General features: G+C 70.2%; 73 protein-coding genes, 1 tRNA gene and 2 pseudogenes (1 of these 76 running past the window's edge). 29 read left to right on the top strand and 47 right to left on the bottom strand.

Annotated features, from left to right (window positions below):
- On the bottom strand, nt 1-972 hold a 972-nt coding region (locus tag IPI43_15000; protein ID MBK7775412.1), incomplete at its 3' end, for a glycosyltransferase.
- A 122-nt stretch (nt 973-1094) separates the two neighbouring features.
- On the opposite strand from IPI43_15000, the gene IPI43_14995 reads away from it, so the two are divergent.
- Nucleotides 1095-1928, top strand: a complete 834-nt coding sequence (locus tag IPI43_14995; GenBank protein ID MBK7775411.1) for a class I SAM-dependent methyltransferase — start codon at nt 1095-1097, stop codon at nt 1926-1928.
- Nucleotides 1929-1954: 26 nt separating this feature from the next.
- Here the strand turns inward: IPI43_14995 and IPI43_14990 are convergent, their stop codons facing one another.
- From IPI43_14990 to IPI43_14980, 3 genes are read right to left on the bottom strand one after another with little or no spacing between them, the layout of a single operon-like run.
- Nucleotides 1955-2299, bottom strand: a complete 345-nt coding sequence (locus IPI43_14990; GenBank protein ID MBK7775410.1) for a hypothetical protein — start codon at nt 2297-2299, stop codon at nt 1955-1957.
- Nucleotides 2257-5901: a hypothetical protein gene (locus IPI43_14985; GenBank protein MBK7775409.1), complete on the bottom strand. Its 3645-nt coding sequence runs from the start codon at nt 5899-5901 to the stop codon at nt 2257-2259. The genes IPI43_14990 and IPI43_14985 overlap by 43 nt, the downstream gene beginning before the upstream one ends.
- Complete coding sequence (locus IPI43_14980) at nt 5820-7439, bottom strand: hypothetical protein (protein MBK7775408.1); 1620 nt, start codon at nt 7437-7439, stop codon at nt 5820-5822. Before IPI43_14980 ends, IPI43_14985 begins: the two co-directional genes overlap by 82 nt.
- 124 nt (nt 7440-7563) lie before the next feature.
- Between IPI43_14980 and pdxH the strand changes: the two genes are divergently transcribed.
- From pdxH to IPI43_14965, 3 genes are all read left to right on the top strand, one after another.
- Nucleotides 7564-8145, top strand: a complete 582-nt coding sequence (gene pdxH, locus IPI43_14975) for a pyridoxamine 5'-phosphate oxidase (protein MBK7775407.1) — start codon at nt 7564-7566, stop codon at nt 8143-8145.
- Between the two features lie 88 nt (nt 8146-8233).
- Entirely contained in the window at nt 8234-8668 is a 435-nt protein-coding gene (locus IPI43_14970; protein MBK7775406.1) for a hypothetical protein, read from the top strand.
- A 629-nt stretch (nt 8669-9297) separates the two neighbouring features.
- Nucleotides 9298-10860: a patatin-like phospholipase family protein gene (locus IPI43_14965; GenBank protein MBK7775405.1), complete on the top strand. Its 1563-nt coding sequence runs from the start codon at nt 9298-9300 to the stop codon at nt 10858-10860.
- A gap of 357 nt (nt 10861-11217) precedes the next feature.
- On the opposite strand, the gene IPI43_14960 is transcribed toward IPI43_14965, so the two are convergent.
- From IPI43_14960 to IPI43_14930, 7 genes are all read right to left on the bottom strand, one after another.
- On the bottom strand, nt 11218-11811 hold the full coding sequence (locus IPI43_14960; GenBank protein MBK7775404.1) for a TlpA family protein disulfide reductase: 594 nt from the start codon (nt 11809-11811) through the stop codon (nt 11218-11220).
- Between the two features lie 2 nt (nt 11812-11813).
- Nucleotides 11814-12476, bottom strand: a complete 663-nt coding sequence (locus tag IPI43_14955) for a hypothetical protein (GenBank protein MBK7775403.1) — start codon at nt 12474-12476, stop codon at nt 11814-11816.
- Nucleotides 12473-13171: an ABC transporter ATP-binding protein gene (locus IPI43_14950; GenBank protein MBK7775402.1), complete on the bottom strand. Its 699-nt coding sequence runs from the start codon at nt 13169-13171 to the stop codon at nt 12473-12475. The genes IPI43_14955 and IPI43_14950 overlap by 4 nt, the downstream gene beginning before the upstream one ends.
- Before the next feature lie 2 nt (nt 13172-13173).
- Nucleotides 13174-14385, bottom strand: coding sequence for an ABC transporter permease (locus IPI43_14945; GenBank protein MBK7775401.1), 1212 nt, complete (start codon nt 14383-14385; stop codon nt 13174-13176).
- Entirely contained in the window at nt 14382-15056 is a 675-nt protein-coding gene (locus IPI43_14940) for an efflux RND transporter periplasmic adaptor subunit (GenBank protein ID MBK7775400.1), read from the bottom strand. The genes IPI43_14945 and IPI43_14940 overlap by 4 nt, the downstream gene beginning before the upstream one ends.
- Nucleotides 15057-15558: 502 nt before the next feature.
- Nucleotides 15559-16176, bottom strand: a complete 618-nt coding sequence (locus IPI43_14935; protein ID MBK7775399.1) for a TetR/AcrR family transcriptional regulator — start codon at nt 16174-16176, stop codon at nt 15559-15561.
- Nucleotides 16177-16644: 468 nt separating this feature from the next.
- Nucleotides 16645-17889, bottom strand: coding sequence for a metallophosphoesterase (locus IPI43_14930; protein ID MBK7775398.1), 1245 nt, complete (start codon nt 17887-17889; stop codon nt 16645-16647).
- A 98-nt stretch (nt 17890-17987) separates the two neighbouring features.
- Here IPI43_14930 and IPI43_14925 point away from each other — a divergent pair.
- The 6 genes and pseudogenes from IPI43_14925 to IPI43_14900 all read left to right on the top strand — a co-directional run bounded on the left by IPI43_14925 (nt 17988) and on the right by IPI43_14900 (nt 22780).
- Nucleotides 17988-18978: pseudogene (locus IPI43_14925) on the top strand (N-acetyl-gamma-glutamyl-phosphate reductase).
- A complete protein-coding gene (locus tag IPI43_14920) occupies nt 18975-19940 on the top strand; it encodes a metallophosphoesterase (GenBank protein ID MBK7775397.1) in 966 nt (321 codons plus the stop codon). The pseudogene IPI43_14925 and the gene IPI43_14920 overlap by 4 nt, the downstream one beginning before the upstream one ends.
- 75 nt (nt 19941-20015) lie before the next feature.
- A complete protein-coding gene (locus IPI43_14915) occupies nt 20016-20444 on the top strand; it encodes a PilZ domain-containing protein (GenBank protein MBK7775396.1) in 429 nt (142 codons plus the stop codon).
- A 20-nt stretch (nt 20445-20464) separates the two neighbouring features.
- Nucleotides 20465-21457, top strand: coding sequence for a DUF2804 domain-containing protein (locus IPI43_14910; GenBank protein MBK7775395.1), 993 nt, complete (start codon nt 20465-20467; stop codon nt 21455-21457).
- 602 nt (nt 21458-22059) lie between these two features.
- A complete protein-coding gene (locus IPI43_14905; GenBank protein MBK7775394.1) occupies nt 22060-22338 on the top strand; it encodes a hypothetical protein in 279 nt (92 codons plus the stop codon).
- Nucleotides 22331-22780, top strand: a complete 450-nt coding sequence (locus IPI43_14900; protein MBK7775393.1) for a hypothetical protein — start codon at nt 22331-22333, stop codon at nt 22778-22780. Before IPI43_14905 ends, IPI43_14900 begins: the two co-directional genes overlap by 8 nt.
- A gap of 315 nt (nt 22781-23095) precedes the next feature.
- On the opposite strand, the gene IPI43_14895 is transcribed toward IPI43_14900, so the two are convergent.
- From IPI43_14895 to IPI43_14855, 9 genes are all read right to left on the bottom strand, one after another.
- The gene (locus tag IPI43_14895) at nt 23096-23833 is read right to left on the bottom strand and encodes a hypothetical protein (protein ID MBK7775392.1); all 738 of its coding nucleotides are present in this window, start codon (nt 23831-23833) and stop codon (nt 23096-23098) included.
- A gap of 145 nt (nt 23834-23978) precedes the next feature.
- Nucleotides 23979-24054: transfer RNA gene (locus IPI43_14890), tRNA-Val, on the bottom strand.
- 71 nt (nt 24055-24125) lie between these two features.
- Entirely contained in the window at nt 24126-26804 is a 2679-nt protein-coding gene (lon, locus tag IPI43_14885; GenBank protein MBK7775391.1) for an endopeptidase La, read from the bottom strand.
- Between the two features lie 40 nt (nt 26805-26844).
- Complete coding sequence (clpX, locus tag IPI43_14880; GenBank protein ID MBK7775390.1) at nt 26845-28095, bottom strand: ATP-dependent Clp protease ATP-binding subunit ClpX; 1251 nt, start codon at nt 28093-28095, stop codon at nt 26845-26847.
- Between the two features lie 126 nt (nt 28096-28221).
- Nucleotides 28222-28827, bottom strand: coding sequence for an ATP-dependent Clp endopeptidase proteolytic subunit ClpP (gene clpP, locus IPI43_14875; protein MBK7775389.1), 606 nt, complete (start codon nt 28825-28827; stop codon nt 28222-28224).
- Nucleotides 28824-30149, bottom strand: coding sequence for a trigger factor (gene tig / locus IPI43_14870; protein MBK7775388.1), 1326 nt, complete (start codon nt 30147-30149; stop codon nt 28824-28826). The genes clpP and tig overlap by 4 nt, the downstream gene beginning before the upstream one ends.
- A gap of 109 nt (nt 30150-30258) precedes the next feature.
- On the bottom strand, nt 30259-30711 hold the full coding sequence (locus IPI43_14865; GenBank protein ID MBK7775387.1) for a cytidine/deoxycytidylate deaminase family protein: 453 nt from the start codon (nt 30709-30711) through the stop codon (nt 30259-30261).
- Nucleotides 30712-30749: 38 nt separating this feature from the next.
- Nucleotides 30750-32072 (bottom strand): hypothetical protein, encoded by a 1323-nt coding sequence (locus IPI43_14860; protein ID MBK7775386.1) that lies wholly within the window; start codon nt 32070-32072, stop codon nt 30750-30752.
- Nucleotides 32072-33724: a ribonuclease J gene (locus IPI43_14855; protein MBK7775385.1), complete on the bottom strand. Its 1653-nt coding sequence runs from the start codon at nt 33722-33724 to the stop codon at nt 32072-32074. Before IPI43_14855 ends, IPI43_14860 begins: the two co-directional genes overlap by 1 nt.
- A gap of 190 nt (nt 33725-33914) precedes the next feature.
- On the opposite strand from IPI43_14855, the gene IPI43_14850 reads away from it, so the two are divergent.
- From IPI43_14850 to radA, 4 genes are all read left to right on the top strand, one after another.
- Nucleotides 33915-34226 carry a hypothetical protein gene (locus IPI43_14850; GenBank protein ID MBK7775384.1) on the top strand — a complete coding sequence of 104 codons (312 nt, stop codon included), beginning with the start codon at nt 33915-33917 and terminating at the stop codon, nt 34224-34226.
- Nucleotides 34227-34401: 175 nt separating this feature from the next.
- Entirely contained in the window at nt 34402-35760 is a 1359-nt protein-coding gene (locus IPI43_14845; protein MBK7775383.1) for a TIGR04551 family protein, read from the top strand.
- A gap of 72 nt (nt 35761-35832) precedes the next feature.
- A complete protein-coding gene (locus IPI43_14840) occupies nt 35833-36438 on the top strand; it encodes a hypothetical protein (GenBank protein ID MBK7775382.1) in 606 nt (201 codons plus the stop codon).
- Nucleotides 36439-36522: 84 nt separating this feature from the next.
- On the top strand, nt 36523-37899 hold the full coding sequence (gene radA / locus IPI43_14835; protein ID MBK7775381.1) for a DNA repair protein RadA: 1377 nt from the start codon (nt 36523-36525) through the stop codon (nt 37897-37899).
- A gap of 712 nt (nt 37900-38611) precedes the next feature.
- On the opposite strand, the gene gmk is transcribed toward radA, so the two are convergent.
- Genes gmk through IPI43_14820 form a run of 3 tightly spaced genes read right to left on the bottom strand, consistent with a single transcriptional unit; the run spans nt 38612 to nt 40673 of the window.
- Entirely contained in the window at nt 38612-39238 is a 627-nt protein-coding gene (gene gmk, locus IPI43_14830; GenBank protein MBK7775380.1) for a guanylate kinase, read from the bottom strand.
- Between the two features lie 39 nt (nt 39239-39277).
- Nucleotides 39278-40138, bottom strand: coding sequence for a YicC family protein (locus IPI43_14825; protein ID MBK7775379.1), 861 nt, complete (start codon nt 40136-40138; stop codon nt 39278-39280).
- Nucleotides 40139-40160: 22 nt separating this feature from the next.
- The gene (locus IPI43_14820; GenBank protein ID MBK7775378.1) at nt 40161-40673 is read right to left on the bottom strand and encodes a DUF507 family protein; all 513 of its coding nucleotides are present in this window, start codon (nt 40671-40673) and stop codon (nt 40161-40163) included.
- A 201-nt stretch (nt 40674-40874) separates the two neighbouring features.
- On the opposite strand from IPI43_14820, the gene IPI43_14815 reads away from it, so the two are divergent.
- The gene (locus IPI43_14815) at nt 40875-41591 is read left to right on the top strand and encodes a Crp/Fnr family transcriptional regulator (GenBank protein MBK7775377.1); all 717 of its coding nucleotides are present in this window, start codon (nt 40875-40877) and stop codon (nt 41589-41591) included.
- Nucleotides 41592-41614: 23 nt separating this feature from the next.
- Here IPI43_14815 and IPI43_14810 read toward each other — a convergent pair whose 3' ends face one another.
- The 9 genes from IPI43_14810 to prfB form a co-directional block, all read right to left on the bottom strand.
- Nucleotides 41615-42220, bottom strand: coding sequence for an ABC transporter substrate-binding protein (locus IPI43_14810; GenBank protein ID MBK7775376.1), 606 nt, complete (start codon nt 42218-42220; stop codon nt 41615-41617).
- 61 nt (nt 42221-42281) lie between these two features.
- On the bottom strand, nt 42282-43736 hold the full coding sequence (locus tag IPI43_14805; protein ID MBK7775375.1) for a TolC family protein: 1455 nt from the start codon (nt 43734-43736) through the stop codon (nt 42282-42284).
- 45 nt (nt 43737-43781) lie between these two features.
- Nucleotides 43782-44330 carry an OmpH family outer membrane protein gene (locus IPI43_14800; protein MBK7775374.1) on the bottom strand — a complete coding sequence of 183 codons (549 nt, stop codon included), beginning with the start codon at nt 44328-44330 and terminating at the stop codon, nt 43782-43784.
- A 105-nt stretch (nt 44331-44435) separates the two neighbouring features.
- Nucleotides 44436-47027: an outer membrane protein assembly factor BamA gene (bamA, locus tag IPI43_14795; protein MBK7775373.1), complete on the bottom strand. Its 2592-nt coding sequence runs from the start codon at nt 47025-47027 to the stop codon at nt 44436-44438.
- Nucleotides 47028-47061: 34 nt separating this feature from the next.
- Nucleotides 47062-47835, bottom strand: a complete 774-nt coding sequence (locus IPI43_14790) for an ABC transporter ATP-binding protein (GenBank protein MBK7775372.1) — start codon at nt 47833-47835, stop codon at nt 47062-47064.
- Nucleotides 47828-48778 (bottom strand): ABC transporter permease, encoded by a 951-nt coding sequence (locus IPI43_14785; GenBank protein MBK7775371.1) that lies wholly within the window; start codon nt 48776-48778, stop codon nt 47828-47830. The genes IPI43_14790 and IPI43_14785 overlap by 8 nt, the downstream gene beginning before the upstream one ends.
- The gene (locus tag IPI43_14780) at nt 48757-50376 is read right to left on the bottom strand and encodes a hypothetical protein (GenBank protein ID MBK7775370.1); all 1620 of its coding nucleotides are present in this window, start codon (nt 50374-50376) and stop codon (nt 48757-48759) included. Before IPI43_14780 ends, IPI43_14785 begins: the two co-directional genes overlap by 22 nt.
- Entirely contained in the window at nt 50373-51986 is a 1614-nt protein-coding gene (gene lysS, locus IPI43_14775) for a lysine--tRNA ligase (protein MBK7775369.1), read from the bottom strand. The genes IPI43_14780 and lysS overlap by 4 nt, the downstream gene beginning before the upstream one ends.
- Nucleotides 51987-52002: 16 nt before the next feature.
- Nucleotides 52003-53155 (bottom strand): peptide chain release factor 2 gene (gene prfB, locus IPI43_14770; protein MBK7775368.1). Its coding sequence is split into 2 segments (ribosomal slippage): nt 52003-53076 and nt 53078-53155, totalling 1152 coding nucleotides; the frame shifts between segments, so codons are not numbered across the junction.
- A 161-nt stretch (nt 53156-53316) separates the two neighbouring features.
- Here prfB and IPI43_14765 point away from each other — a divergent pair.
- The gene (locus tag IPI43_14765) at nt 53317-56223 is read left to right on the top strand and encodes a PHP domain-containing protein (GenBank protein ID MBK7775367.1); all 2907 of its coding nucleotides are present in this window, start codon (nt 53317-53319) and stop codon (nt 56221-56223) included.
- A 72-nt stretch (nt 56224-56295) separates the two neighbouring features.
- Nucleotides 56296-57486: a hypothetical protein gene (locus IPI43_14760; protein ID MBK7775366.1), complete on the top strand. Its 1191-nt coding sequence runs from the start codon at nt 56296-56298 to the stop codon at nt 57484-57486.
- Nucleotides 57487-57504: 18 nt separating this feature from the next.
- On the opposite strand, the gene IPI43_14755 is transcribed toward IPI43_14760, so the two are convergent.
- Entirely contained in the window at nt 57505-58098 is a 594-nt protein-coding gene (locus IPI43_14755) for a TIGR02266 family protein (GenBank protein ID MBK7775365.1), read from the bottom strand.
- Here IPI43_14755 and IPI43_14750 point away from each other — a divergent pair.
- The 6 genes from IPI43_14750 to IPI43_14725 all read left to right on the top strand — a co-directional run bounded on the left by IPI43_14750 (nt 58097) and on the right by IPI43_14725 (nt 66327).
- The gene (locus IPI43_14750; GenBank protein ID MBK7775364.1) at nt 58097-58702 is read left to right on the top strand and encodes a sigma-70 family RNA polymerase sigma factor; all 606 of its coding nucleotides are present in this window, start codon (nt 58097-58099) and stop codon (nt 58700-58702) included. The two genes, IPI43_14755 and IPI43_14750, sit on opposite strands and share 2 nt — an antisense overlap.
- On the top strand, nt 58699-59322 hold the full coding sequence (locus IPI43_14745; GenBank protein MBK7775363.1) for a hypothetical protein: 624 nt from the start codon (nt 58699-58701) through the stop codon (nt 59320-59322). Before IPI43_14750 ends, IPI43_14745 begins: the two co-directional genes overlap by 4 nt.
- Nucleotides 59277-59987, top strand: a complete 711-nt coding sequence (locus tag IPI43_14740) for a hypothetical protein (protein MBK7775362.1) — start codon at nt 59277-59279, stop codon at nt 59985-59987. Before IPI43_14745 ends, IPI43_14740 begins: the two co-directional genes overlap by 46 nt.
- Entirely contained in the window at nt 59984-63985 is a 4002-nt protein-coding gene (locus IPI43_14735) for a protein kinase (GenBank protein MBK7775361.1), read from the top strand. Before IPI43_14740 ends, IPI43_14735 begins: the two co-directional genes overlap by 4 nt.
- 2 nt (nt 63986-63987) lie before the next feature.
- A complete protein-coding gene (locus IPI43_14730; GenBank protein MBK7775360.1) occupies nt 63988-64548 on the top strand; it encodes a YaeQ family protein in 561 nt (186 codons plus the stop codon).
- Between the two features lie 63 nt (nt 64549-64611).
- Nucleotides 64612-66327, top strand: a complete 1716-nt coding sequence (locus IPI43_14725) for a hypothetical protein (protein MBK7775359.1) — start codon at nt 64612-64614, stop codon at nt 66325-66327.
- Between the two features lie 31 nt (nt 66328-66358).
- Here the strand turns inward: IPI43_14725 and IPI43_14720 are convergent, their stop codons facing one another.
- The 4 genes from IPI43_14720 to IPI43_14705 form a co-directional block, all read right to left on the bottom strand.
- A complete protein-coding gene (locus IPI43_14720) occupies nt 66359-67000 on the bottom strand; it encodes a sigma-70 family RNA polymerase sigma factor (protein ID MBK7775358.1) in 642 nt (213 codons plus the stop codon).
- Nucleotides 67001-67039: 39 nt separating this feature from the next.
- Complete coding sequence (locus IPI43_14715; protein MBK7775357.1) at nt 67040-68713, bottom strand: serine/threonine protein kinase; 1674 nt, start codon at nt 68711-68713, stop codon at nt 67040-67042.
- 43 nt (nt 68714-68756) lie between these two features.
- The gene (locus tag IPI43_14710) at nt 68757-73640 is read right to left on the bottom strand and encodes a sigma 54-interacting transcriptional regulator (GenBank protein ID MBK7775356.1); all 4884 of its coding nucleotides are present in this window, start codon (nt 73638-73640) and stop codon (nt 68757-68759) included.
- A gap of 93 nt (nt 73641-73733) precedes the next feature.
- Nucleotides 73734-75014, bottom strand: a complete 1281-nt coding sequence (locus IPI43_14705) for a hypothetical protein (protein ID MBK7775355.1) — start codon at nt 75012-75014, stop codon at nt 73734-73736.
- A gap of 236 nt (nt 75015-75250) precedes the next feature.
- On the opposite strand from IPI43_14705, the gene IPI43_14700 reads away from it, so the two are divergent.
- Complete coding sequence (locus IPI43_14700; GenBank protein ID MBK7775354.1) at nt 75251-76618, top strand: pentapeptide repeat-containing protein; 1368 nt, start codon at nt 75251-75253, stop codon at nt 76616-76618.
- Between the two features lie 92 nt (nt 76619-76710).
- On the top strand, nt 76711-77454 hold the full coding sequence (locus IPI43_14695; GenBank protein MBK7775353.1) for a 1-acyl-sn-glycerol-3-phosphate acyltransferase: 744 nt from the start codon (nt 76711-76713) through the stop codon (nt 77452-77454).
- 9 nt (nt 77455-77463) lie between these two features.
- On the opposite strand, the gene IPI43_14690 is transcribed toward IPI43_14695, so the two are convergent.
- The 8 genes from IPI43_14690 to IPI43_14655 form a co-directional block, all read right to left on the bottom strand.
- Nucleotides 77464-78075 carry a hypothetical protein gene (locus IPI43_14690; GenBank protein ID MBK7775352.1) on the bottom strand — a complete coding sequence of 204 codons (612 nt, stop codon included), beginning with the start codon at nt 78073-78075 and terminating at the stop codon, nt 77464-77466.
- 193 nt (nt 78076-78268) lie between these two features.
- Complete coding sequence (locus IPI43_14685) at nt 78269-79456, bottom strand: DUF1343 domain-containing protein (GenBank protein ID MBK7775351.1); 1188 nt, start codon at nt 79454-79456, stop codon at nt 78269-78271.
- A complete protein-coding gene (locus IPI43_14680) occupies nt 79453-80385 on the bottom strand; it encodes an aspartate carbamoyltransferase catalytic subunit (protein MBK7775350.1) in 933 nt (310 codons plus the stop codon). Before IPI43_14680 ends, IPI43_14685 begins: the two co-directional genes overlap by 4 nt.
- The gene (pyrR, locus tag IPI43_14675) at nt 80385-80909 is read right to left on the bottom strand and encodes a bifunctional pyr operon transcriptional regulator/uracil phosphoribosyltransferase PyrR (GenBank protein ID MBK7775349.1); all 525 of its coding nucleotides are present in this window, start codon (nt 80907-80909) and stop codon (nt 80385-80387) included. Before pyrR ends, IPI43_14680 begins: the two co-directional genes overlap by 1 nt.
- A 566-nt stretch (nt 80910-81475) precedes the next feature.
- Nucleotides 81476-82027 carry a helix-hairpin-helix domain-containing protein gene (locus tag IPI43_14670; protein ID MBK7775348.1) on the bottom strand — a complete coding sequence of 184 codons (552 nt, stop codon included), beginning with the start codon at nt 82025-82027 and terminating at the stop codon, nt 81476-81478.
- 90 nt (nt 82028-82117) lie between these two features.
- Nucleotides 82118-82747, bottom strand: a complete 630-nt coding sequence (locus tag IPI43_14665) for a universal stress protein (protein ID MBK7775347.1) — start codon at nt 82745-82747, stop codon at nt 82118-82120.
- A gap of 42 nt (nt 82748-82789) precedes the next feature.
- A complete protein-coding gene (locus tag IPI43_14660; protein ID MBK7775346.1) occupies nt 82790-83362 on the bottom strand; it encodes a hypothetical protein in 573 nt (190 codons plus the stop codon).
- Between the two features lie 83 nt (nt 83363-83445).
- On the bottom strand, nt 83446-83592 hold the full coding sequence (locus tag IPI43_14655; GenBank protein MBK7775345.1) for a hypothetical protein: 147 nt from the start codon (nt 83590-83592) through the stop codon (nt 83446-83448).
- 59 nt (nt 83593-83651) lie between these two features.
- Here IPI43_14655 and IPI43_14650 point away from each other — a divergent pair, with 59 nt between their 5' ends.
- The 3 genes and pseudogenes from IPI43_14650 (at nt 83652) to IPI43_14640 (ending at nt 86998) form a co-directional block, all read left to right on the top strand.
- Nucleotides 83652-84299, top strand: a complete 648-nt coding sequence (locus tag IPI43_14650; protein MBK7775344.1) for a cytochrome P450 — start codon at nt 83652-83654, stop codon at nt 84297-84299.
- A gap of 43 nt (nt 84300-84342) precedes the next feature.
- Entirely contained in the window at nt 84343-85134 is a 792-nt protein-coding gene (locus tag IPI43_14645) for a metallophosphoesterase (GenBank protein ID MBK7775343.1), read from the top strand.
- A 71-nt stretch (nt 85135-85205) separates the two neighbouring features.
- Nucleotides 85206-86998 (top strand): annotated as a pseudogene (locus tag IPI43_14640) (phosphoenolpyruvate carboxykinase (GTP)).
- A 101-nt stretch (nt 86999-87099) separates the two neighbouring features.
- On the opposite strand, the gene IPI43_14635 reads toward IPI43_14640, so the two are convergent.
- Entirely contained in the window at nt 87100-87807 is a 708-nt protein-coding gene (locus tag IPI43_14635) for a hypothetical protein (protein MBK7775342.1), read from the bottom strand.
- Between the two features lie 49 nt (nt 87808-87856).
- Complete coding sequence (locus IPI43_14630; protein MBK7775341.1) at nt 87857-88357, bottom strand: GNAT family N-acetyltransferase; 501 nt, start codon at nt 88355-88357, stop codon at nt 87857-87859.
- A gap of 562 nt (nt 88358-88919) precedes the next feature.
- Here IPI43_14630 and IPI43_14625 point away from each other — a divergent pair.
- Nucleotides 88920-89015: the beginning of a hypothetical protein gene (locus IPI43_14625; protein MBK7775340.1), read on the top strand. The gene runs 150 nt beyond the window's last position; 96 of the gene's 246 nt are visible here — the first part of the coding sequence; its start codon is at nt 88920-88922; its stop codon lies beyond the right edge, outside the window.

Genomic DNA, 89015 nt, shown 5'->3' with positions numbered 1-89015 from the left:
GCCGACCCGCGTGTTCCCCACGCAAGGGACTCCGCAGCCCAGATACTCGGCGAGCTTGGTGGGCGCGCTGGCGATCTTGGAGTACGCAGGCTTGATGATGGCGGCGCCCACCGTCATGCGCCGGATCAACGCCGGGACGTCTCGGTGTTCCGCCGCCACCAGCTCATATTGGTCGCGCCGGATGCCCGCCGCCGCGAGGGCGCCGGTGATGTACTCGTGCTCGTTGCGGTTCACGATGAGCATGCGCGCGTCTGGGCGGCGCTGTTCTATGGCCCGGTAGAACGCGATGACCTCGTCGAAGAGGTACCAGGTGCCGACCGACCCCACGTACCCCAGCGTGAACTGCCCCTGGGGGGGGTGCTCGGTAGCTGGGCTGAAGCGGTCGAGGTCCGCGCAGGTGGGGATGACGGTCATGTTGACGGGGCAGCTCTGCAGGTATGGAAACGTCGCGATCTCGGTGGCCGACGCATTGGTGAGCGTCACGACGTGGTCCGCCCCCAACAAGAACCGGCGCTCGAGAGCCTTGGCGACTCTGTAGAGCCGCCCGTCCGCAGGCCAGAGGCCGCCGTCGACGCGTTCGTCGGCCCACAGCCCGCGCATGTCGAACAAGAACTTTGCGCGGGTAGCGGCCTGCACCCCGAGCGCCATGAGCGCCGGAACGTACGAGCGTGCGTGAACGATGCCGACGCGCTCTCGTCGTGCAATGCGAATGGCGAGCTGCGTCCCCATCGCGATGTCGAACGCGGTCGCGGGCGCCGATGGTGACTTGTGGTAGGCGAGTGGATACCAGCGAATGTTGGCCGCTGTGAGGCGGCGGCGCATGGCAGTCATGCGCGCGGCGTCCTGGCGGTCAGCCGCCTTCTCGAACGAGATCAGATGGACCGGCCCGCCGTCAGCCAGTTCGGCAAGGTATGCCAAGACCTGACTCTGTCCGAGCGGCTCGAGCATTCCATCGTAGGAGATGTAGAGCACCGGCAGCACGTGACAGGTCTTGTCGCAGAATCGTCGTCGACTCGCAAGTGTAGGCGTCTGTGCGCGCTGCCCTCACGCTTCCCAACTTGCCTGGGGTCGGGAGCGCCTCCATCATCGAGCCGATGTCCAACCTCGACCCCAGCACGGTCGCTTCCTTTGGCGACGAGTGGTCGCGCTTTCAGCAAGATGCGCTCCCCGCCGAGGAGCAACAACGGCTCTTCAACGCCTATTTCTCGGTGTTTCCATGGGACGACCTGCCGAAGGATGCCCGGGGCGCGGACATCGGCTGCGGGACGGGCCGCTGGGCACGCCTGGCGGCGCCGCGCGTAGGTCACCTGACGTGCGTGGACGCGAGCTCCGAAGCGCTGGCCGTGGCCAAGGCGCAGCTGGCGGGCGTTCCAGGTTGCGACTTCGCGTTGGCGAGCGTGGATGAGCTGCCTTTCGAGCCTGGGTCGCTCGACTTCCTGTACAGCCTGGGGGTGCTGCACCACGTACCGTCCACGCCCGACGCCATCAAGGCGTGTGCGCGTGCCCTCAAGCCGGGTGCTCCCCTGCTGCTCTATCTCTACTATCGCTTCGACAACCGGCCCAAGTGGTTCGCGCTCACCTGGAAAGCGTCGGAGCTGCTTCGCAACCGCATCTCGAAGCTTCCTCGCACGGCCAAGGCCGCGGTGTGCGACGTGCTCGCAGCAGGCGTGTACTGGCCGCTGGCGCGGGGGGCTGCGGTCGCCGAGACGCTGGGCGCTGATGTGCATCACGTGCCCCTCTCGGCGTACCGGCACCTGTCGTTCTACACGATGCGCACCGACGCGCGAGACCGGTTCGGCACGCCGCTCGAGCAGCGCTTCACGCGCGACGAGATCCGCTCGATGATGGAGGCCGCCGGGCTCGAGCGCGTGCGCTTCTCCGAGGGCGAGCCCTACTGGTGCGCGGTGGGCTTCCGCCGCGCACCCTGAGGCGTCGCAGGACCAGCGCCGACCGCTCAGGCCTTCCCGTCGTCCTCCGGCAGGTCCGCCAAGTCGAACTCCGTCGACGTCACGTCCAGCACGTCGTCGTCGCCATCCAAGTCCTCGAACTCCTCGTCGTCCAGCTCGAGCAGGTCGCCATCATCGGCCGCCTCCTCGTCGCCCTTCGGCAGCGCGGCCACCTGGCTCTCGGTCATCCCGTCGCCGCCCACGAAGATCCCGTCGTCCGACGGGAAGCTCACGCGGCCGGTGTCGAACGGGTCCATCATGCCTTCGGCCTCGGCCACGGCAGCGGGCGCGGGCTCGGAGTCGTGCTGGGTCACGGAGGTGACCTCGTCGGTGAACTCGGGGGCCGCCGGCATGGGGCGGGGCGGGCAGGGGCGGCGCCGCCGAAGCCCGTGGGGGCAGGGGCGGGGGCGGGATGGAGCGTGAGCTCGGCAGGGGCGGGGCCACGGACGCCCGCGGGGGCGGCGGGGGCATGGGCGGCGGGGCGGCGGCAAAGCCGGGCAGGGGGGGCAGGCCTGGCGCCGAAGCACGGCCGGGAGGGCGCGCCACGGGGGGCAGGGGCGGCGGCGGCACGGAGGCCCGCGGGGGGGGCGGGGCGGCGGCGGCAGGCGGCCGTGGGGGCACCACGGGGGGCGCGGCCACAGGGGGAGCCGGGGGCGGCACGGACGCGGCCCGGGGGGGCGGCGGAGGCGGCGCCGAGGACGCGCGCGGAGGCGGAGGCGGCGCGGAGGACGCGCGCGGGGGCAGCGGCGGGGCGGCAGCGAAGACGCCCGCGCCACGGGGGCGGCGCAGACGGGCGCACGGCGTGGCGGGCAGGGGCAGGGGGGGGGCTCTCGCCAGCCGGGGCGGGCTCGCTGGCGGCCGCGGGCTCTTGCGCATCATCCGGCAGCGCAATGGACGGGTTGGTCAGCTCGGCGGCGTCTTCGGCGGCATCCGGCTGGGTCTTGCGGTCGGTGGACGCCGCATCGGACTCGGTCGCCGTCCCGTCCCCGTCTTCATCGTCATGCGCCAGCGCGGCAGGCACCACCGAGGGCGGCCTGGGCGAGGGCGGGATGGACAGCAGCTCGTCGTCCTCGTCGTCGCCCTCGCTCACGGCGCGCCCGGCGGCCTCGAGGCGTGCCACGGCGGCCAGCGCGTCTTCATCGCGCGAGGCCTCGCGCAGCACCTGCTTCCAGACGTCCAGCGCCTCGAAGCGGTTGTCGAGCGGCCCCTCCCAGATGGCGGCCAGGCGCTTGCGCAGGGCCAGCTTGTGCGCTGCGTCGGTGCTGCGCCGCAGGTCGCCCTCGATGGCCATGGTCAGGTCTTGGTGGCGGTTGGCGGCTTCCAGCGAAGTGAGCAGCGCCTCGCGCGCGGCCACGTTGTGGCTGTCCAGCGTGAGCAGCTGCTGGAACACGTCGGCCGCTTCGCTGTGCTGCCCGCGCGCCACCAACAGCTCGCCGCGGCGGCGGTAGAGCGTGCCCGCCACGGTGGCGTCCAGCGCGTCGTCAATCAGGTCCGACAGCAGCCGGTCCAGCTGCTTCGCGCCCTCGTCACCCTCGGACAGCGCGGCCAGCGCGCGGTAGGCGCCGTCGTCCAGCGGCGCGTTGCGCACGGCCTGCTCCACGGTGGCGCGCGCCTCGGCGGCGTTGCCCAGCTGCTTCAGCAGGTCGGCGGCGCGCAGCAGCGCGGGCACGCCCTTCGGCCCCGCAAACTCGGCGGTCTCGCGGTAGGTGGCAATCAGCGCGCGCCGCAGCGTGTCGCCGCCGGCCGCCTCGTCCATGCCGCGCACCAGGGTCTCAATCTCGCCCAGCGCATCGGCGTTGCCGTGCGCCAGCGACGTGGCCTTGCGCACGTAGCGCATGGCGGCCTCGGCGTCGCCCACCTGGGTGGCGGCGTAGCGCGCGGCCCGCAGCACGGCGGGCACCGCGTCGGCCGGGTTGCTGAACGCGTTGGCGCGCTTGTCCAGCGCCGGCAGCAGGTCCGCTGCGCGCCCGGTGGTGGCGGCCAGCGCCTCGGCCCGCTCGAACAGGGCCTCGTCCGTGGGCGTCAGGCTGATGGCGCGCAGCACGCGGTCGAGTGCGTCGCCCGGGGCCGCGGCCTTGCTCTCCAAGATGCCCGCGTGGCGCAGCAGCAGGGCCACCTTCGCGGTGGGCGTCTCGGCGCGCCGCAGCAGCGTCTCGTACACCTGCTCGAGCCGCGGGTACGCCTCTTGCGCCACCACCATGGCGTCCACTTCGTCCAGCAGCGCCGCGTCGTCCAGGTCGAGCGCAAACGCGCGCAGCAGCGCGTCCAGCGCCTTCGGCCCGTCCTTGGCGTGCTCGGCGTACACGTCGCGCGCCAGCAGCCAGCGCGCCTTCGAGCCCGCGCCGCCGCCCTGTTGGTGCGCCATGCCGGCGTACAGGTCACCCAGCGTGGCCGCGCGCCCGGTGGCCAGCGCCAGCGCGTGCAGGGCCTGCTCGCTCTGCTCGTCGCCCGCCAGCGTGCCCGGCAGCAAGCGCTGGTAGGCGCCCTCGGCGTCGTCCAGCTTCTCGTGGCACACCTTCGCCACCTCACGCGCGTAGCGGTAGGACAGCTTCACGTCGGTGCCGTGCGACACGGCCACCAAGCGGTCCAGCACGTCGCGCTGGTACTCGGGCTGGCCCGTCAGGCCATACACCTCGGCCAGGCCCACCAGCGGCGGCAGGGCCGTGGGCTCAGCGGTGATCCACGCGGTGTACGCCGGCACGGCGCGCTCGGGCGTGGCCAGCGTCTCGCGCGACAGCTTGATGATGCGCTCGGCGATGGGCACCTGCAGGTCGGCGTCCTCGGTGATGGCCATCTGGCGCTCGAGCGCGTCCACCAGGCCCGGGTGGTCCTCCGCGGCCTCGCAGATGGCCACCAGGCGCCGCACGCTGGGCATGTGCTCCGGGTCGGCGTCCAGCGCCGCGCGCAGGGCCGCGGCGGCCTCCTTCTCGCGCCCCAGCTTGTCCAGCAGGCCAGCCTGCTGCACGTACAGCATGCGCAGGCCAATCAGGTCGTCTTCGCTCTCGCCGTCGGCCGTGGCGGCCAGCGCGCCCAGCACGTCGGCCAGCTCGGCCTCGTTGCCTTCGCCCAGCAGCGAGCGCAGCGCTTCCAGCGTCTCGGCGTCGCCACCGGCGTCGTCGCGCACCTTGCGCCAAGCGTTCAGCGCGTCGGCCTCGCGGCCGGGCAGGGTGGTGAGCATGCGCGCGATCACGCGGCGCAGCTCCGCCTGGCGAGCCGGGTCGGTCTCGAGGCGCAGCTTGTCCTGCATGAGCGCCACCCACTGCTCGGAGCGGCCCGCGCGCGTGTACAGCGGCGCGATGGCGTCCATGGCGGCGGCGTCCTGCGGGTCGAGCCGCAGCGCGTGCTCCAGGTGCGTGATGGCCTGCGCTTCGTCGCCCAGGCGCACGGCGCACAGGTCGGCCACGCGCCGCAGCAGGGCCCCGCGCGTGGCGTCATCGGTGGCCAGGTCCACGCGGCGCAGCAGCGTCTCCACCTGCCGGTCGTGCCGGTCGAGGCGCGTGTTCACGCGCTCCATCACGTCGAGCGCAAGCGGCTCGGTGGGTGCCAGCGCGGCCCACTGGCTGGCGGCGTAGTGCGCGTCTTCGTCTTGATTCAGGCGCGTCTCGCAGATCTGCGCCAGCGTGGCCCACGCGCTCACGCGCGCGTCGTGCGTCTCGCCCTCGTCTTGCCCGCGCTGCTTGAGCAGCGGCAAGAGGCTCTGCCACGCCTCGCGCGCGGTCATCAGGTCAATCAGCTCGGACCGCACGGCGGCGTCGTTGGGGCGAATGCCGCGCAGCGCGTTCAGCGCCACGATGCTGGCCTCGTCGTCGTGCCGCATGTCGCGGTGCACGCGCGCGATGCGCCGCAGCAGGGCCGCCTGCGCCTTGTCGTCGGTCATGTGGCCCAGCTGCCGCTCCAGCAGCTCCACCAGGTCGTCCCAGCGCCCGGCCTTCTCCAAGAGGCGCAGCAGCTCCACGCGCGGCTGCGTCTCTTGCGGGCCAGCGCGGCGATGGCGCGCCAGGCACCCACGGCGCCGTCCACGTCACCCAGCTCGGCCTCGCACAGCTGCGCCACCTGGTGCAGCAGCTCCACGCGCCGCGGCGTCTCCACGCCGGGGTTGCTGGCGCCCGAGTGCAGCAGGTCACGCGCGCCGGACAGGTCGCCCGCGCCGCGCCGAATCTGCACCAGCATCTCGATGGCCACGGCGTTGCTGGGGTCCAGCGCCAGCAGCTCGGTGGCCGTGATCTCGGCGCGCTCGAGGTTGCCCGCCGCGTGGAACTTCTTCACGCGCTCTTGCATGCGCGGGAGGCGCTCGTCCATGGGCAGCGCGGCCATGGAGATGGACAGCGCGCGCTCGGCGTCGTCATCGCGGCCCGCGTCGCGGTACAGGCGCACCAGCGCTTGCGCGGCGTCCACGTCACCCAGCGTGAGCAGCGGCTCGAGGCAGTTGATGGCGTCCTTGGGCTGGCCCGCCTCCACGTAGGCGGTGGCCAGGTCGTGGCGGCGGCGGCGCGCGCCCGGCCCGTCTTCGGCGGTGGCCACGAAGCCCACCCAGCGCGCGGGCAGCAGGTCGCCCCGGTTGTGCTCGGCGGCCAGGCGCTCCAGGTAGTCGAGCGCGGGCTCGAAGTCCGGCGCGGCGTCTAGCGAAGCGCAGGCATAGGCCAGCGCGTGCTCGCCGCCCAACAGCTGGGCCAGCTGGAAGAGCAGGTCGGCGGCCTCACGGCGCTCGGCGTCGGCGTCTGGTCCACCCGCCGCGGCGTGCTCGAGGCGCAGCGTGGCCAGCTCGTGCAGCACGCTCGCGTCATCGGGCACAATGCGCAGGGCTTCTTGCAGCGACGTGATGGCGCCCGCGAGATCGTGCGCGTGCTCGCGGCGAATGCTGGCCAGCTCGCGCAGCAGGCCCACGCGGCGCGCGGCGTCGGGCTCGGCGTTGGCCTCCAGCTGGTAGAGCGGAATGGCGGCCTTCAGGTTGCCGGCCTCGCGGTAGATCTCGCGCGCGGCGTAGATGGCCGACACGCGCGTGGGGTCCAGCTCGAACGCGGCGCGGTAGCTGGCCACGCCCTTGTCGGCGCGCTGGAAGTGCTCGAGCCAGATGCCCGCCACCTTCTCGTGCAGCTCGGCGATGACGCGCGGCTCACCCTGCAAGCGCGTGAGGGCCTTGATGCGCCGCTCGTACAGGTCGATGAGCCGGCGCGCTTCGCCCGTGTGCTGAAACAGCTTCTCGAGCCGCGCGGTGGCGTCGGCGTGCGTGGGCTGCCGCTCGAGCGCCTGCTCGTACACCGCGATCGCGCGCGGGATGTCGTTCACGTAGCGCGCGATGAGATCGGCCGCTTGCACGAAGGCGGTGGCCGCCGAGCCGTGGTCTTGGGTGCGCCCGGCCCACCCCACCAACAAGTTCGCGAGCGACGCGTGATCACCAATGCGGTGATAGTGCGCGCGGAGCTCGGCGAACGCAGCAGGGTCCTCGGGGTTGGCCCGCAGGCGGGCGATGAGCTCCTCGGCGCTTCCAGTCATGGAGGCGAGACGGTATCACGAGCGCGCCCCCGCAAAGCTAGCTTTGTCCGACACCAGTGTAGCTTTCCCTTCATGGGGGTGACCTGGCATGGCGTGCCAAGCGCCCGGAGGTCATAACCCGGCGATGCACCCCGAGGCCGACCCGATCGCCTGGTTCGTGAGGCTCCACCGCGAGGCCGCGCAGAGCGAGAGCTTCGAGCCCGACCGCGCGGCCCTGGCCACCGCCAGTGACGCCGGCGTGCCGTCCGTGCGCTTCGTGCTGGTGCGCGACGTGAGCGAGCAGGGCTTCGTGTTCTACACGCACCGCGACAGCCGCAAGGGCCGCGAGCTGGCCCGTGGCGTGGCGGCGCTGGCCTACCACTGGTCCTCGACGGGCGTGCAGGTGCGCGTGGAGGGCCGCGTCACGGAGGCCCCCGACGCCGTCAGCGACGCCTACTTCGCCAGCCGCCCGCGCGGCAGCCAGGTGGGCGCCTGGGCCTCTCCGCAGAGCCAGGAGATCCCCGACCGCGCAGCCCTCGCGGCCCGCGTGCAAGAGGCCGACGAGCGCTTCGCCGCAGGCCCCGTGCCGCGCCCCCCGCGCTGGGGCGGCTACCGCCTGGTCCCGAGCACCATCGAGCTCTGGTTCGCCGACGCCGACCGCCTGCACGACCGCTTCGAGTACACGCGCACCGCTGCCGGCTGGTCCATGCGCCGCCTCGCGCCCTGAGTTCTGTTCTTCGTCGTTGCAGTCTTCAGCACGGGGAGGCTATCCTACGTAAGGTTTGACCAGCGTTCCGAAAGTCCGAGAGGAAAGCGTGTCCCGCCTCGCCGATCTAAGCACCGTGCAGTCCGCCCTCCACCAAGCCGGTGTGGAGGTGTACCGCACCGAAGACCAAGAGATTCACATCGCTGAGCGCGTGCGGTTCCACATCATGGACTCGGGCGTTCGGCTTCGGCTCCGAGACCACGCGCGCGTGTCGTTCACGGCCCGCACGCAGCGCTCGGACTTCCCCAACGAGATGGCCGAGCAGCTGTTCGACCGCGTCCGCAGCATGGTGGGCGAGAGCGCCGGAGCCCGCGGCTACGCGGAGGCGGACGCCAAGACCGTGAAGGTGCTGGACCCGGTCGACGACTCGCGCGTCCTCGATGTCTGGCACGAGGTCACGTACGAGAAGGACACCGGCGAGATCTCGGACATCATTGATGAAATCCGCTGGGCGCTGAGCGTGGACAAGTACGTCTCCTCCTGAGCGAACCCATGGTCACCGGAGCCGTCCCAAGGACCCTGGCCGACTCTCGCTGGGCCGGAAGCGGCTTGTATCAAGGCACTTGGGCGCCCCGGCTTGAAAGCCGGGGCAGCGGGACCTTCGCCTGGCTTCGGGGACAAGTCCTCCCTCCAAGGGAGGACTCAGCCTCGGAAGCGGGTAAAGTGTTGAGCCTCGAGATCATCTGCTGGGCGAGATCCGAGCTGCTTACTCATCGATTAGTCGTTCCAAGGCGGGTGGGTTTGGCAAGTCACGACCAACCATGAGGCCTTCGAGGCCTCGACGGGCCCCAAACCCTCCACAGCCAGCCACCTCGAGCTCCTCTAGTCCACCCAAGCTGAGTCCTCCCTCGGAGGGAGGACTTGTCCCCGGAGCGAGGCCCAGGACCCGCTGCCCCGGCTTTTCAAGCCGGGGCGCCAAAAGTGGCTTGAAATAAGGCCCAGAACGGAACCTGCAGAATCCACTCGGCCTCGGACTGCCCCGACGAACTTGTGATGAGTCGATAGCCGTCGCCGTCGCCGTCGCCGTCAACGCCCACGCCCACGTGAAGTGGCCGCATGCCCAGGGAGGGGCCTGGGTTGCGCACCGGCACCCTTCGACCCTACACCCCCCCGATGCACACCGTTCTGTACGTGGGCGCGCCGCTCGATGACGCGCGGGCTCAGGACCTCCTGCTGATGCGCGAGGGGGCCCGGCGCGCGGGGGATGGCGCCTTCATCTACCAGCGGCCCGGCGGCACGCTGCGCTTCTACACGGTGAGCGACCCGGGTGTGGCCATGCGGGTGCTGGCCGAGCAGTCCGTGGACGCGCTGGTCATCGACACGCGCGAGCAGCCGCTCACGGGCGACGTGGACAGCCCCAGCCAGCAGGGGCCCTTCGCGCTCACCCGCGCGGGGCAGCTCTTGGCGCGCCTCTTCCCGGACGATGAGCTGCACGCAGCGGTGCAGCGCGACCGGGTCATCGGCATCGTGGGGCGGGGCGGGGCCGACGCCGCATTCCACTTCGGCACGTATCGCCTGCGCGCGGTGCTGGACCGGCCCAACCTGGACGCGCTCGAGGCGCAGATCGCGCTGCAGACCGAGCGCCTGCGCGCCGGCAAGGTGGCCATCTGCCTGGCGGGCGGGGGCGTGGAGGGCCTGTTCTACGAGATTGGCGTGCTGCGCGCGCTCGAGTCGTTCCTGGTGGACCGCGCCATCGTGGACTTCGACCTCTTCTGCGGCATCAGCGCCGGCGCGCTCATCGGCTGCATGTTGGCCAACGGCGTGGGCCCCGACGAGATTGGCCGCGGCCTGGCCGGGGGGCGGGCCCGTGTCGACCCGATTCGCCGCTCCGACATCTTCGATCCCAACTTGAAGGAGCTGGGGCCTCGCGTGGCCAGGGCCGCCTCCGAGCTGGTGCGCGGCGGTGAGGGCCCGCGTGGCGCGCTCTCGTCGGTGTTCCGCGCCGTGCCCGGGGGCATCTTCGCGGGCGACAAGCTGCGCGACTACCTGGAGCGGCACCTCACGCGCCCGGGCATGCGCAACCACTTCGATGACCTGCGCCGGCCGCTGTTCGTGGGGGCCACGGACCAGGACACCTCGCAGGCGGTGGTGTTCGGCGAAGAGGGCTTCCGCCACGTGCCCGTGCACAAGGCCGTGCGGGCCTCGGCCGCGCTCGTGCCGTTCTACGCGCCGGAGCGCATCGACGGGCGCTACTACATCGACGGCGCCTTCACGCGCACCACCAACATGCGCGTGGCCGTGCGGCAGGGCGCCACCATGGTCATCCTGATCGACCCGCTGGTGCCGGTGTTCTCGGACACGGCCGGTCACGTGCACTCCCGCGGCGGCGTCTACTCCACCATGCAGGGGCTCAAGGCGCTCATCAACGGGCGCTTCGACAAGGCCGTGCGGTCCATCCGCGAGATGCACCCCGAGGTCAGCTTCTACCTGTTCCGCCCCTACGGCGACGAGATGCGCATCCTGGGTGGCTCGCCCATGAAGTACTTCTACCGGCGCGAGGTGGAGGACGTGGCCTACCGCAACACGGTGGACAAGATCCGCACGTCGTACGACGACCTGCAGCGCGACTTCGGGCGGCACGGCATCACGTTCCGCGACCCGGAAGAGGCCAGCACGCAGCGTGGCGTCATCACCAGCGCGGGGGTGTCGCGCGCGCAGCTGGGCATCGGGCTGTAGTGGCTGGGCGCAGTGGTGTTGACAAGTTGACGATGGGCCGTTGAGGGGCACCCCGGCTGAAGCCGAGGGCAGCAAACCAGGCCTGGGCGACCTGAAAGTCCGCCCCTGCGGGTCGGACTAGATGGCCGCGAGTCGGTGCTGTTCTACCAAGGGTACTTGGACACATTCAGTCCGCCCTTCGGGCAGGCTGGGTGGTCGACAATGGGGTGCGTTCGACCAAGGATGGCCGGACGCAGTGTCTGAGTACCCTTGGTAGGGCATACCCTGCTGTCAGCCATCTAGTCCCCGCTAGGGGACTTTATGCCTCGCCCAAGCCTGGCCCAGGAGGTGAAAGTCCCCCTTAACACCGCCGCCAGCTCACGGCAGCCGGGTCAGCATCTCTTCGATGGTGGCCTGCGTCTGGACGCCTGCCAGGGCGGCGCGCGGCACGCCGTCGGCATCCAGCAGCACGAAGGTGGGCACCCCCAGCTGGCCGAGCGCGGTGGTGCCCTGGCTGATGGCGTCGTCGGGGTCGAACGCGGCCTCGAACGGCGGGCTGAGCGCGGTCACCCAGGCACCCACGAACTGGCGCGCGTCGGGCTGCACGGCCACCGCCACCACGCGCACCTCGGGGTGTGCCTCGGCAAAGGCGCTCAGCGGCATGACGTTGGCCTGGCTGGCCACGTCGTAGGTGGCAAAGAAGAAGAGCAGCACGGGGCGCCCACGCATCTCGCCCACGAACATGAGCGCGCCGTCGGGCTGGGCCAGCGTGAGCTCGAGCGCGCCCTCCACGGCGGGGCGCTCCTCGGGCGTGTCCTCGCTGACGGGTTCTTCGCCGCCGGCTGCCTCTTCGGGATCGTCTTGCCGCCCGTTGGGGTGACGCGCGTTGGTGCCGCCGCCGCACGCACCCCCGAGGGCGCTCGCCAGCAGCACCGTGGCCAGCCACAGGCCAGCCGCGCCGCGTCCCCGCACGCTCACTTGGTGGACTGCCCCGTGAAGTAGTCGTCGCGGTCCGCGAACAGCACGTTGAACGTGGTGAGGCTGCCGTAGCAGGCCGTCACGTACTGCTGCATCTGCACCTTCTCGTCGTCGGCCAGGTTGTCCGAGTTGTTGATCTTCTGCTCGAGCACGCGGAGCTTCTCGCGCACCAGCACGATCTTCTTGAAGAACACGTCCATGGGCACGCTCTTGCTGGCCACGCCGTCGCGCCCGGGCTTGAGCTCCACCTCGCCCCCGCGCCAGCGCTCACCGAGCGCCACGTCGCGCACGCCCAGCTCCTCCAGCAAGACCTCGCGCAGCACCTGTTTGAATTCGGCTTGGTCCATGTCGATTCCAATCTCCTTGGGGATGCTCGGCCGTTGCTCGGGCTCGTAGCTGACGCCGTCGGCGCCCTTGCCACCGCTGCTGCCTGCGCGCGGCCCACGCCGCACGGGCTCACCGGCCACGCGCTTGCGGGCCAGCGCACCCGCGAACGACTGCCCAATGGGCTTGTGGCTCGAGCACGTCATGGTGTCGGACAGCGGCGAGGGCCAGCAGCCCAGGCGACACTCTCCGCTGGCGCGGCCGCTGTCGTCGCGCCGCAGCGCCACGAAGAATCCACACGTGCCGCAGCGTCCGGTGAGGTCGCGTTCGCTCATCGAGCGGGGAGGGTAGCAGCGTTCGGGCGGAGCCGGCCATCCTCCATCTCGTAGAGCACGTCGAACACGTCGAGCGCGCGGTGGTCGTGGGTGACCACCAGCACCGCCGCGCCGCGCTCGTGCGCGACCTTTCGGAACAGCTCCATGACGCTTCGGCTGCGAACGCTGTCGAGTGCGGCGGTCGGTTCGTCCGCGAGGATCAACGACGGTTCGTTCGCCAGGGCTCTGGCGATGGCCACGCGCTGCTGCTCGCCGCCGCTGAGCATCTCGGGGTACGAGTGCTCCCGGCCCGCGACGTCCAGGTACTCGAGCAGCTCACGAGCGCGCTTTCGGCCGTCGGTCTTGCCACCGAACTCGCACGCGATCTCCACGTTCTCCCGCGCGGTGAGGAACGACGTGAGGTTCGCCTTCTGGAACACGAAGCCGAGGTGACGCCTGCGCAGGTAGGCAAGGTCTGCCAGCGGAACGCCGTCCTTCACGACGAGGCGCCCCCCGAAGAACACCTCACCCGTATCGGCGGGCGAGACGAAGCCCAAGGCCTTGATGAGCGTGGACTTGCCCGACCCGCTGGGCCCGAGCAGCGCGGCCACCGTCCCGCGGGGGATCGTGAGGCTCACGTGGTCCAGCGCCTTCACGGTGGCCGGGCCCGTCCCGTAGGTCTTGCTCAGCTCCACCGCGCGGACGGCGTCTTCCATGGTCAGCCCTCCAGCGCGACCGACGGGTCGATGCGCATGACGTGGTTCAGGCCGAGGATGCTGGCGAGGGTGACGATGGCCATCGTCGCGATGGGCGCCACGATAGAGATGGCCTCCGTGATGAGCACCCGGCGCGGGAACATCGGATAGGCAAGCTCGCCGATGACGAAGGCCACTGCATAGCCGAGCGCACCCAGCAGCCAGGCCTGCTGGAGCACCAGCCCGAGGAGGCGGGAGCCGGGCGCCCCCATGAGCTTGAGGACTGCGAGATCGTGCGTCTTCTCGAGCGTGAGGTTGTACATGATCATCATGATGATCACGGCGGCCGTGAGCGTGAGGATCACGGTGAAGAGCCCAATCTGCATGCGCGCCCGCTGCACCACGCCACCGAGCAGCAGCGCCTCCTCCTCGCCCTGCGAGTAGACGCTGACGTCGCCCCAGCTGCGCATGACCTCCCGCACCTCGGCGATGCGATGCGGGTCCGCCTCGACGAGCACCGCCGCCACCGGGGGCGACGCCAGCGCCGGCGAGCGCCAGCGCGGGTCCGTGGCGAGCTCCTCGAGAGCCGGCTGCCCGCGGCCGATGTCCGTGCTCCGCAGGCGCGCCACCACGCGCTCACGCTCCAGCATGGCGGCCTCCGCGGGCTGGTCGAACGCGATGAGCTCGGCGTCGGCCACGCTCACGAAGGCGACGGACTCGCCACCAGAGGTGAGCGCGTTGCTCGTGAGCCCCACCACGCGGTACGGCTCGCCCGCGAACACGAGCGACTCCCCGATGCCCAGCCCGAGGGAGGCATCCACGATCATCTCGCCGTGGGGCTGCTGCAGACGTCGCCCGCGCACCAGGGGCAGCGAGCGCCCCGGGTCGTCCGGCCAGCCGAGCCCCACGAGCGCGATGCGCATCACGGCAGAGCGGTGGTCGCGCTGAATGAGCTGGTAGGTGTAGGGGCGCGCGCTGCGAACGCCCGGCACCGCCGCGGCTCGCGCCTCCACGCTCGGGTCGAGGCGCGAGCCCTCCGCGAACGGCCCGCGCGTGTCGCGCTGAACGAGCCACAGGTCGGCGTGCATCGCCCGGGTCAGGATGGTGGCGTCGTCGACCATGCCGGCGTAGATGCCCTGCATCGCGACCACCACGCTCAGGAGCAGGCCGAGCCCCGCGGCAGTGCCCATGAACCGGCCGAGGTGCCGGCGAACGTCGCGGAGGGCCAGGTTCACGGTGCCACCCAGCGCCGCCCGACGGGGAGGGTGGCGGCCACACTGGGCGCAGCCAGCACGGCGTCGCCCTCCGCGAGCCCCTCGAGCACCTCGACGTGGTCCTCCCCGGTGAGGCCGAACGTCGGCCGGACCAGCGCGATTCGGCCGTCGCGGTCCGCGTACACGAAGGCACCCTCGGCGTCGTGGTGGAGCATCCGAATGGGAAGTCGCAGGGCATCCTCGCGGCGCGCGACTTCCACCCGCACGTCGGCGCGCTGGCCGATGGCGATGCGTCGCTCCAGCTGGTCCGGCGTGACCTCCACCAGCAGCTCGTGGGTCTGCCGGTCGGCCTCCCAGGAGATTCGGCTCACGCGGCCGGGCACGGACCCCTCCGTGCCCGGGAAGAAGATCGCGGCGGGCTGATCCGTGGCGAGCAGCGGCAGCATGGTCTCGTCCACCGCGGCGTTGACGTACACGCGGTGGGTGTCCACCACGCGCAGCACGGTCGAGCCCACGGTCACGGTGTCTCCCGGTTCGCGCAGCCGGCGTGTCACCAGCCCATCGAAGGGCGCCAGCAGCGTGGCGCGCACCATGGCCACCCGGCGTTGCTCGGCGCCGCCGGCGGCCACGTCGATGCCACGGGTCGCCTCGGAACGCTGAGCCAGAACGCGATCGAGCTCGGCGCGCGCCACGCGCAGGCGGTCGCGCGCCTCGTCGAGCTGCTGAGCCGGCGCGGCCCCAGGTCGAAGAGGGCCAGCGAGCGCGCGGCCTCGCGGTCGGCCGTGGCGAGCAGCGCCCGTGCGCGCTCTTCCTCGGCCGCGATGCGATGCAGCGAAGCGCGCGCCGCACCGATGCCGGTCTGCGCGGATCGCAGGTCCGCTTCGGCCTGGTCCGTCTCGAGGCGCGCGAGCTCCTGGCCGAGGGTGACGCGGGCGCCCTCATCCACGAGCACCTCGCTGAGCCGGCCCACCAGGTCGAACCCCACCGCGGCTTCGCGCTGGCTCTCGATGGTCCCGCGTCCGAACGCTTCCTGCGTGATGGTGCCGCGGTCGATGCGAACGACCTCCACGCGGACGGGCGACCACACCCGGAACCACGCGACCAGCAGCCCGACCGCGACCAGCACGATGAGCCACAGGCCGCGGCGCAGGATGCCGAGCGCTCGCCGGAAGAGGGTGGAGGCAGCCGCGGTGTTCATGGGGAACTCTTTCTGCTCGGCTTGGGAGCGACAGCGGGCGAACGAAGGAGCGCCAGCAGGCTGCCCAACACCGCGCGTGCCTCGGCATCACGCTGCCGAGCCTTCGAGGGAGCCAGCGCCAGCATCTGCACGGTGCCCATCACGATGGGTGCGAGCGTCTCGGCGGGCAGGTCGGTGCGCAGCACTCCAGCGCGCTGGCCATCGCGCACGCACGTGAGCACGAACGCGCGCGTCTTCTGCACGCACGCTGCCAGGCGCGCCGAGCTGCTCTCCGGAAGCGCGAGCAGAAACTGCTCGGACAGGACGAGCCGCAGGATGCCGAGCTGATGGCCCACGGCGGTGCTTCGGGCCTCGATGAAGCGCTCGAGGCGCTCCACAGGGGGGAGCGTCGCCGGCGGGTACGTGGACTCGAGAACCGCTTCCACGCGCCCCACCACAGCTTCCAGCAGCGCTTCGAGCGACGCAAAGTGCCGGAAGATGGCACCGGACGAGAGCCCCACCTGCGCCGCGAGGCTGCGCGTGCTCAAGGCCGCGATGCCCTTGGTCGCGATGATGTGCAGCGCGGCGTCGGTCAGCTCGACCTGTCGATCCTCGGACTTGCGGCGCTCGACCATACGTAAGAGAGTAAGTGCTTACTTGCATGCGCGCAAGCGTGCGTGCGGTCTCATCTCGCCCGGGGGGCAATTCACCTTGCTGCAAGGCACAATGGGCACCCCCGGCTGGAAGCCGGGGGCAGCAAACCAGGTGGCTGATGGGCATAAAGTCCCCCGCCTTTCGGCGGCGGACTACGTGGCTACCAGCAGGGTTTGCCCTACTGAGGGTACCCAGACACTGCGTCCGGCCAACCTTGGTAGAACACACCCTGCTGTCGATCAGGCAGTCCGCCCCAGGGCGGACTTTCGGCAGGTCCAGGCCTGGTCTGCTGCCCCCGGCTTCCAGCCGGGGGTGCCCATGGAACCTTGCTGCAAGGCGAATAGGGCCCCTAGCAAGATGTGTCGAATCATCAGGCTCGAGCCGGGGGTGCCCACGATGCCTTGCAGCAAGATGAATCGCACCACCGCCGGCCGCGCTCTTCGAGAGCCTTACTCCCGCCTATCCCGCCGCCGCGCGAGCGCGTTGCGCGCCACCACGATGAGCAGCGCCAGCAGCGCCAGAGCGGGTCCGAGCCGCCGCCACAAGAAGCGGCTGGTCATCCAGAAGCGCCAGGGGGCCTCGCCGCCGATCACGCCGCGCGGGGTTCCGTCGGCGCACACGAAGGGCTGGCCGCGCCGCAGCGTGCACTGCTCGAGCGGGCTTCCGTCCATGCGCGTCACCTGCAGGGTCAGCTGCCCAGCGTTCGCGTCCAAGCACAGGAAGTGGTACTCGGGGACATAGGCCAGCTGGCCCGCGCGCCGGTGGTTGATCTCGTAGAGCGGCGAGCCGCCCCCGCCGCTCACGATGTAGTGCAGGCCGTCCACCGTGCCGCGCTCGTAGGTGTGGTCGTGGCCGCCGAACACCAGGTCCGCGTGCTCGCGCGCCGCGGCCTCGAGCGCCTCGCGCAGCGGCATGTGGTCTTCGTGCAGCGACCCGCTGAACATGGGGTGGTGCGCCAGCAGCAAGATGAAGTCGTCCGGGTGTGCGGCCCGCAGCGAGGCCAGCTGCTCGCGCGCCCAGGTCAGCTGCGCCTCGTCGTCGGGCCAGTCGGTGTTGGTGTCCAGCACCACCAGGTGCAGCGGCCCGAAGCGGCGCACGTAGTAGGCCTGCTCGCCGAAGGCGCGCCCGAAGAAGCGCTGGTAGTGCGGGCGCCCGGTGTCGTCGGGCAGCAGCTCGTGGTTGCCCAGCACGAACAGCAGCGGCACCTCGCGGGCCAGCGGCGCGACGCTCTCGAACGGCGCCAGCCACTCCTCGAGCTCGCCGCCCTCGGTGGCGAAGTCTCCCAGGTGGACCACCGCCTCGGCGGGGTGTTGGGCGAGCGTGCGCCGCAGGGCCGCGACCACCTTCCGGTGCTCGGGCTCCCCCGAGCGGCTGTCGCCGTAGAGGCAGATGCGCGCGTCGGTGCGGTCGTGTGTGCGCGGCGTGCGGAACGTGCCGCGGTGGTCACGCCGGTCGGGGCCCAGCACCCGCACCGCGTAGGCGTACTCGGTGTCCGGCAGGAGGCCCTCGAGCCGCAGCAGGTGGTGGGCCACGGCGGGCGACGGGACCACGCGCTCGCCCTCGGGCCCGGTGAGCGTGACCTCGGCCGCGCGCGCCGCGTCCAGCTCGAACATCAGCACCACGCTGTGGGGCTGCGGGTCCAGCAGGTAGGGCTCGGTCCGGAAGACCGCCTCGGCGCGCGCCCACGCAGGCATCAGCGTGAGCAGAACCAGGACCGCGAGCGCGGGCATTCGAGGGGGGCAGGCCATCGTCGTCCAGCCTGCTATAACGTGCCCCTTCGAGGCTGTCTCTCATGGAAGAAAAGAAGTTGGACCAACCCATTCGCGTCGCGGTCATCGGGGGCTCGGGCTACACGGGCGCAGAGCTCATGCGTCTCCTGCTGGGGCACCCGCGCGTGCAGGTCACGCTGGTCACCGGGCAGAGCAAGGCCGGCCAGCCCGTGTCCGATGTTCTCCCCAGCCTGGCGGGCATCTACCCGGGGCTCATCGAGTCCTATGACGCCGACGAGACCGCGCGCCGCGCCGACGTGGCGTTCTGCGCGCTGCCGCACGGGGCCAGCGCCGGCATCGTGTCCGAGCTGCGCGACCGCGGGCTGGTGGTGCTGGACCTCTCGGCCGACTTCCGGCTCAGCGACCCCGCCGTGTACAAACGAGGCGCTGCGCACCGCAGACCTCATCGCCGTGCCGGGCTGCTACCCCACCAGCGCCAACCTGGCGCTCGCGCCGCTGCTGAAGGCGGGCCTGGTGGAGCCGCACGGCATCATCGTGGATGCCAAGAGCGGCGTGTCCGGCGCGGGCCGCACGGCGCTGCCCAGCACGCACCTGCCCGAGACGGCCGAGGGCTTCCGCGCCTACAAGGCAGCTGCCCACCGGCACACGTCGGAGATGGAGCAAGAGCTCGCGCGCGTGGCCGGCGTGGACCTGCGGGTCACGTTCGTGCCGCACCTGCTGCCCATGACGCGCGGCATCCTGGCCACCTGCTACGCCACGGCCAAGGGCGGCGTCACCGCAGCCGACTGCACCGACGCGGCGCGCGGCCTGTACGAGGGCAGCCCCTCGGTGGTGGTGCGCGACCCGGGCGTGCACCCCGACACCCTCTGGGTGCGCGGCAGCAACCGCGCCCACGTGGCCTACGTGGTGGACAAGCGCGCCGGCCGCGTCATCGCCATGTGCGCCATCGACAACCTGGTGAAGGGCGCCTCGGGCCAGGCCATCCAGGCGTTCAACGTGCGCTTCGGCCTCGACGAGGGCGAGGGTCTGCGCGCGCCTGCGATGTGGCCGTGACCGACGTAGCCCCGCCCGACGTGCATCGCCCGATTGCCAGCGTGCCCGAGCGCGACACCTACCGCGTGCTGCACTTCAGCGACGTGCACCTCGAGAACGGCTTCGGCCAGGTGCCGGCGCGCGAGTTCATGAACAAGCGCATGCTGGGCTTCGTGAACCTGGCGCTGCACCGGCGCCCGCGCTTCAAGCTGGCCGAGCTCAAGGTGCGCGCGTTGCCGGAGTTCATCGCGCGCGAGGGCGTGCAGATCTCGCTCTGCACAGGGGACTACACGGCCTTCGGCACCTGGCCCGAGCTGCGCTTCGCGCGGCAGGTGGTGGACAGCGTGGTGCAGGCGTCGGAGGCCTTCGTCACCGTGCCCGGCAACCACGACCTGTACATGCCGGACACGCTCGAGGACGGGCGCTTCGACCAGCTCTTCGGTGACCTGATGACCAGCGACCTGCCGGAAGTGGCGGGCGAGGACGGCTGGCCGCGCGTGCGGTTCTTCGGGGAGCACCTGGCCATCATCACGTTCAACAGCGCACGCCCCAACCCGAGCATCCGCTTCTCGAGCGGGCGCATTCCGGACGAGCAGCTCGAGGCGCTGTCGGTGGCGCTCCAGCACCCGCGGCTGAACGGGCGCTTCCTCATGCTGGCCACGCACTATGCGGCGCGCTTGGCCCACGGCGGTCCCGACTCGCTGCGCCACGGGCTCATCAACGCCGACGACCTGCTGGAGCGCGTGAAGGTGGTGGAGCGTGGCGCCCTCTGCCACGGCCACATCCACGACCTGTACCACGTGCGCGAGCCCGGTGTGGCGGTCGACCTGTGCTGCGCGGGCAGCGCCACCTATCGAGGCCGCGAGGGCATCTGGGTCTACGACATCGGCAAAGAGGAAGCGTTTGCCACGCCCGGCATCTGGACGGGGCAGCGCTACGAGCTGGATCCCGCGCGGAAGGTCCACCTCAACGTGCTCCAGTAGGCCTCTGTGCCGAAAAGTGTGTGTATGTAGGATAAGGTCGTATGCTGCCCGTGACCCCAGCCACGAGGTGCAGCCGTGATCCAGACCGTCGAAGTTCTCTCCGCCCGCTCCGAAATCCGCCGCCACGTCGACATGGCGTGCGAGCTCGTCTCCGACATGTGGGACGTGCCCATCGAGCACCACGTCTCCGACCTGAGCTCGCAGGGCATGTGGCTCACGTGCGACTACCCGCTGCACGTGGGCGAAGAGGTGGTGGTGCAGCTCACGCCGCCGGCGCGTGACCCCGCTGGCCGCGCGCCGCTGTTCTTCTTCGGCCGCGTGTGCCGTGTGGAGATCCACCGCCGCGCCAACGAAGAGAAGAAGGCCGGCATGGCCATCCAGTTCATCCACGACTCGGACATCGAGGCCGAGCGCCTGGCTCGTGCGCTGGTGGGCATCCCGCCCAAGCTGCGCGCACCCCGGCCGGCGCCGCGCGAGTGCGTTTGGGTGGACGAGCTGAACTGACGGAGCGCAGGCTCGGGGGGATGGCCACGCGCACCAACCCCGAGCTCACGCAGCCCGTCGACCTCTGCCTGCCCAACGGCGCCCTCGACCCGGCTGCGCGCGGGCACACACGGCGCCCGCTGCATCGTCCCAACCTGCGTGGCTGGGGGCGGACGAAGCGCTGGGAGTACTGGGGCCTGATCACGCCCACGCACGTCATCGGGCTCACGCTCTCGAGCCTGGACTACCTGGCGCTGCACGAGTGCTTCGTGCTGGACCGGCGCACGGGCGTGGAGCGCTCGCAGCCCATGATCGCGCCCCTGGGCCTGGGCGCCGTGCTGCCGGACACGCTGCCGCCGCTGCACGCGTGGGGCAGGGCACCGGGGGTGCGCGTGGACTTCCGCGAGGACGCGGCCGGCACGCAGCTCTCCGCGCGCATCGGCGGCGTGGAGGTGGAGGCCTTCGTGGACGCGGCCGGCGACATGCTGGGCGTGGTGGTGCCGTGGAGCGAGCGGCAGTTCCAGTACACCGTGAAGGCCCCCGCGCGCCCTGTTTCAGGCGTGCTGCGCGTGGACGGGGTCACGCACGCCATCCCCGCCGGCGAGTCCTGGGCCGTGCTCGACCGAGGCCGCGGCATCTGGCCCCACCACATCGTGTGGAACTGGGCCGCGGGCAGCGGCGTGGTGGCCGGCAAGCGCATCGGGCTCCAGCTGGGCGCCAAGTGGACCGAGGGCACGGGGGCCACCGAGAACGCGCTCTTCGTGGACGGCGTGATGAGCTACCTGCCCGACGAGGTGGCGTGGCGCTACGACACCCGCGCGTGGGACCGGCCGTGGAGCATGCAGGGCGAGCGCTTGGACGTGACGCTCACGCCGTTCCACGTGCGGCACGCCGGGATGAACCTGGGGCTGCTCGGGTCGGAGGTGCACCAGGCGTTCGGGACGTGGCGCGGGTGGATGAGTGACAGCGCGGGGGTGCGGCACTCGGTGGATGGGCTGGTGGGGTGGGCGGAGCAGGCCGAGAACAAGTGGTGAAGCCCTGACGGCGCTGGTCATCCGCAACCCGGGCGGCGCAGAGGGCGCTGTGTCCACGTGAGCGTGGGCGTTGACGGCGACGGCGACGGCTATCGACTCATCACAAGTTCGTCGGGGCAGTCCGAGGCCGAGTGGATTCTGCAGGTTCCGTTCTGGGCCTTATTTCAAGGCACTTTTGGCGCCCCGGCTTGAAAAGCCGGGGCAGCGGGTCCTGGGCCTCGCTCCGGGGACAAGTCCTCCCTCCGAGGGAGGACTCCAGCTTGGGTGGACTAGAGGAGCCTCGAGGTGGCTGGCTGTGGAGGGTTTGGGGCCCGTCGAGGCCTCGAAGGCCTCATGGTTGGTCGTGACTTGCCAAACCCACCCGCCTTAGAACGACTAATCGATGAGTAAGCAGCTCGGATCTCGCCCAGCGGATGATCTCGAGGCTCAACACTTTACCCGCTTCCGAGGCTGAGTCCTCCCTTGGAGGGAGGACTTGTCCCCGAAGCCAGGCGAAGGTCCCGCTGCCCCGGCTTTCAAGCCGGGGCGCCCAAGTGCCTTGATACAAGCCGCTTCCGGACCAGCGAGAGTCGGCCAGGGTCCTTGGGCCGGCTCCGGTGACCATGGGCCGACCTTGTGATGAGTCGTTAGACGGCGACGGCGACGGCGACGGCGACGGCGACGGCGACGGCGCTCCCTTTGGAGATCCACCGTGTGCGGCCAAGCTCGATGTTGGCGTCTCGGCGCTCTCGGTCTCCATGGTGACCAAGGTCGTCTCGTTGGCGACGCGGGTGTCCGTCGCCGTCGCCGTCGCCGTCGCCGTCGCCGTCAACGACAACGACAACGACAACGACAACGACAACGACAACGAAGAGGGGATGCTAGCCTCGCGCAATGCGTGACCCCCTCGACCCGCGCCCCGACGTCCACGACTTCGACGCGTGCCTGGCGCGCTCCGCCGAGAGCGTGCGCCAAGCCCAGAAGCTGGGCGCCGCGCTGTTCACCGAGGGCGACGACACCGCCGAGGCCGCCACCCACGCCCTCGACCGCGCCATCCGCGCGCTGGCCGAGGCCCGCACCGCCGTCTCGTTCGCCGCGGTTCGCCGGCGGCTGCAGCTGGGCTTCGGCGACGTGGCCGCGCTCGACCCCGCGGAGATCCTAGAGGTCATGGACCTGGCCAACGTGCCCAGCCTGGTGGTGCACGTGGACCGCCGCGCCCAGCTGCGCGTGGGCGAGGGAGGCCTCGCCAGCTGGACCCTCACCCGCGGCATGAGCGAAGAGGCGCTGGCCACCGCCGTGGCCGAGATGAAGGAGCACCTGCCGGACTTCCTGAAGACCGTGTGAGGCCCGCGCGGTTTCCACGCTCGAGGGTCTAGGCGGCGCGCGTCGCGGGACTCCGTGTCCCCCCACCCACCGGAGGAGTCCCAAGCCTGCCAATCGAGCGCACCACGAGGAATTCGTCCGAGGCCATGTAGCGAATGGCCCAGGTCGTTCCGAGCGGTCCGTTCGTAATACCCGCCGACAGGCGGCTCGTCCCCCGGTCCAGCGGCCACGGGAGCGCGATGGCTACGCGCAGGAGTTCGACCTCGCGTGACACCCGCAGCCAGTCCGGACGGTTTTCCTTCTGCAGCTGCGTCAGCTGCAGCATCACGCGCCGCGTCAGCTTGAGTACGCGGTTGGATCTCTCAGCCAACGGAGTGCGGGCTCCCCTTCGAGCGCAATCTCATCGAGTTCGTCGGCCGCGTCGTGCACGAGCGCGGCCTCGCTTCCGCGAGTGGACGGATCGCCGAAGCGGAGGTGCTCCGCTTCCCGGGCGGCATAGTAGGCCTCGAACGCGGCCTTCGCGGCGAGGTCTGAAGCTGCCTGAAGCGCCTGCGGAGTGGCGAGAGTGGCGACGCTAGGCTCGAGGCACTCGCAACAGATGCCGTGAATGAGGACGCTCATCTGGTGTCGCTGGGCCAAGCTGCTGTCCACCGCAGCGTGTTGGTCTTCGAGGGGAGCGAACCCCCGCGCGAGCTCGAGGGAGTCGTCGATGGTCTCCTGCGCGAACTCCAGCTCCTCGAGCAACGAGGCCCCGCCAATGGCCTCGATGTGGACACGGAAGCCGCTGGCGTGCGTGTCGCCCACCTGGAGGCTGAGCCCGTGCTCGTCCGCCAGCACCTCAATCGCATGGGCCGTCTTGATGTACTCAGGGAGCACGGTCAGCAGCAATTCTTGGAACGCTAGCTTCGTCTGTGCGGCCAGCAGTGGCGTGTACACCAAGCGAACGCGACGCTCGAGCACGCCACGAATCTGGGAGTCCAGGGCTTCCACCCGCGCAAGGTCGCGCCGCCGGTAGACGCCCGTCCCGGCGTCCCAGCGCGCTTCTCCGCTGAGGTCCAATGCCCAGTCACTCATGCGCAAAGTGTAGGGCGCGATGTGCCGTGCTTCAACCGTGGGGGGGCGAGTGGCCAAGCGAGCCCGTGAAGAGCGCCTCCCCCAAATGCAAAACGCGCCCCGAGAGGCGCGCCATGCAACCTGCCACGAGGCAGGGTTTCCAGATTGGTACGGGCTTCCGGGCTCGAACCGGAGACACTCGCCATGTAAAGGCGATGCTCTACCAACTGAGCTAAGCCCGCATGTGGCCCCAGGTATGAGGCCTCCCCCCGACTTGCGCCAGGGGGGTTCTCGTCGCGACCGTGGCGCCGACCTACTGCTGCGCGCCCGGAGGCGCCACGTTGGCCACCGGCGTGCCGGGGGCGGGCAGGTCGTCGTCCGGGCCCAGCAGCTTGCCGTTGCGGTACTCGAGCGGGCGCACCCGGTTGAGCCCGAAGATGGCGTCGGGGTCGTGCAGCACGAGGGCCTCGCGCAGCACCTCGTCCATGTGCTCCACCAGGACCACGCGCATGGCGTTCAGCACGCGGCGCGGGATCTCGCCCAGGTCCTTGCGGTTCTCGGCGGGCACCAAGATGGTGTCGATGCCCGCGCGGTGAGCCGCGAGCATCTTCTCTTTGAGCCCGCCGATGGGCATGACGCGCCCACGCAGCGTGATCTCGCCCGTCATGGCCACGTTGCGGCGCACGGGGATCTTGAGCAGCGCGCTGGCCAAGCTGGTGGCCATGGTGATGCCGGCGCTGGGCCCGTCCTTCTGCACGAACTCCGGGAAGTGCACGTGGAAGTCGAGGTTGGTGTGGAAGTCTTCTTCCAAGCCCAGCAGCTTCTGCCGCGAGCGGATGTAGCTCATGGCCGCCTGCGCGGACTCCTGCATGCCCTTCTCGAGCAGGCCGGTGATGACCAGCTTGCCCTTGCCCGGCACCACGGCCGCCTCGCACTCGAGCACGCTGCCGCCGTAGCTGCTGACCGAGAGCCCGTTGGTCAGACCGATGAGGTCCTTGTCCGACGTCTTGTCGCCCGCGAACTTGGGCACGCCCAGGTAGCGCGGCACCTGACGGGCCACCACGCGGTAGCGCGCCTCAGTGTGGGCTTCGTCGGCCTCGGGGGCATCACCTGCCGGCTTGTCGCTGAGCTGCGCGTCGTCGGTGCCCACCGCCGCGTCGGCCGCGCTGGTGGCGTTGACGTTCAGCACCACGGCCACGCCGTCTTGTACGCTGCTCGGCTCGCCCGTCTCAGCGGCGTCGTCCGCAGCGCGCTCTTCCACCTGGCGGTCCTTCAAGACCTGGCGCGCGATCTTGCGGCAGATGCTGCCCAGCTCACGCTCCAGGTTGCGCACGCCGCTCTCGCGCGTGTAGTGGTGGATGACCGTGCGGATGGCGTTCTCGGTGATCTCCACGTCCACGTCGCCCAGGCCCGCGGCCTCGAGCTGACGCGGCACCAGGTAGCGCACCGCGATGTTCAGCTTCTCGAACTCCGTGTAGCCGCTGAGCTCCAGGATCTCCATGCGGTCACGCAGCGGCAGGGGGATGCCGCTCAGCGAGTTGGCCGTGGTGATGAACATCACGTCCGAGAGGTCGTAGTCGAGGTCCAGGAAGTGGTCGTTGAACGTGCTGTTCTGCTCGGGGTCCAGCACCTCGAGCAGGGCCGACGCCGGGTCGCCGCGGAAGTCGCTCGACATCTTGTCGATCTCGTCCAGCAGGAACACCGGGTTGTTGGCGCCCACCTTGCGGAGCGACTGGATCAGGCGGCCGGGCAGGGCGCCGATGTACGTGCGGCGGTGGCCGCGGATCTCGGCTTCGTCGCGCACGCCGCCGAGCGACAGGCGCGTGAACTCACGCCCCGTGGCCCGCGCGATGGAGCGGGCGAGCGAGGTCTTGCCCACGCCGGGCGGACCCACCAGGCACAGCACGGGCCCCTTGAGCTTCTTCACCAGCGCCTGCACGGCGAGGTACTCGAGGATGCGCTCCTTGGGCTTCTGCAGACCGTAGTGGTCCTCGTCCAGGATGCGCTCGGCGTGCGCGATGTCGTAGTTCTCTTCGGAGCGCTCGAACCAGGGCAGCGCCAGGATCCAGTCGATGTAGTTGCGCACCACCGTGGCCTCGGCGCTCATGGGCTGCATCATCTTGAGCTTCTTGAGCTCCTTCTTGACGCGGCCGAGAGCCTCCTTGGTGAGCTTCTTGGTCTTCAGGCGCTCCTCGATCTCTTGGATCTCGGACTTGAACTCGTCCTTCTCGCCGAGCTCCTTCTGAATCGCCTGCATCTGCTCGTTGAGGTAGTACTCCTTCTGGGACTTCTCCATCTGCTTCTTGACGCGGGTCCGGATCTTCTTCTCCACCTGGAGGATCTCGATCTCCGCGTTCATCAGCTCGTAGAGGCGCTCGAGGCGCTTGAGCGGGTCGCTGGTCTCCAGCATCTCCTGGCGGTCCGCCAGCTTGATGCTCTGCAGGTGACCCACGATGGTGTCGGCCAGCTGCGACGCGTCTTCGATGGTCTGCACGGTGACCACCGTCTCCGGCGTGATGCGCTTGTTGAGCTTCACGTACTGCTCGAAGGTGCGGTGCACGGAGCGCACCAGCGCCTCGACGGCCACCGGGTCCACGGCCGGCTCTTCGACGACGTCTACCTCGCACAGCAGGAACTCTTCGTTGGGCACGAAGCGTGCGATCTGGGCGCGGCGCTTGCCCTCCACCAGCACCTTCACGGTGCCGTCCGGCAGGCGCAGCAGCTGGATGATGACGCCCACGGTGCCCACCGCGTAGATGTCCTCGGGCAGCGGGTCGTTGGTCTTGGCCTTGCGCTGGGCGGCGAGCAGGATTTCCTTCTCGTGGCCCATGGCCTCTTCCAGCGCGTTGATGGACTTCTCACGCCCCACGAAGAGCGTGACCACCATGTGCGGGAAGACGATGATGTCTCGCAGGGGGAGCAGCGGGACCACCCGCGGGTTGGACCGCCCCTCGTTGCGCTTCTCGTCGTCGTTGTTTTTGTGGAAGAACATCAGGGCCTACCCGCGGGAACGAGGGAGCAACGAGGCACCTTCACGCGGGCTTGGCCTCTTTGCTGTACACAATCAGGGGCTTCTCGCCCTTCAGCACGACGTCCTCGTTCACGACCACTTCCTTGATGTTCGGCTGCGAGGGGATCTCGTACATGATGTCGAGCATGGCGTGCTCGGTGATGGCCCGCAGGCCACGCGCGCCGGCCTTGCGGTCGAGCGCGCTCTTGGCGATGGCGCGCAGGGCACCGTCGGTGAACTTGACCTTCACGCCGTCCATCTCGAACAGGCGCTGGTACTGCTTGACCAGGGCGTTGCGCGGCCGCGTGAGGATGTCGATGAGCGCTTCCTCGTTGAGCTCGTGCAGGGTGGCGATGACCGGCAAGCGACCGATGAACTCCGGGATGAGGCCGGCCTTGAGCAAGTCTTCCGGCTGCACCTGAGCCAGCAGCTCGCCAATCTTCTTGTCCTTCTGCGACGGGATGTCGGCGCCGAAGCCCAGCGTCTTCTCGCCGATGCGGCGCTCGATGACCTGGTCGAGGCCCACGAACGCACCACCGCAGATGAAGAGGATGTTGCTGGTGTCGATCTGCAGGAAGTCCTGCTGCGGGTGCTTGCGGCCACCCTTGGGCGGCACGTTGGCCACCGTGCCCTCGATGATCTTGAGGAGCGCCTGCTGCACACCCTCGCCCGACACGTCACGCGTGATGGACGGGTTGTCGCCCTTGCGCGCCACCTTGTCGATCTCGTCGATGTACACGATGCCCCGCTGCGCGCGCTCCACGTCGTGGTCGGCGTTCTGCAGCAGCTGAACGATGATGTTCTCCACATCTTCGCCCACGTAGCCCGCTTCGGTGAGCGTGGTGGCGTCGGCGATGGCGAACGGCACGTTCAGGATGCGCGCCAGCGTCTGCGCCAAGAGCGTCTTACCGCTGCCCGTGGGGCCCAGCAGCAGGATGTTGCTCTTCTGCAGCTCGACGTCGTCGCCGGTGACCTTCGAGTCGATGCGCTTGTAGTGGTTGTGCACCGCTACGGAGAGGATCTTCTTCGCGCGGTCCTGCCCGATGACGTACTCGTCGAGCACCGCCTTGATCTCCGCGGGCTTCGGCAGCGGCGCGCCGGACTGCAGCGAGTCCTCGCGGTCTACCTCCTCGGCGATGATGTCGTTGCACAGCCCGATGCACTCGTCGCAGATGTAGACGGTGGGTCCAGCGATGAGCTTCTTGACCTCCTTCTGCGACTTTCCGCAGAAGGAGCATTGGAGATTTCCGTGTCCGTCGTCGTGCCTGGGCACCCAGTCCTCACTTGTCGTTAGCGCTATTCGCTGTCCGAGGGGTTAAGGGAGTGGTTCCCATTGATAGTCGAGTCTAGTGCTGCGTGCCGACGATGTCGAGAGCGCAGCCAGGGGGCCCCGGGTGGCCTAGATGGTCTTGCGCGGGGCGATGACGTGGTCGATCAGCCCGTAGGTCTTGGCCTCTTCGGCCGAGAGGTAGCGGTCGCGCTCAGTGTCCTCGCGGATGACCTCGAAGGTCTTGCCCGTGTGATGCGCAAGGATCTCGGTCATTTGGGCCTTGAGGGCCAGGATCTGGCGCGCGTGGATCTCGATGTCCGTGGCCTGGCCGCGGAACCCGCCGAGCGGCTGGTGGATCATGATGCGGCTGTTGGGGAGGGCCCGGCGCAGGCCCGGCTCACCGGCCGCCAGGAGCCAGGCGCCCATGGAGGCTGCCTGCCCGAGGCACACGGTGGCCACGGGGCAGCGGACGTACTGCATGGTGTCGTAGATGGCCATGCCGGCCGTGATGCTGCCGCCTGGGCTGTTCACGTAGAGCGTGATCTCCTTGTCGGGATCCTCGCTCTCGAGGAACAACATCTGCGCGATGATCAGGTTCGCGACGACGTCGTTGACCTCGGTGCCCAGGAACACGATGCGGTCCTTGAGAAGCCGGCTCCAGATGTCCCACTGGCGCTCGCCGCGGTGCGTGTTCTCGTAGACCCAGACGGCTTGCTCACGGATCCGCTCGCTCATGCAGGCTCACTCTCTGCGCTGGCCGCGCTCTTCTCGGGCTCCGGGCGCTTGCCCTTCTTGACGGTCGCCTTCGCTTCCAACAGCGAGAGCAGCTTGTCATTCAAGATTTCGTTCTCGAGCTGGTCCAGCTTCTCGCCCTGGTACTCGGCGCGGACCTTGGCCACGTGCTTGCCGGTCTTCTCGGCCAGCTCGGCGAACTTCGCGTCCACGTCGGCCTTCTCGACCTTCACGTTCTCCAACCGCGAGATGGCGCTCAGCAGCAGGCCACCGCGAACGCGCTTGGCGGCGCGCTCCTTCAAGTCGTCGAAGAAGTTCTCGGGCAGGCCGTTCTGACCCATGCCGCCTGCGTACTGCAGGAACTGCGCGAACTCGTAGACCATGGCCTGCTCTTGCTGCTTGACCATGGACGGCGGAACCTCGATGGCGTTACGAGCGACGAGCGCCTCCACCAGCTGGTCGCGCACGTCGTTGCGGGCGCGCTTGTTGCGCGTCTCTTCCAGCTGCTTGCGCAGGCCGGCGCGGAGCTCGGTCATGGTCTGGAAGTCGTGCTCCTTGGCCCACTCGTCGGTGAGCTCGGGCAGGTGCGGCTCCTCCACGCGCAGCACCTTCACCGAGAAGATGGCGGTCTTGCCCTTGAGCTTCTCGTTGGTGTGCTCCTCGGGGTACGCGATGGAGAGCGTGACGTCATCACCCGGCTGCTTGCCCACCAGGCCGTCCTGGAACTCCTTGAGCAGGCCCTCGGCGCCGAGCACGATCTCGTTGTCGTCGTTCGAGAACGCGGCCTCGACCTCGCCGTCCACCGTGACCGAGTACGACACGCCCAGGCGGTCGTCGTTCTTGGCCGGGCGCATGGGCTCGGGGGCGCTGTACTCGATGGCCCACTTGCGGCGGCGCTCCACCTCTTCGTCCACCTCGGCGTCGGTCACGGCGGTCTCTTCCTTGTAGACCTCCAGCTTGTCGAACGCGACGGCGTTGATGGTGGGGCGCACCTCCAGCTTGGCCGCGAAGGCGAAGGGCTCACCCGTGGTGATCTCCTTCATGTCGCCGTAGTCGGGCTCGCCGCAGAGCTGGAGCTTGTGCTCCTCCACGGCCTTGATGAGCGAGCGGCTCACCAGGTTGGCGGCCACGTCGGCGTGCACGCGGGGCCCGAAGAGCTTGCGCACGAGGGCGGGCGGCACCTTGCCGGGGCGGAAGCCCTTGACCTTGGCCTCCCGGCTGACGAGCTGGAACGTCTTGTCCAGGTCCTCTTTGACCGTGTCCCAGGGGACCTCGACCTTGACCTCGACGAGCACTGGGCTGATCTCGCTGACCTGGGACTTCATCGTTCGAACGGGCTCCTACGGAAAGAAAACGGACGCGACGCATGCAGCAGCGACGTTCAGCGTCGCGCGGTCGGCGGGTCGGGGTTCCTACCCTCCGCCTCGGGACGGGTCAAGCGGGTGGCGCCCCAGATTCGTCGGCTTCGGGGCTGAGCTGCACCAGCTCCATGCCCAGGGTCTTGGCGGTCTCGAAGATGCGCTCGTCCCGGTAGAACTCGCCGAACACCACGCGCACGAGGCCGGCGTTGCAGATGGCCTTGAAGCAGTTCCAGCAGGGGCTGGCGGTCACGTAGATGGTGGCGCCGTCGATGCCCACGCCGTTCTTGGCGGACGCGATGATGGCGTTGTTCTCGGCGTGCAGCGTTCGCACGCAGTGGCCGTCCTCCATCATGTGGCCCACCTCGTCGCAGTGCGGCAGGCCGCGCATGGAGCCGTTGTAGCCGGTGGAGAGGATGGTCTTGTCGCGCACGATGACGGCGCCCACGTGCTTGCGGTCGCACGTGGCGCGCGTGGACACCTCGCGGGCGATGGCCATGAAGTACTGATCCCAAGAACGACGGCTCATGGCCGGGGATCTATCACACTCCCTCGCCGAGGGATCGCTCAGCGGTGGGGAGGGCCGGCCGGCAGGGCCCGCGCGAACTCCGTGAAGCGGGCGGTCAGCTCGGCGCTGGCGAGCGTGGGCACCTGGCGCAGGATCATCACCGCGCGCCCGTGTCGCAGCACCACGCTGCCCTCGGCTTCGGCGCCGGCGCGCTCGGCCGCCTGCTCGGCCTCGCGTGCGTCCGCCTCGGTGTCCCAGGACGTCCACCACACGGCGGCGGAGGGCGCATCGGCGCGCGAGTAGATGGCCAGGCGGTCACCCGACCAGCCCGCGGCGGCCGCGAGGTCCTGGTCGCTACTGGTGCCCTGCGCCAGGTAGATGGACAGCTCCAGCTCGCCCAACGTGTCCTCGATGGTGCGCACGAACCCCAGCGCCTCGAGCGCGCGTCCCGTGGGCAGCGGCACCACGTCGGGCAGCTCGCCCGCCTGGTACTTCTCGGGGTGCAGCACCTGCTCGGTGCTGATGGGCAACAGCGCGTGGGCGCCGTCCACCGAGCGCCAGCCACCCAGGCGGTGACGGTCGCCGCAGAACAGCGCGCCGCGCGTGTAGGGCGCCATCAACGTCACCCGCAAGATGGCCGGGGCGCGGTCCAGCGCGTCCGCTCCGCTGGTGGGGGCGCCGCTCTCGAAGAAGCGCTGCAGCAGCTGCGGGTCGTCGGTGATGTCGCGCAGCTGCGTGCCCTGCGAGCTGAGCACGTAGGCCACCATCGCCAGCGTGGCGTCGCCCTCCACCAGCGCGTGGTAGGCGTTCTCCGCGTCGGAGTCGCGCTCGAGCTCGTTGAGCACACCCAGCCGCAGGTGCTGGTCCTGGAGGGCGTGCACCAGCTCGTGCACCAGCACCACGCGCGCCTCGTCCACCGAGCTGCGCGCGAGCGAGCGCATCACGTCGTCGCGCACCACCAGGCGCTGCCCCTTCGGGTCGTAGTAGCCCACGATCTGCTCGCCCAGCACCTCCAGCAGCAGCGCCTCGAGGTCCACGTCCGTGGGCAGCAGGCCGAGCGACGTGTAGAGGTCACGCGCCTCGCGCAGCTCGACAGGGTCGATGTCCGCTTCCACGAAGGCGCGGATGCGGGCCTCGTCCTGGATCTCGGCGGGCACCTCTTGCAGGAACGGCAGGCTGCGCACGGAGGCCGCGTCGTCCATGAGGCCGCGGATGATGGCGCGCTCCTGGGCCGTGGGCAGGCGGGAGGTGCCCGCCAGCTCGTCGCTGCCGGGCGTCGTCTGCGCTGCCGTCTGTTCCTCGCCGGCCTGCGCAGGTGGGCGGCCCGGCTGGCAGCCCGCGGTCCACAGCGCGAGCGCGATCAGGAGGGTTGCTTCGCGCATCACGCTTCCAGCTCCACGGCCACCGCGGTGGCCATCACCAAGGGCTTCTTGCCCAGCTCACGGTTGAAGAAGCGCTTCAGGGAGCGCCTCGCCTGGTCTTCGAGGGCCTCGATGCCGACGGCGTCGTAGCGCTCGATCTCGTCGTCCACGAAGCGGGCCGCGCGCAGCATCATGGCGTCTCCTGCCTTGTCGCCGTGCGCATACAGGCCTCGCGAGACCACCTTCGGCGGCCCGAGCAGCTCGCCGTCGTCGCCCACCGGCAGGCTGGCCAGCACCAGGCCGAGCGACGCCATCAGCTCGCGGTCGCTCAACACGGCGGGGTCCACGGCGCGCCCGCGCTCGCGGTACACGCGGCCCGAGCGCACGTGGCCGGCCTCGCGGAAGCCCTCGGCGTCCAGCTCGGCGATGCTGCCGTTCTCCACCACCAGCGTCTCTTGCACGCCCGCGGCCTGGGCCAGCTCGGCATGCAGGCGCAGGTGATAGCGCGTGCCGTGCACCGGCAGGAACGCGCGCGGCCGCACCAGGTCCAGCAGCTCGCGCTGCTCCTCGCGGCAGGCGTGCCCCGACACGTGCACGCCCTTGTGGCTGCGCCGGTGGTGCACGATGACGCCCTGGCGCTCGAGGCTGTTGATCAGGTCGAACACGCTCTGCTCGTGGCCCGGGATCACGCGTGAGCTCAGCACCACCTGGTCGCCCGCCTCGAGCGTGAGGTGCCGATGGTCGCCCCGCGCGATGCGGCCCAGCGCGGCGGCGGCCTCGCCCTGCGTGCCGGTGGCCACCACGACGAGCTCGCTGCGTGGCACCGAGCGCGCCATCTCGGCAGAGACGAACAGCGCGTCGGCCGGCGGAATGAAGCCCAGCTCGCGCGAGATGGCGGCGTGGTTGTCCAAGCTGCGCCCCAGCAGGCAGATCTTGCGGCGGTGCTTCTTGGCGGCCCGGATGACCGCGTTCAGGCGGTGCACGTTACTGGCGAAGACCGCCACGCAGACGCGCTGCTTGGCATCCCGCACGATCTCGTCGAGCGCGTTCACCACCTCGCGCTCTTCGCCGGCGCGGCCTTCCACGTCCACGTTGGTGGAGTCGCTCAGCAGCAGCCGCACGCCCGCGTCGCCCGCCCGGCGCAGGCGCTCGGCGTCGAAGGCCAGGTTGTCCACCGGGTCGCGCTCGATCTTGAAGTCCCCGCTGTGCACCACCACGCCGGCCGGGGTGCGCAGAATCAGCCCGGTGGCGTCCGGGATGGAGTGGTTCACCCGCAGGGGCTCCACCTCGAAGGGGCCCACGCCGAACGACTGGCCGGCCCGGGTGGGGCGCAGGTCGGCCTTCTGGCCGTGCTCCTCGAGGCGCCGCGCAATATGACGAAGCGCGTAGGGCGGTCCGTAGACGGGGACCCTGGGGATCAACGGCAGCAGGAAGGGCAGGGCGCCGATGTGGTCCTCGTGGGCGTGCGTGATCAGCACGGCGTCCAGCCGGTCCCGAATGGTCTCGATGTACCCGAAGTCGGGGTGGATGATGTCCACGCCCGGCTCCTTCGAGGGGAACGTGACGCCGCAGTCCAGGACCACCGCGCGCCCCTCGCACTCGATGACCATGCAGTTCATGCCGATCTCACCGAGGCCGCCGAGGGGAATGAAGCGAAGGGTACCGGGTGCCATGATCGCAGCGACTTGCACCAGGTCCCGCGCGCGGTCAACCGATGGGGCCCGGGATTGACCGGCTCGGAGTCAGCATGCTACGTGCGGGCACCCTATGCGACGCCATACCCTGCTGTCCATCGTCACTACTCTCGCGCTCGTCGCCGCCCCGGCCAGCGTGAGCTTGGCGCAACGCACCCCTGCCCCTCGCTTGGCGGACCCCGCTGACGACCTCGAGGACGAGGAGGAGCTGGAAGACGAAGAAGAGTGGGACGAGGAAGAGGAGGAGTGGGAGGAGGAGGAGGAGCCCGCCGTCGACGAGGAAGAACTCGACGAAGAGGAGCTCGACGAGGAGGAGGAGCTGGACCCGGGTCCGCTCGATGAGGAGGAAGAGCCGGCACGGCCCCCGAGGGCGATCCCCTGGACGAGGCGGCCCCGGGCGACGACCAGTCGCTGCTCGATGGCGCCGCTCCCAGCAGCGATCCCACGCGTGCGGCATGGACCTCTCCTCAGAGCGTGCTGAGCCTGCACGGCTACCTGCGCGTGCGCGGCGAGCTGATGGACAACTTCTTCCTGGACCACCGGAACGACTGGCCGTTCTCGCTGTGGGTGCCGGGGGCAGTGAGGCCAGCGTCATCGGTGACTGCCGTGAAGGGACGTCGACCTGCGGCAGAGGTGACCGCATCCGCGGCGCCAACATGCGCGTTCGCCTCCAGCCCACCTTGGCGCTGTCCGACGACGTGCGCGTGCACATGACCATCGACGTGCTCGACAACGTGACCCTCGGCAGCTCGCCCGACCGCGTCGCGGTCGGTTCCGAGGAAGACCTCGAAGACACCATCGACATGGGTTCGGGTGGGGTCAGCTCCACGTCCGCGGGGGATGCCTTCCGCGACAGCATCTATGTCCGCCGTGCATGGGCCGAGGTCACCAACCGCGCGCTCGGTCAGCTTCGCTTCGGCCGCATGGCGCACGAGTGGGGCCTCGGGATGCTCTACAACGCGGGCGACGGGCTCGACGACGACTACTCCTCGGAGATCGACCGCGTCCAGGCCATCACGCGCTACAGCGACCTGTTCTTTGGCGCTTCGTACGACTTTGCGGGCGAGGGCATCGTGATGAGCCCCCTCACGAGCCTGCGCGCCGTGCCGTTCGACTTCACGGGCGCGGACGACATCCGCCAGTTCTCGTTCCTCGCGGCATACCGCCTCAGCGAGGAAGAGCAGGAAGAGCGCCTCGCCAACGGGGACTGGGTGCTGAACGCGGGCATCTACTTCCTCTACCGCACGCAGCGTCTCTCGTCCGAGGCCATCGAACTCAGCACCGTGGACGCCGGCGCGCCTCTGGTGGACTTGGTGCGCCGCAACGCGCGTCAGGCCACCCCGGACGTCTGGGCGCAGTTCATGTGGGGCGACCTGCGGCTCGAGCTCGAGGCTGCGCTCAACATCGGCAGCATTGGCAACATCACGAACAGCACGGACGACGACGATGACTACCGCATCCTCTCGTTCGGCTTCGCCTTCCAGGGTGAGTACCGCCTGCTGGACGACGCCCTCGGCATCTACGTGGACACGGGCCTCGGCACGGGCGACTCGCAGGTGCGCGGCATCTCCGGCCGCGAGAACACGTACCGGCAGGAGGACGGCAACGACCAGCTCACGCACTTCGGCTTCCACCCGAACTACCGCATCGACCTCATCCTGTTCCGCAACATCCTCGGGAACGTGGGCGGCGTGTGGTACCTGCGCCCCGGCCTCTCCTACGACATCGTGCGTACCGCCTTCGGCCAGCGCCTCGGCGCACGCGTGGACGTCATTTACAGCCGCGCCAACCGCAACTCGCAGATCCGCGAGTACGGCGACCGCGGGGCCAACACCCTCGGCCTCGAGCTGAACGCCTCGGTGTACTACCGCAGCGAAGACGGTCCGGGCCTCACCGACGGCTTCTACGCCGCGTTCCACTACGGCATCTTGTTCCCCATGGCGGGCCTCAAGGAGACGGGCCTCGGCGTGGGCAACGCGCAGACCCTGCGCCTGGTGCTGGGCGTCGAGTACTGACGCCTTCCGCGGCGCGGCCTGTGGTACAACGGCGCTGGTCCGAACTTGCCGGACCGTGAGGAAGCCACAGACATGAGCGAAGCGGAAAACGCAGAGGCGCCGGCCATGGGTCGGGATGTGTTCCTGGCCCTGGCTGCCATCGGCTGGGCCGACGGCCACCTGGACCCCAACGAGGCCGACGCCATCGTGAGCGCCGCCGTGGAGGTGGGGCTGGAGCTGGACGAGATCGCCGAGATCGAGGCGGCCTGCAAGGAGCCCGTGGCGCTCGACGTCATCGACCGCTCGAAGATGACCAAGGCGGACCGCCTGTTCGTCTACGCCGTGGCCTCGTGGATGACGCGCCTCGACGGCGACATCTCCGACGAGGAGAAGGTGGCCCTGGCCGAGCTGGGTGAGCGCCTGGCCGTGCCGGAGCGGCCCCGCTGGCACGCCGACCAGATCGTGGAAGAGGTGGCGAAGATGGGCCAGGACGAGCGCCCGGCGCGCTTCGACCTGTCGGCCCTGCGCAAGATCCTGACCGAGCGCCTCGACGCCTCGCATGCGGCTCGTGTGGCAGCCGCTGCTGCCGCTGAAGAGGCGCCTGAAGCGTCCGCCGAGAGCGCCGACTCCGAGGCCGTCACGGCGGACGAGGGCGGCTCGGAGCCGGGCGCCGTCACGGTGGACAACAGCGAGAGCTGACGCAGAGTCCCGCGTGCGCGCTCTCGCCCAGTGGGCTTGCAGCGCTGCACGCAACTCTCGCCCGCTCGCGTCGACAAGCCGCTCGTGAAGAAACCTTCGATCAAGACTGCGTTCGTGTGCCGCGCCTGCGGGCACACGGCGTCACGCTGGATGGGCCGCTGCCTGGGCTGCGGCGAGTGGAACACCCTCGAGGAAGAGCGGGTGGCGCCCACGGCGGCCCGCAGCCCCGTGGGCGGCACCGAGAAGGCGCGCCCGCGCAAGCTCAAGGACATCCAGGCGGACGACGCGCGGCGCATCCCCACGGGCATCTCGGAGTTCGACCGGGCCCTCGGCGGCGGTCCAGTGGCGGGCGGCGTGGTGCTGCTGGGCGGCGAGCCGGGCATCGGCAAGTCCACCCTGGTGATGCAGGCGTTCGCGGCGCTCGCTGCCCAAGGGCACAGCGCGCTCTACATCACCGGCGAGGAGTCCGCCGCCCAGGTGGCCCTGCGCGCCCGGCGCCTGGGCATCCCGGGCGTGGACGAGATCCACATCCTGGCCACCACGGAGCTCGAGGAGTCCGAGGCTGCGCTGCGGCGCGACCGCCCGGTGGTGGCCGTCATCGACTCCATCCAGGTGCTGCGCTCCACGGAGCTGGGCTCGTCGGCGGGCAGCGTCACGCAGCTGCGCGAGGTCACCGCGCGGCTGGTGGAGCTGGCCAAGCAAGAGGGCATCAGCCTCATCCTGATCGGTCACGTCACCAAAGACGGCGCCATCGCAGGGCCCAAGCTGCTGGAGCACTTGGTGGACACCGTGCTCTCGTTCGAGGGCGACCGCAGCCACGCGTTCCGCATCATCCGCGCCACCAAGAACCGCTTCGGCGCCGCCAACGAGGTGGGCGTCTTCGAGATGGTGGAAGAGGGCCTGCGCGAGGTGCCGGACCCGAGCGCGCTGTTCCTGGCAGAGCGCTCGTCCAACGCGTCGGGCTCGGTCATCGTGCCCACCGCCGAGGGCAGCCGGCCCTTGCTGGTGGAGGTGCAAGCGCTGGTGGCCCCCGCCGCCTACGGCGCCCCGCGCCGCGTGGCCTCCGGCGTGGACGCCAACCGCCTGGCCATCCTGCTGGCCGTGCTCGAGCGCCGCGCCGGCCTGCACGTGCTCGACCGCGATGTCTTTGCCAGCATCGCCGGCGGCGTGCGCGTGGACGAGCGCGCCCTCGACTTGGCCTTGGCCGTGGCTACCGTCAGCAGCTTCCGTGACCGGCCCGTGCCGGGGGACTTCGCCATCTTCGGCGAGATTGGCCTGGCCGGGGAGATCCGCGCCGTGCAGCTGGCCGCCCAGCGCGTGGCCGAGGCCCGCAAGCTGGGCTTCCGCCGGGTGATCATGCCGGCGTTGAACGCCGAGCGGCTGCTGCCGGCCGAGCGCGCTGGGGTGGAGATCGTGGCGGTGCGCACGCTCGAGGCGGCCATCGAGGCCGCGCTGGGGTAACCCACGTGGACGTGGACGTGGGCGTCTAACGACTCATCACAAGTTCGGCCATGGTCACCGGAGCCGTCCCAAGGACCCTGGCCGACTCTCGCTGGGCCGGAAGCGGCTTGTGTCAAGGCACTTGGGCGCCCCGGCTTGAAAGCCGGGGCAGCGGGACCTTCGCCTCGCTTCGGGGACAAGTCCTCCCTCCAAGGGAGGACTCAGCCTCGGAAGCTGGTAAAGTGTTGAGCCTCGAGATCATCTGCTGGGCGAGATCCGAGCTGCCTACTCATCGAGTAGTCGTTCCAAGGCGGGTGGGTTTGGCAAGTCACGACCAACCATGAGGCCTTCGAGGCCTCGACGGGCCTCAAACCCTCCACAGCCAGCCACCTCGAGCTCCTCTAGTCCACCCAAGCTGAGTCCTCCCTCGGAGGGAGGACTTGTCCCCGGAGCGAGGCCCAGGACCCGCTGCCCCGGCTTTTCAAGCCGGGGCGCCAAAAGTGCCTTGAAATAAGGCCCAGAACGGAACCTGCAGAATCCACTCGGCCTCGGACTGCCCCGACGAACTTGTGATGAGTCGATAGACGTGGGCGTTGTCGGCGACGGCGACGATGAGAGTCACTTGGGTCGCGGGCTGGGCGCCGTTCAGGACGAGCGGTATCGGGGTCGGTGGCGATTGGGTTCTCCGTCGCCGTCGCCGACAACGATCACGACAACGGAGGACCAGTGTCGCCTACGGCTTCGGCAGCAGCGCCTCGGCCTCTGGCGCCAGCCGCGACCGCCGGCAGCGCTCCGCATAGATGATGCCGCGCAGCTCGGCCTCGGCCACGTTGATGTCCTTGTTGACCACGATGTAGTCGAAGAACGGGTAGTGCTCGATCTCGGTTTGGGCCTTGGCGAAGCGGCGATTGATGGTGTCGGCGTCTTCTGAGCCGCGGCCTTCGAGGCGGGCGCGCAGCTCTTCCATGGAGGGCGGCAGGATGAACACGCCCACGGCTTCGGGGAACTTGGCGCGGATCTGGCGCGCGCCCTGGTAGTCGATGTCGAACAGCAGCACGCCGGCGCCCTCGCCCTTGGCGCGCTCGATCTCGGCCACGGAGGTGCCGTAGTAGTTGCCGTGCACGTAGGCCCACTCGGCGAACAGCCCCTGGCCCGACATCTCGCGGAAGGTGGCCTCGTCCGTGAAGTGGTAGTCCTGCCCGTGCACCTCGTTGGCCCGCGGCTTCCGCGTGGTGTGCGACACCGAGAAGCGGAACGTGATGGTCTTGTCGTTCAAGAGCCGCCGCGTGAGGGTGGTTTTGCCGGCCCCGGAGGGCGAGCTGAGGATGAGCAGGAGGACGTCAGCCACGGCCGTGGTTATCGCACAAGGCTGTGACACGCAACAACGCTGGAGCGCGCACTACAGCGCGTTCTGGACCTGCTCGCGGATGCGCTCGAGCGTGGTCTTGAGCTCCACCACCAGGTGCGTGATGGTCACGTCGGGGGTCTTGGTGCCGAGCGTGTTGGCCTCGCGAAACAGCTCCTGGGTGAGGAAGTCCAGCTTGCGTCCCACGGCGCCACCGGCGGCCAGCGTGGCCTGGAAGTGAGCCACGTGGGCGCGCAGGCGGGCGAGCTCTTCGGCCACGTCGCTGCGGTCCACGAAGATCGCCACCTCCGTGGTGAGGCGCGCCGTGTCCAGGGTGAGCTGGTGCTCCTCGATGGCGCGCGTGAGCCGCTCGCGCAGGCGTTGCTCGTGGCGCGCCACCAGGGCGGGGCGCTCGGCCTCGATGCTGCTGAGCAGCCCGTCCACCTGGGCGAAGAGGGCGCTCAGGTCGCGCTGGAGCTCGGCGCCCTCCACGAGCCGGCTCTGCTCGAGGGCGTCGCACGCCAGCTCGGTGGCCGTCACCAGGGCGTCCCGCACGGCGTCGAGGTCCAGCGCGTCGTCGTCCGCGAACAGCCCTGGCAGCCCGGCCAGGAGCGCGGTGGGCAGCGGCTCCTCGGGGCACACACGGTCGCGCAGGGCGGCCAGCGCGCGCAGCGCCGCCTCGGCGCGGGTCAGGTCGATGCCGGCGTCCGTGCGCGCCTGAGCGTGGCTCACGTAGGCCTCGATGCGGCCGCGCTCGCAGCGCTTCTTGAGCACCTCCTCCACCACGCCCACCAGCCCGCCGAGGGCGTTGGGCATGCGCACGCGCGTGTCCAGGAAGCGGTGATTCACGGCGCGCAGCTCCACCTGCAGCTCACGGCCGGCAGCGAGCGTCTTGCCCGCGCCGTAACCGGTCATGCTGCGTAGGCCGACGCTCAGCTCAGGAGAGCCCCTTCTTGGACTTCATCTGCTCCATGACGCGCTGATACTCGATCTCGAACGACGCGGTGCCCTCGGCCAGGTTCTTGATCTTGGAGCGCACCTCGCGGTCCAGCTCGCTCTCCACGTTGGTGTGCGCGTTCAAGATGGGCACGAGCGCCTTGCGGATGACTGCGTCGTCGGCGAACACCTCTTCCACCTGGCTGCTGTGGAACAGCATGTTGAGCAGCTGGTCCACCAGGTAGGGCAGGGCCTCTTCGGGGACCGGGAAGGACATCTCCTTCGCCACGCGCTGCTTGATCTTGCCCAGCATCGAGTAGCTGAGCCCCTGCAGCTCCATGCGGCGCTTGGCCTCGTCCAGCACCTGGCGGTCGCGGCGCGAGAACTCCTTGAGCACCGCCACCATGTCCAGCACCACCTCTTCCGCGGCGCTGGTCTCGATCATCTCCTCTTTCACGAGGGTCCGGACGATCTCGTCGGCGATGAGGGGAATCTTGCCGCTGTACAGTCGCATGCTCGAGGGGCTCCGTGCGCGAGGCGGCCGAGGGGGGCCTGCCGGGGCGAAAACGCTAGCGCTAGCGAGGGTTAGGGTCAACCTGTCACGGCTCTCCGGGCGCAGCTGGGAGTCGGAACGTGGGTATAATTGACGCCCAATGGAGACGGCATTTGACTGAAATATTCTTCTGTGGTTAGAATGACAGGTGGAATGCCGGCTTTGTCACTCAACGCAGTCAGCCTATCGGACACCCCGAACCCCCGTCGCGAGCTTCTGCAGCGCTGTGCGGTGTTCCGAGGGCTCCCCGAGACGGTCCTCAGCGAGCTAGCCCTCGCGAGCCAGCCCACCCGCCTCGAGCGCAAGCGCGCCCGCACAGGAATGCTCCGCGGCCTGTTCGTGGTCGGGGCAGGACGGGCACGTCTGGTTCGGACCATCGGGTCACGAATCGTGACGCTGCACTACGTGGGCCCTGGCGAGGTCTACGGAGAGGGTTTCCTCAGCGATGAGAACGAGGACGTGGAGCTCCTGGTGCTCGGTGAGCTGGACGCCCTGCGCGTTCCGCTGACAACCATGCAGCGCCTGATCGAGGAGCACACCTCGGTGGCCCTCGCGCTGCTGCACGTCCAGAACACGCGCCGGCGCCAGGTGGAAGACCGCCTCACCGCGGTGCTCACGCGCACGGTGGAAGCGCGCGTGGCGGACTTCGTCGCCCAGGCCGCCGAGCGCCACGGCATCCCCGAGTCGCGCGGGGTGCTCATCGGCGAGAAGTTCACGCACATCGAGATCGCGGAGTACGTGGGGGCCACACGCGAGACGGTCACCCTGGTGCTCGGCGTGCTGAAGCGCGACGGCATCATCGACACGGATCACCGGCGTATCGTGGTGCGAGACGCAGCAGGGCTGCGGCAGCGTGCGACGGCCACCGCAGCCCCGTGAGCTGCCTCGTCATTGCGTGAAGGTCAGAGCCGCTCGCGCATGCGGGCGATGAGCGCGTCCCAGCCCTCACGCTCGATGATGCGGTTGAACTGCGTGCGGTAGTTGCGGACCAGGCTGACGCCGTCCGTGCTGATGTCGAACACGCGCCAGGTGTTGCCCACCTTCACCATCTGGTAGTCGATGCTGACCGCCGGAGCGCGGCGATTGCTGGCCGAGCTGGCCAGGGTGCGCACGGTGACCACTTGCCCACGCACGTCGGCGCCGTCGTACGTGACGGTGTAGTTCATGGTGCGCTCGAGGTTGCGCTCGTACTGCTCCTGGACCAGCTGGCGGAGCAGGCTCACGAACTCCTCGCGCTGCGCGGGGGTGCGCGTGTCCCAGTGGTCGCGCAGCGCCTGACGCGAGAGCTCTTCGAGGTCCAGCAGCTCGCTGACCAAGGTGGACAGGCGCTGGTTGCGCGTGGCGCTGGCCCGCTGGGCGAACAGGGTGCGGAGCGCCTCGTGACGCTCGGTCAAGAACGCTTGCGCCTCGGCCGGGTTGGCCTGGGCATCGGCTGCCGCGGGGACCACGCCCGCGAGGAGCAGGGTGCTGAGCGCGGCAAGCAGGAGGAAGCGTCGTCGTTGCATCATGAAGGTCTCCGAGTGGGGGCTGCCCCCTGGTGTCGTGGTCTTCGACGCCTGGTTGCCGGGATTATTCGGCGCAGGACTGCTCCCAGGCGTCGGGCGCGACGAGCTGGGTGCCGGTGACGCGCTCGAGGGCCGCCGCCGCCGTGTTGAACTCGCGCAGCGCCTCGAGGTGGTTGAATCGGTTGGTGAAGTACGCCTTCATGGCGTCCACCAGCTCACGCGGCTCGATGGTGCCCACCTGATAAGCCTGGCCGGCCGCCACGAACCAGCTGCGGGTCTGGCGCTCGCCGTCGGCCCAGGCCACCTCGCGACGGTCGGCGTCCAGCAGCTGCTCGTAGGTGGCGATGACCTCGAGGCGGATGCCGTCGCGCGCCTGCTCGTCCAGGGCCTCGAGCTGGGCGACCTGGGCCTCGGCGCGTCGCGTGCGGTGGAACGCGCCGGCGAAGTCGAGCTCCCAGCGCATCACCAGCGCCGCTCCCAGCGACTGCGTGTTGGCGGGGTCGCGAATGAAGGGGTTGCGGATGTCCGTGATGCCGGGGCCCCAGCTGTACGAAGCCCGCAGCGCCAGCGCCAGGTCCGGAAAGAAGCGCGCCCGGTGGATGTTCAGCTCCGCGCGCCGAGCCGCCAGCGCCGCGTCCAGCATGCCCAGCTCGGGCCGGTGGCCGTGGGCCTCGGCGATGTAGTCGCCCACGTCGGCCAGGTCCACCGCGACCCGCGCGATGGGGCAGTCGGGGATTTGCAGCGCACGCACACCCGTGAGCGTCTCGAGCGCTGCCTGCGACGAGGTGGCCAGCCGCTCGATCTCGGAGTCGCGCGCGCGCACCTCCGCCAGCGCGGCGGCCAGGCGGTATGCGTCCATGGGGTTGGCGCCGGGCTCGTCGTTGGCCAGCTGCTCGTCCAACGTCTCGACGGCGTTCTCGAGGCGCCCGAGGCCCTCCGACAGCATCTGCTTCACGTCCAGCGCGAGCTGCAGCGCGAAGTAGGCGCGGCGCACGTCGTAGTGCGTCTGCGCCAGCGTGCGCTCACGGTCGTGCCCGGCGGCGCGCACGCCGGCCTCCCCAGCGCGGCGCGCGTTGATGATCTTGCCGAACGTGTAGAGCGGGATGGCGCCCTCCACCTCGACGCTGAGGATGGGCCGCCACGGGTTGCCCAGCGGCAGCTGCGAGTCCGGGCTGTAGGTGGGGGTGCCCTGCGCGCTGGGAGCCACGGCGACTCCACCGGTGACCGTGAACTGGAAGAAGGGCGACAGGCGGATCTCGTCGAGCCGCGCGTCGGCCGCCGTGATGGCGTGATCCGTGGCGCGCACGCCCGGGTTGTGCTGCGAGGCGGCCTGGGTGAGCTGGGCCAGCGTGTGCAAGCCCGTGGGGGCGTCCTGGCGCTGAGCCACGGCCCCCGAGCCCGACAGCATGGGCAGGGCCAGGCCAGCGGCGAGCCCCAGTACACCCAGGGTTCCCACACGCAAACGCCGCCGGTGCGTTGCGAGCACATTCGGCGGCGTTGGCTGGGTGTGGCGCGTCACGGCCACGTTTGTACACCGGTCAGGCGCGACCCGCACGCCCGCGGCTCACTCGTCGTCTGCGGCCGCACCCGCACCACCACCCGCGTTGTACTCGGTGATCAGGCGCTGGGTGAGGTCGAGGCTGGGCTGGGCCCAAATGACGCCACCCTCGTTGGCCTCGATGATGATGGTGTAGTTGTCGGCGCGACCGATGCCCTGGAGGATCTCGCGCATGCGGTCCAGGATGCGCTTGGTGAGCTGCGCCTCCTTGGTGGCGAGCTCCTGCTGGTACTCCATGTACTGCGACTGCAGCTCGATGAGGGCCTTCTGGTACTCCTCCATGCGCGCCTGCAGCGCCTCACGGCTGAGCACGGCCTTCTGCTTCTCGATGTCCTCGGCCATCTGCTTCAGCTTGTTCTGAGCAGCGTCCAGCGCCTTCTGGCGGCGGCGGAAGAGGGTCTTGAGGCGACGCTTGGCCTGGCGACCGTCGTCGGTCTCGTTCAAGGCCTCCTGGAGGTCGACCACGGCGACGCGGACCTGAGCCTCCACGTCGGGCGTGACGACGGAGACCAGAAGAGCGGCTGCAAGGGTGATGGCGTGACGCTGGAGGTTCATTCCCAGTCCTTTATCGATGACGCTAGCTAGCCGTGCCGAGTGGCATGGTCAAGCCGTTGGTGGACGAACATCCGGTCTGCGGATTCATTCGTCCCAAGTTTGGGGTCAGAAGCTGTTGCCGATGTTGAACTGGAAGTCGATCTTGGACTCCCAGGGGCGGCGGTTGATGGGCACACCCCACTCGAAGCGGAGCGGGCCGAGGGGCGAGAACCAGCGGAAGCCGAAGCCCCACGAGGTGCGGATGGCGGGGTTGAAGCCGCAGAGATCACTGGTGACGTCGTTGCTCACCGAAGGGGCCTCGCACAGGCGGGACTCGAGGTTCCACGCGTTGCCGCCGTCGGTGAAGATCACGCCGCGGATGCCCACGGACTCCACGATGGGGAACTCCAGCTCCAGCTGGTAGAACGCCTGCATGTTGCCGCCCACGACGCGGCCATCGGCACCTCGGGACGATGCGGGTGAGCCGTTCGGGTTGTCGAGGATGCCAGCGCGGGGCCCGAGGCTGAACAGGCGGTAGCCGCGCACGTTGAAGATGCCGCCCAGGTAGAAGCGCTCGAAGAGGGGCACACCGTCGGCGTCGCGCGAGGTGATGAGGCCCCACTCGAGGTTGAGCTTCAGCACGAAGGGCCCGAAGATGTTCTTGTAGAAGCGGGCGAAGGCCGTGTGCCGGACGAAGACGTTGTCCGAGCCGAGGAAGCGGTCGGCCACCTCGGTGGACCAGTTCCAGTAGACACCGTTGGACGCGAACTGGCGGTTGTCGCGCGAGTCCCACGTGAGCGAGAGCCGAATGGAGCTGGTGATGCCGTCTCGGAACTGGCCGAAGAGGCCGAGGTCCTGGAACTGGTTGAAGCCCGTGGCGTTGGTGTTGCCGAAGAAGCCGCCGGTGCGCGCGGTGATGGCGACGTGCTCGAGGCCGTAGTTCACGAAGAAGCGCAGGCGCGGGTCCAACACGGGGTGACCGAGGGTGAGGCCACCGCCGGTGGACGCCTGGTTGAAGCTCAGGCGCTGCTGCACCGTGTAGAAGGCGTTGACGCCCAGGGTCCAGCGCGAGTCCAGGAACCAGGGCTCCACGAAGTTGAGCTGGAACTGCTGGCGGATGCCGCTGAGCTGCACCTGCAGCGAGAGGCTCTGGCCGCGACCGAACAGGTTCTGCTGCTGGATCTGCGCCGTGATGATGAAGCGCTCGATGGAGGAGAAGCCTGCGCCCACCTGGAACGTGCCGGTCGCGCGCTCGGCCACCTCCACGTTGAGCACCATCAGCTCGGGGCTCGAGCCCTCTTCCTCGCTGAAGTCCACGCGCTCGAAGTAGCCGAGGGCGTTGATGAACGTTCGGCTGCGCTCGATGAGGGTCTGGCTGTAGAGGTCGCCCTCCAGGATCTGGAACTCGCGGCGGATGACTCGGTCGCGCGTCTTGGTGTTGCCGGCGATGACGATGCGCTCGATGCGCACGAGCGGGCCGCGGTTGATGGTGAGCGTGAGGTCGACGATGCGCTCGTCTTCGTCGAGGTCCGTCTCCGGCTCCACCTCGACGCGGGCGTAACCCACGTCGCGGTACTCGCGCTGGATCTCCATGAGGCCGTTCGCGATGGAGGTGCGGTTGAACCAGTCACCCCGGTCGAGGTCGATCTCTTCGCGCATCTCCGACGCGGGGCGAAGCGTCTCGATGGCCTCGCCGTTGGCGTCCAGCTCGCGCACCGTGATCTCGCCGATGCGGAAGCGCGGCCCCTCGTCCACCGGGATGGTGATGTCGATGAACTCGCGGTCGGCGGTGAGCTCCACGCGGGCCGAGCCCACGGCCATGGCGAGGTAGCCCTGGTCGTAGTACCAGGCCTGCAACCGCACCATGTCCTCGTCGAACTTCTCGCGGTCGAACGTGTTGTTGCTGGAGATGAACGAGAAGAAGCCCGTCTCGCCCGTGGCCATGATGCCGTGCAGGTCCGAGGTGGAGATGTTGTCGTTGCCGACGATGGTGATGCGCCGGACCTTGACCTCTGGGCCCTCGTCGATGCGGAAGACGACGTCCACCTCGTTGGTGTCTCCGTCCACGCGCAGCACCTCGTGGGTGATGCGGGCCAGGAAGAAGCCCTCCGAAGCGTAGTGATCGCGGATCTTGGCGACCTGGGCACGCACCTCGCTGGCGGAGAGGATCTGCCGCTCGCGCAGCGTGATCTCCTCGGTCAGGTCGTCGTCGTCCACCTCGTCGTTGCCCTCGAAGACGATGTGGCGGATCTCGGGGCGCTCGCGCACGCGGACCACCAACACGACACCGGCGCCCACGGGCTCGGCCTCGATCACGATGTCGTCGAAGAAGCCGAGCTCCCAGAGGGCGCGCGCGTCACGCGTGACCTCCACGTCGCTGCACGGCATGTCGCGGCCGAGCCGCATCCCCGCGAGGATGTCCTCGGCGGTGACCCGCTGCATGCCCTCGACCATGATGCGGATGATGCGCCGCCCCTGACAGGCGCCCACCACCTCGACGGCCTCGTCTGCGTCTTCTTCCTGGACGTAGGGGTTGGTGCCCAGCTGCGGGGGCGCCTCCTCGTCGGCTTCTTCTTCGGCGTCGAGCTCCTCGTCGAGGGCCTCTTCGTCGAGTTCTTCCTCGTCGTCTACCGGCGGTTGCGCCTGCCCATGCGCGAAGGGCGCGAGTGGCGCGAACAAGCACGCGAGCAGGCAGGCTGAGGCAAGTAGGGTACGCACGTTCAGAAAGTCCGGGCGGGCTATACCTGCGTGGTCACAGGGGGTCAAGGGTCGCTCCCGGCTCGTCGGCGTCGGCCGGGGGGGGCGCAGCGGATGCGCGGACGGGCGGCTCACGACGAAGGTCGCCCGCGATGAGGCCGTCGCTCATGACGATCCGGCGGGGCATGCGCTCGGCCAGGTCGTCGGAGTGGGTGACGATCACGAAGGTGGTCCCGAGCTCGCGGTTCAGCTCGAAGAACAGCTTGAACATGGCGTCGCTCGTGGTGGTGTCGAGGTTGCCCGTCGGCTCGTCCGCGAGAATCACCTTGGGTCGCATGACCAGCGCGCGGGCCAGCGCCACGCGCTGCTGCTCACCGCCCGAGAGCTCGCCGGGGCGATGCGTGACGCGGTGTCCGAGGCCCACGCTGTCCAGCAGCTCTTGCGCACGCTTGCGCAGGGGAGGGCGTGGCCGGCCCTGCACCAGGCCGGGCATCATGACGTTCTCGAGGGCGTCGAACTCCGGCAGCAAGTGGTGGAATTGAAAGACGAAGCCGATCGTCGCGTTGCGGAAAGCAGCCAGCTCCCGGCTGTTGAAGCGCGTGACGTCCTTGCCGTGGTAGCTGACGGAGCCCGTGGTGGGCAGGTCGAGCGTGCCCAGGATGTGCAGCAGGGTGCTCTTGCCCGCACCGGAGCGGCCCTGGATGCAGATCATCTCGCGGTTGCGGATGTCGAGGTCGATGCCGTTGAGCACCTGCACCGTGGTGCCCTCTTGGTCGAAGCGCTTGGTGACGCCGCGCACCTCGATGATCACTTCGCTCGGGTCAGTCATGGCGCAGGGCCTCCAGGGGGCTCGTTCGGCTGGCGACGATGGCCGGAAAGATGGTGGCGAGGGTGCAGATGGCGATCGCGGCGAGCCCCACCAGCCCGAACTCGGCCGGGTCGGTGTGAACCGGCAGGCGATCGATGTAGTAGACCTCGGGGTTCATGCGGATGCCGAAGTGCTCGGCGCCGAACGAGAGGTCGAACCCGAGGCCCAGCCCCATCGCAGCGCCGAAGAGCCCGATGAAGAGGCCCTCCAGCAGGAACACCCGCACGATGTCGCCGCGCGTGGTGCCCATGGCCATGAGGATGCCGACCTCGCGGGCCTTCTCCTGCACCATGAGCGTGAGCGTGCCGAACACGCAGAAGCCGGCGATCAGGATGGCGATGCCCAGCACCAGGAACATGGCCAGCTTCTCGAGGGCCAGCGCGCCGAAGAGGTTGCGGTTGCGCTGCTGCCAGTCCTCCACGCGCAGATCGCTGCGGTCGATGGCGGTGCGGATGGCCGTGGCCACGCGCGGGGCGTCGTCCACGCGGGACTCCTCGAGCTTGATCTCGATGCCGGTGACGGTGTCCTCGGTGGCCAGGAAGGTCTGGGCCGCCTCGAGCGTCACGTAGACCAGCTTCATGTCGTACTCGTACATGCCGCTGTAGAAGATGCCGGCTACGCGGAAGCGGCGCGCCTTGGGCAGCGGGCCGGTGGGGCCCAGCTCGCCGAACGGGGAGATGACGTCCACGTCGTCGCCCACGAAGAGGCGGAGTGAGCGGGCCAGCTCGCGCCCCACCACGATGCCGGGGAGCACCTGCTGCGGCGGGGAGGGGCTGCGCAGCGCGGGGAAGTCGTGCTCGTCGTCCACCTTGTCGCCGTCGCGCGCCAGGCGCTCGCGGCGCTGCACGGCGCCATCCGGGCTTGGTTCGTCCAGCTCGGCGTTCAGCTCGCGGAGCGCTTCCACCACGCGCTCCGCCGCGCGCTCTTCGGGCGACGCCGGACGCTCGAGGCGCAGCTCTCCGTCGCTGTCCGACGCCGCGTCATGGGCCGCCGATGCCGGCTCCCGCGCGGGGGCGGGTTCGAGGGCGATGTCGTTGCCGCGCTCGTCGTCCGTGTTGCGGGCGGCGCGCTCGAGGTCCTCGCGCAGCAGCTCCTCGAGGTCGGCCACCGCGCCCCTTCGGCTTCTTCGTCGGCGCCGATGCCACGACCGCCGCGCTCGAGGCCCATGGGCAGCACCGAGCCGCGCTCGTCGGCCGGGAGGTCCAGCAGCTCTTCCGGGTGGTTCAGGTAGCGCAGGCTGCCGCGCCCGCGCTCGGCCGACATGTTGTCGCACAGGCTCGTGACGCTGCAGATGGTGTCCGTGTCGATGCCGCGGATGACCACGCCCTCGCGGCTGCTGGTGCTGCCGACCATCACCTCGCCCTGCACGTACGGGGTGGCGGCCACCACGCCGGGCACGCGCGTGGCGTCCAGCGTGGCCCGCCAGCCGGTGAAGGTGCCGTGCGGCACGTCCACCACCACGTGCGCGTGGTTGCCCAGGATCTTGTCCTTGAGGTCTTTGCGGAAGCCGCCCATGACGCTCAGGACCACGCACAGCATGCAGGTGGAGAGCGTGACGGCCATGATGCTGAGCGTGGCGATGAACGCCAGGAAGCCGCTCTTCTTGGCGCGCAGGTGGCGCGCGGCGACCAGCGCGCGGAAGTCCAGGCTCTCCACCAGGCGCAGCAGCGGCTGGGTGATGCGCGCCACGCAGCGGGCCAGCGCCCAGGTGGCGCCTGCCAAGCGAGCGATGCCCAGCACCAGCTGTTGGTCACCCGGTGGCATGGGGCGGTTGAAGAAGGACCACACGATGACGCCGGCGAGCGCCACACCCACGGCGCTGCGCGACAAGAGCGCCACCTCGCGGTCGTTGTCGCGCAGGGCGAAGCTGACCACCACGAACAACAGCGCCGCGCCACCCATGGCGTAGACGCTGGTCATGGGGCCGCTGCCAGCGCGCTCGGTCACGGCCAAGAGCCCCAGCAGCACCAGCGCGTCGCCCAGCACCCACAGCCGCGCCCGCAGGCGGTCGCGCAGCAGGAACCACGTGGTGAGCGTGACCACCAGCAGCAGCGCGCTCCAGCCCATGCGCACGTACCAGGCCGTGAGCAGCGCCGACGCGACGTCGGACGGGAACGCGAGCAGCATCTCGCTGGACGAGCCCCGCAGGGTGAACGGGCGCTGGAAGTTGGCGTACGTGGCGTAGCCGAAGGCGCCGGCCAGCAGCGGGCCCAGCAGCCCGTCCACGGTGGTCATCATGCCGGCGAGGCGCAGGCGCACGCGCCCACGGTCACCGCGCGGGAGGCGGCGCGCACGGCGCCACAGCCAGGCGCCGATGCTGGCTTCGATCAAGAACGCGAGCGCGGCGCCGACTGCGGCCGGGAGCCACCACTCGGGGTGGTCCTTGAGCGGGCGGTACCAGGTGGCGCTGGTGAGGAATGCAGCGATGGTGGCTGCGCTGAGCAACCACGCCCCGACCAGCGCCACCCCGGCGCCCGGGCCGAAGCCTCGCTCGTTGCTCACCCACCCTCCGGCCGAAGCAGGGGGAAGAGCAGCACGTCGCGGATGGAAGACTGGCCGGTGAGCATCATGACCACGCGGTCCACGCCCAGGCCGAAGCCCGCGGCCGGTGGCATGCCGTGCGCCAGCGCGCGGATGTAGTCCGCGTCGAAGTCCATGGCCTCGTCGTCGCCGCGCTCACGGCGCGTGAGTTGCCCCTCGAAGCGGCTGGCCTGGTCCTCCGGGTCGTTCAGCTCGCTGAAGGCGTTGGCCACCTCGCGCCCCTCCACGAACAGCTCGAAGCGGTCCGTGAACGCCGGGTCGGCGTCGCTGCGGCGTGCCAGCGGCGACACCTCGAAGGGGTACTCGGTGATGAAGACGGGCACGCTCTGTTCGCCGCTGGCGTTGCGGTAGAGCTTGGGCAGCTCAGCCTCCACCAACAGCTCGTAGAGCAGAAAGATTCGCTCGCCGTGCGAAGAAGCCGTGCGCAGCTGCTTGGCGGTCACCGCGTCGGCGTCCGTGGCCATGGCCTCGAACAGCGCTTCGAGCGCGGCTGGGTCGTTCAGCGTGCTCGCGTCCAAGCGGCCAGCCCAGCGCGTGGTGGGGATGTCGCCCTTTCCAGCCCGTGTGATGCGGTCCACGATGGCCTGGCGCATGGGGACGCGCGGCCACGGCGACACCAGGTCGAAGCCACGCTCGCGCGTGAGGTCCGGGAACGTGTCGCAGACGATGGCGTCCACGTAGCGGAAGAGGTCCACGGTGAGGTCCATCATGTCTTCCACGGTGGCGTACGCCATGTAGAACTCGAGGATGGTGAACTCGGGGTTGTGCTTGGTGCTGATGCCTTCGTTGCGGAAGGTGCGCCCCAGCTCGTACACGCGGTCGAAGCCGCCCACCAGCAAGCGCTTCAGGTACAGCTCTGGCGCGATGCGCAGGAAGAGGTTCAGGTCCAGGGCGTTGTGGTGCGTGCGGAATGGCTTGGCCGTGGCCCCGCCCCGCAGCGGGTGCAGCAGCGGCGTCTCCACCTCGAGGAAGTCACGCTCGTCCAGGAACCGGCGCATGGCCTTCACGATCACCGTGCGGGCGCGGAACACCTGCGCCACCTCGGGGTTGGCCCACAGGTCCACGTAGCGCTCGCGGTAGCGCTTCTCCACGTCCTTGAGGCCGTTCCACTTGGCCGGCGGCGGCAGCATGGCCTTGGTGACGTGCTCGTAGTGCCGCGCGCTCACGGCCAGGTCGCCCGTCTTGGTGCGCACCAGCGGCCCGCGCAGCACCACGTGGTCGGCTAAGTCCATGGCCTCGCGCTGCCCGGCGGCGTCTTCCTCCAGCACCTCCTTGCGCACCAGGGCCTGGGCATCGCCATAGGGCGTGCGGATGACCAGGAAGGGGCCGCGCTTGGCCATGACCCGCCCGAACAGGTGCACCTGCGGCGCGTCGGGAGCCAGCTCTTCTTCGAGCGGCAACGCGTCGCGGGCGCCGCTCTCGCGATCGTTGGCCAGCTCGAGGACACGCTTGCGCTCGGCCTCCAGCTCCGGCGTGACCCGAAACGTGTTGGGGTACGGGCGCGAGCCGAACGTGCTCAGCGTGTCGGCCTTCGTCTTGCGGGCCAGCTTCAGATCATCCTCGGTAGCCAACTTCGTTCCTCTCGGCTCAGTCCGCTTTTTGGGCGGTCTCTTTGGCTCGCCGCTTGTCGGCGTTGGACAGCAGGTACGTCTCGATGAACGCGTCGATGTCGCCGTCGAGCACGCCGGCGGCGTTCGCGTCCTTGTGGTCGGTGCGCTCGTCCTTGACCATCTGGTACGGCTGCAGCGTGTAGCTGCGCACCTGCGATCCGAACGCGATCTCGGCCCTGTCACCCATGAAGGCCTCCTCGAAGGCCGCCTCTTGGTCGCGGCGCATCTTCTCGAACAGCATGCCGCGCAGCATCTTCATGGCGTGGTCTTTGTTCTGGTGCTGGCTGCGCTCGCTCTCGCACCGGATGACGAAGCCCGTGGGCACGTGCTTGATGCGCACCGCCGACTCGGTGCGGTTGACGTGCTGTCCGCCGGCCCCGCCCGAGCGCATGGTGTCGATCTCGAGGTCTTCGTCGCGAATCTCCACGCCCGCGAGGGTGATGGAGTTGTCGAGATCCGGGACCACGCGCACGCTGGCGAACGCCGTGTGACGCCGCGCGTTGCTGTCGAACGGGCTGATGCGGATCAAGCGGTGCACCCCGTTCTCGGCGCGCAGGTAGCCGTACGCATAGGGGCCCGTGATGTGCACGTGCGCTTCCTTGATGCCCGCCTCGTCTCCTGGCTGCTTGCTGGTGATGACGGTCTTGTAGCCGTGCCGGTCGCACCAGCGCAGGTACATGCGCAGCAGCATCTCGGCCCAGTCCTGAGCGTCCACGCCGCCAGCGCCCGGGTTGATCATGAGGATGGCGTTCTCGTTGTCCGCCGGCGACAGCATGCGCTGCACCTCGAGGGCACGCGTGCGCTCTTCGAGGCCGGCCAGCGACGCCGCGACTTCGTCGGCCATGCTCTGGTCGCCCTCGGAGGCTGCCATGTCCAGCAGGTCTTTGAGGTCCGCCACCTCGCTCGAGAGCTTGGTGAAGCTGTTGACGGTCGACTCTGCGGCCGAGCGCTCTTTCATGACCCGCTGGGCGGCTTCCTGGTTGTTCCAGAAGCCGTCGCGCAGGCTCTCGTGCGTCAGACGGTCGACGGTGTGTTGTAGGCCTTCGACGTCAAAGATACCTCCCCAGCGACTCGAGTCGCTGAGCAAGGTCGACCAGAAGGTCGCGGGACTCGCCAATGGAACTAGACATGCGTGCTCGCTCGAAAAAGGAGTGGGCTCGATAGCCCGGGGGGTCGGCGCTGTCAACGCTGGTGCCTCGGACCCAGCTCGCGACCTGATTAAGGATGAGCGTGCGGTGTTGCTGGAAATTTGCATCTTGGTCGCTGGGCGAAAGGTGATACGCTTATCAGTATGCACCCGCGATCGACCCGCCTTCTCCCGCCCATGGCCCTGATGGGCCTCCTCGGAACCCTGTCGCTGGGGTGTGGAGGGGGGGACGGAGCCGTGGATCTCGGGCCAGCCGACGACGGCATGCCGGACTCCGGTCCCGAAGACCTGGGGACGCCCGACTGTGTGACCGTGACCACGCTGGGCGCTGCCGACTCTGCGCCTGCGCGACCCGATGGCGTGGTGGGCGTGGGTGGCCTGCGCATCTCCAACGATCTCGTGGTGGCCGGGTTCTCCTCGCTCGCGCAGCACGGCGCGGCGGGTGCCAACGGTGGCAACCTGCTGGACTTCCACGTGCTCGGGAGTGACGACCACTTCGTGGAGCACTGGATCGTGGCCGGGCCGGACTCCGGCCTGCGCGTGTTCAACACCACCATGAACGTGACCGCCGAAGAGGCCGACCGCGTGGTGCTCGAGGTGCGGGGCTATGTGGAGCGCGCGCCGCACGGCGGCATCACGATGAACCCGGGCACGGGGCTCACCGCGGTGACCACGTTCGAGCTGCGTTGTGGGGAGCCCAAGCTGCACATCGCCACCACGCTCACGAACGCCACCAACCCGCCGGTCACGCTGGCCGGTCTGACGGGCGCGCTGCGTCCGGTGGACGTGCTGCTCTGGGGCAGCCCCAGCAACATGCGCCCGTTCTGTCCGAACCCCGGCCAGGGCACCACCTGCACCACCATCAACTTCAGCAACGTGGTGGGCACGCTGGTGCGCTCGCAGTACGTGGGCAGCGGTGGCTCGCGCGCGGGGCTCCCTGGGTCCATCGCGTACTACTCGCTCGACATGGCCACCGTGGCGGCCGCGCACGACAGCACCAACAGCGCGTTCGGCGACATCACCACGGGCATCACGGCCTTCGCGCCAGGCGCCACGGCCAGCCATCGACGCGTGCTCGTGGCCGGTGGCGCCGCGGACGCCGCCAGCTCGGTGGACACTGCGCTCGAGGACCTCGAGGCGCTCGGCCGTCTCACCACGGGCCAGGTCACCGGCACGGTCAGCGTCCCGGGCGGCATCCCCAGCGACCCGCATCGCCGGCCGGCCGTGATCTTGGCCACGCCGCCTGCCACGGGAAACGCCATGGACCCGGCCACCTGGCGCCCCGTCAACATGGTGCGCGTGGCCGCCGACGGCAGCTTCACCGCGCGCGTTCCAGCCGGCGCCGTCTCGTACGAGGTGCGCATGGATGGCCAGGCACCCGTGCGCGGGACCGGCACCGCCGTGGCCGCGGGGGCCACCGTGAACCTGGGCACGCTCAACGTGGGCGCGCGCCCCGAGCTGAACGTGACGGTGCGCGTGGACGGAACTGGCGGCACCGCACGCGTGGTGGTGCTGGGCACGGGCGCCACCCCCGACCCGGTCTTCGGGCCCGAGACCGGTACGGCGCCGCAGGGCAACGTGGCGCTCACCGACGGCCTCGGCGTGGTGTCGCTGCCCATCGCCCCCGGCACCTATGACGTGTACGCCATGCGCGGCCTCGACGCGTCGCTCGACCGCGAGTCCATCGTGGTGGCCAGCGCGGACCTGGCCGTGACGCTCGACATCGCCTCGCTCGATGTGGTTCCCACGGGCTACCTGATGGCGGACTTCCACGTGCACAGCGCCGTGAGCTTCGACTCGTCCACGCCGCCCGAGGACCAGGTGCGCGCGTTCATGGCCGCCGGGGTGGACGCGCTGGTGGCCACCGAGCACGACATCGTGTTCGACTACGGCCCGGCCATCGCCGTGGTGGACGAGACGCTCCCGCAGGCGTCGCGTGGCCGTATCAAGGCGTTCGCCGGGCTCGAGGCCACCGCGTTCGTGCCCTATGAAGACTTCCCGCACACCATCGGGCACTACAACGTGTTCCCGGTGGACGTGGTGCCCACGGCCTTCGAGAGCGGCACGCCCGACGACGAGCGCGTGGGCCCCGCCACCGTGTACGACCGCCTGCGCGCCATGCCGGGCCCGGCTCAACGCATCGTGCAGATGAACCACGCGCGCGCGACGCGGGTGCCCACCATCTGGCTCGGCTACCTGGACTCGTGCGGCTTCGACGCCAGCCTGACCTTCGCCATGAACGGCGCGTGCGACGTGGCCAGCGGCATGGGCACCAGCCCCTTCGACGTGGATGCCTTCGAGGTGATCAACTTCAAGGACATGCAGGAGTACGTGACGCAGAACCGCGACTGGCACGCCCTCCTGCGCGAGGCGCCCGGCGGCAACCTGCCCACCGGCACGGCCAACAGCGACTCGCACCGCATCTACAACGAGGAGGCGGGCTTCCCCGTCAACGTGCTCGCGACCACCAGCACGCTGGCCGACCTCTCGGGCGACGATCTGGTGGGGCTCATCCAAGACGGCAGCCTGGCGGGCGCGCTGGGCGTGTTCGTGTGGATCGAGGTCTGCGACGACGCGGTCGGCACCAACTGTCGGGAGCCCGGCAAGACGCCGCTGAACATCTCCGGGGACACCATGGACACCGACACGGTGCATGTGCGTGTGCGCGTGGCGGCGCCGCCGTGGATCCCGGTCGACGAGCTGCGCGTGCGCCTGGGCGGTGAGGTCGTGGCCATCATCGATCTGACGGCCGAGAACCCGGCGGACCCCTTCAGCACTTCGAGCGCGGACGTGCTGCGCTACGACGCGGTGATCAACGTGACCAACGTGACCGCCGACAGCTTCATCACGGCCGAGGCCGGCTTCGTGCTCCCCACGCTGCTGGACGCGAACATGGATGGCGTGGTGGACCCCATCACGTTCCCCGCCGCGCCGCAGCCGTTCACCTCGCTGGTGCGCGGGGCGCAGCCGATCGGCTTCGTGAACCCCGTGTTCCTCGATCGCGACGGAAACGGCCAGTACAACCCGCCCGGGATGCCGCTGCCGTTGTAAGTGGCGGCAGGGTCGGGCATACAGGACCGGTTCGCGGGCATGGGCCCGCAGGGTGTTTTCTTGGAGGTCTCCATGTCGGGTCGCTGGAAGTCTTGGTTGCTGCTGGGTTCGTTCCTCTCGCTCGGGGGCTCGTTCATGGGGTGCGGCGGTGGTGACACCACGGCCGACCAAGGCCCGCGAGACATGGGCCGCGATACCGGCGCCGACGAAGACGGCGCGGTGACGTGTCAGGGCGACACCAGCTCGGTGATGGTCCTCGCGTGTGACCGCGCTGACCTCTTCATGTCGGTGGTGAACATGGCGGCGGGGACCGTGACGCTCACCAACCCCACCGACACGGACATCGACCTCGACGCGGGTAGCTACCAATTCTGTCAGGGCCCGGGCCGGTATGGCGCGCCGCCCGCCGGAGTGGTGCCTGCGGGTGGCTCGCTGACGGTGGCCGTTCCCGGCTCCATCACCCTGGACCCCGCGAACGGGACGCTGGCGCTCTACAGCGCCGGGACCTTCACCACGCGTGACGCCATGCTGGACTACGTCTGCTGGGGCAACGGGGGCGGGGTGCCGCGCCTCAATGTGGCGCAGGCCACGGGCACCGACGGCACCGTGCTGTGGGACGACTGCGGTTGCGTCCCACTCGCGGGAGCGACCTCCGTGCACCTCATGAACGGGACCACGGGCAACGCGGCGGAGAGCTACCAGACCTCTGCGGTGGCGTTCACGTGCACGCAGACCGTGGCGGACGCGGGGGTGGACGCAGGGCCGCCCATGGTGCTCGAGTGCGGGCGCGACCACCTGATCATCGAGAGCGTCAACACGCAGACCGAGGAGATCACGCTCTACAACCCGACCGACACGGCCATCACCACGACGGGCGACTACCAGCTCTGCCAGGGGCCCAGCAACTACGCGGCGGTGCCGGCCCTGACGATCGCGGCCTTTGGCCGCATGACCTTCGCCGCGCCCAGCGCCATCGACCTCGGCGCCAACCAGACGGTGGCGCTCTACAGCTCGTCCAGCTTCGGCACGCGCGACGCGATGGTGGACTACATGTGCTGGGGCACGGGCGGCACGCGCCCCCGCCTCACGGAGGCCCGCACGGTGGGCACCGATGGGACGGTCCTGTGGGACAACGGTGGCTGCCCGGCTGCCAACACCAACGACATCGTCTATCGCGTTCCGTCCACCGAGGGGAACACGGCCGCCGACTACACCACCACCGCACCGGGCACGGCGATCGACTGCGCCCCGATCACCGGGTAGCCACAGGCTCGGGTTCCGCTACTTCCCGGGGAGCAAGCTGCCGCGTGGTGGCTTGCCCATGAGCTTCTCGTAGATGACGTTTCCCAGGCTGTCGACCATCAGGGTCTCCACGATGGCCTCGATGCGCTCGCGCTCGGACTCGCTGCCGTACACGAAGCCGATGCCCATGCCGGGCTCGCCGTCGTCCACGACCTCTTCCGGGATGACCGTCCACTGCACCTTGCCGCGCAGCACCAGCGGGTTCTCGAGCGTGGGCACGCACAGCTTGAAGTTGAACTCCGTGCCGATGCCCAGTGGACGGTCGGTCCGGATGAACGTGCCCCCGCGGCTGATGTTCTTCGTGTAGTCCGCGAAGAAGGAGTTCAGCCGCTTGTACTCGACCTTGAGCTCGATGGGGGCGCGATCCCCTCCGCGCCGGTCTTTGTCGTCAGTGGACACACGGGGATTAAACCCCCCCGGGGGGCTGCGGTCAAAATGAAGCGCAGTCGGCCCAAGCTTTGTCCACCCAACGGTTGTCCTAGCTCCCGTGTTTGCGTACGTTTCGACCACCTCGACGCTGGAAGAGGGTGCTGCCTCGGGCGAGCACCTGATCCCGCCCGAGCGCCGGACCATGGAAAACGCTGACGCGCGCACCGAGATGGAGCTCCTCGCCCTGGCGCAGTCAGGCGACCGTCGCGCGTTCGGCCAGCTGGTGCGGCTCCACCACGGGCGCGTGGCCGCCTGTGCCCACCAGCTGCTGGGCGCCAGCGCCGAGGTCGACGACGCCGTGCAAGAGAGCTTCATCCGGGCCTGGCGGGCGCTCCCGCGCTTCGACGGCCGTGCCAAGCTGTCCACCTGGCTGTATCGCATCTGCGTGAACGTGTGCCTGAACCGCATGCGCGGAAACCGGCGGCACGCCGCGGCCGACGTGGACGACCCCAAGCTGCCCGAGCCGGTGGCCGACGCCGAGAGCTCCGGGGTGGACCCACTGCGCGCGCTCGAGCAGGCGCAGCTCTATGGCCGGGTGGGGGCCGCGCTGGACGCGCTCAGCCCCTCGCTGCGCAGCGCCGTGGTGCTGGTGCTGCTGCAGGGCATGTCCCACAAGGACGCGGGTGACGCGCTGGGCTGCGCCGAGGGCACCGTGGCCTGGCGCATCCACGAGGCGCGCCGACGGCTGCGCGACCTGCTGGGCGATCTGGTGGAGCCCGAGGCCCTCGCGGCAGGAGGTGGGGCATGACCCAGGCCAGCACCACGCGGCGAGCACGCCTCGATGCCCTGCTGGACCAGGGTGGCCTAGAGCAGGCCTCCGCGGCGGACCGTGCGTGGCTCACGGCCGAGCGTGCCCGGGACGCCGGCTTCGACCGCGAGGTGGCGGCGCTGCTGCGCGCCGAGGCGCACCTGCGCGAGTGGGGCGGGCTGCACACGGTGGCTGGGCAGGGGCCGGACGAAGCGCTCGCGGGCATCTTTGCGGGCCTCGACGCGGGGCTGTTCGATGACGGGCTCGAGCTGGACGGAACGCCGCAGTTCGCCGATGGTGAGGGCGACGTGGTGGGGCTAGCGGCTCGGGCGGCGGCCTCCCCCGTGACCGTGGCGGCGGAGGCGCCGGCGGCTGCTGCGGCCACGGTCGTGCCGTTGCAGGCCAAGCCGCGACCCACGCTGCTGCGCGACGGGCGCTTCATGCAGCTCTTGGCGGCCGCCGCAGCGGTGGTGTTGGTGGTCACGGCCGGGCTGTCGGCGGTGAGCACGTCGTCCCCAGACTCCAGCGAGGGAGCCGCGGCGAGCCCTCGGCCCCCGCACCCACGAGCGCAGCCGTGCCCAGCACCGCCCCGGCGTCCACGGCGGCCCCCATGCTGGTGATGCCCAGCGAGCCTGCTGCGGTCCAGGCCAGCCCTGCGGCCGAGGCCGAAGACCAGTTCTTCCGCGACCCCCCCGCCGAAGAGCGAGCCACGCTGGCGGCGGCGCCCGCGGCTCAGCGGCCCATGGCGGGGGGCACAGGACAGCCGTCCGTGGACGACCTTCTCCGTGCGCCAGCAGCCACCATGGCATCCATCGGCGCGTCCTCCGGGGCCGACGTGGGCTACGGCCGCGGCGTGGCCGCCGAGAGCGCCGAGCTGGCCATGGAAGACGCGGCACCTCCGCCGGTGCGCCCCACGCCAGCGGCGGCGCCAGCGTCGGCCGACCAGTCCACCGGTGCCGCAACGACCCGCTCCGCTGCACGGCGGCCCGACGGCGCCGTGTCGGCCGGCGTGCCGGCCCGCTACACCACCCAGGCCGCGATGCAGCAGGCCATGGCCCGCTGCGTCGGCGCCGCGCGCGTGGTCACCTACGAGGTGGCGCGGGACACCGGGACCGTGCGCGTGCTGACCGCGGCCGGGACGAGCGCCACGGAGCGCCGCTGCATCAACCTGGCGGCGCAGCAGACCCGCGTGACGCCGGCCGCCAGGCGTGGCGCGGCAACAGCAAGTCACGCTGCGTCCGGTATCCGACAACAGCGCACAGTGATACCCTCTGCCCCACGATGACGCGACGGGTACTCTTCGGCAGCTATGAGCTGATCGAGCGCATAGGCGAAGGGGGGATGGCCGAGGTCTGGCGGGCCCGCTCGCGCGGTGCTGCCGGGTTCCAGAAGACCGTCGTCATCAAGCGCGTGCTGCCCTCCCTCATGGCGCGCCCGGACTTCGCCGACCTGCTGGTGCGCGAGGCCAAGATCGCCTCCCGCCTGAACCACCCGAACATCGTGCAGATCTTCGACCTGGGTGAGGAGCAGGAGGCGTACTTCATCGCCATGGAGTACGTGCACGGGCGCGACCTGGCGTCGGCCATCGCGTATCGGCCCAACCCATCGGACTGTGTGACGGACGGGCTGTCGCTGCCGCTGCGGCTCTTCATCGCCTGCGAGGCGGCGCGCGCGCTCGACTACGCCCACCGGCGGCGCGCGGACGACGGGCGCCCGCTGGGCATCGTGCACCGCGACGTGTCTCCGCAGAACATCCTGCTGGGCTACGAGGGGCAGGTGAAGGTCGGCGACTTCGGCATCGCCATGGCGGACGAGCACGGCCTCGGGCGCGACGAGGACCCCAGCGTGCTGCGCGGCAAGTACGCGTACATGTCGCCCGAGCAGGCGCGCGGCGAGCCCCTCGACAACCGCTCGGACCTCTTCTCGCTGGGCATCGTCACGTGGGAGATGGTCACGGGTGAGCGCCTCTTCCGGGCGGCGTCGCGCACGCAGACGCTCGAGCGCGTGCGGCAGGCGCTCATCCCGCAGCGCAACCTGGCCACCTACGGCGCCTCGGCGCGGCTGCGCGCCATCCTGGAGCGCGCGCTCGCGGTGGACCGGGACGCGCGCTACCCCACGGTGGGGGACATGCTGGACGAGCTCTCGAAGGAGCTGGTGTCCATGGGCCAGCACGTGGACGAGAGCCACCTGGCCACGGCGCTGAAGCAGATGTTCCCGCCCGACGACCGCGGCGGCGTGAACAAGCTGCGCGTGGACCTGCACCGGCGCGTGGAAGAGGACGCCACCGGCATCGGCATGCCCATGATGTCCACCACGCCGCACGCCGAGAACGACGACCGCACGCGCGCGCTGCCACTCTCGCGCCGCATGCGCTTCGACGACCGGCCAGTCGTGGCCCTGCACCTGCTGGGCTCCCTGGACGCCGAGCGCTTCCAAGCCATCGTGCGGGACCTGCGCGGCATGCCGCTGCCCACCGAGGACGGAGGCGCGGAGGCACTGTTCGGGGTCACGGGGCACCCGCAAGAGGCGGCCGAGCTGGCGGCGCGCGCGGCGCTGCGGCTGCGTGACGTGGCGGGAGCGGGCGCGCGCATGTTGATCCTGCGGTCCAACGCGCGGGTCTACGACGCGGGTTTCGCCGAGACCGCTCCAGAAGAGCGCACCCGGGCGCTGGCGCTGCTGCACGGCTTGCACGGCGGAGAAGTGGCCTGCGAGGGAGACGTGGCGGCCGACCTCGACTGGGTCTTCCGCATGGGCCAGGAGGCGCTGCCACGCGTGCACGGGCTGCGGTCCCGCAGCGAGCGCGAGGCCGAGACGCTGCGCCGCGATGCGCCGTTCGTGGGGCGCCGCGACACGCTCAAGCTGGTGGGCGAAGCGCTGGCCTCGGTGGTGGGCGGCCACGGCTCGGCGTTGCTGTTCATCGGTGCGGCAGGGGTGGGCAAGTCACGCGTGCTCGCCGAAGTGCGCTCGCTGACCCAGGGGGAGGGGCGCTCGTTCGTGAACGCCCGCTGTCATGGAGCGCTGCGCAGCAAGTCGTTCTCCGTGCTGGCCGAGCTGCTGGTGGACCTGGCCGGCATCGAGGAAGACGACACCACCGAGCAGCGCGCCGAGAAGGTGGAGCGCATGCGCGTGCTGGGCTTCAGCCCGCGTGAGATCGTGCTGGTGAGCGAGCTGGTTGGGCTTGGTGCGGCCAACATGCCTGCCACGGGCGCGCGCCCCGGACGGCCGCGCGGCCTCGAGATCGTGGGCGCGCTGTACAAGGCGTTGCGCGCGCTGGCGGCGGACCAGCCCGTGGTGCTGGCCATCGAAGACGTGCACGTGATGGACGACGCCACGCGTCAGGTGATGGCGGTGCTGCTCTCCAAGCTGCGCAGCGTGCCCGTGCTCACCGTGATGACGGCGCGCCCCTCGCCGTCGCTGCCCGTGCTGCCCGGGGTGGAGCGCGTGGCGGTGCGGCCGCTGGACCTCGCCGCCAACGCCCGCTTGTTCGCGGCCGTGGTGGGAGGCCGCAACCTCGAGCACAACCTGAGCAACGCCGTGCACCTGGCCACCGAGGGCGTGCCGGCCTGGACCGTGGCGCTGGCGGACGACATGCGCGAGCGCGGTGCCGCGCTGGTGGACGTGCAGCTGGTGCACGCCGGCGACGCCTTGACCATCACCGTGCCCGAGCGCCTGCAGCTGCGTATCGCCTCGGACCTGGCCCAGCTGAGCGCCACGGACCGGGCCACCCTCCAGTTGGCGAGCCTGTTTCGCGAGCCGGTGGACGTGCCCACGCTGGCCGCCGTGCAGGGCTTCCCGCGCGACGCCGTGGAGGGGCCGGTGCGGCGCTTGCTGGCGCTGCACTGGGTGGTGCCCGACGTGGAGACGCCCGACTTGTGGCCCGCCGAGGGGCGCTGGGGCGGTGGCGGTGGCCTGCTCACCATGCCGGCGCGCATGCGCATCGCGGGCGGGACGCTCATGCGGGATGCCGTGCGCAACAGCCTCAGCCCCCACGCGTCGGGCACGCTGCACGGCATGATCGCGTCGGCGCTCGAGCGGGGTGGCGCGGCGGAAGACGAACGGCGCGTGGCTCAGTTGGCCTACCACGCCGTGCGCGCCTACGACCCTTCGCGGGCGCCAGCGTATCTCGTGCGTGCCGCGGACCTCGCCGAGCGCGATGGCGACTTGGCCGAGGCTGCAGGCTACGTGGCCGACGCCGCCCGTGTGGTGGCGGTGCAGGTGGCCACGGCCGAAGCGGTGGGTGGGCGCGTGCTGCAGGGCCTCTCCGAGCTGGTGATTCGCGCCGCCGATCTCAGCCTGGCGGTGGGCAACACGGCGCGCGCGCTCGACGTGCTGCAGCGCTTCACGCCCGAGTTCCGGGGGGCCATCGACGCCGACGTGCGGCTGGCTCTGCACTTGTCGGAGGCGCGCGTGGCCGCTCACCGCGAGCGCTGGAACGAGGTGGTGCAGATCCTGGCGATCACCGAGGAGAACGAGGCCGAACCGCTGGACCCCGACCTGCTTGGCGAGGCGCTCATGCGGCTCGGGCACGCGCGCCTCGAAGCCGGTGAAGTGGAGGCGGCCAGCCGCACGCTGGCGCTGGCCGTGGCGCAGCTGTCGGGGGATGACACGCGCCTGCTGCACGGCATGGGCTCCTGCTACCTGGCCATCGCGCTGGCACGGCTCGGGCTCATCGACGAAGCCCGCTCGCGCGGAACGGACGCCATGACCGGGGCCGTGTGCGTGGGGGAGCTGCGCCTGCGTTGGTCCTCGCTGGTGGCCATGGCCGAGGTGGCCGAGGCCGTGGGCGACTTCACGGGCGCGCTCACGCGCTGGAGCGACGCCATGGGGGTCGCGCGCGAGCACGGCATGCCGGTGGAGCTGTGCCGCTCGGCGGTGCGCTCGGCGGCGGCGGCGTTCGAGGCCGGCTGGGAGTCGCGCGCCGCGGTCTTTGCCGAAGAGGCCATCCACGTGGGCCGCAAGCACCGGCAGGACGCCGTGGTGAGCCTGGCCTCGGCCATCCAGGGTGCGCTGGCGGTGGCCGCCCATCCGGACCCGGGCTTCGTGAAGGGCATGGTGCGGGGCGTCGACAGCCTCGAGTCCATGGACCGCCCGGCCGAGGCCGCCATGGCGCTGCGCATGCTCGCATCCGTGCACGTGGCGCTCGGTGACGTGCCCGCCGCCATCCGCACGCTCGGTCGCGCGCGACCGCTGGCCGTGGCGTCTGGCCAACTTCCCCTGGCTGCGCGCCTCCTGCGTGCCGCCGAGCGCCTCGCCGAGGGCGCCACCGATACCCGAGGAGTCTGAGCGTGTCCCAAGCAGTGGTGTTGATTCGGCTCGGTGTGGAGCTCGCCGACGTGGACCGCGGCGTGTACGAGACGCTGGACCTGCGCGTGGCGCAGCACCCCTCGGAGTCCGAGGCGCGGGTGGTGGTGCGTTGCCTGGCCCGCTGCCTGCTGCACGAGGAGGGGCTCGAGTTCGGGCGCGGCCTGTCCAACGTGGAGGAGCCCACGCTGGCGCTGCCCGGGCCGCACGGTGGCTACTCGCTGTGGGTGGACATCGGCGCGCCCTCGGCCGAGCGCGTGCATCGCGCCAGCAAGTTGGCCGAGCGCTTGGTCATCGTCACCGACAAAGACGCCGCCACGCTGCGCAAAGAGTGGGGCAGCCGCAGCATCCATGCGCCGGACGCCATCGAGCTGCTGATCCTGCCGCGCGGTTTCGTGGACCAGCTGGCCGCGGTGCTGGGCCGCAACGAGTCGTGGGTGGTGTCGCTGGTGGAGGGCACGCTGAGCGTCACCGTGCGGGGTGAGTCGTACGCGTGCGACCCCGAGCGCACCACGCTGCAGGCGTTCCTCGCGGCCGGCGCCTGAGCCTGCTCACGAAGCCGGCTCGCAATCCTGGTCAGGCCGAGCGGCATTTGGGATAGTCCCCGCATGTCGCAGAATCGCTCTCTCCTCGGCGTGGCAGCGAGGGATCTCAACCGGCTCCGCTCGGTGTCCGCCACGGTCGCGCGGCACGGCTTCGGCGAGCTGATCCTGCGCACGGCGCTCGGGCGCCGGCTGTTCCCCGACAAGTCGGTGCCGGCCACCGACCCGGCGCTCGCGGGCTCTCCGGCGGCGCAGCGCTTCGCGCACATGCTGGGGGAGCTGGGGCCCACGTTCATCAAGCTCGGGCAGATCCTGTCCATGCGCCACGACCTCTTCTCGCCGGAGTTCATCAAGGCGCTCGAGGGGCTGCAGGACGGCGCGCCGCTACTCACCTTCGACGAGGTGCGCGCCCAGGTGGAGGGCGGCCTCGGGGGCACGCTCGACGAGCTCTACCAGTCGTTCGAGCGCGAGCCACTGGCCACCGCGTCCATCGCGCAGACGCACCTGGCCACCACGCTCGACGGCCAGCGCGTGGTGGTGAAGGTGCAGCGCCCGGGCATCGAGGACGTCATGCGCGGGGACCTCGACCTGCTCTACTTGGGGGCGCAGGTGCTCGAGGCCAGCATCGACGAGATGGGTCTCGCCAACGTGGGCGAGATCGTGGCCACGTTCGAGAAGGGCCTGCTCAAGGAGCTGGACTTCACCGAGGAGCTCGGGAGCTTGCTGCGCATGCGCAAGAACCTGGACCCCGAGCGCAGCGTGGTGGTGCCGCGGCCGCACGCCGAGCTGTCGTGCAAGACCGTGCTCACCATGGAGTTCTTCCCGGGCAAGGCGGTCCGCAAGATCGAGCCGCGCTCCAAGGAGGCGGAGCACGCCGTCACCGAGATCGTGCACTCGGCCTGCAAGCAGGTGCTCATCGACGGCTTCTTCCACGGCGACCCGCACGCCGGGAACATCCTCATCAACGACCAGGGCGCGCTCTGCATGATCGACCTCGGGCTCGTGGGCAGCCTCACCGCCGAGCAGCGCGAGGATCTCGTCACGCTGATCATCGCGGCCATCGCCAACGACTCGGGCACCACCGCGCGCATCTTGATGAAGATGGGCACGCCCACGCAGCGCGTGAACATCGCGGAGCTCAAGTCGGAGATCGAGCGCATCCGCGCGCAGTACCTGGTGGTGGACAACATCGGTGACGTGGACTCGGGGGCCTTCGCCGAGGAGTTCGCCGACGCGGCCGCCAAGTTCCGCATCAAGCTGGGGCCCGAGTACGCGCTGCTGATCAAGGCGGCGGCCACGGTGGAGGGCATCGTGCGCAGCCTGCACCCGGACGTGGACCTGCTGGGCATCACGCGGCCCTACGCCGAGCAGCTCATCGCGGCGCGCTTCTCGCCGCAGGCCATGCTGCAGGGCGCCGTGGGCGAGGTGGCGGGCCTGGGCGCCATGATGAAGAACCTGCCCACGCAGATTGACCAGATCCTGCACGACGCGCAGGCGGGCAACCTGCAGGTGCGGGCCATGACGCCGGAGCTCGACGAGATCCCGGCCATGATCCACTCGCACGCCAGCCGCCTGGCGCTCACGGCCTTTGCCAGCTCCATGACGCTGGGGGCGGCGCTGGTTTTCCCCCCCGACGCCGAGGGCACCGCCGCGCTGGTGCTCAGCGGGCTGGCCGCCATCGCCGCCACGGTGTCGTGGACCGTGCTGTGGGGCTGGCACTTCGTGGGGCGCGGCAAGCCCATGAAGGTGACGCCGTTGCTCAAGCTGTTTCGCCGGGGCTGACTCTCGGGCGCCTCGCGGGAGGCCCGGTGGATCACGCGTCGGCGGCCTCTTCGTCCACTTGCAGGCGCGCGGACCACTCTTCCAGCTGGCGTGCGGCTGCCGCGGCGCCGGTGGGGCTGCCCGGGTCCTTCAGCATGCGCTCGCGGAGCGCAGTGACGCCGCGCCGCAGGCGGCTGCGCACGGTGCCTTCGGGGAGGTCCAGCACCAGCGCCAGGTCTGGGCCGCTGAGGTCCTGCCAGAAGCGCAGCTCGAGGATGACCTGCAGCTCGAGCGGCAGCCCACGCAGCGCCTCGGCCAGGCGCGCCTTGTCGGTGCCTGCGTGCAGCAGGCTGCTGGGCCCGGGGGAGAGATCCTCCAGCGACGAGATGGCGAAGTCGAGCGCCTGGCCGCGGTGCCGCGCGCGGAAGTAGCCGTACAGCTCGTGGCGCGCGATGGCGTAGAGGAAGGTGCGGAAGCTGCAATCTCCGCGGAAGCGGTCACGCGCCTCGAGGCACCCGAGGAAGGTGCGCTGCACCAGGTCGCTCACGTCGATGGTGAGCTTTCCCGCGAAGAAGCTGTAGATGGCGTCGAAGTGCCGCTCGAACAGGACCTCCCCCGCGGCGGCGTCGCCCGCGCGCCACGCCTCGAGCAGCGCGCGCTCGTCGTCGTTGGGGGTGCGGGTCGCCGTGGTCATCGCGGGCAAGGATGCCAACGCGCTGCGAGGGCAGCAAGCTCAGCGCGACCCAGGGCTCGCGCAAAGCGCGGCGAGGTCAGGCTGCCCGTGCTCGCTGGCGATCTTCTCGCACGCCGCGCGGCGCCCATCGAGCGCGAAGCCGATGGCATACTCGGGGACGGGCACGGAAGCACCGTTGGCATCGAGGAGTATGCCCTCGCCGAGCCCACAGTCTGCCGGTGCCCCGCGCTGTCCGTTGAGCTGCTGGCCGTACATGCAGGCGAAGACCCGCGCCGCGCCCTCGAGCGACGAGGTGCACTGGAAGAGCACGAGTGAGCGTGAGCTCGTGCGCTCGGCCTCCCACAGTACCTTCACGCACTCCTGGAACCGTCCCGTCCGATGCAGGCGGCGCGCTTCGCTCACCACGGCGTCGCACTGCGCGGGCGGCGCGGGGTCTCGGCTAGCCGCAGCACACGCCAGGTCGAGGCGCGCCTCGTCGCGCGAGGCCTGGGCGCAGGTCACCCACGTGGCGCGGCTGGTCTCGGTGTTCGCGTGCTCGGCCAGGTAGTCGGCGCAGCCCGTCCAGTCCATGCGGTCCATCATGGGGCGCACGGCTTGGAACAGCGCCACGTCGCGCGCGTTGTCGGGCCCCGTGTCCGCGACGCTGGGTTCCGTGGTGACGGGCTCCGAGCTTGCCCAGGGGCGCCACCACGCGCCCACCACCAGCAGCCCCAGCACCGCAGCCACTGCTGCGAGCGCGAGCAGCCGTGCCTTGCGTGGGCGGCCTGGCGTCTCCGTGGCACGCGGGACCGCCGCGTCGAGGGCCCCGAGCAGTGCCTGCACGTCGGGCCAGCGCGCGCCCGGATCCGCGCGCAACGCACGCTCGAGGACGGGCCACGCCGCCGCACACGGGTGACGCGAAGCGGGCGGGGCTATGGCAGCAGCGGGGTCGAAGCGCGGGCTCGCCAGATCGTCGCCTTCCGCGGCAGGCACCAGGAAGGGGTGCCGCTCGAAGAGCAGTTCGTACCCCATGACCCCGAAGCTGTACTGGTCGTTCTTGGGGTTGGGGGCCTCCCCGCGCCGCTGCTCGGGCGGCATGTAGGCCGGCGTGCCCACCACGCGGGTGCCGCCGCTCAGGGTGCCGCTCTCGGCGGCCCACACACGCGCCAGGCCGAAGTCCGCGATGCGCGGACGGCCATCGCCCACCAGCACGTTCTCGGGCTTGAGGTCACGGTGCACCAGACCCGCGCGGTGCGCGCTGGCCACGCCCTGTCCGATGCCCAGCAGCATCTGGCTGCGCTCGGCCGCTGTGCGTGGTTCGCGCATCCAGTCGCGCAGCGAGCCCTCCTCCACCAGCTCCGACACGATGTAGGCCAGGTCGCTCTCGTCGTTGACCTCGTAGATGGTGAGCACGTTGGGGTGGCTCAGCTGGGCCAGCGCGCGCGCCTCGCGGATGAGCGCCCGGCGGTCCGCGACCTGTGCCATGAGCACCTTCAGCGCGACCTGCCGCTCCATCTGTGGGTCGAACGCCGCGTACACCACGCCAGCCGCGCCCTCACCCAGCTTGCGCCGGATCTGGAAGCGTCCGATGCGCACCGGGGCCGCCTGCTGACCGAACATGCGCTGGCGCAGGAGCCCACGCAGGCGCTGCCGCTCCAGCTCGCGGACGCCGTCGAGGGCAGCCGCATCGGAGGGAATGCCGAGGCTCACGGTCATCGAGGAGGTAGTGGTCACGGGCGCCGCTTCGATCGCGGCACGCTACCACTTTCGCGCTCACTCAGCTGCGCAGGCCGAGCCGCTTCATCATCTTCTGGAGGCCATAGCGGCTGATGCCCAGCGTGAGCGCGGCGCGCGTCTGATTGCTGTCGGTGCGGGCCATGGCCTCCGTGATGAGCCGCCGCTCGAGCGCGTCCACGTGGTCGCGCAAGGCCAGCGAGCCGGCCAGCGGCGCATCGGCATCGGCCCCGGGGGCCGCGGTCACCGCCACCATGGCGGCCACGTCGCGCACGTCGATGGGATCCCCAGCCATGACCAGCAGGCGCTGCACCTCGTTCTCGAGCTGCCGCACGTTGCCCGGCCAGGGGGCCGTCACCAGCCGCTGCATGGCCTCGGGCGTGATGCGACGGGCTTGCCCGGGCTGGTGCTTGCTCACGAAGTGGCGGACCAGCAGGGGGATGTCGCTGCGCCGCTCACGCAGCGGTGGGAGCTCCAGCGTGACCACCGTGACGCGGTAGTAGAGGTCCTCGCGGAAGGTGCCGGCGGCCACCATGGCGCGCAGGTCGCGGTGCGTGGCGGTGACCAGCCGCACGTTCACGTGGCTCACGCGCGATCCCCCCACGGCGCGCACTTCGCCGTTCTGCAGCACGCGCAGCAGCTTGCTCTGCATGGCCGCGCTCATCTCGCCGATCTCGTCGAGGAACAGCGTGCCGCCGTCGGCCGCGTGGAACAGGCCCTGTCGCGCGCGGTCTGCCCCCGTGAACGCGCCGCGCTCGTGACCGAACAGCGCCGACTCCAGGAGCGTGTCGGGGATGGCCGCGCAGTTCTCGCTGATGAAGCGCTGGCCGCGGCGCTCGCTGTGCTCGTGCAGGTGGCGCGCCACCAGCTCCTTGCCGGTGCCGCTCTCGCCCAGCAGCAGCACGGGCACCGCCGAGGCCGCGGCGCGCTCGGCCAGCTCGAGGGCCTGCCGCATGGGCCCCGGCCCGGCGATGATGCCGCCCCGGTCTGCGCTGGCCACCGCGCGCCGCAGGCTGGTGATCTCCTCGCGCTGCGTGTCCACGTGCGCGCGCAGGGCCGCCTCGGCGGTGGCCAGCGCCTGCTGGTTGGCGTGCAGCTCGGCGGCGTCCAGGCTGGCGCGCAGGGCCAGGCCGGCGAGCTGCGCGCACGCGGCGAACACGTCTTCGCTGAGCGGGTCGAACGCGGCTGGGCGCAGGCGGTCGTCCACGTACAGCACCAGCTCGCGCCCCGGACACCGCAGCGGCGCGGCCAACACCGAGCGTGTGCCGATGCCCAGCACGCTGCCGCTGGTGGCCAGCTGAGCGTCTTCGACGGCATCGAGCGCTGACACCACGCGCCCCGTGGCGAGCGCGCGGCTGGCGACCGAGCGCGAGAACGCGAGCGCGGGGCCGGGCGCCTCCTCGGTGGAGGCCAGCGTCAGCCAGCTGCCGGTGGGTTCACGCTCCACCAGGAAGCCCCGCTCGGCGCGGGTGAGGGCCTGCGCCGCGTCGGCGATGCGCTGCATCAGCCGGGTGGGGGGGCCGGCCTGGATGAAGCGTTGCATCCATGTGGGCAGCTCGCGGAAGACATCGCCAGCACGCCCGCCGCTCGGCGTGGCGCCGTCATCGAGCGGGGCCACGCGCAGCGCGGCGTGATAGCGCGAGGTGCTCAGCAGCAGCGGACGGAGGGCGTTGGGCAGCGAGTCGAGCGCCAGGTCCAGCATGCTGCGGGCACGCCGCAGCGCGCTCACCGAAGCGGGTCCATCCCCCAGGCGGTCCAGCAGCTCGCCCTGCAGCAGCGCGGCGTCCAACGTGCGCTCCCAGCCGTGCCCGTCCTGGGGCCGCGTGGCGAGCGCATCGGCTGCCTCGCGGCGCTCCCCGCTGGTCCCCGTGAGCGCCAAGGTTCCTCGGGCCAGCTGCACCACCCGCGTAGTGTCCGCTTGCTGCGACGCCTCGGCGAGCTCGTGCGCGCTCAGCACCTCGTGCGCACGCGCCACGAGCCCCGCCTCGGCGAGGCCCAGCGCAGCGCGCGCCAGCAGCAGGGGGCGTGCCTCTTCGCCACACGCAGAGATGCGCTCGAGGGCCGAGTCGAGACGTGCCAATGACGCTTGGCGCTTCCCGCGGCGCAGCTCGATGCCCGCCCACGTGAGGTCCGCGTGGGTGGCCACGTTGGATTGGCCCGCGCGCAGCGCGCTCCGCTCGGCCAGCGGGAGCAGCTCGGCGGCGGCGGTGTCATCGCCGAAGGCCTGGTGGATGTGCGCCAGGTTCAGCGTGGCGTGCGCCAGGAGCGCGTCGTTGCCCAGCTCGGCGATCTGCTCGGCGCCCGAGCGCACCCGCGTCAGCGCCTCGCCCAGGCGGCCCTGCTCGAAGCAGGCGAGGCCGAGGTTCAGCCCGTACACCGCTGCCGCCAGCCGCTCGCCGGCGCCCTCGGCCAGCTCGAATGCACGCCGCCCGTGCGCATACGCGGCTGCGGCATCGCCACGCCGCTGGGCCACCAAGGCTCGCAGCGCGCTGGCACGTGCGGCCTCGCCGGGCAGCCCGCGGCGCAGGTAGAGGGCGCTGGCCGTCTCGGCGTCGGTGTCGCAGCGCTCGGCGTCTCCAGCCTGCCAAGCGCTCGTCGCCCGCACCTCGTGGTAGGCGGGTGACTCGTCGAAGGTCTCGGGCTGGGCTGCGCGGAACGCGCCGAGCAGCTCGGCCACGGTCACCTGTTCGGCCACGTTCAGTTGTCCGGTGCCGCGGGTGGAGACCACACGCGCCGTCCCGCCTGCCCGCCGTTCGAGCTCCAGCGCCAAGCGCCCCGCGGTGCGCAGGAACACTTCGTTCATCCCGGCGTCCAGCTCCACATTGGCCACCGTGGCGAGCGCCTGCTGGGCTCCCGTGACGTCGCCGCGCTGACGCAGGATCTCCGCCCGCAGAAGCGCCGCCGCCGAGTCTCGGGCACCGCCCAGGAGCGAGAGAGCCAGCGTGGGTTCGCCTGCTCGACGGAGCCACTCGGCCGTAGCGCAGCGCGTGGCGGGGGAGGGCGCCGGGAGGCGGGCGGCCAGCTCGAAGACACGCTCTGGGGGCGCACCCCCCGGGCTGTGCGCAGGGGCACGGCGGAGCGCCGTGGTCAGCTCTTCCTCCGCGCGGCGCGGGTCATCCGCCTCGAGCGCCAGGTGGGCGTGCACCAGCGCATCGTCCACGTTCCCCAGCAGCGCGTTGGCGATGCTGACGCGGCGCGCTCGTGTGAGCCCCGCCAGGAGGGCTTCGCGCACGTCGGCTCGCGGCACCAACAACCCCGCGCTCGAGGTGGAGAGCAGCCCCAGCGTGAGCGCCGCCGAGAGCCCCTCGGGAGCGTCGCCGTCGAGCGGCAGCCCGTCGCGGCACAGAGCGGCGCGCTCCAGCAGCTCCAGGGTGGCGGTGGGCAGCTTCGGCAGCGCGCCATGGGAGGCCCGTGAACGCGAACTCAGGCGTGGCAGGTCGCGAGGGCGTGTGAGGCTGCCGTCGAGGGCGTGCGTGGCCAGCACGGCGCACAGCGTCCCCACCAGCCCTCCCGAGAGCTGGAGCGCCGCGTCCACCTCGGCGTCGCTGGGTTCTTCGCCGAACACACGCGCCAGAAGAGCACCCACGCTGGGTGCATCCACCGGCCGAAGCGTCGCCCGCACGTGGCGGGGGTCCCCGGTGTGGTCGTGGTCCGACGTGGCATCCTCGCTGGACGGCGAGCCCGACATGACCACCACACACGGCGCGCGCTGCACTTCGGTGGCGTCCAGAAAGCGCAGCGCCCGGGCGGAATCGAGCCCATCGTGTCCGATGAGGATCGCGGGGTGCGCCGGTGGGGGGGGCAGGGCCTGGCTCCGCGTGACCGTGGGCACCACCCAGCCGGCGTCGAACGCCAGCCGCTGGAGGCGCTGAGCCAGTTCGTGTGCAAAGCGCTCTCGTCCGCTGCCCGGGGGACCCGCCACTTCCACCAAGGTCGCCGGCAGCCCCGCCGCGGACCGTGCGCGCACCGCGTTCACCACCCGCTCGAGCGCCTCGGTGTGGCCCACGAACGGCGCATGGCGCAGCGCGCTGGCCAAGCGCTCCGGGCTGCGCTTCCCTGCGCGCCCGCTCGCCCGAGCGTCGGCATCTACTTCTGCGGCGGCCGGTGTGCTCACCCAGCGCAGCCTCCGCGCCACCTCGTCGGCGTCGTCCAGGCGGGCGGCCGCGTCGGGGGCCAACATGGCGCCCAACAGCTCGGCGAGCGGCACGGGGGCGCCCAGTAGCCGCTCTGCCAACGTGTGCCGCACGCCGAGCGCGCGCTCGTGCGCCTCCGCCAGGGTGAGCTCCGATGCCGCATCACGCGGCCCACTCGGTGCCACAGACAGCAAAGTGGCCGCCAGCGCGAAGAGGTCCGTGCCCGGGGTGCGCGCGCCTGCGAAGGCCTCGGGCGCCATGAAGCCCAGCGTGCCGGAGGCGCCTGGCCCCGTGAGGCGCGGCGCGCCAGCGTGTCCGAGGTCGATCCACACGGGGCCCTCGGGCGTCATCATCACGTTGTTGGGAGACACGTCGCCGTGCACCACGTTGGCGCGGTGCAGCTCACTCAGGGCGCCCGCCAGCGCGGCGCCCAGCTCCGCGAGGTCCTGCCAGGAGGCGCACGGACCGTGGGCCGCGAGCGTCTGCCCCGGCACCCAGCTGGCCACCAGCACGGCCGTTCCCGCCGGCAGCACGAAGGGCGGGCCCAGCGCCTGGGTCAGACGCAGCAGCTCACGCGGTTGCACCACGCCGGGGTGCCGGACCTCACGCAGCGCGTCCAGCTCGGCCGCCAGCAGGGCGGCGTTGGCGGGGTCCACGGCCTTGGCCACGAACACCTCGCCCAGCGCGATGTCGCGCACCCGCATCACGCGGCCGGAGCCGCCTGGCGAGAGCTCGGCCTCGAACGCGTAGCGGCCCGCGAGGAGCGCCCCTGGACTCCCCTCGGAACCTGTCAACGCAGTTGGCGTCGCATCGCGTTCCACGAGAGATAGCGTGGGTGATGCGCCACCCCGGTGTCAACCACGTTGCGGAAGAATCCACGGCGGGTCTCAGCCGAGAGGCGTTGCCCGCGCACCCAGCACGGCCGCGAGGCCTCCGCCCTTGGTGCGCAGGTTGGTGGTCTGGCCCTGGTAGAGGCGCGCGGCCACCATCTGCACCTCGCCGGCGTACACGAACTCGCGCACGTCGAACTTCAGCGAACCCACCTCGCCGCCGCTGCGCTCGCTGGGGGCCACCACGCGCTGCGCCACGTAGCGCTCGGCGTCGGCGCGCAGCTCCTCGAACACCCGCCGCGTGAGCTTGTCGCCGCGATAGGCCGCGCGGCTGCCGAACCCGTCGCGCGGCTTGAAGAACCACTGCTTGCGCTCCGCCCAGAGGGTGTCGGCGGGCAGGTCGGCCACGCGCTTCGTCAGTGGGATGTGCGTGACCAGCGTCTGCACATCGGCTTCGCTCGCGCCGAGCTCGCGCAGCACGGCCGCGTCCGACAGCAGCGCCAGGTTGGCCTTGTCGGCGTAGAGCGCGTGCGCTCGCGGCGGCGGCGTGACCACCACCACGTCGTCCACGTGGGCTGCGCGCAGGGTGGCGTGCGTCTCCGTGGCCAGGCGGAAGTCCGTGGAGCGCAGGTACACGAGGTCCACCGGTTGGTCGCAGCCACGCACCCGCAGCGTGTCACCTACCCGCTCGAGGTCGGTCGGGTCTACCACGCTCGCGCGCACGCCATGGCGCGCGAAGAGCGCCACGAACAGCTCGAACTCCGGCCGCAGGAACTGCGCTTCGGGGTTGTCGTCCACGATGGCCAGGTGCCGCAGCGGGGCCCCCGGCCGCGCCAGCGCGAGCTCCTCGCGGAACATGGCCACGATGCGGGCCTCGAGGCGCTCGGCGTCGTAGGGCAGGTCGAAGGCCTGCTTCACGGTGGCGCAGCACGGCTTCTGCGCCTTGGCGAGGGCCAGCTGCAGCAGCGCGCCCCCCGCGTTGGTGTTGATCTCGATGAGCTGCGGGCCGGCATCCCCCAAGTGGAAATCGAAGCCGAAGAACACGCCCCGTGCGCCGCTGTCGTGCTGCGTGGCGGCGTCCAGGCCAGCCAAGACGCGGGTTCGAAAGGCGGGCAGCGCCACCACCCGCTCCACCGCGGCGATGGTGTCGCGCATGGCGTCGAGCTCCGAGCGCCCCACGAACACGGGCCTGGCCGCGAACAGGTTGGGGTGCGACTCCGCGAGCGCCGCCGCCCAGCCCTCGGGCATGGTGTCGCCCAGCAATCGCGAAAGCGCGTCTGCATCGGTGGAGATGCAGTCACACGCGTGGTTCAGCGACTGGGCGAGCTTGCGGTCCATGGTCTCGCACCTTGGCCACGAACGCCCACCAAGCAAGCACGGCGCCGCGTCTGGTGTTGGGAGCAGGCGACATGGTACCGTCCGCACCCGCGGGGCCGTGGAGGCCTCCGAAGGAGACCGGGGCAATGCGGATAGCGATGATGGCTCTGTCCGGAGTGATCATGGTGGCGGGGTGTGGCGGCGGTGACACGCCTCCAGGTGGAGCGTGCGAAAGCCCTTTCGCGCGCTGTAGTGGCGTGGACCTGGTGCTCTGCGAGTCCGAGACCGAGCGCACGATCACGGGGGGGTGCGGCGGGGGCGCAGATCTGTCGAACCTCGACCTGTCGCAGGGCGCGCTGGCAAGCGGGGACTTCAGCGATACCGTCCTCGACGGCGCCAACTTGACGGACGCGGACCTGACGGGAGCAAACCTCGAGGGGACGGCCACGGGAAACTTGGTCGGATGCTCGGGTGCAACACTGCACAGTGACTACGAGTGCGTCGCGCGCGGCGACGACCCTGCGCGCTTTGCCCTGATCGGGCCGAACTTGAACTTGGATGGGGTGGACCTCTCGGGCGTTGCGATAGACGGTGCTTTTCTCAACAGTTCGAGCTTCGTGGGCGCCACGCTCGACAACATCAGCCTCACGAACGTCAACCTGCAGTCCGCGAACCTGACGGATGCGTCCCTGACCATGGCCGCCATCTTCGAGTCGAACCTGAGAGACGCGCGGCTGATGGGAGCAGACCTCACCAGTGCCGTGCTCACAGGCACCTTCACGGGCAGTGTGGTGAGCTGCCCGGCGAACCTTCCTTCGTTGAGCTTTGCATGCGTCACCCCGGTGCTGCCGGTGTCGCGCTTCAGCATCGTCGGGCCCGATGTGGACCTCACCAACGTGAGTTTCGACGGCGTCGACCTGTCGACGCAGAATCTCGAAGGCACCCTCCTGGATGGCGTCAGCTTTGTGGGGGCCAACTTGGACAGTGCCTCCCTGCGCGATGCCTCGGGGACTGGGGTCCGGTTCGACCAGGCCGACATGTCTTGGATAGACCTGACGGCTGCCACGCTCCCCGGAGCAGTTTTTCTCGATGCAGTCATCGATCGAAGTAGCAACGACAACGCCAACTTGGCTGGCGCCTCTTTTCAGAATGCCGACTTGCTCAACGCGAGCTTCATCGGGTCGGACTTGACCAACGCCAACTTCCTGTTCGCCAACCTCGAGATGTCGAACTTCGCGAACGCAGACGGGTCCTCCCCCGCCAACTTGACGAACGCGCGCCTACGGGCCGTCGAAGCGTGTCCATCCGCCCTGCCGTTGCTCTTTGGCTGCCTCGCGCTGCCCAACGTGGTTGGGTTCAACGCCATCCTGGGGCCGGGCGTGGATCTCTCGAACGGTAACTTCAGCGACGCGTCGTTGGCGAGCTGGAACTTGGCGGGCGCGAATCTGTCTAGCGCGAACCTGCAGGGCTCCAGTCTCTCGTTGACGAACCTCTCCATGGCGAACCTCACGGGGGCCACCGGTACCCCCCTGTTCCCTGAGGCTGCCATCTACTCGGACACCACGTGTCCGAACGGAACCAACAGCAACGCAGCGTCTTCCACCTGCGTCGGTCAAGGCTTCTGAGCTGCCGCCCGCGAAGGTGGGCGACTCCGACGAGAGTGCTGCACACCTTCGCCACTGGCGCGCCGGACCAGGCCCGACCATCCTCCGCAGGCATGTCCAAGCCCAAGCTCAGCATCGCGCTCCTGACCGTCGGGGAGACCCTCCGCATCTGTGCGCCCACCGTGTTGGAGTCCGCCACCGGGCCGGTGCCGCGCGAGCGCTGCAATGCGCGGCTCGCGCAGTGGTCGGCGGCGGCCGTGCGGCACGCCGAGATCGAGACGTTCGTGGAGGGCCTCGAGCACGTGGACACCACCCGCCCGCACCTGGTCATCTCCAACCACCAGAGCACCTACGACATCTTCGTGCTCATGCACCTCTACCCGGCCACGCTGCGCATGATCGCCAAGAAGGAGATGTTCCGCATCCCCGTCTTGGGGCCCGCCATGGCCGCGGCCGAGTTCGTCAACATCGACCGCGGCGACCACCAGCGCGCCCGCGACGCCTTGGATCTGGCGCGAAAGCACATCGAGTCCGGCATCCACGTGTGGATCGCCCCCGAGGGCACCCGCTCGGAGGACGGGCGCCTGCTGCCGTTCAAGTCCGGCGGCTTCATGTTGGCGCTGCAGACGGGCATCCCCATCCTGCCGGTCACCGTCATCGGCACCAACGAGGTGCTGCCCGCCAAGCACGTGCGCGTGCGCCCGGGCAAGCGAGCGGGCGTTCGCTTTCATGCGCCCGTGGACCCCATGGCCTTCGGCATGGAGCGTCGCGCCGAGCTCATGGAGCACGTGCGCCGCACCATCGACAGTGGCCTGCCCGAGCAGTTCCGCAGCTACCCCGCGGCGTCGCGCGCCTGAGCCTCGTGCCTAGTACCGCGCGACCAGGGCTGCCCAGCGCGGATCGGCGCGCAGTGGCTCGAGGTCAGGGTCCGTTCGCGAGAGGTTCGCGTAGTGCGAAGCGGGGCGGGCGTGCGGCGCGAGGAACGCCGGAGGTGCCTGGGTGGAGGCGACAGTGAGCGTCGCCTCGAACTCGCGATAGCATCCCGCGACGTCGCCCGTGCGGCACAACGAGCACGCCAGGTTGTAGCGCGTCGACCCCGAGGTGGGCCACCGCGCCGCGCCCCGCTGCAGCCACGGGACCGCCTCGCCAAAGCGGTTCTGGAACATGAAAGCCAGCGCCATCCCCTCGACGAGGGCCCACTCGTCGTTCTCCGAGATCCGGCAGCCGCCCTCGTGCAGCCGCAGCGCTTCCAGGTAGAGGGGCGTCGACTCCGCGGCCCGAGTGGGCTCCGCGTGCAGCAGCACGCCCGCGAGCCGGATGCGTGCCGTCGCCGACAACGGGAACTGCGTGGCGATGGCCATGAGCTGCGTGACCGCCAGCTCGCGGTTCGTGGCCGACAGCTGCCCGACCGCCTCGATCACACCGCCGGGAGGATCCACGGAGGTTCCCGCGCAGCCCGCGATCGACGCCACGCCCATGGCGGCTGCACCGGGGATGGTCGTGGGCCCCCCGGTCACCAGCGGCGCGGGGCCGGTGGAGGCGGCGGCGGCGGGGGCGCCTCGCTCGAGCAAGCAACGAACAGGATCGAGAGCGCGAGCGCGGGTCGAGTCGTCATGGCCACTGCATGCTAGTCGCGAACGACGCACTCTACGAGCGCCGGGTTCTTCGGTCTCAGTACAGCAAGAACGGCGCCCGCTCGGCTTCGAACGCGGCGGCGCCGGCGGCCTCCCGCGCGAGCCAGGGCTCGATGCTGTGCCCTGCGTCCACGGCCTCACGGAACTCCGGCCCACCCGTGAGCAGGTCGATGGCCGGGCGGTCGGTCACGTACTCGTATTCTTCCGTGCGGTAGCGCGGCGCGTCCGGATGGCGCGTGAGCAGCTCCTGCAGGATGCGCAGGTAGGCCTCGTAGCTGCGGAACGCGTGACGGTCCGTGACGTGCAACTGCACGCCCCCACACAGCTGCTTCGCGTGCTTCTGGAACGTGGGCAGGAAGCTCAGCGGCCGCAGCGTGGCCCCGGGCAGCTTGCCCTCGAGCGCGCTGGCCAGTGCCTGGCCGTCCACCCAGGGTGCCCCGAACACCTCGAACGGGCGCGTGGTCCCGCGGCCTTCGCTCAGCAGCGTGCCCTCGATCAAGCAGCCCCCCGGGTACACGACCGCAGTGTCCAGCGTGGGCATGTTCGGGGAAGGGTAAATCCACGGCAGGCCCGTGGCGTCGAAGTACATGCCGCGCGTCCACCCGAGCATGGGCACGGTGATCAGGGCGGCGTCGTCCAGGCCCAAGCGCGCGTGCACCATGCGCGTGATCTCGGCGATGGTCATGCCGTGCCGCACGGGCACGTCGTAGAGACCCACGAACGACCGGTAGCCCGGCCGCTGCGGCGCACCCTCCAGCACCACGCCGCCGAGCGGGTTGGGCCGGTCCAGCACGATGGTGGGCACCCCCACCGCGGCCGCGGCCTCCAGCATGAGCGCGGCGCTCCAGACGAAGGTGTAGTAGCGCGCGCCCACGTCTTGCAGGTCCACCACCACGGCGTCTAGGCCGCGCAGCATCTCGGGCGTGGGGCGCAGCTCGTCGAAGGTGGTGCCGTACAGCGAGTACACGCGCAGCTTCTCGGGCGCACCCTCGTCAGAGCCCACCGGCGCCATGTCCTGCGCCTCGCCGCCATAGCCGTGCTCCGGCCCGAACAGCGCCACCACCTTGGCGCCAGCCGCCTCCAGCACCGCGTGGGCGTGCTGGAGCGTGCGCGTCACGCTGGCCGGGTGCGCCAAGAGGCCCACGCGCTTGCCACGGATGCCGGCCAGCGCCACGGCATCGCCAGCCGCCACCCGGTCGAGCCCCGTGGCGACCGGCGCGCTCACGCCTCGCCCGACTCGCCAGCTAGCAAGTACAGCAGCGCCATGCGGATGGCCACGCCGGCTTCCACCTGCTCGAGCACGCGCGACGAAGCGCCGTCGGCCACGTCGGGCTCGATCTCCACGCCCCGGTTCATGGGACCCGGGTGCATCACCAAGGCATTCGGCTTCGCCAGCGCCAGGCGCCGCCGGTTGATGCCGAAGGTGCGCGAGTACTCCCCGAGCGAAGCCAGCAGCGCGCCCTTGAGACGCTCGGTCTGCACGCGCAGCACCATCACCACGTCGGCGTCGCGCACGCCCTCTTCCACGTTGTGGTGCAGCTCCACGCCGTAGCCGGCCAGCTCGGGCGGCACCAGCGTGTCCGGGCCCACGAAGCGCACCGTGCAGCCGAAGTGCTTGAGCAGCAGCGCGTTGCTGCGGGCCACCCGCGAGTGCAGCACGTCGCCCACGATGGCCACCGTGAGGCCCTCGAGCGTGCCGAGCGCCTGCTTGATGGTGAACGCGTCCAGCAGCGCCTGCGTGGGGTGCTCGTGCATGCCGTCACCCGCGTTGATGACGCTGCAGCGCACGTGGCGAGCCACGAAGTGCGGCGCCCCCGAGGACGCGTGGCGCATCACGATGACGTCCGGGTGCATGGCCTCGAGCGTCTTGCAGGTGTCGTAGAGCGTCTCGCCCTTGGTCACGCTCGAGCTGGCCACGCTGATGTTGATGACGTCGGCGCTCATGCGCTTGCCGGCCAGCTCGAAGCTGGTGCGGGTGCGCGTGGAGTTCTCGTAGAACAGGTTGATGACGGTCTTGCCACGCAGCGTGGGCACCTTGCGGACCGGCCGGCGCGAGACCTCCAAGAAGGCGTTCGACGTGTCGAGGATGTGCTCGATGTCGGCGCGCGAGAGGTCCTCGATGCCGAGCACGTGGCGGTGTGGGAAAGCGTCCATCAGCTCACCTCCTGCGTGCTCGCCGCCGCCACCGTGAGGAACGCGCGGTCGCCCTCGCGCCCGTCGATCTCCACCCACAGCTTCATGCCTGGCTTCACGTCCACCGTCTTGCCGACGAAGTCCGGGTGGACGGGCAGCTCGCGCCCGCCGCGGTCGAACAGCACCGCCAGCCAGATGCGGCGCGGGCGCCCGTAGTCCAGCACGCAGTCGATGGCGGCCCGGATGGTGCGCCCCGTCTGCAGCACGTCGTCCACCAAGATGACCTCGCGCCCGTCGATGGGGAAGCGGATCTCGCTCGGCCCGATCTTCGCATCCGGCAGGGCGGTGGCCGCGTCGTCGCGGTAGAGGCTGATGTCCACGGCGCCCACCTTGGGGGACTCGTCCTCCAAGTCGGCGATGGCCTCGGCCAGGCGCTTGGCCACGTCCACCCCGCCGCGGCGCACCCCGATCAGGCAGAGGTCCTGGGCACGCTTCCCGGTGCGCTCCACGATGCTGAGGGCCATGCGGCGTAGCGTGCGCTGCATCGCGTCGCCGGCGAGCAGGACCGTCGGGGTCGAGGTGGACACGGGCCGGATCTACGCGCCTTCCGACGTGTGCGTCAAGCCGCCCGGGCTGCTATCAACGGCCCGTGGCACACGCCCATAGCGCTCGGCCCTCTCACGCTGCCCCGGGGCTCGCAGCGCGCATGGCGTTCCTCGCCGCCGGTGTGCTGACCGCGCTGCTCTGCCTGGCTCCCGCCACGGCTCGCGCCTACGAAGACCAGGTGGCCCTGAGCGTGGACGCCAACTACGCCTACGCGCAGGACGGCATCCCCATGCACGGCGCCGGCGTGGGCGTCAGCGCGGGCATCGGCCTCGGCGACACGTTCACCCTCCAGTTCCGTGGAGGCTACGCGGCCCACCCGCACAGCGGCGACGTGAGCACCGCGCACCTGCTCTCGCTCACCGCCGAGGCGCTCTACATCGTGGACATCCTCACCTGGGTGCCCTTCTTCGGCGCCGGCATCGACGGCCTCTTGTTGGTCCACGACACCACCTACGCCAGTTTCGAGGTCCACGGCATCGTGGGGTTGGACTATCTGCACTCGCGCTCACTCGCCTTCGGCCTGGACGTGCGGGTTGGCTACGTGCCGTTCGCCATGACCCGTGGTGGCTTCAGTGGGCTCCATGTGCAGGCCGGGCTCCGCGTCTCCTGGCTGTTCTCCCGCTGGTGAGGCGGCGCCACTGGGCTCCGTCGGTGCGGCTGGCCCCGCGAACGCCAGCGCCGCGATGCGCTCCACCGTGCGAGGGCCGATGCCGCTGACCCGCGTCATGGCCTCGAGCGTGGGGTAGGGCCCGTTGGCCTCGCGGTCGGCGATCACCCGGGCCGACACCACCGGCCCCACGCCGGGCAAGAGCTGCAGTGTCTGGGCGTCCGCAGCGTTCACGTTCACCCGCCCGCCGTCGCGCACGTCGGCGATCTGCTGAGCCACGCGGGCCGACGGAGGCGCGGGGCGCACCGCCTGGTAGGTGGCCGAGTTGAACTCCACGGACTCGGGCGCGATCACGGGCGGCGTCTCGGCGAGCGACGCCACGGCGATGATGGCGGTCACCCACGCGGCCGCGCTCACAGGGCTGCTCTTGGGCGGCGGGTGGTCCGACACGCGGCCCTTCTCGGACGCCGCGTGCCGGAGTTGCCTGGCCGCGCACCGAGCGCTCCGCCGGCGGGCGGCCGGCGGCCGGCGAGGGGCACCTCAGCGCATGCCGAAGCCAGGGGGCCGTGTGCTGGGGGTCCCGCTGTAGGTGTGCCGCGCCGCATGGTCGCGCGAGTGCGTGGTGCACCAGGCCATCGGGTCCCCCGTCTCTTCCCGCTTGGCGGAGCAGTCGGCGCAGATGGGCGCGGGCAGCTCGCTCTTGCGCCTCCCCTGGTACGCCTTCGGCTTGGCCACCAGCACGGGGCAGGGCGCCTCGCGCATGAGGCCCTCGGCGACCGACGCGCGCAGGCGATCGATGCCGTGCCGCGCGTGCACCCCGCACACCAGCAGGTCGGCCTCCACGTCCGTGCAGAACTGCACCAGCGCGGCCACGGGCGTCCCGATGCGCGTGTGCACCTCGGGCCGCACCAGCGGCCAGACCTCCTCGCGCTCGCACACCTCGTTGACATAGGCGCGCACCACGTCCGGGTCGTTCTCGAGCACCTTGTCTTGCTCTTGAATCCGGGTGGCTTCGCGCAGGCCGTGCACCTCCACCGTGTGCACCACGTGCAGCGTGTCCCCCAGCACCGACATGCGCACCGCGTGGAGCAGCGCCATGTCCGAGGCCTCGGTCAGGTCAACGGCCGCCACAATGACGCGTCCGCTCGTGTTCGACTCCATGGCATCCATCGGAAACCCCTTTCCTAGTTAGCTCATGGCGGAGTCGAGGGTTCAGCTGACTCCGTCCTCCACAGGGTAGCGGTTGATACAGACAATGGCGAATCCGGCCGCTCGCCGGCACATCCGCCACGAACGCTTGAGTCGCGCACGCCGGCGTGAGAAATCCCACCCATGCCCGGCACCACCGTCCACGCCGCCCCGCGCAGCGCCCGCCCCGCTCCTCCTCCCGTGGTCTCGGGTGGGCTGCCCGTGCTCGGTCACGGCATGGCCTTCGGGAAGGACCCGCTCGGCTTCCTGCGCGCTTGCCAGCGCCAGTACGGCGACGTGTTCACGGTGCGCTTTCCGCAGGGCCCGCGCACGTTCCTGTTGGACCCCCTCGACCACCCGGCGTACTTCAAGAACCGCGACATGAACTTCGCGGAGGTCGGCGCCGAGATTGGGGGCAGGGCGTTCGGCTACGCGCTCGAAGACGCGCGCCGCGCCGACATCGAGGAGATCTCCCACCAGATCAACGTCTACATGAAGGGCGAGCCCCTCCAGGTGATGAGCGAGCGCATGCAGCAGAAGCTGGTGGAGCGGCTGCGTGCGCTGCCGGTGGGCGTCTGGCGCGAGGACACGCTGCACCGCTGGGCCAACGAGTTCGTCTTCGCTGCGGGCACCGACGCGCTCTTCGGCGATGGGGTCTACTCCGAGGCGCTGAAGCAGGCCTACACCACCGTGGACAAGGCCTTCGGGTTCCTGGCCATGGGGGTCCCGGCCAGGCTGGTGCCCCCCTGGGCCCGCGCGCAGCGCGCGCTCGCCGAGCGGGTGCGCGACAAGGGCCGCACCACGCCGAGCTGTTCGACGTGCGCCACGAGCACCTGCGCAAGCTGGGCATGCTGGACTTCGTGGGCTTTTTCGACGCTGGCCTCATGTGGGCGGCGCAGGCCAACACGGTGTCGGCCGCGTTCTGGACCATGCTCTACATCTTGCGCGACCGCCGCGCGCGCCGGAGATCCTGGAAGAGGTGCGCAGCGTCTCGGGCGGCGGCGACCTCCTGTCCCCGAGCGGCGCCCCCTTCTCGCGCCACGACCTCAAGAACATGGTCAAGCTCGAGAGCGCCGTCACCGAGATGAACCGCCTCACCACCGCGCCCATGGTCCCGCGGCGGGCGCTCAAGGACACCACGCTCGAGCTGCGCAGCGGCACCTACCGCTTCGACGCGGGCCACGACCTCGCGCTCTTCCCGCCCACCACGCACCTCGATCCGGAGATCTACGAGGACCCGTACGACTTCCGCTTCGACCGCTTCCTGCCCGACAGCAGCGGCGCCCCCGCGCGCTTCTGGAAGGACGGTCAGCGCGTGCACTTCAACCTGCTGCCCTTCGGCGCGGGCGTGAGCATGTGCCCCGGGCGCTTCTTCGCCATCAACGAGTTCAAGATCGCCGTGGCGGTGCTGCTCTCGTGCTTCGACATCGAGCTGCTCACCACGGCGGTGCCCAAGCAGGATGTGTCGCGCACCGGCTTCGGCACGCTGCCTCCCGTGGACGACGTGCCTTTCCGCTACCGCCGCCGCGCCTGAGACGGAGCTGGCGGTCCCTGGGCAAAGAGGGTCATGCTGGGGAATGGCCCTGCTCGCCCAGATCTCCGACGCCCACCTGATCGAGCTCGATCCGTGGGCGCGTGATCCGGCGGACTGGGTGCGGCTGGCGTTCCTCTCGTCGTATCGCCCCTCGCGCGCCGAGAGCCGAGTCCGGAACCTGGCTCGCGCGTTTCAGCGAGCGCGCAGGGCGGGGGCCGACCACGTGGTGTTCACGGGTGACATGACCGAAGACGCCGACCCGGCGCAGTTCGCCCTGTTCGCCCAGGTGGTGGGCGAGAGCGGCTTCACGCCCGAGCAGGTCACCGTCATCCCCGGCAACCACGACGCGTACCGGGGACGCTGTGCCTACGCCGCCGCCGCGCAGGGCCCGCTCGCCGCCGTGGCCGGGACCTCGGGCGCCAGCTTCGACCTGGACGGGGTGACCGTGGTGCCGCTGGACTCCACGCTGGACCAGCACTTCGTGCGCGCCGCCGGGCGCTTGGGGGCCGAGCAGCGCCGCCACCTCACGGACCTGTCGCGCCCCACGCTGGTGCTCCAGCACCACCCGGCCATTCCGCACTCGCCGCGGGGCCTGGGCTGGTTCCAGCAGCTGGTGGACGTGTGCCAGGTGGAGCGCGCCGTGGCCGCCGCCCCCGAGCTGTTCGTGCTGCACGGGCACGTGCACCACCACCGCGATCTGGTGCCGCGGGGGTCCACGCGGGCCCGTGTCTTCTCGCCGCGCGCCGTGGTGGAGACCGACGAAGCGGTTCGCTTCTACGAGGTGGACGCGCGCGGGGTCCGGCCGGTCGCCACGCGAGCGCCAGTGGGGCGGTAAAGAGGCCTGAAAAGTCAACTTCCGTTTGCCCCTGCCGCATCCGCCGGTAGACTCCCGGCCCTGCCAACGGGATGAGGCCCATGACGAACGCCGCGACGAACAATCCGACCCTCCTCAAGTGGGTCGCAGATATGGCCAAGCTCACTCAACCGGACGCCGTCGTCTGGTGTGACGGCTCGGAGGCGGAGAAGGTTCGCCTCACGCAGCTGGCGGTGGACACGGGCATCCTCGAGCCGCTCAACCAGAAGAAGCGCCCCGGCTGCTACCTGCACCGGTCCAACCCGAATGATGTCGCGCGGGTAGAGCACCTCACCTTCATCTGCACGCCCACCAAGGAAGAGGCGGGCCCCACCAACAACTGGATGGCGCCGGCCGACGCGTACGCCAAGCTGGGCGGCCTCTTCGAAGGCTCCATGCGCGGCCGCACCATGTACGTGGTGCCCTACTGCATGGGCCCCATCGGCTCGCCCTTCGCCAAGGTGGGCGTGGAGCTGACCGACAGCGTCTACGTGGTGCTCAACCAGCGCATCATGACGCGCATGGGCAACCAGGCGCTCGACATGCTGGGCGACTCGGACGACTTCAACCGCGGCCTGCACTGCACGCTGGACCTCGACCCCGAGAAGCGCTTCATCTGTCACTTCCCGCAGGACAACACCATCTGGTCGTGCGGCTCGGGCTACGGCGGCAACGTGCTGCTGGGCAAGAAGTGCCTCGCGCTGCGCATCGGCAGCTACCTCGGGAAGAAGGAGGGCTGGCTCGCCGAGCACATGCTCATCCTGGGCGTCGAGTCCCCCGAGGGCAGACGTCCTACGTGGCGGCCGCGTTCCCGAGCGCCTGCGGCAAGACCAACTTCGCCATGATGATCCCGCCGCGTCGCTTCGAGGGCTGGAAGATCTGGACCGTGGGCGACGACATCGCGTGGATGCGCGTCGGCGCCGACGGCCGGCTCTACGCGGTGAACCCGGAGAACGGCTACTTCGGCGTGGCCCCGGGCACCAGCATGAAGTCCAACCCGAACGCGATGAAGACCATCCAGCGGGACACCATCTTCACCAACGTGGCGCGCACGCTCGACGGTGACGTGTGGTGGGAAGAGATGGACGGCGAAGTGCCGGACGAGCTCATCGACTGGCAGGGCCGCCCCTGGAAGAAGGGCTCCACCGAGAAGGCGGCGCACCCCAACTCGCGCTTCACCGCGCCGGCCAGCAACAACCCGTGCCAGAGCCGCGAGTACAACAACCCCGAGGGCGTGCCCATCAGCGCCATCATCTTCGGCGGGCGTCGCGCCACCACCATCCCGCTCGTGCTGCAGAGCTTCAACTGGGTGCACGGCGTGTACCTGGGCGCCATGCTGGGCTCCGAGACCACCGCGGCCGCCACCGGCAAGGTGGGCGTCCTGCGCCGCGACCCCATGGCCATGCTGCCCTTCTGTGGCTACAACATGGGCGAGTACTTCGCGCACTGGCTCAGCATGCGCCACGACATCGAGAGCCCGCCCAAGCTCTTCCTGGTCAACTGGTTCCGCAAGGACGACAACGGCAAGTTCCTGTGGCCCGGCTTCGGCGAGAACATGCGCGTCCTCAAGTGGGTGCTCGACCGCGCCCACGGCCGCATCGGTGGCCGCGAGACGCCCATCGGCTGGGTCCCGCGCGAGGGCGACATCGACCTCAGCGGCCTGGACCTCGACCCGGAGCGCTTCGACCAGGCCACCGCCGTCAGCACCGACGAGTGGATCGCCGACATCGAGGCCCAGCAGGAGTTCTTCGACAAGATCGGCGACTCCATGCCCAAGAGCCTCGTGAAGCAGCGCGAGCTGCTGCTCGAGTCGCTGCGCACCGCGCCGCCTGCCCGGGCCAAGTGATGTGAGCGGGCCCGGCTGAGCGGGGCCATGCGGACGAAGAGAGCGAGACGCCCGGCTGGTTGAATCCAGCTGGGCGTTTCTGCGTGGTGGACGTGGCTGCCTCACAGCGTGGTGAGCGACTCGATCCACGTCTGGACGCAGGTCGGTCGTGCGCTGCACTCAGGGAGCTCGGCGCAACCCCGGAGTCCCCGTTTTACGTCGTGTCGTAGCCAGCCCAGCCAAGCAGCGAGCGAACCGTTGTCGCAGCTCTCCCATGTGGAGCCGCACGTCGCGAGCGCATCGCAAACGAGGTGCGACAGGTCGTTGTCGGGCTCGGAGTTGTCGCACGCTCGGTCCTCGCCGCAGGGAGTGCTGGCCACGCACTCGTAGATGCCCGACGCTTCGGTGCGCTCGGTCGCGGCGTACAGCTCGCAGGTCCCGGCGGGGTACGACGCCTCGCCACACGCGACGGCCCTGGCTGAGGCCATCTGACACGTCTCGAATATCGCCGGGTCTTGGTCGCCCAATGTGGCTGTGAAGCCCCACGTGAGGCAGCCCTCGTTCGCCCCGCAGTGGCGGTTCCTGCAGGTCTCGGCGTAGTCGCAGTAGGAGGCGCAACCCAAGCCGCCAATCTGGTAACAGGTGTTGCAGGCCTGCGCGCCGCTTGCGTAGCACTCGTCGAACTCGTCATCACACCATGGCTGCTCCTCGGTGCACGTGCCCTCGATGCGGTAGGCGGTTTCTGGGGTGCTGCCGTAGGGGTCTTCGCCACAGGCGAGCAGCGAGAGCGCGGAGAGGGTGGCGGTGAGTGAGTGCTTGATGGAGTTCATGGCGCCGTTATCGGCGGGCGCCGGCGGATGTTTCCTCTCCGCCGGTCGATCATCCCGTCGACTCGCTCCGGCCCGTGCCGGTGGGGCTGCACAGGCCCAGCGAGAGCACCACGGAGCGGTAGTTCGTCCTGGGTCGCCAGTCCACGTGCTCCACGAAGACGTAGCCGCGGCGCTCATAGCGCTGGATCAGCGCGTGCGCGTCTTCTGAGGTGTCGCAGGCGACATGAGCTGCACCCAGCTCCGCAGCGCGGCGCTCCACCAGGTCAAGCAGCCCACTGCCGAGTCCGCTTCCTTGAAACGTGGGGTGCACGCACAGCTGGTTGAACTTGGCCACGTCCGGGCGGTCGAGCCACGGCGACCCACCGGGCGTCTCTGGCGGTGAGAGCGTGACGGTGCCCACGTAGTCGGTGCCCACCAACGCGAGCCACGTCTCCCCGCGCGCACAGCGCTTGGCGGTGTCCTCCGCCGTTTGGTGGCTGCCCCAGTAGCGCAGCCCCCTCGCGGCGAGCGGTGCGTAGGCTTCGTGGATCAGTTGTGTGAGGGCGCGCATGTCGTCGCCTGCCGTCCAGCGTCTGATCTCGACCGGGGGGATAGGCGTGTCGCTTGCGCGTTCGTCGCAACGGGCGAGTCTATCGACAGGGGTCGGCATCGGCCTTACACACCTAGAGATCTTCGGGCGTTGCGAGTGCGGAGATTCGTTCTGCGCCACGTTTTACACGGATCGCAGGCCCGACGGCGCATACGGGCCCGGGCACCGAAATGTGGTCGTGGACGTGAAGAAGGGAATGGTCATCTTGGACGTCGTGGACGGACGCATCGCATGCGTGGAGGTCCTCCATCGCGGGGACGTTCGTCGCGAACTGGCGGAGGCTTACCGTTGACTGCCGGGGGCCGGTGATTCCGCTCCTGGTCACCCTGACGGTGGTGGTTGGCGTCGGCCGCTTCTTCGCTCACAGGCAGAGGGCCCGGCAGCGTCTCGAACTCGCCGAGTTGCGGAAGGAGTTGCTGCCGACCTCGGGCGATGGAGCACCCGACTCCCAAAACGAATCGGCCGGCGGTCCTCGAGGCGGACGAAGTGTAGAGTCGCGTCTTCTCGACAAGGAGGAGCTCCCATGAAGAAGACTCACGTGTTTCTCATCGCCCTGTTCGGCGCCGTGCTCGGTTGCGTCGCGACGCAGGCCACTCGCACTCAATACGCCGACGCTCAA

Source organism: Sandaracinaceae bacterium (assembly GCA_016706685.1).
Classification (GTDB): domain Bacteria; phylum Myxococcota_A; class Polyangia; order Polyangiales; family Houyiibacteriaceae; genus JADJJE01.
Note: the sequence above shows the minus strand (reverse complement) of the source record. Positions and strands in the feature narration are given on the sequence as shown.

Excerpts from the sequence above, each read along its gene's own strand:
- IPI43_14900 (MBK7775393.1), top strand. The coding sequence starts at position 22,331 with ATGCGTGACCCCCTCGACCCGCGCCCCGACGTCCACGACTTCGACGCG.
- IPI43_14810 (MBK7775376.1), bottom strand. The coding sequence starts at position 42,220 with ATGATGCAACGACGACGCTTCCTCCTGCTTGCCGCGCTCAGCACCCTG.
- IPI43_14635 (MBK7775342.1), bottom strand. The coding sequence starts at position 87,807 with ATGAACTCCATCAAGCACTCACTCACCGCCACCCTCTCCGCGCTCTCG.
- IPI43_14705 (MBK7775355.1), bottom strand. The coding sequence starts at position 75,014 with ATGGACCGCAAGCTCGCCCAGTCGCTGAACCACGCGTGTGACTGCATC.
- IPI43_14865 (MBK7775387.1), bottom strand. The coding sequence starts at position 30,711 with ATGAGCCGTCGTTCTTGGGATCAGTACTTCATGGCCATCGCCCGCGAG.
- tig (MBK7775388.1), bottom strand. The coding sequence starts at position 30,149 with ATGAAGTCCCAGGTCAGCGAGATCAGCCCAGTGCTCGTCGAGGTCAAG.
- IPI43_14950 (MBK7775402.1), bottom strand. The coding sequence starts at position 13,171 with ATGGAAGACGCCGTCCGCGCGGTGGAGCTGAGCAAGACCTACGGGACG.
- IPI43_14645 (MBK7775343.1), top strand. The coding sequence starts at position 84,343 with ATGGCCCTGCTCGCCCAGATCTCCGACGCCCACCTGATCGAGCTCGAT.
- pyrR (MBK7775349.1), bottom strand. The coding sequence starts at position 80,909 with ATGCAGCGCACGCTACGCCGCATGGCCCTCAGCATCGTGGAGCGCACC.
- IPI43_14820 (MBK7775378.1), bottom strand. The coding sequence starts at position 40,673 with ATGCGACTGTACAGCGGCAAGATTCCCCTCATCGCCGACGAGATCGTC.
- IPI43_14845 (MBK7775383.1), top strand. The coding sequence starts at position 34,402 with ATGCGCGTTCGCCTCCAGCCCACCTTGGCGCTGTCCGACGACGTGCGC.
- IPI43_14720 (MBK7775358.1), bottom strand. The coding sequence starts at position 67,000 with ATGACCACGGCGACCCGCACCCCCAACGACGACGAGCGCGCGCTGCTC.
- IPI43_14630 (MBK7775341.1), bottom strand. The coding sequence starts at position 88,357 with ATGCGCGCCCTCACACAACTGATCCACGAAGCCTACGCACCGCTCGCC.
- IPI43_14910 (MBK7775395.1), top strand. The coding sequence starts at position 20,465 with ATGGCCACGCGCACCAACCCCGAGCTCACGCAGCCCGTCGACCTCTGC.
- pdxH (MBK7775407.1), top strand. The coding sequence starts at position 7,564 with ATGCACCCCGAGGCCGACCCGATCGCCTGGTTCGTGAGGCTCCACCGC.
- lon (MBK7775391.1), bottom strand. The coding sequence starts at position 26,804 with ATGTTCTTCCACAAAAACAACGACGACGAGAAGCGCAACGAGGGGCGG.
- IPI43_14930 (MBK7775398.1), bottom strand. The coding sequence starts at position 17,889 with ATGCCTGCGTGGGCGCGCGCCGAGGCGGTCTTCCGGACCGAGCCCTAC.
- IPI43_14860 (MBK7775386.1), bottom strand. The coding sequence starts at position 32,072 with ATGCGCGAAGCAACCCTCCTGATCGCGCTCGCGCTGTGGACCGCGGGC.
- IPI43_14665 (MBK7775347.1), bottom strand. The coding sequence starts at position 82,747 with ATGGATGCCATGGAGTCGAACACGAGCGGACGCGTCATTGTGGCGGCC.
- IPI43_14995 (MBK7775411.1), top strand. The coding sequence starts at position 1,095 with ATGTCCAACCTCGACCCCAGCACGGTCGCTTCCTTTGGCGACGAGTGG.
- IPI43_14965 (MBK7775405.1), top strand. The coding sequence starts at position 9,298 with ATGCACACCGTTCTGTACGTGGGCGCGCCGCTCGATGACGCGCGGGCT.
- IPI43_14680 (MBK7775350.1), bottom strand. The coding sequence starts at position 80,385 with ATGGACGCTTTCCCACACCGCCACGTGCTCGGCATCGAGGACCTCTCG.
- IPI43_14840 (MBK7775382.1), top strand. The coding sequence starts at position 35,833 with ATGAGCGAAGCGGAAAACGCAGAGGCGCCGGCCATGGGTCGGGATGTG.
- IPI43_14955 (MBK7775403.1), bottom strand. The coding sequence starts at position 12,476 with ATGAGCGAACGCGACCTCACCGGACGCTGCGGCACGTGTGGATTCTTC.
- IPI43_14790 (MBK7775372.1), bottom strand. The coding sequence starts at position 47,835 with ATGACTGACCCGAGCGAAGTGATCATCGAGGTGCGCGGCGTCACCAAG.
- IPI43_14765 (MBK7775367.1), top strand. The coding sequence starts at position 53,317 with ATGCACCCGCGATCGACCCGCCTTCTCCCGCCCATGGCCCTGATGGGC.
- IPI43_14990 (MBK7775410.1), bottom strand. The coding sequence starts at position 2,299 with ATGCCGGCGGCCCCCGAGTTCACCGACGAGGTCACCTCCGTGACCCAG.
- IPI43_14895 (MBK7775392.1), bottom strand. The coding sequence starts at position 23,833 with ATGAGTGACTGGGCATTGGACCTCAGCGGAGAAGCGCGCTGGGACGCC.
- IPI43_14690 (MBK7775352.1), bottom strand. The coding sequence starts at position 78,075 with ATGGGCGTGGCGTCGATCGCGGGCTGCGCGGGAACCTCCGTGGATCCT.
- IPI43_14735 (MBK7775361.1), top strand. The coding sequence starts at position 59,984 with ATGACGCGACGGGTACTCTTCGGCAGCTATGAGCTGATCGAGCGCATA.
- IPI43_14980 (MBK7775408.1), bottom strand. The coding sequence starts at position 7,439 with ATGACTGGAAGCGCCGAGGAGCTCATCGCCCGCCTGCGGGCCAACCCC.
- IPI43_14855 (MBK7775385.1), bottom strand. The coding sequence starts at position 33,724 with ATGGCACCCGGTACCCTTCGCTTCATTCCCCTCGGCGGCCTCGGTGAG.
- IPI43_14760 (MBK7775366.1), top strand. The coding sequence starts at position 56,296 with ATGTCGGGTCGCTGGAAGTCTTGGTTGCTGCTGGGTTCGTTCCTCTCG.
- IPI43_14825 (MBK7775379.1), bottom strand. The coding sequence starts at position 40,138 with ATGACCGGTTACGGCGCGGGCAAGACGCTCGCTGCCGGCCGTGAGCTG.
- IPI43_14750 (MBK7775364.1), top strand. The coding sequence starts at position 58,097 with ATGGAAAACGCTGACGCGCGCACCGAGATGGAGCTCCTCGCCCTGGCG.
- IPI43_14935 (MBK7775399.1), bottom strand. The coding sequence starts at position 16,176 with ATGGTCGAGCGCCGCAAGTCCGAGGATCGACAGGTCGAGCTGACCGAC.
- IPI43_14725 (MBK7775359.1), top strand. The coding sequence starts at position 64,612 with ATGTCGCAGAATCGCTCTCTCCTCGGCGTGGCAGCGAGGGATCTCAAC.
- IPI43_14800 (MBK7775374.1), bottom strand. The coding sequence starts at position 44,330 with ATGAACCTCCAGCGTCACGCCATCACCCTTGCAGCCGCTCTTCTGGTC.
- IPI43_14745 (MBK7775363.1), top strand. The coding sequence starts at position 58,699 with ATGACCCAGGCCAGCACCACGCGGCGAGCACGCCTCGATGCCCTGCTG.
- IPI43_14695 (MBK7775353.1), top strand. The coding sequence starts at position 76,711 with ATGTCCAAGCCCAAGCTCAGCATCGCGCTCCTGACCGTCGGGGAGACC.
- IPI43_14905 (MBK7775394.1), top strand. The coding sequence starts at position 22,060 with ATGGGCCGACCTTGTGATGAGTCGTTAGACGGCGACGGCGACGGCGAC.
- clpP (MBK7775389.1), bottom strand. The coding sequence starts at position 28,827 with ATGAGCGAGCGGATCCGTGAGCAAGCCGTCTGGGTCTACGAGAACACG.
- IPI43_14755 (MBK7775365.1), bottom strand. The coding sequence starts at position 58,098 with ATGGTCCGGCGCTCGGGCGGGATCAGGTGCTCGCCCGAGGCAGCACCC.